Source organism: Sphingopyxis macrogoltabida, from assembly GCF_001314325.1.
GTDB lineage: Bacteria > Pseudomonadota > Alphaproteobacteria > Sphingomonadales > Sphingomonadaceae > Sphingopyxis > Sphingopyxis macrogoltabida.
This window is the reverse complement of the sequence record NZ_CP009430.1, coordinates 173,015-288,357: the sequence shown is the minus strand read 5'-3', so window position 1 is coordinate 288,357 and position 115,343 is coordinate 173,015. Positions and strand designations below refer to the sequence as shown.

The window sequence follows — 115,343 nt, the reverse complement described above, 5'->3', positions numbered from 1 at the left end:
CGCTCGCGACGCACTACCGTGTTCTCGTCGACAGCCCGCGTGCCGCGCTCGGGCTTCCGGAATCGCTCGTCGGTCTGCTTCCCGGCGCGGGGGGGACGCAGCGCCTCCCGCGCCTCGTCGGCGTCCAGGCCGCCCTGCCGATCCTGCTCGAGGGCGCTCGCCTCGCTGGACAGGCGGCGCTCGATGCAGGCCTTGTCCATGCGCTCGTCCCGGAGGGCGACGAAGTCGCGGCCGCCGAGGCCTGGCTTCTCTCGCGGCCGGAAGCCGCACAGCCGTGGGACAAGGAGGACTGGCTCGATCTGGGGCCGGCCTCGGTGTCGGCGCAGATCGATCCGGTGCGCGCCCGTGTAATGGCAGAGACCGAGGGCTATTATCCGGCGCCGATCGCGATCCTCGACTGTATCGAGTTCGGTCTCCCGCAATGCTTCGATGGTGCGATCCGCAGCGAAATGGCGATCTTCGCGCATCTCATTCAGCGCCCCGAACCGCGGAACATGATCCAGACGCTCTTCCTTGGGAAGACCGACTATGATCGGCACGCCCGCAAGGAGACGCTTCCGGCCTTCATTGCCGATGTCGTAGCGGCCTTGCAGCCCTTGAAAGGCCGCTTAGGTGACGTGGCTGCGCGCGAGAGCGCCGCCGAAGCCATTGCACCCTTTGCGGACGGACGCGCCGACGAGGATCTGCGGATGGCCGACTATGCGGTGGTCAGCCAGCTTGGCTATCCGGCCTATTTGGGCGGTCCGTTCGCGTCGCGCCGCGCCGCGTCGACATGACCGGTCACGTCGTCGAAATGGATATAGCGCATCAGGCTCTTGAGACGGAGAAGCGCGAAGAAGTCGACCATGTGACGAATACCGGCATGGAAGATGCGCGCGGCCTCGGCGTCGTCCATTCGTCCCTCGGTCGCATCGATGAACCGCTGCGATTCCTCGCGGGCGACCATGTCGGCGGGCTTGGCGTAGAAATCGACGACGGTCGGAGGAAACCCGTTTTCCTCGGTATAGCCCTCGGCGCGCATCAACTGCCAGATCGTGACGATGCGGCTGTCCATGATGCTGAGGGCAGGGCCTTTGGGCGTGTCGAGGATCTCGACGATCCCGAGACCCTGAAAGACCTTCGCGTCATGCTCGGCATAGGGCCAGGCCGCGGTCAGCGTTTCAAGCAGGACCTCGCCGTCCATGCCGACGCGCGCGGCGACCAGCGCCTCGAGGTTGCGGAAGGCCGCGGCATCGACCCGGCCATCGCTGTTTTGCCCGCGTAGCGCTTCCTTGATCTGGGGCAGGGTGAGACCGTCGTCGCGCTGCAGCTTGCGGACCGCAAGCACCGCCTGGACATGCGTCTCGCCATAGTCGGCGACATTGGGCGCCGGTCGCTCCGGCTCCGGGAGGAGCCCGTGCCGAAAGTAAACCCGGATCGTCTCCCGGTGGACCCCTGTCCGCTTTTCCAGATCGCGCATTTTCACGCGCCCCGAATAAGCCTTCCCTTGCGCCGAGGGCAACGCAAAAAATCGCTCATAAGTCGTCAAATGATAAAGTGCTTTATCGTAATGCGTATATATGTTACGCATTGAGTCGGAGAGAGGAGTTCCGACGATGGACTACACGCGTTATTATACCCCTGTGCTCGTGCAGATCGCCGCTTATGCGGGGTTTGCGCTAGGCGGGAACTGGGTCTTCATCGGCATCGCCTCGCTTCCGCTGCTCGGGTTGATCGATTCGGTGCTGCCCAACGATATGCGTCCGCGTGAAATGAAGCGCGGCCTGATGGCGGACTTGCCCGTTTGGCTCGCGACAATCCTCGCGGTCGGGCTCTATTTCATGGCGGCCTTCTGGGTGCGTTCTTCAGAGGCGATCACGCCCTGGCAATATGCCGGTGCGATCCTTTCGCTTGCCTGGATGAGCGTTGTCCCGCTCGTGCCCGCCTCGCACGAGCTCTATCATCAGCGCGGCAAGCTGCGCCGGTTCATCGGCACCTATTCGCAGGTCTGCTATCTCGACTGCACCCGCGAGATCGCGCATGTGACCGGTCACCACCTCGACGTCGCGACCGAACATGACGGGGACACCGCGCGCCGCGGCGTCTCGCTCTACGGCTTTACCGGCAAGGCGGTCATCCAGAGCACGCGCGACGCGTGGCGGATGGAAAGCGACAGCCTCGAGAAGCAGGGCTACGGCCGCTGGTCGATCCAGCACCGCATCTGGAAAGCGCTCCTCGCGCAGCTCGTGATGCAGAGCCTCGTCTTCCTGATCGGCGGCTGGACCGCGGTGGCTGTCGTTCTTGCCGGCATGGTCGGCGCGCGCTTCTGGGTCGAGAGCTTCAACTATTTCCAGCATTACGGGCTCACTCGGGTCCCCGGCGGCGCGATCGCGCGCCGCCATGTCTGGAATCATCTCAAGCCCCTGTCGCGCGTGATGGGCTTCGAGATCACCAACCATGCCGACCACCACACCGACAGCTTCGCCGCCTTCCACGAGCTCCGTCCTGACCGCCAGTGGATCCCGATGCCGAGCGTGTTCGTCTGTTTCTTCTCGGCTCTGATCCCGCCGCTCTGGCACAATGCCGTGATCAAGCCGGCGCTGAAGCGCTGGGACAATGAACTGGCGACGCCTGAGGAACGCGAGCTTGCGAGGGCGCAAAACCGCGCCGCCGGCTGGCCCGACTGGTTCGACGAAAAGCCTGCAGGCGCCTGGGCCGCCAGCTGATGGTCGCCCGCCACCTGCTCTATATCCTGATCGCGGTTGCCTCGGCGGCCGCGGCCTGGTTTCACGGGATCGCGTGGGTGAGGGAGGGCGGCAATCTGCTGCTCCTGCCGACCTTCTTTCTCGATGCCTATCGCAGCGGCAGCGCCGCCGCCTTTCTCACCATCGACATATTGGCGGCCTGGGCGGTCTTCATGATCTGGGTCGTGCCCGATGCGGTGCGGATCGGGCTTGGTGCGCGCAAGGGCTGGCTCTATTTCGGCCTGTCCTTCATCGGCACCTGCTTCGCCTTCCCGCTCTATCTCGTGGCGCGCGAGCGCCATCTCGCCAAGGCCGGCACCGCCGGCTGAGCTAGAGGCAGCTGGGAAGGGCGCCGCGCCGCGGCGCCTTTCCTCATGCTTCATCCCATCACATAGATCGACTTGGTGCGCTGGTAGCCGGCGAGAGCCTCGGGGCCGAACTCGCTGCCCATGCCGCTCGCCTTGATCCCGCCGAAGGGTGAGCCGAGCGACGGCATATAGCCGTTGACGCCGATCGTGCCGCTCTCGACCTGATGCGCAACCGCGATGCCGCGCGCCTGGTCTTGGCTCCACACCGAGCCGCCGAGACCGAACTGCGAGGCGTTGGCGATACGCACGGCATCGGCTTCGTCGGCGTAGCGGATGATCGACAACACCGGGCCGAAGATTTCCTCCTGGGCGATGACGGCATTCTCGCCGACATCGGCGAATACTGTCGGTTCCACGAACCAGCCGCTGTTATGTCCCTTGGGACGGCCCCCGCCGGCAACGAGCCGCGCTTCGTCGCGGCCTTTCGCGATATAGGATTCGACGCGGTCGCGATGCGCAGCCGAGGCCATCGGCCCGACATGCGTGGCGGGGTCGAGCGCATCGCCGACCGTGAAGCTCGACACCGTCTCCGCCACCGCGCCGACGATCTCGTCGTAGCGCGTATCTGGCACGAGAAGCCGCGTTCCGTTGTAACAGGCCTGCCCGTTATTGAGCATGCTTACCATCGGAATGGCAGGCAGAAAGGCGCCGAGGTCGACGTCGTCGAGGAGCAGCGCCGCGGACTTGCCGCCTAGCTCGAGCGTGACCGGCCGGAGGAGCTGGCCGCATTGCGCGGCGATCGCACGGCCGGCACCGGTCGAGCCTGTGAAGGCGACTTTGTCGATACCCGGATGCGATACGAGATAGGCGCCGACCTCGCGGTCGGCGGCGACGATATTGATGACGCCTGGGGGGACTCCTGCCGCCAGCGCGGCTTCGGCGACGAGATAGGAATCGAGCACCGTCCCGGGCGAAGGCTTGATTACCAGGGTGCAGCCGGTCAGCATCGCCGGAGCGATCTTGCTGAAGGCGAGGGTCACCGGGAAGTTCCACGGCACGACCGCTGCGACGACGCCGACCGGCGCGCGTTCGACGAGCGTTTCCTGCCCCATCTGCGAGGGGCGGCTTTCGCTAGCCGTGATGCTGTCGGCGAGACTCGCATAATATTGGAGGACGCCTGCCGGAAACTGCGCCTCGAGCATGTTGGCGAGGGTGACCGGCATACCGTTTTGGAGGCTGACGGCCTCGGCGATCGCGCTGCCGCGCTCTACGAGCTCGGCCATGAAGCGCAGCATGATGTCGGCACGCTCGGCGGGCTTGAGGCGCGGCCAGGGCGAATGGTCGAAGGCTTGGCGTGCTGCGGCGACGGCGGCATCGACGTCGGCCTCGACGCCTTCGGGCACGGTCGCGACATGCTCGCCGGTCGAGGCGTTATGGATCTTGAAGCGACGGTCGGACGCGGGCCGGACCCATTCATTGCCGATGAAAAAGTTGTTGCGATCAAGGCTCATCTCATTCTCCCGTGAATCACGCGCCGGTGCTGGCGTCTGTAAATTTGTCATAATGGATGTCGGGCAGGCCGATCCCGGCCTCGGTCAGCGCGTGGATGCCCGCATCGATCATCGGCGGCGGCCCGCACATATAGCCCTGCGCGCCGGGGCCGAGCCGTTCAAGCGCCTGCGGGACATAGTCGGTGACGAAACCGCTGCGATATTGGGGGTTCGTCTCCTCGGAGAGGACGGGCCAATAGTCAAAGCTCGCGGTCCAGGCGCTCCGGATCGCGGCGATGGCATCCGCCGCATAAAGGTCGCGCTCGCCGCGTCCCCCGAACAGCAGGATGCAGTCGCGACGCACGCGCCGATTTGCCGCGTCCTGCAAGAGGCTGATGAGGGGGGCGAGGCCCGACCCACCGGCGATGCAGATGATCGGCCCTTTGCCGTCCCGGAGCCAGAAATTGCCGTGCGGCCCATCGAGTTCGAGAGGCTCACCGGGAAGCGAGCCGCCGAAGAGGCGGTCGGTGAACTGGCCGCCCGGAACATGCCGAATGAAGAAATGGGGTTCGGTGGTTCCCCCGGCGATCGGAGCATCGGCAAAACTGTAAGAGCGATGGACCGAGCCATCGCCCCAATGAACATTGGCATATTGGCCGGCGCGATAGTTTATCGGTTTATCAACTCTGATTGCAACGCGCCTTATGTCATGGGTGAGTTCGCTCGCGTTGAAGAACGTCGCGGATTGCCGGACAGCCTGCGCGTCGGCGCTGCTTCCGATCTCGACATCGAGCACCAGATCGGACTTCGGCAGGGCCTGACAGGCCAGTATATATCCGGCCTCGAGCTCCTCGCGGCTGAGCGTGTAGCCGAAGGGCGTGATAGCCTCGACTTTACCGGAAATCAGGCGCGTTCGGCACGACCCGCAGGTGCCGACCGTGCAGTCGTGCGGATAGGCGATTCCCTCGGCGAGCGCGCGTTCAAGAATCGTGGTACCCGGAGGCACATTGAAGTGGTCACCCGACGACTCGATTTCGACGGCGCGGTCGGGTGCCTTCCCAAAAAGCTTGGATAACAGCGACATTCGGCATCTCTCTCAAAATTCGTAAAGTGGTTGACATGTTTGTGGCACAGATTATTTTGCGTATCAAGGTCACGCAATAAATTGCGGACATGATCGCACCGGAGCTCCCCATCCGAGTGCATACGGGAGAGCGCTAATGAAGAATCTTATGTCCGCGAGCGTGCTCGCTGTTGCGATCGCAAGCCTGTCGTCGCCCGCTTTCGCGCAGGAAGCGCCAGCGGAAGAAACCGGCACCACCCAGGACCAGGTCGGTCTCAGCGACATCATCGTCACCGCGACGAAGCGGTCCGAGAATCTGCAGGACGTGCCCGTCGCCGTCTCGGCAATCTCGTCCGAATCGCTTCAGAACAAGGGCGTGTTCGAGACGAGCGATCTCAACAACACGATGCCGAACTTGCAAGTGTCCTCGCCTTACGGCCAGCAGCAGCCGAACTTCTCGGTGCGCGGCGTCGGCGTCGGCACCGAGTTCAATGCCAACGCGGCATCGCCGGTCGGCGTGTATGTCGACGAAGTCTATCAGGCATTCCGCTCAAGCCACGGCCAGCAGCTTTACGATCTCAACCAGATCGAAGTCGTACGCGGCCCGCAGGGAACGCTCTACGGCCGAAACACCACGGGCGGCGCTGTGAACTTCATTACCAAGTCACCGCAGCTCGAAGGGCAGGAGGGCTATTTCACCGCCGGCTACGGCAACTACAACCGCATCAACCTCGAGGGCGCGATCGAAGTCACGCCGTCGCCCGACAAATTCGGTATCCGCCTCGCGGCCACCTATGTCGATGCCGATTCCTATATCGCGAACCGGTTGCCCGAAGGCCCGAGCACGGCGGCCGCCGGCGGCGCCTCGGGGTTGAACTTCAACACCGGCCGGAGCCCCGGCGGTACCCAGAGCTACGGCCTTCGCCTGTCGATGCGCTGGAAACCCGTCGACACGGTCGATCTCAAGCTCAAGGTCTACGCAGCCGAAGCCGAAGGCGGCACCGAGAGCCCGATTCCGACCGGTTCGTCGCGCACGAGCGATGTGATCAGTTACACCAACCCGAACTTCCTGCTCGGCGGGCTCTTCTCGGCGCTCGCGCCGGCGGGGCTCCTTCCGACGAGCTACAGCCAGTCGGGCCGCGGCCTCGGGATCAACGAAGTCGAACTCGACTCGGTCGGTGTCGCGACGTCACGGGCCCGCGGCGTGGTCTTCGACGCCCGCATCGATCTCACCGACAATTTGAAGCTCATCTCGGTGAGCGGCTATGACGACGGACTCTACTCGCAGTCGTCGACCGACTGCGACGGCACCCCGCTCCGCCTCTGCGCGATCGGCTACCGGTCGAAGTTCAGCGCGTTCAACCAGGACGTGCGCCTCGATTTCGACGGGGGTCCGTTCAAGGCGATCGTCGGAGCGTTCTACGGCAAGGACAAGGTGACGGGAGACAACACCCCCGACTTCTTCAACTTCCTGCGCGATGTGCGGGCCGCGGTCGGTCTTCCGGCGAGCTATTTCAACCCGGGCGGCGCGTTCAACGGGACCGCGCTCTCGGCAGGCTCGCTCCCGACCGGCATCTATGCGACCCAGCATTTCGTCCAGAAGCGCACGTCCTATGCGGCTTATGGCGAGGCGAGCTACGAGCTGACGCCGACCCTCAAGTTCACTGCGGGCCTGCGCTACACGAAGGACAAGAACCGCTTCCTCGACGGTGTCACCACCTATTTTGACGATACCGGCACGGCGCGCCTGATCACCGTCTCCGATTTCCAGCAGGGCGGGGCCTTCGCCCCCTATTTCCTGCAGGATGTGCGCGACGAGGCGGGCAATGTCGTCATCCCGTCCTTCCAGGGTCTGGGGATCCCGCTTCCGGGCGGTCTCAGGAACCAGGGCTCGGCGGGACGCGTCACCGGGCGCGCGATCGTCGACTGGAAGCCGGTCGAGGATGTCATGGTCTACGCCAGCTACAGCCGCGGCTACCGCTCGGGGACCTTCAACGGCCTCGCTTATGGCAGCGCCAACCAGGTCTATTTCGTCAAGCCCGAGCAGGTCGATGCGTTCGAAGGCGGGATCAAGTCGCGCTTCTGGGACAATCGCGCCCAGTTCAACATCTCGGCCTTCTACTATAAATATAAGGGGCAGCAGGGACAGGTGGTCGATGCGTCGGCAACCGCCAACCTCATCTCGCTCGACGGGACGCTGAAGGGCCTTGAGGTCGAAGCGATCGTCGAACCGGTCAACGGTTTCACGCTCAGCGCCTCCTTCGGTTTGCTGGACTCAAGCTACAAGGGCGGCGACTGCCCCGCCGATCCGTCGACGATTCCTAACTTCCCCGCGCAGCTCGGCAGCTGCGTCGTATCCTCGGGCGGGCCGGTCAGCGTCGGGGGCAATCCCTTCCCCTATGCCGCCAAGCAGTCGGCGTCCTTCGCCGCCGATTGGGACGTCATCGACGATGGCGACAACAAGTTCACGCTGCACGGCGACGTCAATTACACCGGCCAGTTCTATTTCGACTCGTTCAAGGATTACAGCCGCGGCCCGCTCCCGGCGGTGGCCTCGGGCAAGTTCGGTGACGGCAACGGCAAATATTGGGTCGCCAACGCCCGTGCCACCTATACGATGGGCAATTATTCGATCTCGGTCTGGGGCAAGAACCTGACCAACAAGCTCTACTACCCGTTCGGTATCAGCCTCGAGAATCTGTTCGGCACTGGCTACCGCGTTCGCGCCCAGCCGCGCACCTATGGTGTCGAGGCGACGCTTCGGTTCTAGGCAAAAGGGGGCATCGCGGTCCTGGCAACCTCCCGCCGGGGCCGCGATGCAGTAACCGCATATATTTCAATAAGAAAATTGGAGAGAGATGATGTTTGAGAGCAATGTCTGGGTGGAACCCGATATGGAGATCGATGTCGTCCATGACGGGCGTCACAAGCTCCCCGACGTTGCCATGGGACGCGAATCCATTCCCTATATCGTCGTGCTCCCCGAGCATCAGATCGCCTTCTTCACCTACACTTGGGTCTCGAAGGACAGCGTCGCCGGTGCCGCGCTCGCCGTCTTCGGGCCGGGCGTCGGCGGCGATCCGATCCAGCAGCGCCTCGCCGACCGTCCGGTTTCTCCAGACATGGGCTTCGACGACTGGCAGATCGAAGGCTTCGAGATGCAGCAGGATCTCCAGTTCGGCGCCGCGCATGTTCGCTGGGAAACCCCCGAGGCCACGCTCGATTTCGAATTCAACGCCTTCCATCCGCCTTATGCCTATGCATCCGACCCGCGCGGTTGCCCTGCCTATTGCGCGACCGATCGCATCGAACAGGCCGGCCGCGTCAGGGGCACGCTGCGTATCGGCGAGCGCGTGATCGAGTTCGACGCCACCGGCCACCGCGACCATAGCTGGGGCACGCGCGACTGGGTGCCTTTCCAGCAATATGAATGGTTCGTCGGCCAGGTCGGCGACGAGATTTCGGTGCACTTCTGGCGCTTCAACGCGCTCGGCAAGGAAAACATCCGCGGCTATGTCTACAAGGACGGCAAGGCATCGCGCGTCGAGACCGTCGCGGTCGATGTCATCTATGACGATCAATATTGGCAGACCGGCTACACCGCCGAGGTCGTCGACGAAGCCGGCCGAACGACCAGTATCAAGACCGACGTGTTCGGTTGCTACACGCTGAAGCCCGTACCGAATTGCAGCCTCAACGAGAGCGGCGGCCGCTCCATCATCGACGGCAAGGAAGGCGTCGGCTGGATGGAGTGTTGCTGGCCCACTGATTATCTGGAGCATATCCGTGCACACGGCCCTTATTGAGCGCCCGACGATGCTGAACGATATGGAAGCCGTCCATCGGCATATTATCGGCCGTCGCAGCGCAAACCGCAGCCTGCCGCCCTATCGCGCGGCGCTCACCGACGAGATCGTCGAGATTCTCTCGACCTTCTTCGCCAAGGAGCGACCTGGGGCGGCCGTCTCCGGTGTCCGCCGCGTCGGCGGTGGCGCGTCGAAGGAGCAGTTCTTCTTTACGCTCTCAGAAGGCGGCGAAGAGGAGAAATTCCTGCTGCGCATGGACCCGCGTTCGGCGATCACCGAGACCGATCGCGAGCGCGAATTCATCCTGATCGGCGCGATGCAGGGACGTGTCCCCGTTCCCGAACCGGTGTGGATCGACAATGACGCGAAGCATTTTCCGCAATCGGCTGCGATCCTGCGCGTCGTATCGGGGGTGACCAAGCCAAGCGATGCCGGGGTAAAAGTCTCCGGCCTCGGAACATGGCTCGGGCCGGACCTCCGCGCAAAGATCAAGGACCAGTTTCTCGATCACCTCGTCGAGATTCATCGCTACGATTTCCGCGCCAATCCGCTTCCCGGGTTCGAAGTTCCCGACGCCGACCCGAAGCAGGCGGCGCGCTGGGCCTATAATTACTGGCGCGAACTTTGGGATGTCGACGAGGGCGAGGCCCGGCCGATCATGGCGCTCGCGAGCCAGTGGCTGGCCGACAATATGCCCGACACCGCCGATCTCGTGATGCTGCACGGCGACTATCGCACCGGCAATTATCTCTTCGACGAGGAAAGCGGCGAGATCACCGCGCTCCTCGACTGGGAACTGGCGCGCATCGGCGACTATCACGAGGACCTTGGATGGGTGCTGATGGAAATCTTCGGGGCGTTCGATCCCGACGGCACGTTTCGCGCCAGCGACCTGTTCGAACGCGAGGAGTTCATCGGCGAATATGAGCGCCGTTCGGGACGGTCCGTGAACCGGCGGACGCTTCATTATTATGACGTGATGTCGAGCTGGAAGTGCAATGTCATCGTTGCGGCCAACGGTCTGGCCGCGGCGCGGTCGCAGCATAATCACCAGGATGTGCTGCTGACCTTCCTCGCCGCTGCGGCGCCGATGTTCGCGAACGACCTTGTACGCCTTCTGAGCAAGGGAGCCCCGGCATGACCCCTAGCACCGACGAACGGATCGCGAGCATCATTCGCTCGCTCACCGAAGTGATCCTTCCGCACTTGCCCGCCGATGCATCGCTGGCGCAGGAGCAGGCTCAGCTCGCGATCGGCCATCTGCAGATCCTCCGCTTTCAGATCGACGGCATCCAGGATTTCGAGGCGGAAGAGCTCGCCGACGCGCGTCTGCTCGCATCCGAACTCGCCGATGCGATCGATGGAGGTCCCCGGACCGCCGCCGCTCGGAGCAGGCTCGATGCGGTTCTCGAAGGCGATATATCCGGCGTTCGGGCAGCGCTGAGCGCGATCAACAAGGCCATCGAGGATCTTGTCCAGGCGGTGTCGGCCGACGGCAGCGAAGCGGCCAAGACCAAGTTGCCGCAGCTCATTCTCGGCCACGAAGCGCGCCGTGTCGAAAAGGACCGGCGCTGGTTTCTCCCTTACGGGTTCGACACGATGGAGGCGGCGGCATGATCCGCGCCGAGGACGCCGATTTCCATTTCACGCCGGACTCGCACTGGCAATGGGTCGAGACGATAGCGCTTCCCTTCTGCATCCCCGAGGCGAACATCAACGTCATAGTCTATGTCGTCGCGCGCCCGATGCTCGGCGTGTGCATGGCGGATGTGACCATCCTCGACCGGATCAGCGACCTGTGGGAGGAGCAGGCCTATATCGACAATCAGCAGCATATGCCCTGTCCCGAGAAGCTGAGCGACTTCACGCTACCCAACGGTCTTACGGTCAAGGCGATCGACCCGATAAACCATTACCGCGTCGAATATCAGGGGATCGACGACACCTGGTTCAAGCTCGATTATCATGCGCTGCATACCGCCTACGACATCAACGACCCGGCGATCGATCCGCTGGCGGCTGATCGAAACGGACCCGCGTGGGACAGCAGCTGGTCCGGCCATTATGAAATGACGTACCGCATTACCGGCGAGCTGGTGGTACGCGGCCAATCCTATGCCGTCGATTGCGTCGAGACCGGCGACCGCAGCTGGGGGCCGCGTCCCGAACGCGAAAATGGCGCGGTGATCTGGTGGCACGTCAGCTTCGGCGAGGCGCTGACCTGCCATATGTTCGTCAAGCATGATATCGCGGCGACCAACGAGTTCGGCGCGCTGATCAGCGGCTATATACTGGAAGACGGCGAACTTTCGGGGCTCGTGCACGCGAGCGGACGCCAGGAATATAAGGGCGCGATGCCGATGGGCGGGGCGGTCAGCGTCACCGACGCGCGCGGCAAGTCGTTCGACTTCACCTATTCGACGACCAACGGCTGTTACTGGGCGCCCTATCCCTCGAACACCTACCTGCAATCGTCGCTTCGCGCCGCGCACAAGGGGCTGGTCGGCACGGGCGTGCAGCAGCTTGGCCTCAGCCGCGCCTATCTGACGCGCCACCGCGACGCCATCCGCGCCCGCTATTGATCGAGAACGGAACCCCGCCATGAAAGCCAGTGCAGCCATCGTCCGCAATGTCGGCGGTCCCTTCGTCATCGAAGACATCGAGGTCGCCGAGCCGCGCGGCGCGGAAGTCCGTGTCCGGATGGTGGGCGTCGGAATGTGCCACACCGACCTTGTCGCGCGCGACGGCTTTCCCGTGCCGCTCCCGATCGTGCTCGGGCACGAAGGCTCGGGCGTCGTCGAGGCCGTCGGTCCCGAGATCACCGATCTCGCGGCCGGCGATCATGTGGTGCTGAGCTTCGACAGCTGCGCGGCTTGCCCGACCTGCGACGAAGGTCTGCCCGCCTATTGCCACCAGTTTCTCGGCAAGAATTTTGCCGGCGTCCGCCTCGAGGACGGCAGTTCGCCGCTGAGCCAGACGGGCGCGGTGATCCACGGCAATTTCTTCGGCCAGTCCTCCTTCGGCACTTATGCGATCGCCCATCGGCGCAACACGGTGAAGGTCGACAAGGACCTGCCGCTCGAGATCCTCGGCCCGCTCGGCTGCGGCGTGATGACCGGGGCAGGGGCCGCGGTTATTTCGCTCGGCCTTCGTCCCGGCCAGTCGCTCGCAATCTTCGGCGGCGGCGCGGTCGGCCTTTCGGCGCTGCTCGGTGCCCGCGCAGTGGACGCAGGCACCGTTGTCGTCGTCGAACCCAATGCCGAGCGGCGCGCGCTCGCGCTCGAGCTCGGCGCGTCGCATGTCATCGACCCCGCCGCGACCGACGATGTGCTTGCAGCGGTCAAGGAGCTGTCGGGGGGCGGCGTCAATCTTGCCCTTGATACAACGGGTATTCCGGCCGTCGTGGCGGTCGCGGTCGAGACGACGATCGCCCATGGGACCGTCGGCCTCGTCGCGGTGCCCCCGCCCGAGGCGATGCTGCCCGCAAATATGATGAGCATGCTCGTCCGTGGCACGATCATCAAATATATCACCGAGGGCGACGCCGATCCGCAGACTTTCATTCCGCAGATGATCACCTGGTACAAGGCGGGCAAATTTCCGTTCGACCGGTTGCTCAAGACTTTCCCGTTCGACCAGATCAACGAGGCGGCAAAAGCCTCTGAAGATGGATCGGCGATCAAGCCGGTACTGACCTTCTAGGCGGGGTCAGGCGGGCCAGAGAATAAACAGTAAACAGCAAACAGGAGGAAGGCGATCTTCAATTTCCGGGATTTCGGAGGCGTGGCGACCGCCGATGGCCGCCGGGTGCGAAGCGGGCAGCTTTATCGTTCCGGCCAGCTAAGCCATGTCGACAATACGACGGCCGACGATCTAAGGACAATGAACTTCGCGCTTATTGCCGACCTCCGGCATCCCGGTGAACGCGCCCAGGCGCCTTCTTTCTGGATCGACGACCATGCGGATCGCATAATCGCGCATGGTCAGGCGACCGACCAGACCGCTCCCCATCTCAACTTCTTCCGCCCCGGCATGGCCGATATCGAAGCGATCGATCGTCGCTATCGCGATTTCTACCGCGACCTGCCGTTCAAGGCGGTTTACCAGTCGCTCTATCACACCGTGCTGAACCGTATGGCGGACGGATGCAGCCCTGTACTTATCCATTGTTCGGCGGGAAAGGACCGTACGGGCCTGTTTGCGGCGCTGACTCTCACTGTCCTCGGTGTTCCCTTCGAAGCTGTCATCGCGGACTATCTGCGGTCGACAGAGGCGCTGAGCGCCGGACCGCTGCGTGCGCGGTTGGTGGAACGCGCGGTCGAAGAGGGCGGGATTGCGCCCACCGATGACATTATGGAAGCGGTGCTCGGCGTCAAAGCTGACTATCTCGCCGCGGCTTTTGCCGAGATCGATGGGCGTTGTGGGTCGATCGATGCCTATCTCGATGCGATCGGCGTCAACGCGAAGGCGCGCGTGGCGCTTGTCCGCAATCTGGTCGTAGACAATTGAACAAGGAGAGCGACGATGGCGACGCAAGCACTGACGAAGGGAGATCTGGCGACGCTCGACGTCTCACGCGGCGAACTCTATGCCGATGACAGCTGGCGCCCGCTGTTCGCGCAGCTCCGTGCCGAGATCCCCATTCATTACTGTCCCGACAGCGTGTTCGGCCCCTATTGGTCGGTGACCCGCTACGACGATATCGTCGCGGTGGAGGCTGACCCGCAGACATTTTCTTCGTCGTTCGAACATGGCGGGATCGTCCTTTTCGATATGCAGGATACCAATGTGAAACTGGCGATGTTCATCGCCATGGACGATCCCGAACATGGCGCGCAGCGCAAGACCGTTGCGCCGGCGTTCGGTCCGTCGGAAATTGCGGGGCACGCAGTGGCGCTGCGCGAGCGTACTGCGCGTCTGCTCGACAGCTTGCCGGTGGGTGAGACATTCGACTGGGTCGAGCGGGTATCGATTGAATTGACCACCTCGATGATAGCCACGCTTTTCGACTGGCCTTGGGACGATCGCCATCGGCTGCCCGTCTGGTCCGATTGGACCGCCAAGATCGATATCGGTCCCGACCCGGTGCTCAATGCTGAACGGGAAACGCATATCTTCGAAATGGCGGCAGCGTTCAAACAATTGTTCGAAGAGCGCAAGGCGATGCCGCCGAAAGGCGATCTGCTGTCGATCATGGCCCATTCGGAAGTCATGGCGGATATGGACGAACAACGCTTCATCGGTGCGATCGCGTTGCTGCTCGTGGGGGGCAACGATACGACGCGCAATTCGATGTCGGGCTTGGTCGAACAAATGAACAAATTTCCCGACCAGTGGGAGCGTTTGAAGGCCGACCGGTCGCTGATCTCGACAGCCGCAACCGAGACCATCCGGTTGCAAACCCCGATCTGTCACATGCGGCGAACCGTGGTTCAGGACACCGAGCTTGGCGGTCAAAAGCTGAAAGCCGGCGACAAGGTCGCGCTCTGGTATAATTCAGCGAACCGCGACGAGGCGGTTTTTCCCGACGGCGACCTCTGGGATGTCGGTCGCAGCAACAGCCGCCGCCATTTGTCGTTCGGCTACGGTATCCACCGTTGTCTTGGCGCGCGCCTCGCCGAGTTGCAACTGCAGGTGCTGATCGAAGAATTGCTCGCGCGGGATATGACGGTGGAGATCGCGGGCGAGCCCGAACGCATCCCGTCCTGCTTCACGCGTGGATTTCACCATCTGCCGGTCCGGATACGAAAGGGGTAGGCCGTATGTCAGATGGCTTCAAACGCTATAAATGCCTCAATTGTGGTGATATTTACGACGAAAAGCTTGGTTGGCCCGCCGAAGGTATCGCGGCGGGAACGCGCTGGGCAGACGTCCCCGACGATTGGATTTGTCCAGAGTGCGGGTCGGAAAAACGCGACTTTGAGATGATCGACTGGGATTGAGAAATTGGATCGTGCCTCGTTTTCTCCCGACAGTTTGAGAGGAAAGCGACGACGTTTGACCGCGAGGTCGCTTGCCGGCGCGAAAGTGCGCAACGCCGGTCACTCAGAGCCCCTCTGCGTCCAACGCCTGAACCCGGACGAGTTCCGCCGCGGAAAAGTGCCGCTGGCGGAGTGACTCAAGCGCTCGCCGATAGGATGCGCTTTCCGGACTGCCGTAGGTCGAGCGCAGTCCCTGTTCCTCGCTGCGATAGACGGTCATGCGCTGACTCCACGTTTCGCGTGACCTGTCGAGCATAGCGAGGCGCTCGGCGGCGCCCGCGCCATATTCCGAGCGCCTGAGCGCGGCGATTTCGTCGGCAGCGGCGCCCGATGCGCGAAGGGCCTCGACCTTGAGGTGCAAGGCCGTCGGCGCGCTCGAGAGTTTTCGGACGCCAATTATCTCGGTCGGCAACTCCGCCTCGATCGCAGCGAGTGCGCGCTGCCGATCGTCCTTCGTCATCGACCCATTGCGGAGGATCGCCTGGCGCCGCATCTCGATGTCGGCAAGTTCTGCGTCGTCGCCATAAAAGGCCTTTGCAAGCGCGGGGCCGAGGGTTGTACTTCGCAGTGCGCGCATATCGGCAACTCTTGCACCGAGGTCCGCCGGGCCCACAGCCCCCGAGGCAAGCGTCGCGCGCGCGGCGCCCTGATACGCGATATAGCGATCGAGGACGGCCGCGATCTCGGCAACGGCGCTCTCGCCGAGCCCGCTGTTGACCGCGTGAAGGAGGATACGCCCGCGGAGCACCTCCTGGCTTTCCTCGCCCTTGGCGCTGAAGAAATATTCGAAGACACGAAGGGCATTGCTGTCGGGCACGAAATGCCCGGCGCCGTCGATCGTGAAACCGCCGTCGACGGCGGTTCCGGCCAGCGATGCCGGCAGCGGTGCATGCGCCGCCGCCGGGATTACGACAGTCGCCCGCGCGGCTCCCGCCGTGCCGGTGTCGGCGAGCAAGACGACCGAACCGCGCTCGCCATCACCGGTGCCGCTTCCCGGAACCATGCACCAGGCCGCAATGGCCGCGAGGAGCAGCGCGCTGCCGCTCACGATGACGACCGCCCTGCGATGCGGCCGGGCGTGCGCGGTTCCTCGTTTCACAGGCCCGCTAACTTCAGCCGGTTCGCGTGGTTGCGATAGAGGGTGCGCGGGTCAACCTCGAGCACCGAAGTCAGCCCGAAGAGATTATTGACCTCGTCGAGATGATTCATCCGGTAATTGTCGCGGATAACCGTGCCGAAATGGCTGGCGCATCGCTCGACCAGCCCGTCGTTCGGCTCGTCGTAGAACAGGCTGAGCGCGACCATCGCGGGGTCGCTCGGGTCATAGACATTGGTGAAGGGTGCGTCGCCCGACCAGCTATAGTTGCGGATCGGCCCCGCGCTGGTCTGGGTGACCGCCTGCCCTTGGCCGCAGGACGTCGTCGGCATGCCCGCCGGGAAGCTCGCATTGAAGGCCGCGATTCCCGCCGGCGAGAAATTCTTGAGCACCGCGGTGATGCTGATCGGGTCGGGGCTGCCGCCGAGGGAGCTCCAGACCATGCTGACGAAATTGCTGAAGGCGTTGGTGGCAGGCGTCGGAACGAGCTGGCCATTGACGTCGAAGGTGATGAGGTCCGAGCCCTTGTGCGGCGAGCCGACGGTGGTCAATGAGGCGACGAGGTCGGGGCGCACTGCGGCGACATAGCGGATGTCGAGGCCGCCCTGACTGTGCCCGATCAGGTTGAATTTGAGGCTGTTATTGCCCTTGATGGCTCGGATGTCATCGAGCTGGGCGATGAGCGACTCGCCGCGCACGACCGAGCTGTTGAACGGGCTGACCTGCGTCACATAGACTTCGGCGCCGGTCGATCGCAGATTTTCGGGGATGCCGTTCCAATAGGGGAGGACGCCGCCCAGCTCGTTAAAGCCCGCGAGCCCATGTTCGAGGACGATCGGATATTTGGTCCGCGTAAAATCGCAGTTCGTCCAGCAGATATCCCACGCCATCGCCGGCGTGGCGGCCAGCGCGGCGGCGAGCAACGCCCCCGCTTTCAAGAGCGTGCTGGTAAGCGTCTTCATAGTCCGTCTCCCGATTGTTTATCATTGTGGATCGGTCGGCGGGCGTGGCGGCGGGTCTCAGCCTTTCCCTTCGGACAGGAGCGGCTCGAGCCAGCGCCAGAGGTCGCCAACGACCTCGGCCCGGTTGGTCTCGTTCAGCATTTCGTGGCGCCCGCCCGCATAGAGGCGGCTCTCGACGGTCTTGCCCGCCGCCTCGTAGCGCTCGATCAGCGGCGTCACGCCGCCGAGAACGCAGTGGAGCGGATCCATGTCGCCCGAGAAGATATAAATGGGAAGGCTCGCCGGAATGGCCGCGAGCGCGTCCGCATCGGCGAGGCGCGGCCCCGCGGCAGCGAGCGAGGCGAAGCTCGCGTCTGTAAGGCCGAAAGCGCAGAGCGGATCGGCGAGATAGAGGTCGACCTCGGCCTCGTCGCGGCTCAGCCAGTCGAACGGGGTGCGCGCGGGTTCGAACGGCGAATTCAACGCCGCGATCAGCCCGGCGGGGTCGCCGCCCGCCGGAATATGGTCGACCGCGACCGATCCCGAGAGGATGAGACCGTCGAGCCGGTCGCCATGATCGATCGCCAGCGCCTGCGCGATCATCGAACCCATCGAGTGGCCAAGAAGGATGACGGGGCGGCCAGGCGCCGCCGCGCGGGCCCAGTCGACGAGCGCGAGAAGGTCGGCCTCGACACCCGCGAACCCGCCTTCGCCATAGTCGCCGAGCGAGGCTGCCGCGAGCGCATCCTCGCCATGCCCGCGATGGTCGATCGCCGCGACGTCGACCCCGCGGCGGATGATCGGGGCGAGCGGCGCGAGATAGCGGCCTGCATGCTCACCCATTCCGTGCGCGACGATCAACATCGCGCGCGGCGGGGCACCGACGGACCAGCGCCGCGCGAGCGGGGCATGACCACCGCGCGCGGGCAGCCGGAAAAGCTCTTCCTCGATCGCGGCTTCGCTCACCGGAACCGCGCCGTCAGCTCGACACCGAAGCGGCGCGGATAGGGCACGGTAGAGAATTTGGTGAGCGTCGAGGGATCGATCTGGATGCCCGTCGACTTGCGGTTGTCGGTGAGGTTCTTGGCATAAGCGGCGATCTCGAAGCGGCCCGATGGCTCGACGAAAGCGATGCGCGCGCCGACGTCCCAAAACGCCGGGACGCGGAAATCGGCGCTGTTCGTCGCCGAGAAATATTGCCGGGTGACGTTGGTGGCATCGAAATGGAAGCTCAGCGAGCCTTCGGCGCCGACGGGCACGCGATAGTCGGCCGCAAGGTTGAGGGTGCGGTGCGGCGCCTCGATCAACTCGTTGCCCGAAAGATCGACCCCGTTGAGCAGCAGCTCCTTATATTTGCTGTCGAGGAGGCCGAGCCCGGCGGTCAAGCTCAGGCCCTCGGCGGGGCGAAGCGCGGCCTCGATCTCGATACCCTTGATCTCGGAACGACCGGCGTTGACGAGCTGCTGCGTGCCGATGCCGACGACGTTGATGAACTGCTGATTGCGGAACTTGTAGAGGAAGGCCGAGACGTTGAAGGTCAGCATGCGATCGAACAATTGCGATTTCAGGCCGACTTCCCAGCTGTCGAGCTTTTCGGGATTGGCGACGTTGAGGTCGGCGGGGTTGGTGAGCGCCCCGCCGTTGATCGCGCTGCTGCGGTATCCGCGCGCGAACTGGCCGTAGAGCATGATGTCGTCGGCAGGCTTCAGCCGGACCCCGATGCGCCCGGTCGGTTCGCCGTCGCTGTAGCTCTTGTCGGCCTGGACCGGGATGATCGGCGCGACCTGGAAATTGGTGAGCCGGCCCTTGTCCCATGTGTAGCGAAGGCCGCCGTAGACGGCGAGGGCGGCGGACAGGTCGAAGGTGCCGTCGGCGTAGACGGCGTAGGAGCGGCGCGCCTGCTCATAGCTCTGGGTGAGCACCGGGAAGACCGGCGGGCCGCCGAACAGCAGATAGGTCGTCTCGATGTCGATATCGTCGCGCTGGTGGTAGAGGCCGACGATCGCGTTGAACGGACCGCTGCCATTGGTCGAGAGGCGGAGATCCTGGCTATATTCCTCGGTTTTCGATCCGAAATCGATGTGGAGCAGCGGCGCGATCGTGCCGTCGCCATCGACGAGGTTGAGGAAGTGGCCGCCGATATAGGAGCTGATCGAGGTCAGCGTGACACCGCCCAGATCCCTGTTCATCGTCAGGATTGCGCCGCGGCCGCGTACCTCGATCACGCCCGAGCGGTCGGTCGCGACCTGGTGGCGGGTGAGGGGCGTGCCGTCGAACGGATTGAGGCGGGGGTTGAGGCCGAAGGCATTGGTGCCGCCCGGGCCGAGGCCCTCGTTGATCGCGCCGATCGCGCGCGCGTCGTTCTGGACCGCGAAGAGCCGCAGCGTGGCATCGAACCCCGTGTCGTCCTTGTAGCCGATCGTGAGGCGACCGGCCTTGCGGTCGATGTTGGAGAGGTCGCGCCCCGCGGGGTTCACATTCTCGATATAACCGTCCGAATGGGCGACGTTGAAGGCGAAGCGCACCGAGAGCTTGTCTTCGATCAGCGGCGCCTCGCCGGCGCCCTTGATCTCGGCATAATTATACTCGCCGTACCCGACGCTGATCTCGCCCTCGTTGCGAAAGGTCGGCGCGCGCGAGATGAAGTTGATCGCGCCCGCCGTCGTATTCTTGCCGAACAGCGTGCCCTGCGGTCCGCGCAGCACCTCGACGCGCTCGATATCGAAAATCTGGGCGCCGCCGAGAAAGGACGAGCCGACATAGACTTCGTCGTAGAAGACGCCGGTCGGCGAGATCGCGTTGAGGTTGAACTCGGGGGTCGAGATGCCGCGGATCGCGAACTTCGGCTGGCTCTCGTCGCCGAGCACCGAGACGCGAAGATTGGGGGTCTGACGGGCGATCTCGGTTCCGCTGTCGATCCCCGCGGCTTCCAGCTGTGCGCTGCCGAGGGCGGTGACCGAGACCGGCACGTCCTGGAGGCGCTGCTCGCGCTTCTGCGCCGTGACGATGATGGTGCCGTCGTCGGGTGCAGCCGCGCCGTCGCTGTCGCTGTCGCCTTGCGCCCATGCCGCGGCGGGGGTGAAAGCGGCGCTCGCGCACAAGGCCATGAGCGCGCGGCGGCGCAGTTTCCGAAATTCCATCCTGTCCTCTCCCGAACCTGCGGTCGCTGATGCGACTCGCCGTGCGCAGCCTGACGCTGCCGCGGCTATATTATGCAGTTTCTGTAAGATTCCAAGTTGGAAGTTTCAAAGTGGTAAATTGGTTTCCGGTCCAAAGGCTTCTTCGAGAAAGGCGAGTCCCGCAGCAAGCTTGGCCTGTTCCATATGGCCAACGCGCCCGGTGAGAAATTTCGTGGCCGAAGCGATCATCGTGCTTACGAACGCGCGCCCGTCGGGTGTGAGCCGCAGAAGCTTCTCGCGTCCTGATCCCGGGCTCTCGATAATCTCGATCATCTCGTGCGGTGGACTCGCGGTGTCGCGGATGATCTTGGTGACATTCGGCGGGCTCATTTCGAACCAGGAGCCGAGCGTCGCCTCGATGTCCTTGCGGGGCATCCAGCCATCACTGCCGGCCTCGGAATGAAGAAGCCAGAGGAGGGCCGCTTGCTTCCGGCCGAGCTGGCCCTGGCCCATCGCCTGCTCCATCTCCATCCCGAACCGGTAGTGGACGGGATAGAAATAGCCGAGCACACGTTCGGCAAACGCGTCCGGCCCGGCGCGCCGCGCGCGCGTACTTCCATTTTCACTCTCTTCCATTGACGCATCGTCCCCTTCGCCCGCTACCTTGCACGATGCAGCGGGGACGGCGCAAGTATGAGGTCTGATCGTTGCCTAGCTTCGCGGCTTCAGCATCGCCGCCATCGCTGCGGCGACAGCGGGGTCGCGCGCGAGGCGAACGACATGCGCTTCCTCGAGTGCGAGCTGCGCGGGCAGGTCGTTGCCGCGCGCTGCGCGGGTCAGCGCCTTGATGGCCGCGTAGGCTCCGCCGGGTCCCGCGGCAAAGGCCCGCGCGGCGGTTTCGGCGGCTGCAGGCAAGGCCTCGTCCTCGACAACCTCGTCGATCAGGCCGAGCGAATGGGCCTCGCCGGCGCCAAGAAAACGCGCGGTCATCAGCAGAGCCCCGGCTTGGCGCGGCCCGAGGGCCTGTGTCAGAAACCAGCTGACGCCCGCATCGGCGCTGAGGCCCAGCCGGGCATAGCCCGTCGAAAAGCGCGCGGACCGGCCCGCGACGACGAGGTCGGCGGCGAGCGCCAGTCCGAAGCCGGCGCCGATTGCCGTACCCTGTACAGCGGCCACGACCGGTTTGGGCAGGCGGTAGAGCCGCTCGAGCATCGCGTGAAAGCCGGTCGCCATCTCCTGCAGCTCGTCTGCGACGCGGTCGAGCTTCCCGGCAAAATGCTTGAGATCTGCCCCGGCGCAGAAATTGGCGCCCGATCCCGCGATCAGGACCGCGCGAACGTCGGGATCCTCGGCTTCGGCCACCGCGCCCATGAGGTCGGCGATGAGGCCCGGGGTGACGGCATTGCCGTTTGCCGGCCGGTCGAGACTGATCCGGAGCAATCCCGCCTCATATTCGGTGACGACGGCCTCGCTTTCGGCCTTGCTGATCATGACTGGCTTTCCTTCAGATAGGCGGCGCGGAGCGCGGTCTTGTAGAGTTTGCCGTTGGGTTGGCGTGGCAATTCGGGCGAAAGGTCGACCGAGCGGGGCACTTTGATCCGTGAAAGATGCGCGCGGCAATAGGCGATGATCGCGTCCTGGAAGGCCGCTTCGTCGTCGGGCCAGACCCCTGGCTGGATGACAGCCTTCACCTCCTGCCCGAAATCCTCGTTGGGGATGCCGAACACCGCAGCATCGTCGACCTCGGGATGCATGACGAGCAATTGCTCGATCTCGGCCGGATAGACATTGACCCCGCCGGTGATGATCATGAAATCCTTGCGATCGGCAAGATAGAGATACCCCTCCTCATCGAGCCAGCCCATGTCGCCGAGCGTCACCCAGCCGCGGTCATTATAGGCGCGCGCGGTCTTCGCCGGGTCCTTGTGATATTCCATCGCGGGTCCGTTGGCGAAATAGATATGGCCGATCTCGCGCGCCGGCAGCGCCTTGCCATCGCCGTCCAGGATATGGAGGTCGCCAAAGACCGAGCGGCCGACCGATCCCGGGCGGGCGAGGGCCTCGGCGCTATCGATCGACGTATAGCCGACCGCCTCGGACCCTGCGTAAAACTCCCAGACGATCGGGCCCCACCAGTCGATCATCTGCTGCTTGAGTTCCGGCGGGCAAGGCGCGGCCGCATGGATCGCGACGCGGTGGCTCGACAGGTCGTAGCGCGCCTTGGTCTCGTCGGGCAGCCGCGCCATGCGCTGGAGCATCGTCGGGACCCACTGGCTGTGGGTTACGCGATGGCGGTCGATGGCCGCAAGCGCGCCCTCGGCATCGAAGCCTTCCATGATGATGTTCGTGCCGCCGGCGCGGTGGACCGCCATCGAATATTTGGTAGGCGAGCCATGATAGAGCGGTGCCGGGGTCAGGTAACGCGTCGCGGCGTCGAAGCCGTAGAGCTGCGTCAGAAGCGAAGCGAGCGGGTTCGGTTCGTCGCGCTTGGCACCGCCGCGCGGCTTGATGCCTTTCGGGCGCCCCGTGGTGCCCGAAGAATAGAGCATGTCGGCGCCGACGGCGTCGGTCGGCCCGACCGCGAGTTCGGCCTCGGATTCGATCAGGGTGCGCAAGGATGGTGTTCCTCCAGCGCCCGGGCCGGTGAGAATCCAGTGCGCGACCTGCGGTAGCCCCGGTTTGATTTCGCCGATCAGACCCTCATGGGCAGGGGAGGCGATGACGATCCGCGAACCGCTGTCCTCGACCAGATAGGCCACTTCGCTCGCTGTCAGGCGCGTGCTGACGGGCGTGAAATAGAGCCCCGCATACCAGGCGCCCCATGCCACCGGGTGGTACATGATCTCGTTGTCGATCATCATGGCGAGATGATCGCCCGGCCCGAACCCGAGCCTCCGCAGCAGCCCGGCGAACTTGCGGGCGAGACTGTCGAGCTCGCCATAGGTCATCGTCTCGCCGGTCGCGGCCATGATCGTCGCGGCGCGGTCCGGCGCGCTCTGCGCTACCACTTGCGGGTTCACGACCGGGCTCCCGCGAGCGCGGAGGCGCAGTTCGATGCGGTCATATCTCTCTCCCGATTCTTGTCGATTCTCCCGCATTATGCGCGGCGCGGCAGATTATGCAAATTTTGAACACTTGCGATATTGAACAATCTTGCATAGGAGACGGCCCAACAGCAAAAGACGGATCGGGGAGAAGATTTTGGCCAGCCATGCAATCGATATGGCGCCGTGGAGCACGGCGCTGTCGCCCGAGCATCAACAGATCTTCGACGAAGCCGACCGTTTTGCCCGCTCGGAGCTGAGGCCGCTCGCGGCCCGGATGGACGATGAGGAATGGTGGCCCGACGCGATGTTTCGGTCGCTCGGCAAGCTTGGCTATTTCGGGATCAGCGTGCCTGCCGAGCTAGGCGGAACCGGCGCCGACATCTTTACCACCGGCCTCGTTGCCCAGGCTTTCGCCCGCTCGAACCACGCCTTTGCGCTCGCCTGGGTGGTCCACGAAAATCTCTGTCTCGGCAACGTCTATGCCAATGCCAGCGACGAGCAGCGTGCGCGCTTCCTGCCGAAGCTGCTCAGCGGCGAGTGGATCGGGGCGCTGGGGCTCACCGAGCCGGGTGCCGGATCCGACGCGCTCGGCTCGATGCGCACGAGCGCGCGGCGCGATGGCGACGATTATGTCCTGAACGGCGGCAAGATCTACATCACCAACGGGCCCGTCGCCGACGCGGTCCTTGTCTACGCCAAGACCGACATGGCGGCGGGTCCCAAGGGCATATCGGCCTTCGTCGTCGAAACCGACACCCCGGGGTTCAAGGTCGCGCAGAAACTGACGAAGATGGGATTTCGCGGCAGCCAGACCGCCGAGCTCGTCTTCGAAGAGTGCCGCGTTCCCGCCGCCAACCGGCTGCGCGGGGAAAATCAGGGGGTCGCGGTGGTGATGAGCGGGCTCGACCTCGAGCGCGCGATCATCTCGCCGATCATGCTCGGCATCTGCGAGCGCGCGCTGGAACTCACGATCGAACATGCCAAGACGCGCGAACAGTTCGGCCAGCCGATCGCGGGTTTCCAGATGATCCAGGCCAAGCTCGCCGACATGTTCGTCTGGATCGAGACGATGCGCAGCTTCACCTATCAGGTTCTCGCCGAATGTACGGCCATCGCGCACGGCGAGGGCGGGCGCGGACGCATCCATGCGCTCACCGCCGCGTCGGTGATGTATGCCGCGGAAACCGCCAACCGCGTTCTCAACGAGGCGGTGCAGATCCATGGCGGCACCGGCTATATCTGGGAGAGCGAGATCAACCGGCTCTTCCGTTCGATCAAGCTGATGGAGATCGGCGCCGGAACGACCGAAGTGCGCAAGCTCATCATCGCGGCCGATCTTCTCAAATGAGCGGCGTCGCGCGCACTTCGGCGACCCGGCTCGCGCGCGAGCCGCATGCGCTCGCACCCGATCTCTTCGCCGGCCGGACGGTGCTGGTCTCGGGCGGCGGGAGCGGCATCGGCATGGCGATCGCCTGGCTCTTCGGCCGGCTTGGCGCGCACGTCGCGATCTGTGGGCGCTCGGCCGAGCGGCTGGAACAGGCGGCCGCCGACATGACGGCGCACGGGATCGACCTCCTCTGGATGCCGACCGATATCCGCGACGAAGAGGCGGTCGCGCGGTTGTTCGATGCCGTCACCGGCCGTTTCGGATCGCTCGATGCTCTCGTCAACAACGCCGGCGGGCAATATCCGCAGGCCGCCGCGGACATCGTTCCCAAGGGTTGGCGCGCGGTCGTCGAAACCAACCTGACCGGCAGCTGGCTCATGATGCAGGCCGCCGCGACGCACTGGATCGGCGCGGGCCGGCCGGGGTCGATCGTCAATATCGTCGCGTCGAACGAACGCGGCATGCCCGGCATCATTCACAGCAGCGCCGCGCGCGCGGGGGTGATCAACGCGAGCAAGACGGCGGCAGTCGAATGGGCTCCCAACGCGATCCGCGTCAATTGCATCGCCCCCGGTCTCATCGAGACGCCGGGTCTCGACGTCTATCCGGACGAAGCCCGTGCCGGTTTTGCGAACGCCAATCCCCAGCGCCGGTCGGGCGACCCTTGGGAGGTCGCGCAGGCGGTGGCCTTTCTTTCAAGCCCGGCTGCGTCGTTCGTGACCGGGGCAACGCTGGTCGTCGACGGTGGCGGCGCGCTTTCGGGCGAACTTTGGACCCATCGTCCCACCCCCTATGATCGAGGAACAACGGAACAGTGAATGTGTCGGGTAAGAAGGCGCTCGTCGTGGGCGCATCGAGCGGGATCAATCTCGCGATCGCGAAACGGCTCGGCGCGCAGGGCGCGCGCCTTGTCGTCGCGAGCCGGACGCCCGAGCGCATCGCGGCGGCAGCGGAGGGGCTTCGCGCTGACGGTCTCGACGCGATCGGCATCGCGGGCGACGTGCGCGACGCAGCCGCGATGGAGGATGTCGCCGGGCAGGCGGCGCGCCACCTCGGCGGAATCGATATCGTCGTCTCGGGCGCCGCGGGGAATTTCTTCGCGTCCGCCGAGGAGATGTCCGCCAACGGCTTTCGCACCGTCGTCGAGATAGATCTCATCGGCACCTTCAACGTCTTCAAGGCCGCGTTTGCGCATCTTACGCGGCCGGGCGCCTCGCTCGTCGCCGTGTCGGCGCCGCAGGCGCAGCGCGCAATGCGCAACCAGGCGCATGCCTGCGCCGCCAAGGCGGGCGTCGATATGCTCACCAAATGCCTCGCGCTCGAATGGGGCGCTCATGGTATTCGGGTGAACGGTGTCTCGCCGGGCCCGATTGCGGATACCGAAGGGCTGGCGCGGCTGACGGGCGAGGGCGATCTCGCCGATCGCGTGCAGGCGGCGCTCGCGCTTCCCTATTTCGGCCGCGGCAGCGACGTCGGCGATGCCGTCGCCTTTTTGTGCAGCGATGCCGCGAGCTATGTGACCGGCACGATCCTCGACTGCGACGGCGGCATGCGCCTCGGCGACCTGCCCGTCCCGTCCGGCTCGCGGTGACGCCATGACCTATCCTTTCGACAGCGTGCTCGTGGCCAACCGCGGCGAGATCGCGGCGCGCATCCTGCGAACCGTGAAGGCGAAAGGGCTGCGCGCGCTCCTGGTCGCGCACGCTGTCGACGGACGGACTCCGGCCATGGCGCTGGCCGACGAGACGATGATGATCGAAGGCGACACTCCCGTCGCGGCCTTTCTCGACGGCGACGCGATCATCGCCGCGGCCAGGGCGATGGGCGCCGGCGCAATCCATCCGGGCTATGGATTTCTTTCCGAAAATGCCGCCTTCGCGCGCGCGGTCGAGGCAGCGGGGATCGTCTGGATCGGCCCAGCGCCCGAGACGATCGATCTCATGGGCGACAAGATCTCGGCCCGCCGCTTCGTTGCGGAGCGCGGCTTTCCCGTCGCGCCGTCGGTCATCGAGGAAGACGACCCCGGCAATTTTGCGGCGCATGCGCGCGCGGTCGGCGCGCCGCTCCTGATCAAGCCTTCGGCGGGCGGGGGCGGCAAGGGCATGCGCATCGTGCGCGATCTCGATACGCTCGAAGAGGAGATCGCGACCGCCCGGTCGGAAGGCGAGCGCTATTTCGGCGACGGGCGCCTGTTCATCGAGCGCTATGTCGAAAATCCCCGTCATATCGAAGTGCAGGTCCTCGGCGACGGCAAGGGCGGCGCGCTCCATCTTTTCGAGCGCGAATGCTCGCTGCAGCGCCGGTTTCAGAAAATCGTCGAGGAGGCTCCCTCGCCGGCGCTGGACGAAACCGAGCGCCAGCGCATCTGCGAGGCAGCGGCCGGCATCGCCCGCGCCTGCGACTATCGCGGCGCGGGGACGGTCGAGTTCATCTATGGCGGCGGCGGCGAATTCTATTTTCTCGAGATGAACACCCGGCTCCAGGTCGAGCATCCGGTCACCGAGATGATCACCGGCGTCGATCTCGTCGAACAGCAGCTCGCGATCGCCGCCGGTGCTCCGCTGCCGGTGGGGCAGGATGGTCTCTTGCGTGAAGGCCATGCGATCGAAGTGCGTATCTATGCCGAGGACCCGGCGGCGGGGTTCACGCCGACCACGGGACCGGTGCTTCGCCTTGTGCCGCCCGCCGGCGCCCGCTTCGATGCCGGCTTGGTCGAAGGCGAACGGGTGCATGCCGCCTTCGACCCGATGATCGCAAAACTCATCGTCCATGGCGCCGATCGCGCGGCAGCGCTCGCCGCGATGGACAGCGCGCTCGCGCGCCTCACCCTCCTCGGGGTGACCACCAACATCAACTATCTCCGCCGCCTGCTCGCCGATCCCGATGTCGCGGCGGGACGCATGCATACCGGGCTCATCGCGGAGAAAGCCGGGCTGGCTGCCGAACCGCCGCCGAGCGCCGAGACGCTGGACGCGCTTTGCGCGCTCGCGGCGCTTGCCGTTCCCGACGTCGCGGCAGCGCTCGAGGCGGTGCCGGAGATGCACGCTGCGATGGGGAGGTGGCGGAACTGATGCAGGGATATTTGCGCATCGGCGACATGGTCGCCCCGCTTTCGCTGTCGAAGGGGCCGAGGCTGGCCGATGGCCGTCTCGTTTCGCTGGGGGCGGACGGGCTCAACGTTGGCGGCGATCGCTGGCCCGTCGCCTATGCGCGCGACGGTGACCGGCTTTGGGTCCATCTCGGCGGCCAAATCCATGAGCTTGTCTGGGTCGACCCCGTCGCCTTTCATGAAGCGGCTGGCGCTGCAGGCGCCAACAATATCGTGGCGGCGCCCATGCCGGGCCTCGTTGTGCGTCTTGTCGCATCCGAGGGGCAGGAGGTTTGCGAGGGGGATCCCTTGCTCGTGATCGAAAGCATGAAACTCGAGACGACCCTCCGTGCCCCGGCGGACGGTGCGCTCGCGCTCCATGTCGCGGCCGGACAGGGGTTCGATCGCGGCGCGCCGCTCGCCACCATCACGCCGAAGGACTGACATATGCGGCGCATCATCAGCAGGATTTCGACGGCCTCGGCCGACTTTGCGGCCAATGTCGCGCACCACCGCGCCATTGCGGCCGACCTCGCCGAACGGCAGCGCAGCGCCCGCGAGGACCGGCCGGAACGCGATCGCGAGCGGCTCGCGCGGCAGGGGAAGATGGGGCTTCGCGAGCGGCTTGCGGCGCTGCTCGACCCCGGCACGTCCTTCCTCGAGCTCTCCACCCTGGCGGCAGGCCGCGCTTATGGCGGCGAGGTGCCGGGCGCAGGCCAGCTGACCGGGATCGGCATCGTCGGCGGCCGCGAGGTGATGATCCGTGCCGACGATCCCGCGGTGAAGGGCGGCGCCTGGTATCCGCACTCGGTGAAGAAGATCGTCCGCGCGCTCGACATCGCGATCGAGAACCGGCTTCCCGTCGTCCATCTGTGCGACAGCGCGGGCGGGTTCCTGCCGCTCCAGGCCGATTTCTTCCCCGACCGCTATCATGCCGGACGCATCTTCCGGAACCAGTCGATCCTCTCGAAGCTCGCGGTGCCGCAAGTCGCCATCGTGATGGGGCATTGCACGGCGGGCGGCGCCTATATCCCCGCGCTCAGCGATTATTCGGTGATCGTGCGCGGCACCGGCGCGGTCTTCCTCGGCGGGCCGCCGCTCGTCAAGGCGGCGACCGGCGAGGTGGTGAGCGTCGACGAGCTCGGCGGCGCCGACATGCACACCAGCGTCTCGGGGGTCGCCGATTATCCCGCGGCGTCCGAAGCCCATGCGATCGCGCTCGCGCGCGAGGTCCTCGCCTCGCTCGCGCCGCGGCCGAAGACGCGGATCGACGAAGCGGCCGCCGAGCCCCCGGCCTATGACCCCGAGGAGCTCTACGGTATCCTGCCGCGCGACCCGCGCACCCAGTTCGACATGCGCGAGGTGATCGCGCGGATCGCCGACGGCAGCCGCTTCCATGAATATCAGCCCGCCTTCGGCACGACGCTCGTCTGCGGCTTCGCGCGCATCTGGGGCTATAAGGTCGGCATCCTCGCCAACAATGGCGTGCTCTTCTCCGAAAGCGCGCTCAAGGGAACGCACTTCATCCAGCTATGCGACAAGGACCGCACGCCGCTGCTTTTCCTCCAGAATATCACCGGCTTCATGGTCGGGCGCGATTATGAGCGCGGGGGCATCACCAAGGATGGCGCGAAGATGATCATGGCGGTCTCGGGCGCGAGCGTGCCCAAGTTCACCGTCAACGCCAATGCGAGCTATGGTGCGGGCACCTATGGCATGGCGGGGCGCGCCTTCGACAGCCGCTTTCTCTTCTCCTGGCCGCATGCACAGGTCGGGGTGATGGGCGCCGAGCAGGCGGCCAATGTGCTGACCGAAGTGAAGATGCGCCAACTCGCGCGCGAGGAGCGAACGCTCGGCGAGGCCGAGGCCGCCGGGATCCGTGATCCGATCCTTGCCGAATATGCCGACAAGGCGAGCGCCTGGCACGCAACGTCCGAACTTTGGGACGATGGCATTCTCGATCCGGTCGCGACGCGCAATGCGCTCGGGATCGCGATATCGGCTTCGCTCAACGCGCCGATCGAGGACCCGGCGCACTATGGCGTGTTCCGGATGTGATCAGCTTGCGCCGCTCTCCGATGCCTCGGGGTCGGTGCTGAGCGGCTGGAAGGCCAGCTTGAAGAACTGGATGCCGCGATCGAGTTGCTGCTGGTCGACATGTTCGAGGTGGCGGCCGAGATAGTCGAGCGACTGGCGGATCGATTCGCCGATGAAGGCGCGGCCCTTCGGAGTCAGGCACACGAGCTTCTCGCGGCCAGAGGTCGGATTCTCGATCTGTTTCACAAGCTCGAGCGGGGGGCGAGTGAGCTCGCGCAGCAGGTTCGAAACGCTCGAATTGCTGATTTCGAACCAGGCCGACAGCCGCTCCTCGATGAGCTTGCGGCGGAGCCAGCCGTCCTTGTCGCCGCGCGAATGGATGAGCCAGAGGATCGTGCCCTGCTTCCGCGAAATGCGGCCCTGGCCCATGACCGTTTCGACATCGATCCCGATCCTATAGTGCATGGGATAATAGAAGGAGAGGAGGTCGGCGAGGCTCGCCTGCCGTTTCTCGTCGGCGGATTCCTCCGCCTTGTCTCCAACCGTGCGGCTGGCCGGCGTCTTGCCCGAACTGGCTTGCTTTCCCATGCGTGTCCTCTCCCGGCGTGACTGTGCCATGAAGCCCAAGAATTCAACAGTGAAATTTTTTGACTGTTCAATTCTTGCATTATTTTGGTTCTGCAGTTAGTGCCGTCCTGCAGCCCGACCCGGAAAGAGAAGGCGCAGACCGAGGCTGGCCAACGAAGCCGGCAGAAAGGGAGAGACAATGCAAAAGGCGATCCGCGGCGCAGGTGCGTCCATCCTCACTTTGGCGCTGCTCGGCGCCGCGCCCGTGATGGCGCAGGGCAACGAAACCGAAACCAATGTCCAGGGCAGCGACGCTGCGCCTGGCGAAATCATCGTGACCGCCCAGAAAAGGTCGCAGCGCCTCCAAGACGTGCCGGTCTCGATCTCGGCTTTTACGAGCGAGCAGCTCGAAGGCAGCGGCATCATCAACCTGACCCAGATCGCACCGCGCGTTCCGGGCTTTTACGGCGGCAGCGCGGGCGCGACCCGGCCGCAGCTCTATATTCGCGGCATCGGCAGCCGCCAGTTCGACGCCGGCTCCGAAGCGTCGGTCGGCGTGTTCGTCGACGAAGTCTATCTGGGACGCACCGCGGGCACGCTCGGTGCACTGCGCGACATCGAGCGGATCGAAGTGCTCAAAGGCCCGCAGGGCACCCTCTATGGCCGTAACACGATCGGCGGCGCGATCAATGTCATCACCAAGGGGCCGACCGACAGCTTCGCACTCGAAGCGGAGGCGGGAATCGGCAATTACGACGCCTATAATGTATTTGCGGCGGTCTCGGGGCCGCTGCTCGGCAACACGGTGAAGGGCCGGGTCGCCGGCTGGCGTACCTTCTCGGAGGGCTATATGCGAAATCCGCAGACTGGCAATCACGCGCAAGGAATTGACAATTATGGCGGGCGGCTGCGGCTCGATTTTGAACCGAGCGCCGATTTTCGTGTCAGCCTGATCGCCGAACTGCTGCGCGACGACGGCTATTCCTTCTCGGGTAAAAACGAGGGGACGATCCTCAATCCCAACGCGGTCTTCTTCGCGCGCGCCGGCGCGGTGCCGGTGACCAGCCCTGGACGGTACGAGGAGCGTACCAACCGTGACAATTTGCTCGACCGCAACGTCGAGACCTTCAGTGGCAAGATCGAGTGGGACGTCGGTGTCGGCACCTTCACCGCGATCACCGCTTATCGCCATAACCGCGCGATTGACGATCGCGATTTCGACAACACGTCGCTTGATGTAATCCAGCAGGTCAGCGACGAGCGCAGCAAGCAGTTCACCCAGGAACTTCGTTTCGCTTCGGATCCGAGCGGACCGTTATCCTTCGGCGGCGTGGTCGACTGGATCGTCGGCGGCTTCTATTATGACGATCGCAGTACGCGCATCGATACCTTCAATTTCGGCGTCGACAGCGTCAAGGCCGCATTGACCGGAGCGCTTCAGACCGACGTTGCCGCAACTCGTTACACTACCAAAAGCCTTGCTGGCTTTGCGCAGGCGACGGTGCACATCACCGACAAGCTCGATCTGACGCTGGGTGGCCGCTACACCGAAGACGACAAGGACGCGGTTTCGACCGGCACCACGACGGCGCCGGGCATTCCGCTCGTCGCTGCCAATTTCACCACGGCACAGGGCGGCAAGTTCAGCAGCTTCGACCCGCGCATAACCCTGTCGTACCAACCGACCCGCGACCTCAATTTCTATGCAAGCTATAACCAGGGCTTCAAGTCGGGAGGCTTTCAATATGTGCCCTTCTCGGCGGCCCAGGCGAATGTCGTCTTCGAGCCAGAAAGCCTCGATGCCTATGAGGTCGGTTTCAAGACCCAGCTTCTCGACCGGCGCCTGACCTTCAACGGTTCGGCCTATTATTATGACTATAAGGATCTCCAGGTGCTGCGCGTCGTCGCGGTGCCGGGCGGCGGCGCGGCGACGTTGATCACCAATGCCGCGACGAGCGAAATCAAAGGGTTCGAGCTAGAGCTTGTCGCGCGTCCTTCGGACCGCTTCGAGGCTAACCTCAGCTACGCTTACACCGATGCCAAATACAAAGCGTTTCCGTTCAATGCGACAACCGACTTCTCGGACACCCGTCTTGTCCGGGCGCCGGTCCATTCGGTCAATGCCGGAGCGCAGTGGACGATCCCGTTCGGCGGCGACAATTCGTTCCAGCTGCGCGCCGACTATGCGCTGCTCAGCCAGTTCTACTTCGAGCCGGGCGAGGGCAATGCGATCTACGGCACGACCACGCCACTCGCGGTGCAGCCAAGCTACGGGCTGCTCGACCTGCGCGCGACGGCGCGGGTTGGCGACTTCCGGGTGAGCGCCTTCGTCATGAACGCGACCGACAAATATTATCGGCGCACCGTGCTCGGGCTGCCGGGACAGCTGGTCGGCTATCCCGGTGCGCCGCGCACCTACGGGCTGACGGTCGGCTGGTCGATGTGATCTACAAGGGAAGGGACGGAACGGTACTTAAGGCGCCGTTTCCGCCCCTTCCTCCGTTCTTGCGCCGGCTGAGGTCGTTTCGCCGGGTGTGAGCGCTTCAGCCCAGTGTGAGGCGAAGCCGTAGAGCGGCGCGAAAGCGGCGATAAGCTCGACGCCGAGTCGGGTCAGCCGGTAGCCGCTGCCCTTCTCATGGTATGCTAGTCCCGCGGCGCGCAATTCGTCGAGCCGGGCCTGGAGGACCGTTGGCGAAATCCCGATGGCCTCGCGAAGATCGCGCGACGTCCTGGCATTGCTTCGAAGCTCCCAGAGGATCCGGAGCGCCCACCGCTGCCCCAAGAGGTCGAGCAGCGCCATGATCGGGCGCCGACCGCGAAGGTTCAGCCGCTCAGTCGCCATTTGGAATCCATCCTTGCCATCTTGCTATCATTTTCGTAGCAGAAATTTGCTATCGAATCGATAGCTTCTGGGAGATCGAGATGGCAAGGCTTTCTGCTCTGGAGCAACCATATCCGGCCGATGCCGCCGAGGCGTTCGAGCGCATCATGGGAAAGGGAAAAGAGCCCCTACTCCTGTTCCGGACCCTTGCGGCCAGCCCGCGCGCATGGGGTAAATTTCGCGGTGGTGCGCTGCTTGATGGACGACTGCTCAGCCTTCGCGAGCGCGAGATCGTGATCGATCGCACCTGCGCACGCGCGGGCTGCGAATATGAGTGGGGCGTCCACGTTGCGATCTTTGCGCAAAAGGCGGGACTGACGCAGGAGGACATCCGCGACCTGCTCGAGGTGCCCGCCGAGCTCTCGCGCTGGAATGCGCGCGAGGCGGCGCTCATCGGGGCGGTCGACGCGCTGCATGAGACATCGACGCTTGGGGATGCGGAATACGCCGCTCTGTCGGCGCATTTCGACCGCGATCAGATTCTCGAGATCATCATGCTGGCTGGCTTCTACCGCACCGTGTCGTACCTCGCGAACGGGCTTGCGCTGGAGCTTGAGCCCGGCGCGGCGAGGTTCGCCGACCATATCGGGAAATAGGAGCGTCTGCCGCGCAATAAGAGCTTGCGCCGAAGCCGATCTTCGTCGCAAAAGGAAATTAGTAAATCAGTTAACATGTGAGGATGACGCGATGGGGCCGCTGGCGGGATGCCGGGTTGTCGAGATGGCGGGGATCGGTCCTGCACCCTTTTGCGGGATGCTGCTCGCCGATCTCGGCGCCGAGGTCATCCGTATCGACCGCACCGGCAAATCGGGTCTCGGGGTCGATTTTCCGACCCGTTACGATCTTCTCGGACGCTCGAAGCGCTCGATCGCGATCGATCTGCAGAACCCGTCGGGTCTCGGCGTCGCGCGGGCGCTGATCGGGCGCGCCGACATGCTCATCGAAGGCTTCCGTCCCGGTGTCATGGAGAGGCTCGGGCTCGGCCCCGAGAGCTTCGAGGCCGAGAATCCGGAGCTCGTTTATGGCCGGATGACGGGGTGGGGGCAGGATGGCCCGCTCGCGCCGAGCGCGGGACATGACATCAACTATATCGCGATCACCGGTGCGCTCGACGCGATCGGCCGCGAAGGCGCGCCGCCGACGATCCCGCTCAATCTCGTCGGGGATTTCGGGGGCGGCTCGCTCTACCTCGTCATCGGTCTGCTCGCCGCGCTCACGCACGCGCGGGCGACCGGGAAGGGGCAGGTCGTCGACGGCGCGGTTGTCGACGGCGTCAACCATCTCCTGACGATGCAATATGCCTTCGCCCAGATGGGGGCCTGGGGCGGCGGACGCGGCACCAACCTCATCGACGGCGGCGCGCCCTTCTACGACACCTATGAAACCGCCGACGGCCGGCACGTCGCAATCGGTCCGGTCGAGCCGAAATTCTTCGCCATCCTGATCGAGAAAATGGGGCTGGCGGCAGCGGATCTCCCTTCGCAGAACGACCGCAAGGCCTGGCCCGAGCTTCGGCGCCGCCTGGCCGAAGCTTTTCGCGCGCGCACCCAGGCCGAATGGTGCGAGCGTCTCGAGGGAAGCGACGCCTGTTTCGCGCCCGTCCTGACGCTCGCCGAAGCGCGCGCGCATCCGCACAATCGCGCGCGCGAAGCGATCGTCGATGTGGACGACGTTGCGCAGCCCGCTCCCGCGCCGCGTTTCGGGGGGACGCCGACAGGAACGCCGCGTGCACCCGTGGCGCCAGGGACCGACACCGACGCCATCTTGCGCGACTGGGGCGTCGCCGAAAGCGAGCGCGATGCCTGCCGCGCAGCCGGCGCTTTCGGCTGAGCTCAACGATTGCCGGCCCCGCCTGCATTACAGGGCAGGCCGCTGAGCGCGCGTCACCCCGCACGATCGCTGCGTGCCGAACCGCGCTTCCCGCGACCGGAAAAGGGGCTGGATATCTAATGAGGCCAGCTCATTACAAAGCGGTCGACAGCCCCGAGGGGGCGGGGCATAGGTAGGGCATGACGAGCTTACAGCCTGCCAGGGCACCGCGCCCACCGCGCCGCGTTCCGGCCAACCGCCTCCCGCCCGAGCGGCGCATCGCCGAAATCATCGCGGCTGCGCGCGCGCTGCTGGCGGAACGCGGCTACGAGAATTGCGTGATCAGCGATATCGCCGAGCGCGCCGGGGTCGTCGAAGGCACGATCTACCGCTATTTCGAGAATAAGCGCGATCTCTTCATCAAGGTCGCCGAGAGCTGGTTCGAGGAATTGCTCGGCCAGCAAGAAGACATCGCCCATGTTGCCGGGACGCAGGAGCGGCTCCGCCGCACGATCCGCCGCGCGCTCTCGATCATCCGGCACGAGCCCGCGCTGACGCGCTTCGTACTGATGGAATTGCGGCCCGACCCCGATTACAAAAATTTGCGGCTTTACCGGCTGAACCGCGCCTTCGTGTCGGGAGTGATGCAGGTCCTCAAGGAAGCCCATGCGAAAGGCGAGATCGACAGCGCGCTATCGCTTCCGCTGCTGCGCGACATGATCTTCGGCGCGATCGAGCACCAGACCTGGGCCTTCTTGCGCGAGGAAGGGGATTTCTCGGTCGACGAGACCACCGACGGGATCACGGCGGTGGTGTTCCGCGGCATGCAGCCGGGTTCGGTCGGCGCCGCCGGCGCCGACGATATGGCGGCGCGCATGGAACGGATGGAAGCGGCGATCGCGCGGATCGAGGCGCGCTAGGCGCCGGCAGTTCCCCAACTGCCGGCGCCGGCGGCGGTCCGTCAGAAGTTGAACCTGATTTCGCCGCCAATCACGCGTCCGCGGCCAAGCGGCGAGAAGGTCGGCAAGGGGCGCGGGCCCGCCGGACCGTCGCCGCCGAAGGCCGCGGTGTCGGGCAGGACCGCGTCATTGCCATAGGTCGTTTCGTTGGTGAGGTTCTTGCCATAGATGCTGAAGGTCACCGACCCGTCGTCCAGCGTGTAGCTCAAATTGGCATCGAGCAGGTCGACCGCCTTGTAGAAGCCGAGATTGTTGTCGGTGTGGAACGCCGGGTCGCGGTGATTGAACGACACGCGCGCCGAGACGACCCCCGAGCTCATCGGAATATCGAGCGTGGCGCTGGCGCCATAGGTCCAGGGCGACTGGCGCGGCAGTTTCAGCGAGAAGTCGGTCGCGTTGATCACGCCGTCGCCGTTGAGGTCGACGAGGAGCGAGGTATATTTGCCGTCGGTATAGCCGACCTGTCCCGAGAGCACGAAATTGTCGACGGGCGAGAATTGGACTTCGCCCTCGAAGCCGCGCACGCGCGCGGTGCCGACATTCTGGATCAGCTGCGCGATGCCGACGCCGACGACGGGGACCTGCACTTCGCGCTGGATATTCTTGATCGTGTTCTGGAACGCCGCGAGGCTAATGCGGCCGCCCGGAATGCGCTGCTTCACGCCGAACTCATAGGCGTCCTGCGACTCCGAATCGAACGGCCCCGGAGGCGCTCCGAGCAGCGTGTTGCGGAAGTTATAGCCGCCGCTGCGGAAGCCCTTGGCGAAATAGCCATAGACCTGCGTCCGGTTGCTCGGCTGCCATTGGAGGCCGATCTTCGGCGACAGATCGTTCCAGCTCTTCTCGCTGAGGAAGTCGGCGACGATCGTGCGGGCCGGGTAATTGGCGCCGCCCGCGCGCACGGTCGCGATCTCGACCTCCTTCTTTTCCCACGTGTAGCGCAGCCCGAGGTTGAGGGTCAGCGTGTCGATAAACTCCCAGTCGACCGCGCCGAAGGCACCGAAGGTCTGGAAGGTGCCGATGCCACCGCCCGCGCGGCGGACCGCGCCGCCGGCCAGCGTCCGGTCCTCGAGATAGGTGAGGTCCTGCGTGAAATAATAGACGCCGATGGTCGGCTTCAGGCGCCCGAAGGTTCCGGCGTAGCGGAGTTCGTTGCTGAACTGCTCCTGGTCGGTGAAGGTGCCGATGTTGAACTGCACCGTGTTCACGCCGTCGAGGTCCGACAGCGTGTCGCCCTTGAAGCGCCGCCAGCCGGCTATGTTGGTGATCGTGCCTTCGTCGCCGAAGCCGACATCGACATTGATCTCGCCGGTGAGCGAATCCCATTTGTTGTGGAAGAAGCCGCGGTCGTTGACGAGAAAGTCGTGCGAATCGCGCGAGTAGAGCGCATGGTTCTGCGTCGCCGGGCCATCGCCGTTCGCCTCGCCATGCTCGTAGCGCAGCAGGACTTCGACATTGTCCGACGGCGTGAAGCGAAGCATCGGGCGGACGATGAACTGCCGGTCCTTCCCGAACTCGCTATTGTCGAAGAGGTTGGTGAACCAGCCATTGTCATAGCTGTAATAGGCGGCGATCTTCGCCTGCAGCTTGCCTTCGATGATCGGACCCGAAACCGAGGCATCGGCAACGACGCGCAGGCCCGTCTCGACCGCGATGCGGCCGCGCATGTCGAATTCGTCGGTCGGTTTGCGGCTGCGCACGAGGATCGCGCCGCCGGTCACGTTGCGGCCGAACAACACGCCCTGCGGACCGCGCAGCACCTCGACCGCCTCGAGATCGAAATTGTCGAAGACCTGGCCGGCGTTGATGCCCTGGTAGACGCCGTCGACGAACAGGCCGACGGTCGGATCGATCGAGGGGATCGAGCTGTTCACGCCGATGCCGCGGATCGAGAAGTTCGCATAGCCCTTCGAAGTGCCATTGTCGTCGAGAGCGACGTTCGGCATCGTGAAGCTGAGGCTGCCGATGTCGCGGAAGTTGATCGCCTGCAGCTGCTCTTCGCCATAGGCCGAGATCGCGACGGGGACCGTCTGGAGATTGTCCGAGCGTTTGAGCGCGGTCACGACGATGTCTTCGGATTCGAGAGCGGCCGCGGCGCCGCGTGCCGTCGTCGCCGCCGTCGCCGCCGTCTCGGACTGGGTCTCGCCGCTGTCGGTGCCGCTCTCCTGAGCGAGCGCCGCCGGCGACCACAAAGCTGCCGCCGCCGCGGTGCTACAAACCAACCATGCCTTGAAGCCGTGCCGCATTTTCTCTCCCCTAGCTAACCGCTCTGCGGCGGTGAATTGAATTCATTAAGGAGATTGTTGCCGAGCGGAAAAAAAGTCAAGTAGTTTATCTCTTTGCCGAATGGCTTGCTTTCTAGGGGATTCTATGCAAATTTACCCGCTGATTTGCTGTTGAAATTAAACTCATTAACGAGTGAGCGGCGGCAAGATGATGGTCTGCACGACACGATTCGGGAGAGTGAAATGGGTTCGACGGGACGGGAAAGCCGGGGCTGGGTTGCCGGAGCCGGGCCGGGCTCGCCCTTCATGCGCGGCCGGATCGAGGGAATCGCGGATGTCGAGGCCATCGAGTCGGTGCCCGCGCGGTCGGTTCTCGCCGGCGAGACCGTTTATGATTGTCTCGCCGCGGCGGCCCGGATCGACCCTGCCAAGACCGCGATCGTCGCGCTAGCGCCCGGCGGCTCGGGCGACGTGGATGCGGCATTGACCTATGGCGACTATCTTCGCCAATCGACCGCGGCGGCCAATCTGTTTCACCATCTTGCCGGCGATCGGCGAAGCGTCGTCGCCCTCATGCTTCCCATCGTCCCCGAGGCGCTGGTGGCCGCTTGGGGCGCGACCGCGGCCGGCGTCGTCAACCCGATCAATCCGCATCTCGAGCCCGCGCTCGTCATCTCGATCCTGAAGGCCGTCGGCGCCACCGCGCTCGTGACAACGACCGCGCACGGTCCGAGCGCCGCCGACCATCTCGCCGAGATCGTCGCGGCGGTCCCGGGGCTCGATCATGTCTTCCTAGTCGGCGGCGACGATCCCGCGTCCGACTTTTCCGGCACAATCGAGAGTCGCAACGGTGATGCGCTCGATTTCACGCCTGAAGGGACGTGGGACTCGGAGGCCATGTATCTGCCCACCGGCGGCACCACCGCGGTTCCCAAGCTCGCGCGCCTCACCCAGGGCGGGATGGCGCTGAGCGGCTGGATCGCGGGCGCGGTGATGGGCGCCGAGGAAGATGAGGTCATCGGACTGGGCATGCCGCTGTTCCACGTCGGCGGCATGCTCATGCTTGCGCTGCGCGCCGCGGTGCTCGGCCAGACGGTCGTGCTGCTCAGTCCCGCGGGCTTTCGCGACCGCGGGGTCGTCGGCAACTTCTGGCCGATCGTCAAAATGCACGGGATCACCTCGCTAATCGCGACGCCGACCACGGCGGCCGCGCTTCATGCGAGCCCGGGCGCCGACCATGAAGGCCATCCGATCCGGACCTTTAGCTCCGGCGGCAGCACGATCCCGCTCGAGCTCGGACGCGCCTTTCCCGAGCGCTTCGGGATCGAGCTGCGCGAAGTCTGGGGCGCGACCGAGTTTCACGGCTTCCTTGGTTGCATGCCGAACGCCATGCCCCCGCTCATCGGCTCGGTCGGCGTGCGCACGCCCTGGCATGATATCAAGGCGGTCGAAGTCGACGAGGGCAATCGCTTCGTCCGCGAAATGGCGCCGGGCGAGCAGGGGGTCATCATCGGCTCGGGTCCGTGCCTCGCGCTGGGTTATGTCGAAGCTGCCGCCGACCGGCAATTCTTCGTCGAGGGCGGCCCGGGCGGCCGCTCATGGGGCTCTTCGGGCGATCTCGGCCGTGTCGGCGCGGACCAGTTCGTCTGGATCGACGGCCGCGCCAAGGATGTGATCATCCGCGGCGGGCATAATATCGACCCCGCGCTGATCGAGGAGGCGCTGGTGCGGCGGCCCGACATTCTCCTCGCCGCTGCGGTCGGGCTCCCCGACCGCGAGAAGGGCGAGCTTCCGCTCGCGTTCGTCGAGGCCGCGCCGGGCGCTGTCGTCGACGAAGCCGAGCTGGTCCAATATTGCCGCACCGCCATCCCCGAACGCGCCGCATGCCCCGTTGCCGTTGTTGTGCTGCCGGGCCTGCCGCTCACGCCCGTCGGCAAGATCTTCAAGCCGGCGCTGCGCGAACTTGCGATCCGCCGCGCGGTCGGTGCGGCGCTCGGCGCCCATTATGATGGCGAGATTGCGGGCATAGAGATCGTCACCGGCAAGGCGCGGCCTGACGTCGTCGTGCGCATCGCAGAGGCCGACGCGGCGCTGCGCGCGCGTCTGTCCACCGTGCTCCAAGGCTTCGCCTTCTCGGCGCGTGTCGAACCCGGTACGGCGGAGGCGCAGGCGGAAACCGTCACTTGACGCTGCACCACAGCTTCTGCCGGCTCTGCCTCAACGGCTGCGCGCTGAAGGTCGAAGTCGAGGACGGCGTCGCGGTCAAGGTGGGCGGCGACAAGGATAATCCTGTCTACCGCGGCTTTACCTGCGTGAAGGGCCGCGAGCAGGGCAGGCTGCTCGCCGATCCCCGCCGGCTTCGGCACAGTTTTCGCCGCAAGCCCGACGGGAGTTTCGAGCCGATCGGTTCGCGCGACGCGATCGGTGAGATCGCAGCGCGCCTCGAGGCGATCGCCGCGCGCCACGGCAGGGAAGCGATCGCCGGCTATCTCGGCACCTATTTCGCGGCATCGGCCGCGACCATGCCCTTCTTCGGCGGGTTCATGGCGGCGCTCGGCAGCCCCATGGCGTTCAGTCCCGGCACGATCGACAAGCCCGGCAAGAAGATCGCGCAGGCGCTGCACGGCGACTGGGATGCCCCCGCGGTCGGGTTCGACGATCCGGAGGTGATTTTCCTGATCGGCTCGAACCCGCTGATCAGCTTCACGGGCTTTCCCTATGGCAATCCCGGCAAATGGCTGAACGAGCGCCTCGACGCGGGAGCGCGCCTGATCGTTCTCGACCCGCGGCGCAGCGATGTCGCGAAGCGCGCGCATATCCATCTTCAGGCGAAAGCGGGCGAGGATATCGCGATCATCGCCGCGATGATCCGGATCGTCATCGCGGAGAATCTGTTCGATCGGGAGTTCATCGCGAGTCACGCGCAGGGGCTGGGCGACCTCACCGAAGCGGTATCTTCTTTCGACGTCGCTTCGGTCGCCGCGCGCGCCGACATCGATCCCGATGCGCTCGTCAAGGCGGCACGGATCCTCGGCGGTACGCGGCGCGGCTACATCATGGCAGGCACCGGTCCCAATATGTCGGGGCGCGGCACCCTGATCGAATATCTGCTCCTCAATCTCCACACCCTGTGCGGATATTGGCTGCGCGCGGGCGACCGGGTGCGTCATCCGGGCGCGCTCGCCGCGCCGGTTCCCGCCCGCGCGCAGGTGCGACCATTCGGTCCGGCCTATGCGTTCGGCCCCGATCTCGGCGTCCGCGAACTCGGCAATACGGCGGCGGGCATGCCGACCGCCGCCTTGCCCGACCTCATCCTTAGCGAAGGCAAGATGCCGGTCCGCGCGCTCATCAGCTGCGGCGGCAACCCGGTCGGCGCCTGGCCCGACCAGGCGAAGACGCTGCGCGCAATGGACGCGCTTGACCTCCTCGTCCAGATTGATCCCTGGATGTCGGCCACCGCGCGGGTCGCGGATTTTGTCATCGCGCCGCGGATCTGGCTCGAGGTCCCCGGGACCTCGCAGGTTCTCGACTGGCTGACGCGCAACGGAACCGGCTACGGCCAGTCCGATCTCTATGCGCAATATTCGCCCGCGCTGCTCGACCCGCCGCTGGGCTCCGACCTCGTCGAGGAATGGGAATTCTTCTACGAGCTCGCGCGCGCGATGGGGCTCGGCCTCTCGGTAGCGCCGGGACTGGCGGGCATGCCGGCGCGCCCGGTCGACATGGAGGCGAAGCCGAGCACCGACGCGGTGCTGGCGCAGCTCTGCGAAGGCTCGCGCGTCGCGCTAGACGAGGTTCGCAAATTTGAGGGCGGCGCGATCTTCCCGGGCGATCCCGTCTTCGTCGGCGAAGGCGAGGGCGAGCAACACCGCTTCGATCTCGCGGCACCCGACATGATCGCCGACCTGAAAGCGGACGCTGCCTCTGGCACGAAGCCGGCGCGCGGGTTCAGCCTGCTGTGCCGGCGCATGATGCATGTTTACAACAGCAGCTTCGTTGGCGCGCTGCCGCCTTCGGCGCGGCCTTATAACCCGGTCTTTCTCCACCCCGCCGACATGGCGGAGCTGGGGCTCGAGGAGGGCCAGAGCGTCGATGTCATATCCGATCGCGGCGCCATTGCGGGAATCGCGCATGGCGATGAGGCGTTGCGGCCGGGTACGGTGTCGATGAGTTTCGGTTTTGGTGCGCTGCCCGAGCAGGACGACGACTATCGCGTTCTCGGCAGCAACACGACGCGTCTCATCTCGAACGACGAGATATGGGACCGCTATTCGGGCCAGCCGCTGATGTCGAACGTGCCGGTCGACGTCGTGCGCCGGACGGACAAGCCGGATCAGCCAGGATAAAAAAGGTCGGGGCGCCGGTGTTTCCACCGACGCCCCTCTTGGGAGCTCGTCTGCTCAGGCGGCCGCTTCAGAAGTTGCGGCGACGGACGTCGATCGTCTCGAGCATCGCCTCGAGGCGGCTCATCAATATCTCGTCCTTGTAGAAGGATGCGTCAGCGACATCGCCTTCGAGGACCATCGTCTGGATGCCGCGCGCCTGCGCCATCTTCGCCATCACCATCTGTCCGTTCGAGGCAGAACGGCAGGTTCGGGTGGCGTGGAAGACAACCCCGTCGATGCCATAGGTCTCGCAGTCGCGCAGCAGGAGTTCGCCGAGCGTCTTGGTGCTGTGGTTGAACGGGCAGAGAAGATAATGCTGCGCCATGCCGAGGATGGGATCGTTCTCGTCGATCAGGTGCGGCTCGTTCCAGAAGCTGCTGTGCGTATAGCGCCCGCAGATCACCGCGGCATCATGGTCGGCGAACTGGTTGGCGAGCCAGCCGACCTTGTTCCAGTTCATGATGCCGTCGAAGGCGAGGCGATAGCGCTCGCCCGGCAGTGATGCGACGCCGTCGACCACGCGTTGTTCGATCTCGGCCTTCACCCCGGCGAAATAGTCGACGAGGTCCTGGTTCCCGGGCAGGAAATTGATCGGGGCGATGCTGGCGACCCAGTCCCAGAACACGGCCGGGGTCGGCGTCGCCTTGCACAGCGCAAGCGCGTCGAGCCGGAGCTGCGCCGCCTTTTTGATATAGTGCATCGACTCGCGAAGGGCGTCCCAGTCGAACGGACGCCCGGTGTGAAACTCAAGAAATTCGATGAGCTTGTGGATCTGCGCCGCCACATAGCGCGACGCCTCCATCCATTCCTCGCCGCGCAGATAGCCGGCGTCCGCCTTGTTGCCCCAGAGAAGCGGATAGGAGACCTTGAAGAAGGGCAGCTCCTTGTTGAACAGGCGGTACGAGATCTCGTCCCACTGCTGGCCGGTGCTGCAGCCCGCATAGGCGTTCACGAAGAGATCGGGCGGCGGCAGCTTGCTCGCCAATACCTCCTGGTTCGGAATATCGGGCACATCGGCGCCATCGCCCGCATTCACATATTTGGCGGCTTCCTTTTGCGTCAGCACCGCGCATCCGAGCGTCGTGCGCGCATAGGAGCAAAGCTCCTGATTATAGCCATATTCCTCGCCCATCCGCTGCGCCGGACCTTCGAGATGCATCGCGGCAAGGCGCGCGCCAAAAGCCTCGCCATGGCACCATTCGATCCCGGCGGCCTGGAAAATGGGATTGAGCGCCGCGCCATTATACCAGACGACGGTGGCACCGCGCTCGCGTGCGGAAAAGAGCCGGTCCCAATAGTCCTTCACCATCTTGCCGCCGCTTCGCGTGCTGACGAGACGATTGGCGGGCGCACCCTTTTGCGGGATCACCAGCTTCGGCTGGACGTTTTCCGTAATCAGCGACATCAGATCATTCCTTCGGGTTCGAGCCGGTCAGGCCAGGACGGGCTGCAATTTTCTGAGGCGTATCGTCTCGAGAAGCGCCTCGACCCGTGTCCGCAGCATCTCGAGCGCAAGGCCTTCATGCTCGGTCTCGATCAGCAGGTGAGGGATTTCGCTGCGCATCAGCTCTTTGCGCAGCTCGGGATAATAGAGCATGTGCGGCTCGCAGAATTTCGCGAGCAGGATGATCACGCCCTCGGCGCCGCTCGCATGGACCGAGCGGGTGAGATACTCCTCCCAGTCGACCGTCATTTGCGAACGCGTCGAGCAGGGGACATGTGTGTTGCGATCGAAATACCAGCGCGTGAGCGCTGCGATCGGGTCGCTATCGGCCCGAACGTCGGTCGCGATGAAGCGGAAGCCCGTGAAGAGATCGTCGTCGACGATGACCGTGCCGCAATCCTCGATCATGTCGAGAAGCTCGGGCCGCGGCGCATGGCAGAAATGGCCCGAGAGATGCAGTTTCACGAGGTTGGCCGGTGCCGGCAGGCCCGTCTCGAGCAGGGGCAGGAGCGCATCGAGACGTTGGTTATGCGCCCCGACCTCCATGATCATGCTCGATTTCACCAATATCTGCATCTGGCGGCCGGTGAGCGCAATCTTGCCCGAGCGGCGCAGCGCATAAATCTGCCGCAGCATGTCGCGGTTGCGGTTATAGGCCGCAATGCTGGCCGCGATCTCGTCATCCGAAAGGGCGGCATCGCAATATTCCGCGAGCGCCCCGCGCAGGTCCTCGACCCGCTTCCGGATCTCGGCAGGCGTCCACGCCTCGTCCATCGAGGCCGTATATTGCGCGAGGAAGACCGGTTTGTCGGGAATCTCGAAGCGCAGCGCGTCGGCGGCGCCGAGCAGCGCGACGCAATGATCGACGAGATAGAAGGCGTCGTAGACGTCGAACTTCCGGGTTGCCGCCTGGTCGACGATGCTCCGCGTGTAGCCGCAGTAGAATTCATAGAGCAGGCTGCGCCCGAGCGTGATCGGCGCCTCATCTTCCTGGACGACGAGCGGAAGCGCGCCCGCGGCGTGGACGAGCTCGGACGGGAAGTTCATCGGGAAGACCCCGATCACCTTTCGCCCGGTTTCCTGTTTCCACGCGGCGGCATAGCCATGCGGGTCGCTGGCAACCCCGGCGAGTTCGCCGAGGATGAGATTGATTTTGTCTGCGCCGTTCATTTTCTTCTCCGGGCGACGGAGTTGCAGTCCCGTTCGCCATGATCCGTTGCCAGGGCCGATTGAGTGAGGGGCGTCATGCCGCCGATATGCCTCCGTTGATGCTGATCGCCTGACCCGTGAGCCGCGCCGACTGGGGCCCGCCGAGGAAGACGACCATGTCGGCGAGGTCTTCGGGCACCGCGACACCGAGATGCGCCATCGCTGCGGCCTTCTCGAACAGCTTCGCGCTGAAGCCGCCGCTCGTGACGAGATCGGCCGTAGGGGTTCCCGCGATCAGCGAGGGCGTGAGGACATTCACGCGGATCCCGTCGCGTTTGGCCTCCATCGCCAGCGTACGCGAGAACATGACGATTGCCGCCATGCCGGCACCGGCGATCGTCTCGCCCGGTGTGGCGGTTTTTGCCGCGTCCGACGCCATGTTGATGATCGAACCGCTCTTCTGTTCGCGCATCCATGGGAGCACCACGCGCGTCAGATAGACCGGGGGAAGCACGAGCCGATCGAAAATACCCGAGATGTCCTCGATCGGCGTCCGCATCAGAAGGTCGGGCGCATAATTGCTGGCGGTGGAATTGAGGAGAATGTCGATCGAACCGAGCTTCGCCCGCGCCTCATCGGCGGCGCGGGAAATGTCGACGATGTCGCAGGCGTCGGCGCTGATGAAGTCCACGCTGGCATCTGGCACGGCCGCCAGAACGGCGGCGACGGCTTTCGTGCCGCGCTCGGCGTCGCGGCCAAGCAGGACGATGCCGCGTACGCCTTCGCGCGCGAAGCCGATGGCCGAGGCCAACCCCACGCCCGACGTGCCGCCGGCGATCAAAACACCGCATTCAGAAAAGGGTTTGGCGCCCGCTCTATCGTCCATTGCTGCTTCCGTCCTCTCGCGACTCATTGTTGAGTAAAACTCATTAGTCGTCAATGGCGGATTTATTCGTTGTCTGTGCGACCGGGATTTGCCGGGCCGGTATTTGGAGAAAAACTGGGAAAAGCTTGCAAATCTTTTTTGGAGTGGGCGGCTTCATGGAAATAGGCTGGCCGCGTCGAACCTGTGCGACAGGGCGACATCCGCTGGGCAAGCCTCGCCAGGAGATGATAGTTGATGAGGTTCGTTTATTAGTGCTATAAGGCTGTGCGGGGCAGGTACGAATGCGACATGACCCCAGCGCGAACGCGTGCTGCGTAAGGGCCGCCGGCCATTCGATGCTGCACCGGCTCGCCGAATGGAGAAGTAAGAGATGAACGCCTTTGTGATGGGGATCGATTTCGGATCGACAACCGCCAAGACGGTAATTCTCGATATCGACGGGAAGATCGTCGCTTCCAATGTCGCGCATATGGGGGCGGTGAGCGGTCAGGGTGTTGCCGCATCGGTTGCCGACGCCCTCGCCGAGGCGGGGCTCACGCAGGCCGACATGGTCCGCACCGTGAGCACCGGTTACGGCCGACGCATGCTCGATATTGCCGAGAAAAATTATACCGAGATCACTTGCCATGCCCGCGGTGCGGTCGCGATGGTGCCCGAAGCTCGGCTCGTCATCGATATCGGCGGACAGGACAGCAAGGTCATCGCGGTCGACGCCAACGGCCTGGTGGTCCAGTTCGCGATGAACGATCGGTGCGCGGCCGGGACAGGCAAATTTCTGGAAGTGCTGGCGCGTGCGATGGAGATCGAACTCGACCTTATGGGCGGGCTCGCACTTGAGGCAGAACAGGAGCTCAAGATCTCGAGCATGTGCGCGACCTTCGCCGAAACCGAGGTCATCTCGCTGCTCGCGGAAGGTCACGGAAAGCCCGATGTCCTAGCCGCCGTCCATTCCGCGATTGCCAATCGAACGCTGGGTCTCGTCAGCCGCGTCGGCAAGAACGGACCTGTGGCAATGACGGGAGGCGTCGCGAAGAATCCGGCCGCAGTGCATCATATCGAGAAGGTACTCGGCATGCCGCTCTTGTTGCCGGAAAGACCGCAGATTGCAGGCGCATTGGGCGCGGCGCTGCTCGCGCTCGACGATTGCCGCGCCTCACTGGACAAGTCGGTCGGTCCTGAAGATGATGACGATCTTGAGAGCCGGATCGGAACTGCCGGGACTTGCGGGCCCGCGTGCAAAGATAATCCCGCAGCCGCGATCGCGGCCACGCATCCCTCGCGGTAGCGTAGAGGGGCAAATTTTCGCTTAGCCAACGCAGAAGCGTGCGATGGCGTACGCCCTGTCTTACCGGGCGTTCTCGCACGATTTACGCCGTCCTATCTCCGTCCTTCGAAGAAAAGAGACGATCAGCGACTTTGAGGCAATTTACGAGTCGGAACAAGATTCCTACATAATCGCCTGGCGCTCGGCGGGATCGCGGTTTATTTTCGGAACGATCATTCAGCCGTTTCCCGCGCGTTCGAAACGCGCTGAAATCGGGCTCGAATCGGGGCTAAACGCAAGCGCGGAAGCGATTTAGGCCCCAACCGACAGACGCGCCCGATTGAGGGTGTCCAGGGTGATCGAGCCAAAGGCCGGGCCCATACGCCCATTCGAATCAAGCACTCGATTGATGTCGGTCTTGACCGACTTCGGATAACGGAGACATTGTTGCGGCCTCGGCGATTGCCTTATGCCTTGCGAGCAGCGGCGTCAGAGCAGGCTATCCGGCGTCGACTCAGAACATAAAAAGGGAACGAGGGCCGCAGTGACAATCAAATCCGCTCCGCTCGCTCGGCCGCTGCCGGCGATCAACGAAATGAACGGCTATTTCTGGCGTGGCGGCGCCGACGGTCGTCTGCACATCATGCATTGCGGCGACTGCGATCTCTATTTTCATCCCTACCAGTCCTTCTGTAGCGAATGCCATTCGGCCAATGTCGCGCCTGAGCCGGTATCGGGACGCGGCAGAATCTTGTCCTCGACAATCAACCATCAGCCCTGGTTTCCACATGTGCCGGTGCCCTACGTCGTCGCGCTGATCGAACTCGAGGAAAAAGGTCCTGTTCGGCTGTTGACCAATATGTTCGGTGAGCCGGTCGAAGCGATAAAGCCGGGAATGCGAGTCACGGTCCATTTCGAGCAGCATGACGATATCTTCGTTCCGCTGTTCCGACCGGCCGAGGCGGCATGACAAGCTATTTCGAGAAATCGTGCGTGATTTCCGGCACCGGCATGTCGAAGATGTACCGCAAGCCGCAGGTCTATCCGTTCAACCTTGCTGTGGATGCTTGCCGCAATGCCATCGCAGACGCCGGTCTCGAAATCGGCGATATCGATGGCATTGCCTGCTGGCCGCACGCTGCAGTCCATGTCGGGCATGGATCTTCGGCCGCCAGCCCCGTCGATATCAAGAACTCGTTGGGGCTGAAGCTCAATTGGTTCGAGGCGGGGATGGGGCCTGGACAGTTTGCAAGCATCGCCAATGCGATCGGCGCAATCGCAGCAGGCTATTGCAACCATGTGCTGTGCTACCGCGCCGAGGGCGAACGGTGGGTGCCGATGTACGGCAGCGCATTCGCGGACGGAAACCTCCCGACGCCTGAGGGTTTCAACCAGTGGACTACACCCTATTTTGCGCCGTCTGCCGCCACCTGGATCGCACTGCACGCCGATCTGCATATGCGACAGACCGGTCTGTCGCGCGAACAGATGGCGATGATCCCGATCAACCAGCGCAAGAACGCGGCCCTCAATCCGAACGCTGTTTATCGCGAGCCGATCACGCTCGACGACTATCGGGCTGCGCGCATGATCACGACGCCCTTCTGTATCTTCGACTGCGACGTCCCGATCGACGGTGCCGCTGCGGTCGTCATCTCGCGTGCCGATGCGGTTCCCGCTTCTTCGCGCCCGACAGTGCGTTTCGAAGCGGTGGGTACCGCCCTCCACGAACATTTCTCCTGGTTCCAGCGTCACGACTTTCCCAACATGGCAATGAACGATGCGGCCAAGATGCTCTGGTCGCGTACCGACCTGACCCCCGACGATCTGACAAGCGCGCATCTCTATGACGGCTTCAGTTGGCTCACCGTCCTGTGGCTCGAGGCTCTCGGTATCACCAAGCCGGGCGAGACCGGCGCGTTCCTCGAAGGCGGGCAAAATATCGCGCTCGACGGCCTCCTCCCGCTCAACACCAATGGCGGGCAACTATCCGAAGGGCGGCTTCATGCGTTCAACCATCTGGTCGAAGCCGTGCGCCAGTTGCGCGGTGAGGCGGGCGATCGCCAAGTTGCTGACGCGAAAGTTGCGGTGTGCAGCGCTGGTGGCGGCGTCTTCGGTTCGGCGCTGCTGATCGTACGCGATTGATGATAAAAGATGGGAGCAATATGCAAACCGGCGACGAGTTGACCCCCAGCCGCTATGCACGGAGTCCCGCGTACCGCTGGTACGCAGTCGGCGTCCTCATGCTGATCTATATGTGCCATGCGGTCGATCGGTCGATGCCGTCGATCCTGACCGAGCCAATCCGTGCGGAATTCGGCCTGTCCGACGCCCAGCTTGGTTTGTTCACGGGGGTCGCCTACGGCCTCGCGCTCGCGGCCTTCGTGCTGCCGATGGGTTATTTCAGCGACAGGGTGCATCGCCGCAACTTCCTCGCAGCCATTGTTTTCATCTGGAGTATCTGCACCGCGCTCGGCGGATTCGCGCGCGATTTCTGGCACCTCGTGATTACGCGCACCGGCGTCGGCGCGGCCGAGGCCGGGGCGGCGCCCGCCGCGCTGCCGATGCTGATGGACATGTTCCCCGCGCGCGGCCGCGGGCTTGCGATCGGGATGTTCTACGTCAGCGCCAATCTCGGCGCCGTCGTCGCGTCGGCGGCGGGCGGCTATTTGGCCGACCATCATGGCTGGCGGACCGCGCTGTTCGTCGCTGGGGCGCCCGGTATTTTCGCTGCGCTGCTGCTCTTTTTCACGGTCGAGGAACCGCGCCGCGGCGAGATGGAAGAGCCTGGCGCCGACGGCACTATCGCGCCGGTAGCAAAGGCGCGCTTCGTCGATGTGCTGCGGTTCATCTGGCACAAGCCCGCGCTGATCTTTCTGATCTCCGGTTGTTCGCTGCTCGGACTGATCAGCATCTCGCTGGGGTCGTGGGCCGCTTCCTTCTTCGTGCGCGTCCATGGCCTTTCGCTATCGGAGGTCGGACTGCTGATCGGGATTTTCGGGGGGCTTGGCGGCGTCGTCGCACCCGCGGTCTATGGCAAGCTCGGCGACACGCTGCTCATGCGTAACCCGGCATGGCCTTTGCGGCTCGTGTGGATCTCGGCGATCGTGGCGCTGTTCTCCGGCTATATGATGCTCTTCTCGCCCGTGCTCGCGATCGCAGTGGTCGGTTATGGCCTCGGCGAGTTTCTGCGCAGCGGTTATCCGCCTCCCGCATATTCGACCCTCCTCAATGAAACGCCCCCGCATATGCGCGGAACGATGACTTCGATCGTGCAGTTTACCAGTGTGCTGATCGGTTTTGGTCTCGGGCCGGTGATGGTCGGAATGCTGTCCGACTTCTACGGCGGCGGCGTCATGATCCGCTACGCGCTGGCGACCGGGCTGCTGGTGTTCATTCCCGTGGTTCTCTTTCTCGCGATCGCCTCGCGAATGCTTTACGGGCGGCGCCGGGATCCGGAATTACCGGGCGTGGAGGCCCAGCCGATCGCTTAAAAAAGGCCGTGCTGTAAACGGCGCGGCCTTTCTTGATCCGGGCTGTTCAGATGGTCAGCCGGGAATTTCGTTGAAGGGCACGCCCTTGTCGGGCCGGTGATCCTGCGGCAACCCAAGGATACGCTCGGCGATCGTGTTGAGCAGCATTTCGTCGGCGCCGCCGGCAATGCGGCCGGTTGGCGCCGTGAGCCACGAGGTCGCCCAGTCGTCCTTCCGGGTCGCCTGTTCGTTCCACTGCACCCCCGAAACGCCCTGGATATCGATCATGAATTCGGACAGGCGCTGGCGGTTGCGGACCGACACCAGCTTGTGAATCGCGCCTTCCGAACCCGGCTGCGTGCCGGCTTCCAGCGAGAGAAGGGCGCGGCGGTGAATCGCTGCGAGCGCGGCCTGGGTGGCGAAGTTGCGCGCGATGCGTTCGCGAACGCGGCCATCTTCGATCAGCGCGCGGCCATCGCGCGTCATGCGTGTCGCATCGGCGATTGCCCGCGCGATCGACGGGCCGTTCGCGGCCGGATCGGTCGCCGAATAGCGTTCGATAATGAGGGTTTCCATTGCGACACCAAAGCCGCCGCCAACGGGGCCAAGCCGCTGGGCATCGGGTATGCGGACGTCATCGAAATAGACTTCATTCACATGGGCGTCGCCGGCGGCAAGCGTCACCGGCCGGACGGTGACGCCCGGTGCTTTCATATCGACCCAGAAATAGGTGAGGCCGCGATGCTTTGCGACGCCCGGATCGGAGCGCGCGACGATCACGCCATAATCGGCAAGATGCGCCCAGCTCGTCCAGAGCTTTTGGCCGTTGAGCACCCAATCGCCCGTATCGGGGTCCTGGATCGCGCGCGTGCGGAGTGCGGCAAGGTCGGATCCCGCGGCGGGCTCGGAAAAGAGCTGGCACCAGATTTCGTCGCCCCGCAGCGCCGCGATCGCGCGCTCTTGCTTCCAGCCGTCGGGAAGATAACGCAGCATGATCGGAACCGGCATGCCAAGGCTGATGCTAAAATATTCGGTCGGAAAACCGTGAAGGATCTCTTCGCGGTCGAACGTCAGCTTTTCGGTGGGGCTGAGCCCCTGGCCGCCATTCTCCTTCGGCCAGGATATGCCACTGTAGCCGGCTTCATACTTGGCCCTGAGGTAGCGCCGGCCAAGCTCGAGATCTTCGGCGGGCGACAGGCCTCGCCGCGCATCGCGGCCGAACTCGGCAACCCTGCTCTCGATCCACGCCCGCGCGGCGTTCCTGTAGGCGGTGAGGTCGGTCATTGCGCGGTTCCTTGCAGTTGAGTGATCACATCGTCTTCCCAGAAGACAAGCGGTCCGGTTTCGACGGAGAGGGTGCGCGCGCGCCGCTGGTGAAGGTGGAGGTCCGCTTCCCACGTGACGCCGATGCCGCCATGGACCTGCACCGCGTCGCGCGACACGCCGTCATAGGCCTCGGTTGCCGAGATCCGCGCGGCGGCGGCATAAAGGCCGAAATCGGATTGTCCGGCCCGCGACGCTGCGTGAATCGCGTTGGCGCGCGCCAGTTCGACGAGGACATAATCTTCGGCGATGCGATGCTTTACCGACTGGAACGCGCCGATGGGCTGGCCAAACGCGCGGCGGGTCAGGGCGTAGTCGCGTGCGGTCGTAAGCATCTTCTGCGCCCCGCCGACCTGTTCGAAGCTGACGATGACCGCCTGCAGGCGCAATATCTCGCGGGCGCCGGCCAGCGCATCGGTCGCGCCGGGAAGTTCCCGCGCTTCGACATCGTCGAAGGTCAGGTCGGCGGTGCAGCGGCTGTTGTCGAAGGTGTCGAGCAGCGAGCGGGTAACTCCGGGCTGCGCCAGATCGACCAGTGCGAGGACAGGTCCGTTTTCGCTTTGCGCGAGGACGATGACGGCGTCGGCGATCCCGCCTGCGGTGACAGCCGGTTTCATCCCCGACAGCCGGCCGCCCTCGATGCGCAGCGTCGGCGCACCCGGAAGCATGTCCTGTCCCTCGGCGAAGGCGATGGCGCCAATGGCGCTGCCCGCGGACAGCCGGGGCAGCCAGTGGCTCTGCTGCTCATCGGTACCGAAGTGCATCAAAGCCTGGCCCAGCGCAAAAGAGGAGGTGAGCGCTGCAACCCCGGTTACCGCTGCGCCGCACGCTTCGGCAATCAGGCCCAGTTCGAGAAGCCCGAGATCGAGGCCGCCGAAAGCCTCGGGGTAGCAGATCGCCGTCCAGCCCTGTGCGCCAAACAGCGCCCAGAGCTCGCGGTCGAAGGTGCCGCGTTCGAGCAGGTAGGTCTTGAGTCGCTCGCCCGAATAATGCGCGGTCAGCAGCCGTTGTGCCTCATCGGCGATTTGAAGCTGCGCTTCGTCAAATAGAACCGACACAATCGCTCCCTGGATAAATTCGGTCGCTGTCCCTTCCGCCGGGAATCCGGCGCAGGCAGCGGCGCAATTGAGCACAGAGCGGGGGCGGAATTCATAGGGGAACATCGCCGGACGGGAGGGCGACCTCACATGGCTGATGAAGGAGGGTCTAGGCTATGGCGATGGCGAAACCCGGAGATGGAAGAGCCGATGACCCTGTCCCAGACGAGTGAATCGCCCGTGACCGCGCAAACGGTGGACGGCGTCTGCCGGATCATCCTCAACCGGCCCGACCGGCTCAACGCGGTCACGCCCGATCTCTACGAGGCGCTGGGACCGATCGTCGAGGGCGTCGCGGCCGACCGCGACGTTCGCTGTGTCGTTCTGACGGGCGCGGGGAAGGCCTTTTGCGCGGGCCGCGACCTCAAGGCCGGATCGCCCGATCCCGCCGCCGCTTCGGCGGGCGCGTGGATCGAGCGCCGGATCGATTATTTGCGCCGCCATGCGCGGATCGCGCATGGCCTTCACACGATGGGCAAGCCGGTGATCGCGATGATCAACGGCGCATGCGCCGGCGCCGGGCTGAGCCTTGCGGGTGCCTGCGACATTCGCATCGCGGCGCGGTCGGCGGTGCTGACCTCGGCGTTCGTCAAGGTCGGGTTGCCGGGCGACATGGGCGGAATCTGGTTCTGGTCGCGTATCCTCGGGGCGGGCAGGGCGCGGCGCCTCTATCTGATGAGCGAGCGTTTCGACGCGGACGCGGCAGCGGAATTCGGGATCGTCGATCAGGTCGTCGACGACGATGCACTGGCGGAAACGGTCGAGACGCTGGCGAGGTCCTTCGCCGACGGATCGGCGCGCGCCTATCGCTACGCAAAGGAGGCGCTCAACGCCGCCGAAAGCGCGAACCTCGACGCGATACTGGATCTGGAAGCCTCGCATATGGCGATGGCCGGCATCGACGCCGCTTTCGCCGCCGGGGAATATGAAACCCATCGCAGCTGACTTTCCCGTCGGGTAGCAAAAGGAGACTCTCATGTCGATCATCAAGACCGAAAGGCATGGCGCGATCGCTGTGCTGATCCTCGACCGCCCCGAAACGATGAACGCGCTGGGTGCGCCCGGTGACGGCGACGCGATCGCGGCGGCTTGCTCCGAAATTAACGCCGATCCCTCGGTGCGCTGCGCCATTCTGACCGGCAGCGGCAAATGCTTCTCGGCGGGCGGCGATGTGAAGGCGATGCGCGACGGGACCGGCAATTTTGCGGGCGGCGGCGTCCAGATTCGTGAAGGGTATCGCAGCAACATCCATCGCGCGGCGCGCGCACTCTTCGGGCTCGACATGCCGTTGATCGCCGCGGTCAACGGACCCGCGATCGGGCTCGGTTGCGACGTCGCCTGCATGGCCGATGTCCGCCTTTCTTCCGACAGGGCCAAATATGGCGTGACCTTCCTCAAGCTTGGCCTCGTCCCCGGCGACGGCGGAACCTGGCTCTTGCCGCGGACGATCGGTATGAGCCGCGCCGCCGAGCTTTTCTTTACGGGCGACACGATCGATGCCGAGACGGCGTGCCAGTGGGGCCTTGTCAGCCGGGTCGTTCCGCACGAAGCGTTGATGGACGAAACGATGGCTCTGGCCGAAAGGATTGCTGCAATGCCGCCGCATGCGCTGCGCATGACGAAGTCGATGCTGCGTCAGGGGCAGACGATCACCTATGACACCGCGCTCGAACTCGCCGCGGTGATGCAGTCTGTAAGCCACCTCACGAAAGATCATAAGGAGGGCGTTGCGGCACTTCTCGAAAAGCGGTCGCCGAATTTCAGCGGAGGCTGAGGGCGCACGCGGAACGTCGGGTCAGCGTAGCCACCATTTCGCCTTCGGAGCCGTTTTGCGGTCGACGGTTGCCGTCGAAATGGGGTTCCCGATCTGGGTATATTTCAACGCATTTTCCATCGCTTCGCGGTGCGGAAGGCTGAGCGCTTCCCACATCGCGCGAACCGATCCCTCGATCGCGACCGGATGTTTTTCGGCGATCAGCGAAGCAAGGTAGCGCGCGCGCTCCCAGAGCTGGTCGGCCGGGAGCACTTCGGTAACGAGGCTGATGCGAAGCGCGGTCTCGGCGCTGATGCGTTCATGATTGCCGAGGAGTACCATGCGCTGGACCTCTGAGAGAGGCATACGCGCCATGGCTCCGACCGGTTCGCAGGCTGAGACCATGCCGAAATTGACGTGTGGATCGAAGAAGGTCGATTCCTCGCTGCAAATGATGATGTCGGCTTCGTTGAGAAAGTAAAAGGCGCCGCCGGCGCACATTCCGGACACCGCGACGATCAGCGGCTTCCATACCCTGTTGCTCTTGGCGCCCAGCGATTCGGCGGGATCGTCGAGCGACCAGGGCTTGAGCCGCGACTCGGGCGTGCGGTAGGGCGTGACGTCAGGGCCACCCTTGGTGTCGGCCCCGGTGCAAAATGCGGGGCTGGGCGCAGCGCGGAGCACAATGACGCGTACGTCTTCATCCTCTCGCAGGCGCTTCCAGATCTCGACGAATTCGTTCGTCATGTCGCGTGTGAAGCTGTTGTATGCCTCGGGACGATTGAGAGTAATCGTCGCAATATGATCGGCGATATCCAGCAATATAGTTTTATAGGCCATTCGTCTCTCACTCCCGGTTTTGCCGCGATCTTGCCGCATATCCTCGCAACTTCACAAAGACGAATATCACATCGCTGCACTCCAATCTCGCATAGGATACGCTTCTGCGATTGAACGGAGGTTGAGTTTTGTGTAAGACCGTCACAAATAGAGGACCCGATAACAGGGAATCATGTGGAGAGGTGAACGGATGTCCAATCTCGATCGTTTGATCCGCTTCTCGGTCGTTGCCGAGGAAATGTCGTTCAGCAAGGCCGCGCGGCGTCTCAACGTCGACCAGCCCTGGCTGTCGCGGCAGATTCAGCAGCTCGAGGCCCAGATGGGCTTTCCCCTTTTCGTGCGAAGCACGCGGCGGGTCAGCCTGACCGACGAGGGCGAGGCGCTTTTCGCCTCGGCGCACGAGCTTGCGGAAGCCGCCGAGCAATGCCGCCAGTCTTCGCGCGACCTGATGCGCATGCACAGTCAGACGCTCGTCCTTGGCGTCAATCCCTATACCTTCTGGGTTCCCGCGCGGAAGCTCGCGATCGAGACCTTTCAGGCCCGACACCCGCGCGTGACGATCGATATCGTCAGCAATTACAGCGCGCGGCTGATATCGAAATTGCAGAAACGGCTGATCGACGTCGCGCTTGTCGGGCAGCCCTGCGAATTTCCCGGGCTGGAAACGCTGATTCTCTATTCGAGCCCCGTGAGCCTGCTGGTCCCGCCGGGCGATCCGCTCGCCGGCCTCGGCAAGGTGCCGATGAGCGCGCTCGCGGGCCGCGAGATTCCGGTCACCAACCCCAAGCTCAATCCCGAGCGATGGGACATGCTCTACAAACCCTTTTTCGAAGCCGGCGCGCACCCGATGATCGTCAGTGAGGGCGAAACCGCGGTTCCATTCTACGCACGCGACCGGGCGTTGCCGGTGCTGACGGTCGGCTGGCCGCACAGCGAGCAGGGCGCACTCGCGGATTTCGTCCATCTCGATATCGAGGGCGACGTACCGGTCGCGAAATATGCATTGGTGCGCCGCGAGGAACCCGCGCGGGGTCTGCTCGATCATTTCTGGCAGACGGCGGAGCGCGTCGCGGCGGAATTCGCGGTGCAGCAGCTCCCCCTTGCGAAGCCTGTCGACAGATCGGTAGACCTCGCTCTGCAACATGCCCTGGTAGCATGAAGATCGGCCGAGGCATTGCTCGCATATCCCGATAGTCCCGTTCTCGATATCGAGGGTCCCGACTGGTTTGCATCCGCGCTCGCGATGGAGCCCGAACGCGGCACGTGCGAAGTGCTGGGTGTGGCGATCGAAACGCTCACCTGGGGCGAGCGGGGCAAGCCCGGACTCCTCTTCCTGCACGGCAATGGTGGTCATGCCGAATGGTGGCGTTTCATTGCGCCTTTTTTCGCTGCCGACTGGCGCGTCGGCGCCATTTCCTGGTCGGGCATGGGGCGATCGGAATGGCGGACGGACTATCCGCCCGAAGTGCATCTGGCCGAGCTGCTAGCCGGGGCCGAGGCGACAGGGTTATTCGAGGGCCCGGGACGGCCGTCGATCGTGGCCCACTCCTTCGGGAGCGCGATCGCACTGAAAGTGGCCGCAAGCCCTGATGGCGCGCGCTTCGAGCGGCTGATCGTCGCCGACAATGGCGCCCGTCCGCCGCGCGAGGATGCATTCGAAAATCGGAAGCCGTGGAACAATCCGGGCTATGTCAGTCTCGATGAGGGCGCGGCGCGATTCCGTTTGCGGCCCGAACAGCGGTGCGACAATGATTATCTCCTGGCCTTCATCGCCCGGCGTTCGCTGGAGCGGCGCGACGGCCGCTGGCATTGGTGTTTCGACCCCGACGCCGACCGCAGCCGCGGCGTCCCTTTTACCGGCCACTCGGGCGAGGTGATCGCGGCGGCGCGATGTCCGCTCGATTTCCTGTGGGGCGACCGCTCTTCGCTGGTTCCGGACGAGGTGATGGCAGCGACGCGTTCGGTCGCACCGCCCGGAACACGCTTTGTGACGCTTCCCGATGCCGGGCACCATCTGATGCTCGACCAGCCGCTCGGCTTTGTCGCTGCAGTCCGCGCGCTTCTCGAGCCTAGGGGCTGAGCATGCGCTTGCGCGGCGCCGTGAACGGCGGCCCGCCGAGCGAATGGCGCAGATTCTCCCCGCCGTCGATCGTCACCGTCGTCCCGGAAAAATAGACGCCATAGGCCGAGCAGAAGTAGAGAGCCGCCGCGACGACATCCTCGACTGTCCCGAGCTGTCCGAGCGGGACTGTGTCGCCGGCGGCAATGCCGCGCTGCCTGGCCAGTTCGAAAGCCGGGTCTGCGCGTCCTTCGATCATGCCGGTCGCAATGACGTTGCACCGTATCGCATCCTCTGCCCATTCGACTGCAAGGCTGCGCGCGAAATTCTGGAGCGCCGCCGATGCCGCGGCCGTCACCGACGAACCCGGCAGGCCAAGTTCGGCAGCTTCGATCAGCATGAGGATCGAACCACCACTCCGCGCGAGTTGCCGGCGCCGCGCGAACTCGGTAGAATAATCGAAAGCCGTGTCGAACAGGCGGCTCATCATGCGCTGCGCTTGCACCAGCGGAATTTCCTCGGCTGGTATGAGCGTCTTCTGCCAGTGACAGTTCACCAATATGTCGACGGGACGACCGATCCGGTTGAAGCTCGCGCTCGCGCGCTCACCTTCGGCGGCGACGAAGACATCACCGCCGAGCTCGGCAAACGCCGCCGCCAGGCCGCGCGAAACCGGATCGGCGCCGTCGGTCAGCAGGATCACCTTTCCGGCAAAGCTTTCGTCCGGGACGGGATAGGCGCGGGATACGGTCATGGTCATCCCATCCACAGGTTTTCGCGCTCATAGGGCGAGACGAATTCGGGCTTCAGCACATCGCGGCGCAACCAGTCGCCGCCGTCGAGCACCAGGTTCGTTCCCGTGATGTGGCGGGCAAAGGGCGAGCACAGGAATGCCGCGGCGCGGCCGATTTCCTGCGCGCGCAATGGGCGCCGTGCGGGGATGGTTTTCGCTCTTGGTCCTTCGGTTCCGGGGTCGAAACCCGGAATGCCGGCATGCGGATAATTGCCGATCACCAGGCCGTTGACACGAACGCCGTGCCGCGCCCACTCGGCCGCGAGCGTCAGCGTCAGGTTCATCTGACCCGCCTTCGCCGCGGCCGAATGCGCGTCTCCCGGCAGGCCGAGCCAGACATAGCTCGCCAGATTGTTGACGATCGCGCCGGGCCGGCCGTCCAGCCGGCGAAAAAATTCCTGGCTGCAGAAAAATGTCCCGTCCAGCGCGATCCGGGTGACCGCATGCCAGGCATTCGGGCTGATGCGTTCGGCGAGCAGCGGAAAGTTCGCGCCCGCATTGTTCGCGAGAAACGATACCGGGCCGGCCGTCTGTTCGATCCGTTCGAACGCGTTGCGCACCATTTCGGGCTGCCGCACGTTGAGGGCAACGGGCAGGGCGGAGAGCCCTTCATCGCCCAATCGCCCGGCCACCTGCGTCAATCGGTCGATGTCGCGGCCGGCGATGGCGACGGTTGCCCCGCATCGCGCGAAGGCTTCGGCCATAGCCAGGCCGGTTCCGCTGCCGCCGCCCGTTACCAGCGCGATCTGGCCGGCAAATATATCCGCCGGCAGCATTGGATCGGTCGCGGCGGGCGGCTCGGCGAAACTCATGCGCTGCGCAGTTCGGCGCGCCCGTTTTTGAGGACCGTTACGCCGCGTTCGGGAACATGGGCTTCGAAGGAAATGATATCGCCGTCACGCCACAGGTCGACGACAAGCGTATCGCCGGGGAAGACGGGTGCCGAAAAGCGCGCGGCAAGGCTCGCGAGCTGCTCGGGGCTCCACCCGGTGAAGGCCTCGACCACCGCGCGGCAAGCGATGCCATAGGTGCAAAGCCCATGGAGGATTGGGCGATCAAACCCCGCGCGTTTCGCCGCGTCGGGATCGATGTGCAGCGGGTTCATGTCGCCGCTCAGCCGGTAGACTAGCGCGAGATCGGGTCGGGTCGGATAGGTTAGGCTTAGGTCGGGCGCGCGGTCGGGTACCTTGTGGGGGTCGGGTGCGCCTTCGCCCGGCGCGCCGCAGTGGCCGTCGGCGCGGGCAAAGGAGGTCACGCGCACGGTCGCCAGCAATTCGCCCGTCGCGCTGTCGCGCAGGGCGGTTTCGGTGACGCACACCGCGCCCTTGTCGCCCTTGTCATAGATGGCGACGACATGGCCTTCGCCAGTGATTTCGCCCTCGGGCGGGATCGGCCTGTGCCAGACGATCGCTTGCTCGCCGTGCACCGAATACCGATAATCGAAACCCAGCTGGGCCACCGTGACGCCGAGCCCCCGGGTCAGCACGGCAGCGAGGGTCGGCATCACCTTCTGATCGACTTCGTGAACAAAGGGCAATTCGTTCCGATCGAGCGGATCCGACGCCATGCCGAGACCGAGCGCATAAAGAATGGCATCGGTCGCCTTCCAGGACTTTTGTCCGCCCGAGCTCTTTTCTTGCAGCACCGCGGGATATTGGATCGGCATATCGGCCTCCTGCCTGTGTGGTTTGTGATGACCTTTCATTATCGCTATCGGGGCAGAGGCAAGCCGTCCAGCGACGGTTCGCCGGCAAATATGCCAATCCGGGCAGCGCTGTGGTCGAACAGGCACTAAAGCTGCGCGCCACTTTGCTGTCTAGTCGCGTGTACAGAGCAGAGGGAGGAAAGCCGGGGTGGTGCTGAATATCAGACGGGAAGGGCGCGTTGCGGTGCTGGAGCTCAACCGGCCGGACCGTCTCAATGCGCTGACCGGCGAACTTCACGATGCCCTGAACTACGCGGTCGCCGATGCGGCGCGCGACGATGGCGTGGGATGCGTGGTCGTGACCGGGGCGGGTCGCGCCTTTTGCGCCGGCGGCGACACCCAGTCGGGCGGACGCCGCGAGACCGGACCACGAAGCCAGGAACAGCGCGTCGACGCGATGGTGCACCATGCCGAGACGGTGAAATTGCTCCACATGATGCCGAAACCGACGCTCGCCATCGTCAATGGCGCTGCTGCGGGCGCGGGGCTTGCGCTTGCGCTTGCGTGCGACATGCGGATCGCCGCTGCCGATGCGATAATGACCACCGCTTATGTCAGGCTCGCGCTTTCGGGCGACTTCGGTTGCACCTATTTCCTGACGCGGCTGGTGGGGCCCGCCATCGCCAGCGAACTGCTGTTCCTGAGTGAAAAGATCCAGATGGACCGGGCGATACAGCTGGGCCTGGTCAATCGGATCGTTCCCTCCGATGATCTGCTGGCTGAGGGAATGTGTATGGCGCACGCGCTTGCCGCGATGCCGCCGGTGACGCTGCGCCTGATGAAGCGCAATATCGCGGCCGCCTTCGGCGCGGGGTTCGACGAGATGATCGAACGCGAGGCTGCCGCAATGGTCCGCTGCACGAAGACGCAGGACGCCAGGGAGGCGCTGGCCGCGCGCCGCGAACGGCGTCCCGCGGTCTTCGTGGGCTATTGATCGGACGCCTACGCCTTTTCGAGAATATGGACCGCAGAGCAGGTTCCCAGCCCGACGACATGAGCGAGGCCCATCCGCGCGCCTTCGACCTGCCGCTCGCCCGCCTGACGCCGCAGATGCAGGCTTAGCTCATAGAGATTGGCGACCCCGGTCGCGCCGATCGGATGTCCCTTGGACAGGAGGCCGCCCGAGACGTTGACGGGAATACGCCCGCCGAGCGCGGTGGCGCCGCTGTCGATCATGTCATTGGCTTCGCCCGCTCCGCACAGCTGCAGATTTTCATAGTGGAGCAACTCGGCCGTGGCGAAGCAGTCGTGCAGTTCGACAAGGTCGAGATCCTTGGCCTCGATGCCGGCCATTTCATAAGCGCGCTGCGCAGCGATCTGCGTTGCGCTATTGATATCGGGCATCTGCGGGTTGCGCTGTTGCCAGGGATCCGACGCGAGCGCCGACGCACGGATCCGGATTGCGCGGTCCATCAGGCCGAGTTCGCGAACCTTCTTTTCGGACATCAAAATCACGGCAGCCGCCCCGTCGACGTTGATCGAGCACATCAGTTTGGTGTTGGGATAGGCGATCATCTCGGCTTCCATCACCATCTCGAGCGGGGTTTCCTTGCGCAGCACGGCCTTCGGATTCATCGTCGCATGATGGTGGTTCTTGACCGAGACCTTGGCGAACTGCGCAAAGCTGGTCCCATATTTGGCGGCATATTCGCGGCCGGCCTCCGCGAAGGTCGCGGGCATCGAGGTCGATCCCATCAGCCCCTCGATCGGGATCGAGGCCTGCCGCGCGGAACCGAGCATGCCCATTCCGGTCATCTGCTCGACGCCGACCGCCAATGCGATATCATAATCGCCCGTCCGTACCGCCATCCACGCCTCGCGGACGGCCGTGGCTCCGGTGGCGCAGGCGTTGGACACGTTGGCAACCGGGATTCCGGTCTGACCGATCTGCTGGAAAATCTTCTGGCCGACCATCGTCTGGAAGACACAGCCGCAATAGGCGGTCTGGACGTCGTGAACGGTGATCCCGGCATCGTCGAGCGCGCCGAGAACCGCTTCGGCGCCAAGCGAGGCGGGCGTCCGATGCGGATAGCGTCCGAAGGGGATCATTTCGATCCCGGTGATATAGACATCGCTCATTGAATTGACCTTTCGTCAGTCGGCCGCAAGCGGCTCGAAAAAATGGCTGATATAGGCGTTTCCGTCGGCATCGCGGCGGCCGAGCGCATCGTCGAAGACGATCCGGACGCGCATCGCACCGTCGATCCGGTCCGCGTCAAAAGGGACGCCGCGCAGATTACCCTTTAGCGACGGGCCATCGTCGATATCGACGACGGCCGAAATGAACGGGACGGCGGTGCCCGGAAAGCTGCGATGGACGATCGAGTAGCTGTGCAGCGTACCTTCATATTTCGGCTCATGCGCATCGAAGCCCCCGCGAGACCCACAGCGCGCGCAGGCGAGTCGTTCGGGTTCGAGGAACATCGTGCCGCAGGATTTGCATTTGAGAAAGGACAGGCGCGGCTCCGGCCCGTCGAGATGGATATAGGAGGCCGCGGGGAGCGGCGGAGAGGCGGGCGTGTCGGTCATGTCAAAGCTCCATTTGCCAATTAGGTGGCACTTGCCGGGCGAAGATTGCCAAGCGTGTCGGTGGTCCGGGGGGCGGGGGTTTCGTCGTCGGCCCAAGGATCGCGCGGCATGCCAAGCACGCGTTCGGCGAGCTTGTTGCGATGGATCTCACTCGTTCCGCCGCCGATCGTCGACGCACGCGTCGAAAGCCAGGCGCGCGTCCAGCGCGTTTCTTCCAGCCCGGCCGCGCCTTGGGCATCGACCATCAGTTCGAACAATTCCTTCTCATTCTCTTGCCCGACGAGCTTCGAGATCGAGCCCTCGGCGCCGGGATTGTCACCCGCGGTGAAGCGCGCCACGTTGCGCAGACCGTGCAGCTTGACGATCTGGGTCGTGGCCCAGGCGTCGGCGAAGCGTGCGCGCAGGTCGTGGTCGATCCCGTGCTGCGCCTCGCGCCCGGCAATCGTACGCGCTATTCGCGCGACCGTTTCGGCCTGCGCCGCCTGCGAGCCGAGAAAATTGGTGAGATGTTCGCCGACCATCGTCGTGCGATTGATCCGCCAGCCGTCGTTCATCGGTCCGACGATATTTTCCAGCGGCACGCGCACATTGTCGAAGAACACTTCGTTGAAATGATAATCGCCGTTGTTCCGGCGAATGGGGCGCACCTCGAGCCCATCGCTGTCCATCGGGATCAGAACCACGCTGATGCCCGCATGCTTGGGATGCAGCGGGCCGGTGCGGATCAGCGCGTACATCCAGTCGGCCATCTGCGCCTGGCTCGTCCAGATCTTGTGGCCGTTGATGACCAGCTCGTCGCCATCGACCTCGCCGCGCGTCCGCAGCGATGCAAGATCGGACCCGGCGCCGCGTTCGGAAAATCCGCCCGCCCACAGGATGTCGGCGCGCCTTGTCGGGGCAAGCAGCTGCTTTTGCCTTTCGGACCCGTGCGCGATCAGCGTCGGACCAACAAGCATCAGGCCGCGATTTCCCGGGAGCGGCGGCAGGCCGCGCCGCGTCATTTCGGCATAATAGAGAACTTGCTGGGTGAAGCTTGCCTCGCGGCCCCCCGCCGTCTTCGACCAGTGCAGGGCCGCCCAGCCGGCATCGGCCAGTTCGCCTTGCCAGGCTCTGCGTTCGGCCATTCCCGCTCGCTTGAGAGCTTTGGCCCGCTCGACGGTCACATTCTCGTCGAGCCACGCGCGAAAGGGCTCGATGAATGCCTCGTCTTCGCCCGACGGGATGAAACCGAGGTCCATACCGGCAAACTGGTCCGCGCGCGATCGCGCCCCCGAATTTGCTGCCTGCAGCGCATTCTCTCCCAGCAGGCGCAAATTCTGCGTGAAGCTGCCCAGCGTCAGGTTGCAATGTTTCGCGCGGCGCATCAGCAGATGAAGATCATGTTCCCATGTGCAGCCGATCGCCCCGTGCATCTGCACCGCCTCACCCGTCACCCACATCGCGGCGCGGTTCGCCTGGGCTTTTGCAAGCCGGGCTGCATCGGGGTCGGGGACGCCGTCGTTGATCGACCGGACGGCCCCCCACAGCGCCGACCGCGCGCCTTCGACGGCGATCAGGCAATCGGCGAGCTTTTGCTTCACCGCCTGAAAACGCCCGATCGGCTGGCCGAATTGCTCGCGCTGCAACGCATAGTCGCGCGTCATGTCGAGCGCGGCTTGGGCAACGCCGAGCGCTTCGGCGGCGATCAGCGTCTGCACGATCGACATCAGGCGCCGGATCGGGAAATCCGAAACGCCTTTGGCGGGCGCACCGTCGAACTCGACTCGCGCCAGCCGACGCGTCGGGTCGAGGCTGGGAATCTCGGTTCGCGTAACTCCGCCGAGCGAAAGATCGACGCTCCACCAGCGGCCGCTTGCGGGAACGAGCACCACTTCGATCGCCGCGCCGTCGACCATATCGGGGATGATTCCGCTGATCAGGCAGTCATCGCCGGAATCGCCCGGCACGAGGGAGAGCGCTACGGCAGGCCCTTCCGCCGCCGACAGCCCGGCGCCGACAACGATCTCGCCGGCCGCCAGCGCCTGTCCAAGTCGGGTCGCATGTGGCGTCGCCGACGATCCCAGAATATGGGCCGCGGCAAAGGCCGTCGTGATCGGGATCGGCGCGACGATCCGCCCAAGCGCCTCGGCTGCGATGACTTCTTCGGCAAGGCTCATGTCGACGCCGCCGTGGGTGCCGGGAAGCGTGATGCCGAGGAACCCGAGTTCCGCGAGGTTGGACCAAAGCGCGCCGTCGATCGGCGGGCCGCCTTCGGCCGCATGACGGGCCGCGTCGCGCGTGCTGAGCAGGCGGCCCAGTATGTGGCTGATCTCTTCTTGATCGGGCGTGAGCATCAAATTTCCTAGCGAAGCCGCAAATATGTCCGCAGCGTTGTCGAAGCTTCGGGGCCGCGTCCAAGATGAAGTCGCCGACCGGCATGACCCGAATGACATAAAAGGAAATCAGACAGCGATTGCGCCCGGAAATGGCCTGTTCGTCAGCTTGATGGGAAAACGGCAGATGCGGCGGCGCGATAGACATTGGTCCGCGCCACCGACTCTCGGCCATCGTCCGGAGCATAATGAGGGCCCGCGTCCAGATGCAGATTGAATTCACCCGACAGGAACAGGCGTTTCGTAGCGAAGTTCGCAGCTGGCTGCGGGCGAATGTGCCCGCAGGCGAGCGGCCGATCCATAGCGACCGCAACTTGGATATTCGCGAGTTCGACCTCGAATGGCAGCGCAAGCAGTTCGACGCGGGCTGGGCGGGGATTTCGTGGCCGAGCGAATATGGCGGCCGCGGAGCGAGCCTGATCGAGCAGCTTATCTGGCACGAGGAATATGCCCGCGCCGGGGCGCCGCGGGCTGGATCCTGCTTCGTCGGTCTCAGTCACGCCGGGCCGACGCTCATCGCCCGCGGCACGCCTGAACAACAGGCCTTTCACCTGCCGCGAATCCTTCGCGGCGAAACGATCTGGTGTCAGGGGTTTTCGGAGCCGGGCGCGGGGTCGGACCTCGCGGCGCTGAGCACCCGTGCCGAGATCGATGGTGATCATCTCGTCGTCAACGGCTCGAAAATCTGGACCAGCTATGCATCGGTTGCCGATTATCAGGAGCTTTTATGCCGGACCGAAGCGGGCGGGCGGAAGCATGGCGGGATCAGCTGGGTCATCTGCCCGATGGATACGCCGGGGATCGAACTGCGCCCGATCCTCACGATGGTCGGGCCGAACGATTTCCACTTCTGTCAGGTATTTTACAACGACGTCCGCATCCCGCTCGCCAATGTCGTCGGCCAGATCAACGACGGCTGGAGCGTCGCCAACGCGACGCTGGGTTTCGAGCGCGGTACCGGATTCGTCGCCGACCAGATCCAGAACAGCGAGCTGGTCGAAAGGCTGATCGCGATGGCGCGGGAGCGACGCGGCCTCGACGGCCTGTCCGCCGCGATCGATGATGGAGATTTCGCGTCGCGCCTTGCTATGTCGCGGGCCGAAATGGCGGGCGTCCGGGCCATGACCTATGCCACCGTCTCGCGCGCGGCGAACGCGAATCCGGGGCCCGAAGGCTCGCTGGTGAAACTGTTCTTCTCGGAAGCATCCCAGCGGCTGCGCCGGCTCGGGGTCGACCTGCTCGGTCCGGAAGCGCTCGAGCTATCGTCGGACGCTGGCCTCACGACGCCTTATTTGCGGTCCCACGCGGCGTCGATCGGCGGCGGCACATCCGACGTGCAACGTAACATCGTCGCCGAGCGCGTGCTGGGTTTGCCGCGAGGGCCGCGGCCATGATCGACATGGAGATGTCTTCGGAACAACAGCAGATCGTCGATTCGATCCGCTCCTTTCTGACCGACGTTCTGCCCTATGAGCGTTTCGTGCCGCGTCCGACGCCGGTCCCGAATCAGGATTGCGCGCAATTCGCGAAACTGGGCGCGCTTGGCGTTTTCGGGCTGGGCCTTGCCGAAGCGGATGGCGGCGTGGGCTATTCGATGGTCGAAGAGGTGCTTGTTGCACGTGAGCTCGGCCGGTTCCTCGTTTCCCCCACCGCGATCGCCACGATGATCGGCGTCCATGTCGCGCAGGCGGCGGGCGACCCGGAGCTTGCGAGACGGCTGATGCAGGGCGACACGCCGGTAGCCCCCGCACTCGCTTTCAATGCAGCCAAGAATCACTTTGCCGGCGAATATCATCTTGTCGACGGTGATCGCGCCGAATGGGCACTTGCGTGGAGCGAAGCCGGCGTTGCTCTCGTGGGCGTCGATGACTGGTCGGACCTGAAGACCGTGGCTTCGATCGACAGCACGCTTTGGCTCGCGCGCGTTCGGTTCAACACTCTCATGCCCGACTTGCGCGTTGCGGCGGCCAAAGGCCTGTGGCGCCGCGCCCAATTGCTGGTTTGCGCCTATCTGACGGGCCTCGCTGAAGCCGCGCTCGACGATTCGGTCGAATATGCGAAGGTGCGCGAGCAATTTCAGCAGCCCATTGGCGGGTTCCAGGCGATCAAGCACCGCTGCGCGGATATGCTCGCCCGTTCGTCGATCGCGTGGAACAGCACGATTTTTGCCGCGCTGACGGATGTTGCGGAAGGACCGGATGCCGATTTCCAGGTCATCGCCGCGAAACTGCTGGCCAGCGACGCGGCGTTCAGAAACGCCGCGATCAATATCCAGAATCACGGCGCCTATGGTTTCACCGGCGAGCATCACGCCCATCTCTTTGTGAAGCGCGCGCATATGCTCGACCGCTTCGGCGGCGATGCGACCTATCAGAAACAGCGCATGCTCGCGGCGAAGCCGCCGTCGCAGGAAGGCGGTCCTGTCATGGTCGGTCAGCGAGCCTGGACAAAACAGGAAGGGAATATCTAATGACGACCATCGCGGATCAGATCGCGGCCCATTTCGCGAGCTTGCCGACGCTCGAGCCCGACAGCATCGCCGTGCGCTATGGAGACACGCGGACGAGCTGGGGCCAGCTGGGGCAGGTGGGTGACGGCATCCTTGCGAGCCTCAACACCGCGGGTGTGCCCAAAGGGTCCTCGATCGGCTGGATCGCCCGCAACGACCCCGCACTACTCGGGGCGCTGATCGGCCTGATCAAGGGCGGGTACACGGTATCGCCAGTCAATCCGCATCAGCCGGTGGCGAAGATCGCCGAGCAGTTGCGGGCGCTCCAGATGGCAGCCAGCGTCGGCGTGGCGCAGGATTTCCATCCCGAAGTGCGCGAAGCCCTTGCCGATACCGGCGGAGTCGGGGTGGTGATCGACGCGCATGCGACGCCTGCTGCGCAGCTGCTGGGAGCCGGTGATGTGGTTGGCCCGGGACCGTTCCGAATACTCGATGATGCGATCGTCGAGCGTCTGACCAGCGGGACGACGGGCGAGCCCAAGCGCATTCAGGTGCCGGCAGCAACCTTTCAAAAGGCGCTGGAACTCGGCGCCCGCTCGGAAAAGGACAAGCAGGCCGAACCTCTCAAGGTCAAACGCTCGCCGGGCATTTTGCTGACGACATTTTCGCATTCGGGGGGGCTCTGGGGCGCGCTTCTGGCGCTCAACCAGGCGCGTCCGGTCGAACTGTTCGACAAGTTCGACGTCCAGCGCTGGGCCGATGCGGTCGAGCGCGGCCAGGTCAAGGCCGCGAATCTGGTGCCGTCGATGATCACGATGGTCCTCGAGCAGGGCGTTGCGCCCGAAAAGATCAAGAGCCTGCTCGTCATTCGCGCGGGAACCGCACCGCTCGACCCCGAAACGCAGCGTTTGTTCGAGGAGACGTATGGGATTCCGGTCCTGACCGAATATAGCGCTTCCGAATTCATGGGCGGCATCGCCGGATGGTCGCTCGCAGACCACAAGGCCTATGGCGAGTCCAAGCGCGGCGCCGCGGGTACGCTGCGCCCCGACATGCAGGTCAAGATCACCGACGTCGCGACGGGCGAAGAACTGGAGCGCGGCCAGATCGGCATTCTCAACCTCAAATCGCCGCGCATCGGTCCCGATTTTATCAGGACCACAGATCTTGCATCGTTCGACACCGACGATTTTCTGTGGATTCACGGCCGGGCCGACGAAGCGATCAACCGCGGCGGGTTCAAGATCCTGCCTGAGAAGGTCGCCGAGACGCTGCGGCTGCACGAGGCTGTGCGCGAGGCCGGCATCCTCGCGGCCAAAGATAGCCGACTTGGTCAAGTGCCGATCGCGGTGGTCGAGATTGTCGATGGGGCCCGGACAAGCGAGCAGGAGCTCAAGGATTTCGTCCGCTCGCAAATGCCGGCCTATATGGTTCCGACCGCGATCGAACTGGTCGATGCCTTACCGCGAACGCTCTCGATGAAGGTCGACCGGCCCGCACTACGCGCACTCTTCAAGGATAAATATCAGTTCTAGCCGCCCGGAAAACGGACGGTTTCACCCACAGCATCTGGATAAGGGACATTATGGCAACGCAACCGCAGGCCGATACCCCGCGCGATATCGATTCGACGATCAGCGACGAGGACATCGAACGGGCCACAGCACAGATCGGCATTCCGCAGCGCCGCTTCGTGAAGGCGTTCAACGAAACCGCAACGACCGATGGCATGCGGCATTTCGCTTTCGGGCTGGTCGGCGACGACAATCCGCTCTGGCACGATCCCGAATATGCGAAGAATACGCGCTGGCGCGGGCCCGTGGCGCATCCCCTGTTCATCCAGACGATGGGAATCAACGAATGCCCGCCCTATTCGCCCGAGCACAAAGCGCTGTTCCGCGGCCTGTTCCGCGGGATCGGCAAATATCTGGCCTCGACCACCTGGACCTTCTTCAAGCCGATCTTCCCCGGCGATGCCGCATATGAGGAATATGTCACTTCGGACATCCAGGTGAAGCAATCGAGCTTCTCGGGAGGCCGCTCGGTCATCGACAGCTACCGTTCGCTCTACGTCGACGCCGCGGGCACGCCGCTGGCAACGCGCGAACATTCGCTCGTCAATGCCGAGCGCAAGGGGTCGAAGGAAAAGGGCAAATATGCCGACCTCGCCCGCCACACCTATACGCCCGACGACATAGCGCGGATCGACGAGGTCTATGCGGCCGAACAGCGGCGCGGCGCGACGATCCGCCATTTCGAGGACGTCCAAGTCGGCGAGGCCTTGACCCCGGTCGCGAAGGGGCCGTTGTCGATGGTCGACCTGATCTGCCGCCATATCGCGACGGGGATGGCCGACGGATATGACATCGGTCCGCTGCGCTATGGCTGGCGCGCACGCGGCAAGATCGCGCCTTTTTACACGCCCGACGCCTGGGGCGTGCCGCAACCGCAACAGCGCGTGCACTGGGACGACAGCCGCGCGCAGGATCTCGGCCTGCCCGGCGGATATGATTATGCGATCATGCGTTTTGCCTGGCTGACGCATCTCCTCACCAACTGGATGGGTGATGATGGCTGGATCGAAAGCTATGGTGTCGAACTGCGCCAGTTCAATTTCGTGGGCGATTTCCACATCATCGGTGGCAGCGTGACGGGCAAGTCGGTCGAGAACGGCCGTCCGACCGTCGAGATCGTGCTGGAAGCGACGAACCAGCGCGGCGACATCACCACGCGCGGAAAGGCAAAAATCCTGCTTCCCTCGCGCGAATATGGTGCGGTCATCCTGCCCGAGGCGCCGCTCGATCTTGTCCGCCGCGGTGCGAATATGATGGCCGAGGCCGCCGCGCGCAAAGCGGCTGGCTGACAAAGGGGACGTATGGACATGGTTGATAAGCTGCGGTTCGACGACGAGGTCGTCATCGTGACGGGCGCGGGCAGCGGGCTCGGGCGCGCCTATGCCCTCGAACTCGCTGCGCGCGGGGCGAAGCTGGTCGTCAACGATCTTGGCGGATCGACCGACGGGAAGGGGTCCGATGCGTCGGCAGCGTCGCGCGTCGTTGCCGAAATCGAGGCCGGGGGCGGCGAGGCGGTGGCGAGCTTCGACAGCGTTGCGACACCCGCGGGCGGAAAGGCGATCGTCGATGCAGCGATCGATAAATGGGGCCGGCTCGACGCCCTGATCTCCAACGCGGGCATCCTGCGCGACCGCAGCTACGCCAAGCTCGATCTGGACGAAGCGCGGTCGGTCGTCGACGTGCATTTTTGGGGCGGCGGCTTTTACGTCGCGCAGCCGGCCTTCGCGGCGATGAAGGAAAGCGGGCGGGGCGGCCGGATTCTTCTGACGACCTCTGCCTCCGGGCTGCTCGGTAATTTCGGCCAAGCGAGCTACGGCGCCGCGAAGATGGGCCTCGTGGGCCTGATGCGGACGTTGCGGATCGAAGGCGAGAAGGCCGGAATCAAAGTCAATGCGCTGGCGCCGATCGCCGGCACCCGCCTGACGGGCGCGCCGGTTGACGACGATGCGCCCAAGGGTCCGGGCAAGGTGGCGCCCATCGCGGTTGCGCTGGCGCACGCCCAATGCCCGACGAACGGCGAGATCTACATGGCGGGCGCCGGCTGGTATTCGCGGGTGATGATCGGCGTTACCGAGGGCTGGGTCTCGCCAGACGCCACGGCCGAAACGATCCTCGCCAACTGGGACAAGGTCTCGGACGCATCGACCTACAGCGAGCCGCGGAGTGCTGGCGATATCAGCACGATCATGCGAAGCATCACGGGATGATCCCTTCAGGAAAGACGGCCGATGACTGACAGCATAGGAATGGACGTCACAGGGGCGGTAGCGGTCATCACGCTCAACCGTCCCGATCGCCATAATGCGATGGACAATGCGATGAGCGCGGCCTTTGGCGAAGCGATCTCGGCTGCGCAGGACGATCCCGCGGTTCGCGCCATTCTGCTGCGCGGCGAAGGCCAATCCTTTTGCACCGGCCGCGACACCGCTGCGCTTGGCGTCCGTGCACCGGGCGTCAGCGATTTTGCGCATGTCAGCAAGAGCCAGAAGCGCAAATTTCAGATTCTCGACAGCCAGAAGCCGTTCGTTGCCGCGATCCGGGGCTATGCGATCGGAGGCGGGTGCGAACTGGCGTTGCAGTGCGACATCCGTGTCGCATCCGAGACGGCAAAATTCTCGCTCCCCGAAATCGATCATGGCATCATTACCGATGGCGGCGGCTCGGTGATTACGGCCGCCGTCGCCGGCGCATCGCGGGCCAAATATCTGCTGATGACGGGCGAACGCATCGACGCGGTGCAGGCGCTGGCCTGGGGCATGGTCGATTTCGTTGTCGCGGATAGCGATCTCGACGCGCGGGCGCTCGAAATCGCGAGCAAGATCGCCGCGCGCCCGCCGATCCATGTCGCGATGGCCAAGCAGCTGATCGACGGCGTGCACGGCGACCAGATACGCCGCGGCATTCGCGAGGAGCTCGTTGCCATATCGGCGCTGTACAAGACAGAGGACCGGCAGGAAGCACGCGCTGCGCGCGCGGAAAAGCGCGATCCCGTTTTCAAAGGACTTTGACCCGATGGCGCTTGCCGAACCCTTTGCCGTCGATCATCCGTTTCTGCCCGCCGACACGTTCAAGGACGATGTTATCCTCGTGACGGGGGGCGGCACCGGGCTCGGTAAGGCGATGGCGCAGATGTTTGCGCGCCATGGAGGCCGGATCGCGATTGCGAGCCGCAAGGAAGAGCATCGCGCGGCGGGGGTCGCGGCGATCGAGGCGCTCGGCGGCGTGGCCATCGGGGTGGCGCTCGACATTCGCGACCCCGATCAGGTGAAGCGTGCCTTTGACGAAATCGAAGCCGCGCTGGGGCCGGTCACGATCCTGATCAACAACGCCGCCGGTCGCTTCATGGCGCCCGCCGAGGACATCACGCCCAATGGTTGGCGCGCGGTCACCCAGATCGTTCTCGATGGCACGTTTTTCTGTTCGCAGGAACTCCACCGGCGCCGGGTGGCCGCCGGCGGCACCGGTGCCATCCTGAACATCGGCGCGACTTTCGCATGGACTGGTGGCCCCGGCTCGGCGCATTCGGCGGCAGCGAAGGCCGCGGTCACCAATCTTACCCAGACGCTTGGCGTCGAATGGGCGATCGACGGGGTGCGGATCAACACGATCGCGCCCGGCTATTTCCCGCATGACGATACCGCTGCCCATATGAAGGGCGACTGGTCGGGCGAGGAAAAGCGGGCGAAGCAGATGCCGGCGGGCCGCGTCGGCCGGTTGCAGGAACTCGCCTGGTCGGCTGTCTTCCTTTGTTCGCCCTATGCCTCCTACATCACGGGCCATACGCTGGTGGTGGACGGCGCGAACTGGCTGCGTCACCGCGCATCGAGCGCGCCGGATTTCGTCCCCGTCCGCGAATGGGCCAGGAAAAGACCGGGCGGCTGACGCCGGCTTCGTTCGTCAGGGCGTCGATACGCCCGATGGCGCGATCGGCAGGAGGCCATGGTCGGGCGTCGCCTCCTTCCAGCGAACCGACCCCATCGGGCGTTCGAGCATGATCGTTGCGCGGATCGCCTCGGGACCCGCATGCAGGGCGGCGACTTCCTTCTGGATTTGCGCTTCCTTGACAGTTGGCCGATCGCGCTGGCGGAGGAAATCGAGCCATGTCGCGCAGACATAACGTTCGCGCCAGATCCACGGATCGCGAATGTCGCGGGCGACCGAGCAGGAGCGCGCGCCGTTGCGCTTCCGGCTCCGCTGCAGTTCCTGGACCAGAATGTAGAACTGGCGCGCCCGGTCCGGCGCGATGCGATAGTCGATCTCGACCGCGATCGGCCCGCTGCGCGGGGTCAGCGCGAGCGCCGCGGACAGCTCCTTTCGCTGCGCCGACATTTCCTTGTCTTCGACATTGACGATCGGCATCGGCATCCATCGACCGAGGATCAAAGCCACCAGAACCAGAAGCGCGGCCGATGCATAAAGCGCGCCCGCGAGTCCGATTTCGGTTGCCGCCCGACCCCACGCCCAGCCACCGAGTGCGATGCCGCCGGCCGTCGCGGCCTGGAACGTCGCGAGGGTTCGCCCGGCAACCCAGCGCGGCGCCGTCAACTGGATGCTGATATTGCAGATTGCCACCGATATGAGCCAGCACGCGCCCGCCACTGCGAGTGCGAGCGAGGTGACGATCTGGGAATGGCTGCTGCCGACCACGACAGCCATCGTCGCAAGGCTGAGGCTGCAAAGCCGCATGATCGCTTCGGTCGAGAATTTCGCGCGCAACGAAGCCAGCGCCAGACCGCCGAGGACGGCCCCGATCCCGAACGCGCCAAGCAGCAGGCCAAAGATCCGGGAATCGCCGTGCAATATGTCCCGTGCGATCAGCGGCAGTAGGGCGGCAATCGCGGTTCCGGCAAAGGCCGCCGAAAATGTCCGCCATAACGGCGTCCGGATGCGCGGCGAGTGCAGGACATAGCGGAGCCCGGCGACGGTGGCTTCGATCAGCCTTTCAGGTGGCAGTCGCGGGATTTCCCGCGCGCGCTTCCACAGGATCATCACCGCGATCAATGGCAGATAGCAGACGGCGGCGGCGATGAACGCCGCGGCGACGCCGGCCCACGCGACGATGACGCCGCCGATCGCCGGGCCGAAGCTGCGCGCGACATTGAAACTGACGCTGTTGAGCGCGATCGCGCTGGGAAGCAGCGCCGGAGTGACTTGTTCGCCGACCGACGCCTGCCACGACGGACCGAACAGCGCCATTCCGCTGCCGACAAGGAAGGTGAAAATCAGAAGGCTTGCGGGGCCGACCTGCCCCCCGAACACCGCAATCGATAACAGGACCGAACCGACAAGCGATGCGATGATCGAGAAGAGAATGACGAGGCGCCGGTCATATATATCGGCAATGGCGCCGGCAGGCAGGGCGAAAAGCGTGATCGGGAGGGTGAGCGCGGTCTGTACCAGCGCGACCTGTTCGGGAGTGCCGTTCATCTCGACCATCGCCCAGCCGGCGCCCACGCCCTGGATCATCCGTCCGGTGTTGGACAGCAGGCTTGCCGTCCAGATCCTCCGGAACAGGTCTTGCCTGAGCGGTTCGATCATTTCGGTGGAGATCATGCCGGCATCCGTCCCCTCATGCGACATGCCTCGTCCGCAGCGGGCCGAAACCGCGAGCCGGCGTGTCAATGAGGCGATCTTGCCAATGAAGGGGCCGATAATCCTATGCGTAATCGCGCCCGCCGGGCACATCTCGGCAATAGTCGGTGTCGTTGTTTCCCGATAGCAAGGCATCATGCAATTGCGCGCGGACAGAGACTTGCAATCACGATGGCGCGCCGACGGCCATTGGCGAGACCAGACGCTCGATCAAGCCTTCGAAGCCGCTGCGGGTCGCCATCCCGACATTCTGCTGACCATCCATGCCGCCGGAAATCCGCGCTCCATTTCGCTTGGGGACTTGCGCGAGCGCGGGCAGGCGCTCGCGGGGGCGCTGCACAGCCTCGGACTGACGGCCGGCGACGTCGTGGCGATGCAGCTTCCCAATTCGATCGAGACGGCGCTCGTCTATCAGGCCGCGGCGGCGCTCGGCTGTATCATCCTGCCGATCGTTCCGATTTACGGACCGCACGAGCTCGGTTTCGTGCTGCGCGACGCGCGCGCGAGAATCCTGTTCGTGCCCGACCGGTGGCGACACACCGACTGCGTCCAGCGCGTCCGGGACATCGGCAACGTGCCTGATCTCGAGGCGGTCGTCGTCATCGGTGACGGCGATGCTGGCGAATATATGCCCTGGGGCGATTTCGAACAGCGGGCAGGGGCAGGCATCTGGCCTGGCGTCAGCGCGGACGATCCGGCCTTCATGGTCTATACGTCGGGGACGACCGCCAATCCAAAGGGCGTGCTCCACAGCGCCAACACGCTCCTGGCCGAGGTGTGGCAAAGCTATCCCGATCAGGACCCCGGCAGCCGCGTCATGTCGCCCTATCCCGCGGGCCATGTCGCGGGCGCGCTCGGCGTGCTCGCGCACGCAGCTGCGGCGCGGCGAACGATATTGTTCGAAACCTTCGATGCCGAGGCGGCCGCCCGCTATGTCGGCGCCGAGCGCATAACCCACACTGCGGGAACCCCCTTTCACTATCTTGCCCTGCTCGACGCCGCGGACGCGCTTGGCTGCGACATGGGGTCGCTGCGCGCGTGCGGTACCGGGGGCGCGACCGTCCCCGAGTCGCTGGTGGAGCGCGCCGAAGCCGCCGGAATCCACATGTTCCGTCGCTACGGGATGAGCGAGCACCCGACCGTCACGCAAGGCGCGGATGGCGATCCCCTGCACGACCGCATGACGACCGATGGCCGGTTGCGGCCGGGTGTCGAGGTCCGGATCGTCGACGACCATGGCAACGACGTCGAGACGGGACAAGAGGGCGAAGTCGCGACGCGCGGCCCCGACATGTTCCTCGGCTACAGCGACCCCGCGATCGACGCCGCTGCCTGGCTGCCCGGCTGCTGGTTTCTGTCGGGCGACATCGGACGTCTCGACGAGGCAGGCCTCCTTGCCATCACCGATCGCAAAAAGGACATCATCATTCGCGGCGGCGAGAATATCTCTTCGCGTGAGGTCGAGGAATTGCTGCTCCGGATCCCCGGGGTTCGCGAGGCCGCCGCCGTGGGCTATCCCGACGAGCGGCTTGGCGAGCGCATCTGTGCCTATTTGATTGTCGACGCCCGCCTCGACCTCGATCTGGCGGCCATCGACGCCGCGTTCCGGCGCTTTGGCGCAGCCCGGCAGAAGACGCCCGAACGGGTCATCCTCGCGCAAGATTTGCCGCGGACGCCGGCGGGAAAGATCAAGAAGGCCGAGCTGCGCCGCGAATTGCGCGAGGTCGCGTCGCCCTAGGCCGGTCAGGCGCGCATCAGGCTGGGCGGGCCTTCGTCGCGCGGCAACAGGACCAGGCCTTTCTCGACCGCTTCGGCCAGTGCACGTGCCGAGAAATCGGCATCGGGAACGAGCGCCGGTCCGCGCTCGAGCCGTACCTCGCGTACGATGCCGCCGCCTGCGACGATCGTCTTGCCCGTCTGATCACCCGACAGCGAACTGACCATGTACAGCACGACTTCGGCAACCCTGTCGGTCGTGTAGACGGCTTTGTAAGCGTCGTCGGTGACGGCCTCGGTCAGCCGCGTGTTGGCGGCGGGCGCGAGTGTCCAGACGCGGATGCCGTATTTCTGGCCTTCGAGCGTCAATGTGTTCGAAAAACCCCAGACACCGCCCTTTGCCGCGCCATAATTTCCCTGTCCGAACTTGCCCGAGAGACCCGAGGTCGACGTCGTGTTCACGACGACGCCGCCGCCGTTTTCGCGCATCCAGGCAAAAACCGGCTTCGTTACGCAGAAAGTGCCTTTCAGATGGACGTGCATGACATCATCCCAGTCGGCTTCATCCATCTTGATGAGAGTCCGGTCACGCAGGATCCCGGCGTTGTTGACGAGGATGTCGGCGCGGCCAAAAGCAGAAATCGCGGTCTCGAAAATTGACTGGCCGCCCGCCATAGTGCCGACATCGGCGGCATTCGCGACGGCGCTGCCACCTGCCGCGACGATCTCCCGCACCACTTCGTTCGCGCTGTCCGACACCGGATCCCCGCCGGCGGAGGGAACGCCATAATCGTTGACCACGACCTTCGCGCCTTCGCGCGCCAACAGCATGGCATAGGCCCGCCCGAGCCCGCCGCCCGCTCCGGTCACAATCGCTACCTTACCATCCAGCAAACCCATGGCGCACTCCTTGTTCATCCGCGTTCGCTGGCTGGCATAACGGCTGATGCGCGCCTGGTTATTGCCAAGCTGCATCGCGCCGGTCGAACTTCGCATAATTGGCCGGGCGAACTTGGGTTAGGGAGATGGGGTGCGCTGGCGCACGGACAGCTTGGGAAGAGGCAGGATGAATCTGGATTATACGGCCGAGGACGAACTATTCCGGGCCGAAGCGCGCGAATGGCTCGATGCGAATGTGCCGCGCGAGATCCGACCTCCCGATGGGCCGGGCATGCGCGATTTCGATCTTGGCTGGCAGCGCAAGCAGTTCGAAGGCGGCTGGGCCGGCGTGTCATGGCCGGTAGAATATGGCGGGCGCGGACTGTCGCTCACGCATCAGCTTATCTGGTACGAGGAATATGCCAAGGCTGGCGGACCCAACGCCGAGCTGCTGTTCGTCGGCTGCAACCATGCCGCCCCGACGATCATGGCACGCGGCACCGAAGAGCAGAAATCATATCATCTTCCGAAAATCCTGAGTGGCGAAGTCGCCTGGTGCCAAGGCTTTTCGGAACCCAATAACGGGTCGGATCTTGGCGGCCTGAAATGCCGGGCGGAGATCGTCGGGGACGAGCTTGTCGTCAACGGGTCGAAAATCTGGACAAGCTCGGCGCACTTGGCCGACTGGCAGGAACTGCTCGTTCGCACCGATCCGGCCGCGCCAAAGCATAAAGGGATCAGCTGGGTCATCTGCGATATGCAAACGCCGGGCATCGAGCTGCGCCCGATCCTGATCATGACCGCGCCGGGCCATCATCATTTCAACCAGGTTTTCTACACCGACGTGCGGATTCCGCTGTCGAACGTCGTTGGCGAAGTGAACGACGGTTGGAACGTCGCCATGTCGACGCTCGGGTTTGAGCGTGGCACCGCGGGTATGCTCGAAAATATCCGCTATGGCGCGGTCGTGGAGCGGCTGGTCGATATGGCGCGTCAACGGCTCGGCGCCGGTGCGCTCGAGAACGACGACATCGGCCAGAGGCTGGCGCAGCTTAGAGCCGAGGTTACTGCCGTTCGTGCCATGACCTACCGCATCGCTTCGCGCGCGGCGATCGCGCCGCCGGGTTCCGAAGCCTCGCTCGCGCGCGCCTTTTTCAGTCAGCTGCAGCAGCGGATCCGCCGTATTGCGCTCGACATCATCGGCCCGGACTCGATCGAGCTACCCGACGACGATCCCTGGATCCGCCCCTATTTGCGGACCTACAGCAACACGATTGCCGCGGGCACGTCGGAGATCCAGCGTAACATCATCGGCGAGCGCGTGCTCGGCCTGCCGCGATAAGGTTATTTTTCATGAATTTGCTTCCCACCGAAGAACAGCAGCAAATCGTCGACATGGTGCGCGGCTTTCTTGCCGACAACGCGCCCCTCGATCGTCTCCGTCCCGACAAGTTCGGCCAGATCGGCAATCCCGATGCGGCGCTCTGGCCAAAGATGGCCGAACTCGGCATCCTCGGCCTCGGTGTGCCCGAAGACGGCGGCGGTCTCGGTCTGTCTGCGGTCGAAGAGGCGCTGACGTACATCGAGTTCGGGCGAGCGCTCGTCTCCGTCGGCGTGCTCGGCGCGACGCTCGGCGCCCATCTTGCCGCACGCCATGCTCCCGATGTTGCTGTGGCGATCATGGGCGGAAGCACAGCGGTCGGGCTGGCGACGCCGCGCGGGACCGTCGAGCACAGCGAAGGCGGGTTTTCGGGCGAGTTCCATCTGATCGAGGCCGATGAGGCCGAATTTGTGCTGCTGCTGACCAGCGAAGCGATCGCCCTGTTCCGCAAGGAGGACTTTACCGACCGGAGCGAGCGGCTCAGCATGGACAGTCATATGCGGCTGATGCGCGCACGGCTGGACGACAGCAAGGCGCTCCGCTGGTCTTCGGTCAAGGACGGCATTGATCATGCGCGCGCCAATCTGCTGATCGCGGCCTATGCTACCGGGCTTGCAGAAGTGGCGCTTGCGGGGGCGGTCGATTATGCGAAGGTCCGCGAACAGTTCGGCAAGCCGATCGGCTCCTTCCAGGCGATCAAGCATAAATGCGCAGACATGGCGATCGCCGCCGAAGTCGCCTCCTGTCAGGTCTCGTTTGCTTCGGTAATCCTTGCGAAGGACAGCGAGGAATCGCGATTTCATGCGCTCGCGGCGCGCATCGTCGCGGTCGACGCTGCGCTCAAGAATGGCGCGACGGGGATCCAGGTCCATGGTGCGATCGGCTTCACCGCCGAGGTCGAGGCGCATCTGTTCGTCAAGCGCGCCCATCTGATCGATTTTATCGGGGGCGATCAGCGCGTCCAGAAAGGGCAGTTCATTGGCGCCGACGCCGTTATGTAATCGGGCGGGCGCCGTTGGCGCCCGCCCCGTAACGGCTGTTATCCCGGCATTCGCGCTCAACTGCGGTGGCGGTCGTCCTTGTCGGGTGTGAATTTGTCGGTGAGCTTGTTCGGCTGCGCATGCAGGTTGCGGCCGCCGTCGACCGGCACGATGGCGCCGGTTGTAAAGGAACTCGCCTCGCTTGCCAGGAAGGTCGCAACCGACGCGATTTCTCGGGTCGTGCCGGCACGTTTCATCGGCAGCCGTTCGGTGAAGGTTTTGGTGACGGCGGGATCCTGGAACAACGCCTGCGCGCCGCTCGAATCGATGAGGCCGGGCGAGATGATATTCGCCCGGATATTTTCCTGTCCAAACTCCGCGGCGAAATTCTGGATCAGCTTGGCCTCCGCCGCGCGGATGCACGAATAGACTGATCGCTCGGACGTCGCCTCGAACGCCGAGCCCGATCCGATGAAGATGATCGACCCTTCTCCGGCCTTCTGCATTTCGCGAATACACATGCTTGCGATCCAGAAACGACTCTTGAATACATAGAGATACTGGGCGTCGAGTTCTTCGTCGGGTGTATCGAGCGACGATCCGAAGAAGGGGCGCACGGTGGGTGATGCGACCAGCGTCGTCACTTTGCCGAACTTGGCCACCGTGGCATCGACGACCGATTGAAGCTGGTCCTTAATCGTCATGTCGGCTGCGCAGGCCGCAGCGATCTCCTCGCCTTTGCCGAACCGTTCGTTAAGCGATTTGGCGACGGCCTCTGTGTCGGCTGCGGTCCGGCTGCTGATCATGATTTTCGCGCCGCTGGCCGCGAACATCTCCGCGATCTTCAGGCCCATGCCCTGCGTTCCGCCGACGATGATGGCGACCTTGCCCGTCAAGTCGAACTTGTCGTTGCTCACACGAATCTCCCATGAATTTGCATTTTTCCTGGTTGGACATTCGTCGCACCCGCGGTCGACCGGAAAGGGGCGGGTCGCGCAAAGGGCGACGACTTTCCCCTCAATGCAGCGATGGAAAATTCCCGGCGTTCGCCGCAAAATGAAGACCAATCATAGAGTGATCAAAGGAGATATGGGCCGTGAACGCAGCCGAAGACGAACTGGCGATCCGCAGTCTTGCCGCGGCCTATACCGATGCGGTCAACCGGCGTGACGGCGAAGGGATGGCGGCGGTTTATGCCGAGGACGGCATCCTCCATTCACCCGCCGCGGGTGAACCGCTCCAAGGTATCGAAAAGCTGCGCAAGCGCTTCAAGCGGCTGGTCGAGGTCGAACGCGAGTTCCTGATGCAGCTCACCCATTCGGGGGTGGTCGCGCTCGATGGCGACCGCGCGACCGCGCGCTGGTGGTTCAGCGAGATCAAGCGGCCGACGGGTGGCGCGTTCGAAATGATCTTCGGCGTCTATCAGGATGAGATAGTGCGGACGCCGGCCGGCTGGCGCTTCGCCCGGCGAACGGTCGACGCGCCGCTGCGCTGGGAATTGCCGAGCCCGCCGCAAAGCTTTGGCCCGCTTCCAGCCTTCTTGCCGCTGACAGGGCTTCCCACGCCATGAGCGAGACCGGGCTCGATCTAAGCGGACAGGTCGCGATCATCACCGGCGGCGGCGGCGGGATTGGCCGCGCCTGCGCGCTCCGGCTTGCCGATTTCGGTGCCGACATCGTCGTCGCCGATATTTTCCCCGAGCGAAACGCTGAAGTCTGCGATCGCGTCCGCGAGCGGGGCCGCAAGGCCCTGGGGGTCGCGACCGACATGATGGACACGGCCCAGATCGCAGCGATGGTCACAAAGGCTGAGGGCGAGTTCGGTCGTATCGACATTCTTGTCAACAATGTCGGCGGCGTCGCACACAAGATGTTTGCCGATCAGGGCGAGCGCAGCTGGCGGCGGCACATCGACATTAACTTCGTCAGCTTTCTTGCTGCCACCTCGGCGGTTATCCCGATCATGGTGAAGGGTGGACGCGGGGGTTCGATCGTCGGCATTTCCTCGATCGAAGGCACGCGGGCTGCACCGGGCTATGCGGTTTATGCTGCGTGCAAGGCTGCGATGATCAATTTCACGCAATCGATGGCGCTTGAATTGTCGGACGACGCGATTCGCGTCAACACCGTGTCGCCGGATCACACGGTCACCCCGGGCGGGCGCGGCAATCGCAGCGGTCCCGTCGATCCTTCAACCTGGGTCCAGCGCAGTCCCGAGGCCCAGGAGGCGATGAACCGGCTGATCCCGCTCGGCCGTGAAGGCGTCGATATCGAGTGCGGCGATGCGGTTGCCTTTTTATGCTCGTCGATGGCGCGATATATCACGGGCATCAACCTGCCCGTCGACGGCGGCACTGCCGCTGCCGCCGGATGGCAGCGCACCCCTTCGCGTCAATGGACCCAGATTCAGGGGCAGGCGCGCGGGTGAGGGCTGACGGTCGGCGATGACGCCGACCGTCAGCGGAAACGGGCTTTATCCCCGGAGCGACGCGAGCCGCTGATCGACGATCGTATCGGCTTCGGCGATGATCCGGTCGATCAATTGCTGGCAGGTCGGGATGTCGTGGATCAGCCCCTGGACCATGCCCGCCCAGAACACGCCTTTCGACAGATCGCCGGTCCGGAGCAATTCGCGGCCCGCCGCGCCTGCCACCAGATTCTGGACATCGCCGAACTGCGCATCGGGCTGCGACAGGCGGCGCACCACCTCCTCGCTGACCGGGCTCTTGCCGACGCGTGCGGTATTCTTGAAGTTGCGGAAGATCAGGAAGCTGCCGCGTTCGTCATTGTCGATATAGGCTTGCTTCACATTGTTATGGATCGGGGCCTCGACGGTGGCGCAGAAACGCGTGCCCATGTTGATGCCCTCCGCACCCAGAGCGAGCGCGGCGACGAGGCCACGGCCATCGCCGAAGCCGCCGCTCGCGAGCATCGGGATCTTCACCTTGTCGGCGGCGGTTGGAATCAGGATCAGGCCCGGAATATCGTCCTCGCCCGGATGGCCGGCGCATTCGAACCCGTCGATCGAGATGATGTCACAACCCGCGCGCTCGGCCGACAGCGCATGGCGCACCGCGGTGCATTTGTGGAGGATGGTGACGCCATGCGGTTTCAGCATCTCCCAGATTTCGCGCACCGCCTGCGTTCCCGCGGTCTCGACGATCTTGACCCCGCCGTCGATGATCGCCTGTGCATAGGCCCTGTAATCGGGTGCGTTAATCGTCGGGAAGACGGTCATGTTCACCCCGAACGGCTTGTCGGTCATCGCGCGGCAGCGTTCGATCTCGGCGCTGAGCGCCACGGGCGTCGGCTGGGTCAGTGCAGTCAATATGCCAAGCCCGCCGGCGTTCGACACTGCCGCAGCAAGCTCGGCATAGCCGACGCTCTGCATCCCGCCCTGGACGATCGGATGCTCGATTTCGAGCATTTCGGTGATGCGTGTCCTGAAAGCCATCGTGTCTCCTTTTGCCGGTGAAAGTCCGGCGTATTTAAATGGGAAATACGGCGAAGAAGGGCCCTTTTTGGACCGTAGCCGTACCGTCGATACTGCGCCTCAGGATTGGCCGAGCCGGCCTGCGAAATCGGCAATCTTCGCCTGCGCCGAACGCGACATGGCGAGAAGGGGGGAATCGCCCAACCCTTTCGCTTCGGCCACCTCGCCGAGATGGTGGACGTCTTTTGGCAGATTGCTGCCCGGGCCGCTGATCTTGCGGAACGTTCGCGGGTCGGCGACGATTCCGAGGCCGCCGCTCGCGCCCGAACTGAGTTTCATGACCTCAATGGCAACCTGCCGATCCATCCCGAGTTGTTCGGCGAGATCGAGTGCATCGATACTGGCGACGACGTTGGCATAAGCCAGATTGTTGTTCAGCAGCTTGATCAACTGTCCCGATCCGACGGGTCCCAAATGGGCAACGAGACGCGCGAAGCTGTCGAAGACCGGTCGTGCTAGATCAAGCGCCTCGTCCGTCCCGCCGACCATGACGGTCATCGTTCCGGTTTTTGCGCCATTATGTCCACCGCTGACCGGAGCATCGAGGACATGAACGCCGCGTTCCCGGGCGGCGGCGTCGATATCGACTACGGTTTCGGGCAAGAGGGTCGAATGGATTGCGAGGACTGACCCGGGACGCATGGCGCCGAGAAGGCCGGAGTCGATCGTGACCTCCCGCACATCGCCGTCATTCACCACGCAGATACCGATAATATCGCATTCGGCCGCCAGCGCGGCAGGCGTTGTCGCGACTTTCGCCGGCGTGTCGGAAAAGGCCACGGTACTGGCCTCCCGCCGTGCCCAGATCGTGAGCGGAAATCCGGCGTCGACTATCCGGCGGGCGATCGGCGCGCCCTGGTCGCCGAGGCCGATAAATCCTGCGGTCGTCTTCTTGGTCATTTCGTTCTCCCTGAAGCTTGATGTTGGTGGAGGCGCAGCAACCCCTCCTGCGCGACGCTTGCGATCAATCGCCCCGTGCGATCGAATATCCGTCCCCGGCACAGCGCGCGGGCGCCACCGGCCCACGGGCTGTCCAGAGAATAGAGCATCCAGTCACCGAAGTGGGGCTGGGCGTGGATCCAAAGGCTGTGGTCCAGGCTGGCATTTTGAATTTTCGTCGTCGACCAATGGACCCCGTGCGGCAGCAACGCCGTACTCAACAGCATCATGTCAGAGACATAAGCGAGTATGGCGCGGTGGAGCAGCATGTTGTCGGGAACGGGGGCCACGGGCCTGAACCAGAAATGCTGGATTGCCGGACGCGGCGCCGGGTCGATAAAATTCCGCGGCGTCACGGGCCGCAACTCGATCGGCATCCGTCGCAGCGCGAAATCGCGAACCCTGTCGATCATCGCAGCGGATTGATCACGCCGGATATCTTCCTCGCTGCGCAGGCCTTCCGGAGGCGCGACATCGGGCATTTGATCCTGATGGACATAGCCTGGTTCGGCGATGTGAAAGGATGCCCCCATGGTAAAGATCAGGGTATCACCCTGATACGCGGAGACGCGGCGAGACGAAAAACTCTCGCCATCCCGGTCTCGCTCGACGCGATAGTCGATCGGCATGTCGGGACGTCCCGCACGCAGAAAATAGCCGTGCATCGAATGGGGCAGGCGATCGGCACCGACCGTATGCGATCCTGCCGTCAGAGCCTGGGCGAAGACTTCGCCGCCGAAGAGGCGCTGCCATGCCTTCGCAGGCAACGCGCTCTGGAACTTGTCCGCTCCGGATCCGGCGAGTGAAAGTGAGGTGATTAGCTCCGCGATCAAGCCGCCGGCATCGCCTTCGGCCGTGCGGTAGCCGGTCTCGGGCACGTTTTTGCCGGTCACATATCCGTCTGCGGTCATCGGCCATCCTCATCATCGGCAACGCCGGCTACCATGCTCGCGCCGCCTCGCCAGCGCACGCGCAACTATTAGGCCAACTGCGCTGCAGCGCGCCCGAGGCTCACATCAATGGCGCCACGGTAAAGAAATCGCGGTGAGATGGCCGCAGTCGGCGCGCCATGGCCCATCGCTCGTAGGTTATGCCCGCTTCGACCGCTCGATAATTTGCGAATAATTGTCGCATTTCTATGTCAGGTTGGCCCACAACGTCCGTTCGTGGCGCCGTCGGTTCAAGCAAGCGCCTGCGCGAATCCGCGCGGCAAATTGTCGAGCGCTGCCTTCGAAGCGAGGGCAGCTGGTTGCGACGGCTTTGCCGCGATCGTGTTGAGAATTTGCGCCTCGATCCGGTGATGAGTCCGCGTCGCCCCGACAGCTCATTTGCCATGTTTCCTCGCGCTTTCCTTTATGGCCGGTACGGCACTCCGGTTGCCCGCCGACCGCATCGACGCTGGTAGGGGCTTTTCCGAATCCCTATATTTGTGATACCTATTCAATAATAATGGCACTCGCCAAGACCAATGCGGAAAGGGTGCAAATGGGTGAGGGAATTCTGAGCGGCGTTCGCGTGGTCGAGATTGACGGCGGGCAGGCGCTTTCGGTCGCTGGTTTGTTGCTCGCGGAAGCCGGCGCCGAGGTGATCAAGGTCGAGGCGGATCGGGGCGCGCGGGGCGCCGCGTCGTTCGCCGTCTGGAATCGTAGCAAGAAGAGCGTCCACCTTGATATCGGGACGGCTGGTGGGCGCGCGTCGCTTGACCGCCTGCTGCGTGCGGCCGACGTTCTGATGACCGACTGGCCGGCGGACCGCCAGAACCGCGCCAGGCTGGACGAAGCGTCGCTCGCGGACCTGTATCCGCACCTCATACATACGGCGATCGGCGGCTGGCCGGCGAACCATCGGCTCGCCAATCGTCCGGTCGACGACACCATCGTGCTCGCCGAGTCGGGACTGATGGACGAGCAGCGGGGCGTGCGGGACGGACCCATTTATCTGCGCTTTCCTCTCGGAAGCTGGGGCGCAGCCTATCTCGCGGCGATCGGCGTCGTGTCGCGACTGATCCAGGCCGGCAGGGGCGGCGGGGCGGGGCCGGTTTCGACCAGCCTCGTGCAGGGGGCGCTGCTACCGACCGCGATGCTCTGGCGCCGGGCGGAATTTGCATCCTCGGCGCTGGTTGACAGCATGAACAAGGAGATGCGTTCGCCACAGTTCGAATGCGGCGACGGCGTCTGGATCCACGTCAAGGCACCGCCCGACGATGCGCCGCTTATGCGCGCCGCGCTCGCCGGGCTCGGGCCCAACAGGATTGCCGAACTCAACCGGGGGTGGCCGAGCAATCATACGTGCATCAACTGGGGCGCCAATGCCCATATCTTCAAAACGCGTCCCAGTGCCGAATGGCTGGCCGACCTGTGGGGTGCGGACGTGCCGGTGCAGGCGGACGTGCCGATGGGGGCAATCTACCGCGATGAACAGGCACTGGCGAATGGCTATGTCGTCGATGTCGAGGATCCGGAACTGGGAAAGACGCGGCAACCCGGCGTGCCCTGTACGGTCGATCCGCCGATGCGCGTCCGCTCGGCGGCGCCCGGACTTGGAACCACGCCGATTACGGTGTGGGACGACGCGCCTACGCCGGATCGCAAGTGGGTCGATGATTCCCTTCCGCTGGCGGGCGTCCGCATCGCGGACTTCGGTTCCTTCGTCGCGGGGCCGCTCGCGCCGATGATCCTGGGTGATCTTGGCGCGGACGTCATCAAGATCGAGGGGACCGGCGGCGATGTCATGCGCCGGGTCGAAGGGGCGTTTCTGGGGGCGCATCGAGGCAAGCGATCACTTGCGCTCGATCTGAAGTCGCCAGCGGCCGCCAAGGTTGTCGAAAGGCTCGTCCGATGGGCGGACATTGTTCACCACAATATCCGCATGCCTGCCGCATGGCGCATCGGGCTCGCTAACGATCAGGTGATGGCGATCAGCCCCGACGTTATTTTTTGCCATGTCAGCTCCTATGGACCGGTCGGGCCGCGCAAGGATTGGCCAGGTTATGATCAGCTGTTCCAGGCGCAGTCGGGCTGGGAATATGAAGGGGCGGGCGAGGGCAATCCCCCAATGTGGCATCGCTTCGGCATGATGGACCATCAGGCGGGACTGGCATCGGCGCTCTCAATGCTGCTGGCGCTTTATCACCGCGACCGGACCGGGCAACGACAGGCCGCCGCGGGGTCCTTGCTTGGCGCGAGCGTGATGACGGTCAGCGAGATGGTGATGTTGGATGACGGTGCACTCTCGCCCGTTCCGCGGCTCGATTCCCGCCAGATGGGCGTGGACCCCGGACGCCGGCTTTATGCGGTGAAAGACGGATGGGTGGCGCTGGTTGCGGAACAGGATGGAGCGCTCTCCCGTTTGTGCGATCTGGCGGGCGCCGATCATGTGGCCGGTCTCGAGGAAAGCTTGGCGGACGTCGACATGGAATCGGTGATCGCGATGGCGGCGGCTGCGGGAGGATGCGCCGTTGTGGCGCATCGCGATCACTGCAACGCCTTTTTCGACGATCCGGATAACCGGCGTCTGGGACTTGTTCAGATATATCGGCATGCGCGGCTGGGGCGGCTCGAACTTCCCGGCGCGTTTTTGCATTTTGGCCCGCGCCCGGCCATCGGCGACTTGCCGCCGCCCGACGTCGGTGAGCATAGTCGGCCAGTCATGAGCGAGATCGGGGTGACGGCGGAAGAAGCCGAAGAGTTGATCGCGGCGGGCGCCGTGCATGACGGGGGTCATGGCGCCGGCGCGATGGTCTTTCGGTCTACCGCGGTGTGATTTGCCATTGCGGAGGATAATATAATAGGAACCCACGGGGATGACTTCGGTCTATTCATCATCCATCGGTGGGGCTTGGGTCCGGCAACGCATGCGGGCGGCTTGCGAAGAAAAGGGACCGGCGCGGGAAACGGGGAAGACAGATTGTGTCCAGCGAAAGCCTGATTGAAAAGAAACCGCGCAAACCCGACGGCGTACCGGTGCGCCGCGCGAATGCCGCACGCTCGAAGCGGGCCAAGTCGGAGGTGACGCGTGCGCGCCTGTGCGCCGCCGCCGCGCGCCTTATCGAGCAGAAGTCGCTCCGCCTTATCACGGTATCGGAACTGACGACACTCGCGGGGGTCGCGCCGTCGACTTTCTATATCTATTTTGCCGATGTTGATGAGGTCGTGCTGGCCTTGCTCGAAGAGGCCAATGCGGAGATGCCCGATCTGGGCGCTTATGCCAGAGCCATCACACTGGATCGGCTGGAGACGAGCGTTCGCGATCTGGTGCATGAATATCTCGCGTTCTGGGACAAGCATTATGCCTTGCTGCGTATCCGAAATCTTGCAGCGGACGAGGGTGAGGCGCGTTTTCGCGACGCGCGCGGCAAAATGCTCGGCCCGCTTCTCTTTTCGCTGGCCGAGAAAATCGAGGAGCTTCGCGGCAGGGACCTGACGGCACGCACGCCGCCGCTCGCGGTTGCGTCGGTCGTGTCGGGGTCGATGGAGCGGCTGGCTTCGTTCATCCGTTTTCGCCACGCCTCGCCCGACATGTCGCGCAAGCGGCTCATCGATGCCGAAGTTTTCCTGATTTGCCAGGTTCTCGGCACGGGCAAGGCCTAGCATGGCCCGGCCGGCCAGTCCGGTTACGGCCGTAGCGGAAATCCGCCGCTGACGTTGATCGTCTCGCCGGTGATGAACGAGGCTTCGTCGGAGCAGAGAAATTCGGCGAGGTGGGCGACATCCTGCATCGTGCCCTGACGCCGGACCAGTTGCAGATCGCGGACGAAGGACGCGGTTCGCTCGGCCGGCATCTCGGCCATTGCCGCGGGCGAATCGACCAGTCCGGGGGCGATGCCGCAAACCCTGATAGCGTCGCCTGCAAATTCCTTGGCCAGTCCGACCGTCAGCCCGCGCACGGCGAGCTTGGAGACACCGTAGCAGTTTGTGGCGGCGATCCCCGCGATGGATCCCATGTTGACGATCACGCCGCCGCCGCGCTCACGCATCGAGGGGCGGCAGGCGGCCGAGCAATTGACGATGCCGATGATATTGACGTCGAGCATGGTGCGCCATTCGGCGACCGGCAGTTGGGTGATGGGCACGGCATAGCGCAGCAGGTGCCGACCGGCGTTGTTGATCAGCATATCGATGCCTCCGAGCATGCTCGAGATCTGCGCCATGGCGGACGCCGCCATCGCCTCGTCAGCGACGTCGCAGGCGACTCCCAGTGCAGCGGTCCCCTCGCGCGCGAGTTCCCTTGCCGCATGGCGCGCGACTTCGCCGTCGATGTCGGCGATCGCGATGGCCGCTCCCCGCGATGCGAAATGGCGCGCTATGGTCCATCCGATCCCGCGTCCGCCGCCCGTTACGACAGCTACCTTGCCCGCGAATTTCAACGTCTCTTGCCTCCGTCATTTTTGCCGCGGCCAATATGTCGGTTCTGCGCCGGCCCCGCCACGTTGCACTTATGCTTTGTCGATGCCCGTCCGGGCGACAATCCCCCCGCCGCGCGGCTTCATCGTGCCCCCGCTAGCGCCTATTGAGCAAGAATGACTGGCGGTAGCTCCATCGATTCATGTCCCGCGGCGGCGATGGCCGAAGGCGATGGCTCCGGACTCAACCGGGTCATCAGATTGCGGGCGGGCGCGGGCGAAGTCCGCGCCGCGATCGAGGACGATTTTCACCATTTCCGGGTTTCCGTCCAACACGATGGCGACCGCGTAACGGGCGTCGAGGCTGACGCGCTTCGACAGCCTTTCTCTCTCTGCGGCGCGGCCGGAAATCGGCTCGAAGCGTTGGTGGGCGAACATCTGGTTCACGATACGACGCTGTTCTTCAGGCATCGCGATGCCTTGCTGCAATGCACGCATCAGTTCGATCTGGCGACGCTCGCGATCGCCATGGCCGCGCGCGGCACGGGCGTGCGCAAATATCATGCCTTCGTCGAAGACCAGGGAGAGGTGGGTGCCGCGCGACGGGCGATCCTGCGGCGCGATGACTTGGAAATATTGTCCTGGCGATTTCTCGACGGTGTGATCGAGGCGCCCGGCCGATATTCCGGTCGTGCGCTGGGTCGCGGGTTCACGGCCTGGGTAGGGACCAGCCTCGGCGCGGAGTTGGCGGAGGCGGCGCTGGTCCTGCGCCGCGCGGTCTTCATTTCGAACGGCCGCGGCCGCACCGAGGAGCTCGACCGGGTACCGCACGCGGCGCCGCGCGGCGGGTGCTGGGTGCAGCAGCCCGAACGCGCATCGCTCGCGCTTCGCCAAAAGGGGACTTCGCTCGATTTTTCGCAGCGGCCCGATCTGCTGACCGCCGACGACGGGCAATGGCTCGCCTTCGGGGAGCCGGACACCGCGTCGTCGACCACTATGAGAGATTCTACATAGTGACGACCCGTCACAAAACTGCTATGATCAGCTTCAAATGGATGGAGAGGCACCGATGCAAATCGACGATATGATTCTTGTAAGCGTGGACGACCATGTCTGTGAGCCGCCCGACATGTTCGTCCGGCACATCTCGCCCAAATATAAGGGGCAGGAGCCGCAGGTCGTGACGACCGAGCACGGCCAGGCATGGGTCATCGAAGGCAGGAAGAACTCCGGACTCGGGCTCAATGCCGTCGTCGGGCGTCCCAAGGAAGAATATGGGATGGAGCCGATGTCGTTCGACCATCTGCGCGCCGGCACATACGACATTCATGCACGAATCGACGACATGGATGTCAATGGCGTTCTGGGGTCGATCAATTTTCCCCAATTTCCCGGCTTTGCCGGCGTCCGGTTTCTGAAGCAGAACGACAAGGGCCTCGCGCTTGCGACGATCCAGGCATATAATGACTGGCACGTCCAGGACTGGTGCGGGCCCTATCCCGGCCGCATGATCCCGCTGGCCCTGCTGCCGCTCTGGGATATCGACCTGACGATGGCCGAGATGAAGCGAATGATCGCGCTGGGTGTGCATTCGTGCAGCTTTCCGGACAATCCCGCGATGATCGGCCTTCCGAGCCTGCACGACGAGCAATGGCGGCCGTTCTGGGAGCTGTGCAACGACAACAAGGTCGTCCTCTCGGCGCATATCGGTACGGGTTCGCACGCGGCTCACGCTTCGGACCTTTCGCCGATCAGCTCGTGGATCACCTCGATGCCGATCTCGATCGCCAACAGCGCGGCCGACTGGCTCTTTGCCTCCTTCTGGAAAGACTTTCCCGATCTCAAGATCGCGCTGTCGGAGGGCAGCATCGGCTGGGTGCCCTATTTCCTCGAGCGTGCCGAAACCACGGTTCGCCAGCACAGCGCCTGGACCAATCTCAATCTCGGCGGGATGACCCCCACCGAGATTTTCCGGCGGCACTTCCTGACGTGCTTCATCGAGGACAATTTCGGGCTGCTGAACAGGCACTCGATCGGGATCGATAATATCGCGTGGGAATGCGACTATCCGCATTCGGACTGCGTTTGGCCGCTGTCGCCCGAAGAGGTATGGCGCGGCGTCAAGGATCTGCCCAAGGAAGAAGTCGACAAGATCACCCATGGCAACGCGATGCGTTTCTACAGCTACGATCCCTTTCCGCTGCTCGGCCGCGAAAATTGCACGGTCGGGGCGCTCCGGGCCCAGGCGGCCGCGAAGGGCGTCGATACGGCCGAGCAGGCTTCGCTCGGCGGGCTCGCGCCCAAATGGGAACCCGGCAAACCGATAACTTCGGGCGATGTGCAAAAAATGTTGTCGACCGTCTGACTCCGCGGCGGTCGCCGGCTGCCGCGATCGGGGAAGGGCAAACTGGCCCGAATGGCTCTCCTCCATCCCGATCGCGGTAACTTATGTGAAATATCGTCGCAAAACTTGCGCCCTCGCCATGTCGCCGGGCGCGGGTGGTCGCTAGACATGGGCGACCCCTTCGCCAGCTCTGAGGATAAGTAGAGAGAATGACCGACGCCAACGCGATCAAGGCCCGCCAGCAGACGGTAACGGGTGTTCTGGCCAACGCCGTCAAGGAGGCACCCGACAGCATCTTCCTCGATTTCAGCGGGACGCAATACAGCTATGCCGCGATCGACGAAGCTTCGACGCGCCTCGCCAACGGCTTACTGGCGCTCGGCGTCAAGCAGGGCGACCGTGTCGGAACGCTGCTCGACACAAGTGTCGAGGCGGTCCTCGTCTGGTTCGCGGCGAACAAGATCGGCGCAATCTACGTCCCGGTCAATGCTGCCTACAAGGGGGAATATCTGCGCCACCAGTTTGCCGATGCGGGCGTCGAGGTCGTGTTCGTCGAGCCGGATTATGCCGATCGTCTTGCGCTTATCAAGGATGAGTTGCCGCTGGTCCATACAGTGGTCCAGCGCGGCGATGCGCCGCTCGTTGCCGGAGGGCTGAACCTCAAGCGGTTCGAAGATATTCTGGGCGACACCGATCCCATCGCCGATCCCAACAAATATTCAGACGTCTCGATGCTGATCTATACAGGGGGCACGACGGGCCCGTCGAAGGGCTGTATCGTCAGCCATAATTATGTGTGCAACCTGTCGCGCAATTCCGTCACCAATGGCAAGCGCACCAAGGACGACATCAGCTGGTCGCCGCTGCCGCTCTTCCACCTCAACGCGCTCGCCGCGACCGTGCTCGCCTCGGCGATGACGCTCAGCCGCGGGGTCCTTTACCCACGTTTCTCCGTCACCAATTTCTGGCCCGAGATCGAACGCAGCGGCGCAACCCTCGCCAATTTGCTGGGCTCGATGCTCGCGTTCGTCGCCGATGCGCCCGACAATGACGCGCAAAAGCGTTGCTTCGGACAATTGCGCGCCATACGCGGATCGCCTTTTCCGCCCGAAGTGCGCGAAAAATGGCGCACGCGGTTTGGTGTGAAGGTGACGGGAAGCAATGTCTATGGGCTGACCGAAGCCAGTCCGGTGACGAGCCTCCACGACGATGATTTCGCGAAGCCCGGCTCGTCGGGCAAAGTCGATCCGAGCTTCGAGATGCGCATCGTCGACGACGACGATAATGACGTGCCGGTCGGGACTGCCGGCGAGGTCGTCATCCGCCCACGCTATCCGCACGTCATGTTCGAAGGCTATTGGGGGCGGCCCGAAGAAACGCTGCGGATCATGAAGAATCTGTGGCTTCACAGCGGCGATATCGGCAAATTGGACGAGGACGGATATTTCTACTTTGTAGACCGCAAAAAGGATTATCTGCGCCGGCGCGGCGAGAATATTTCGAGCTTCGAACTCGAACGCGCTTTTCGCGGCCACCCCGATATCGTCGATGTTGCGATCCATTCGGTCTTTTCGGAGAGTGCCGAGGACGATGTGAAAGCAACGATCGTGCTGCAGGGCGAGAGCAAGGTCAGCGAAGAAGAGATGTGCGGTTGGTGCGCCGACCGCGTCCCCTATTTCGCGGTGCCGCGATATATCGAGTTTCGCGACGAATTGCCGCGCAACCCGGTCGGGCGCGTGCTCAAATATCAGCTCCGCGACGAAGGTCGGACCCCGGCGACGTGGGACCGTGAAGAGGCTGGCTTCGAACTCGCCAAACGGTGAGGTCGATGTCGCGGCAGGCGGGGGATATGCGTTGAAGGCCAAAGCAGCCGTACTTGTCGGCGACAACGACATCGAAATTCGCGAACTCGACGTGCCTGGCGACCCGCCGCCCGGCGGTGCGCTGCTCGCGGTCGAGGGTTGCGGGATGTGCGGTAGCGACATCAAGCAATATCATGGTGGGACCGCGCGCGCGGGCATCATGTCCTATCCGGTCATTCCTGGGCATGAAACGGTGGGCCGCATCGCGAAGATCGATGCCGAAGGCGCGCGTCGCTGGGGATTGAAGGAAGGCGACCGTGTCGCGGTTCACGGCATTGCGCCGTGCGGGACGTGCGTCGGCTGCATGTCCGATTCAAAATGCGTCGACAGCTTCTATTACGGCTTTCGCTCGCTTCATGAACGTAGCGGCCTATGGGGCGGTTTCGCGCAATATATGGAGATCGTGCCGCGCACGAAATTATACCCGGTGTCGGACCGGCTATCGATCGAGGATGCGCTGCTCTTCAACCCGCTGGCGGCCGGCTATGACTGGTTGCTCGCGCATGGCGAGCTGCAGGTGGGGGAGACGGTGCTGATTCTGGGCGGCGGGCAGCGCGGGCTAGCTTGCGTTGTCGCCGCGGTCGAGGCGGGCGCCGCACAAATCATCGTCACGGGTTTGCGATCGGATGCCTTCAAGCTCGATATCGCGCGCCAGCTGGGCGCGACCACGACGCTCATCGTCGAGGATGAAGACGTACCGGCACGGGTTGCAGAGCTTACCAACGGGCGCGGTGTCGATCTCGTCTGCGACACGACGCCTTATGTTTTCGAACCGGTACATGACGCGATCAAGGCGGTACGCAACAAGGGCCGGATCGTCCTGAGCGGACTCAAGGATTCGCGCTTGATGGATGGATTTCCCCTCGACGCGCTGATGATGAAGCAGATCAAGATGATCGGCGTTCTCGCGTCGGGCCATTGGGCCACCCAGCAGGCGATCCGTGTCATCGAAAGCGGGCGCCTGCCGTTGGAACTGATGCACACGCACAGCCTTCCGATCGACGAACTGGAGCGCGGGATCAAGACGCTCGCGGGTGAAATCCCCGGCGAGCGGGCCTTGCATATCAGCATTCTCGCCCGATCCTGAACGTCCTGCCGCCCGGCGTCGCGCGGTCTCCACAAAGCGATGGCGCGGGGGTCACTCCCCCGTCGGCGCCAGCAATCGGTCGGTAACCGCTTCGGCGAATATCGTCGTCGGTGCGGACTTCCGATCACCGGGAAACAAGGGCATTTGCATCGTTCCCGCGCGGCGGCGAACCTCGGCCATTACCGCCGTGCGGTCATCGCATTCCATTTCGTAGATGGTGAGGAACCGCATCGGAGCGCCGGGCAGGTCTGGATCCGGCGCCAGCCGGTAGCGCTGCGCGGCCGTGAAGCCTGGAACTGCAAGGACGTCGGGCATATGCTGGCCGACGTACCATGCCTCGAACGCCTCTTCCTCCTCGGGCGAAGGGGCTTCGGTAATGATCATGAAGACATGTTTTGTCATTCCATCTTCCTTTTTTTCTTCGATCCGCAGGATGTATTCGGCCGGGCGGTCGCTGCGGCGGCGAGGGGCGCCGTGGGCGCGGGTGCCTGAAGCCGGGGTGCCTGCGCTTGCTCGACGCACCTGTCGATAGGCTGTGCCATGCTAAGTGAAAGGGAATCGCAATCAATGCCGTGTTGCGCCCGGCGAAAGAGAGATCAATGCGGTCTCTGCATCGGCGCCGAACGAAGCGCATAAATCGCACTGGATCGGTGTTTGTGATTGTGACGGCCATTCAATATATGACGCTGGTGCCGGGAGCAGTCCCGGCGACTGGGAAGCAGCGGCGCATTACAAGGCGCGTATCCCGCCAAGGACAGACCGCCGACGGCAAGCTTTTAACTGCAACCCGGAACATAATATCATCTGGGAGGAGAGGACCATGAAAAGATCCAAATTGCTGCTGCTAGCGGCGTCCGCCACGGCGTTGCCGGTTTCTACGCCCGTATTCGCATTCCAGGCGGATGGGCAAGAGCCAGCGGCGCAGGATGCGGCAGCGGAAGATCAGCCGCAGGCCAGGGGGGTCGAGGATATCGTCGTCACCGCACGGCGAGTCTCGGAGAGTGTCCAGAAGGTGCCGCTCGCGATCACCGTCGTGGGTACCGAGCAGTTGACCGATTCTTCGGTGCGCGGAATCAAGGATCTTCAGGGGCTCGCTCCCGCCATGTCGATCACGACCGGAAACGGCGGACCCAGCACGGCAAATATCGCGATACGCGGGCAGGCGCAGGCGGATTCGCTCCTCGTAACCGATCCTTCGGTTGCCGTCTATCTCAACGAAATCAACCTGCCGCGTCAGATCGGACTGCGCTCCGCGTTTCTCGATGTCGACCAGATACAGGTTCTGAAAGGGCCACAGGGCACACTGTTCGGCAAGAATACCACTGGCGGCGCGCTCCTGCTGCGCACCAAGCGACCGGACTTGTCAGAGGCGGGCGGTTATTTTCAGGGTACGGTGGGCAATCTCGGCACGCTGCAGCTGACCGGCGCGGTGGGCGCTCCGGTAATCGACGGCGTTCTTGGCATCCGTTTAGCCGGCCAGATCGCAACCAAGGACGGCTATGGACGCAACGCGATCGGCCAGAAGCTTGGCGACCAATATGATCGCTCGGCCCGTCTGTCGATACTGGCGGAACCGACCGAAAATCTCAGCCTCTTTCTGACCGCTGACTATAGCAAGCTGACGTCGAACGGGTCGGTTTCGCGTGTGTCGAAGCTCAATCCACTGGCCTTCAGCCCGACCGGTGCGCCGCTGAACGGACTTGCCTCGGCGCTCAATCAGGCCGTTGCGCAGCTCGGCCTGACGCGGACCGTTCCGAACTACACAACGGCCTATAATCTTCTCAAGTCCGATATGTTTCCTGCCGGGAGCCGTTTCGACACGGAGGGCGTCGAACGGGTGTTCGCCTTTCTGGAAATTTACGGCTTCTCGGGCGATATCAGCCTCGACCTCGGCGATGTCACGCTGCGGTCGATCACCGGCTATCGGAACACGGCGCGCAACGACCAGCAGGATTATGATCAGTCGCGGTTCCAAATCGTGCGTCCGCGCAACTTCGTCTATTCCGACCAGTTCACCCAAGAGGTGCAACTGCTTGCCAGCATCGGCGATCTCGAGCTTATCGCCGGCGGCTTTTACAGCCACGAACATGGTTGGGAGGGCAGCCAGACGAAGCAGCTTGGCCTGATCAGCGCCACAAGCCCCAGCTTTGCCAACTATTATATCACGAACGAAAGCTACGCCGGCTTTGCGCAGGCCAATTACGCGCTGACCGACACGTTGAAAGTCACCGGCGGCTTCCGCTACACGAAGGTCACTCAAGATGCCGACATCCGTAGCGAAAGCGCGCTTGGATGTGTGGTCCCGATCATCGTCCGGCCAGATCCGGCGGTCTGCTCAGCGCCGTTCCATCTGAGCGCGAAGAAGCCATCGTATCTTGTCAGCCTCGATTGGCAGGCAACGCCCGACATTCTTCTCTATGCCAAGACGTCGAGCAGCTTTCGTGGTGGTGGTTTCAATGTGCGCGGCGGCAGCAGCGGCGGTGCCAATCCCTATCTTCCGTTCGACCCGGAAATTGCGACCGACTATGAAATCGGCTTCAAGGGCGATCTGTTCGACCGCAAGGTGCGGTTGAATCTGGCGGGCTACTACACCGACTACAGCGACATCCAGAAGAGCAGTCTGATCGTCGTCAACAATACGATCGTTACCGTCATCAACAATGCCGCCAAAGGCAAGATCTATGGCGGTGAAGCGGAACTGACGTGGCAACCAATCCCCGAACTTACATTCAATGCGAGCGGGGCATGGACGCATACGGCCTACACGCGTTTCGTCGAAGCGAATGGCAACGACCGCAGCAATGAACCCTTCCCGGTCCCGGAGTGGCAGTATACGGTAAGCGGTAAATATAGCACGCCCGTCGGCAATGGCGATCTCAGCATCTATGCGGCGTGGCGTTGGCAGGACGACGTGTTCTTTCGTGGTCAGGCGCTCGACCAGGCATCGACCAGCCAGAAGGCGTACGGCCTTCTCGAGGGACGCATTGCCTACTCGCTGAACAGCGAACCCAATGTCGAGATTGCATTGTGGGGCAAGAACCTACTCGACAAAACCTATCGGACCAATGCGCTCGATTTCGATGCCAGCCTTGGATACAATCTCGCCTTTCTCGGCGAGCCGCGGACTGTCGGGGTTGAAGTGCGGATCGCGTTCGGCGGCAAATAAAAGTTAAGCCAGGGGGCTTGCATGGGGGTGGCTGGCTACTGGCAGCCACCCCTTTTTTCCGTTTAGTCATACCGCTTCCGGGGAATCTTGATGTACGAATTGTCTGATCGGGTCCGCCGGCTGAAATCCGAACTGGAGGATTTCATGGCCGCCCACATCTATCCGGGCGAGGACGAGTTCTATCGGCAGGCCGAAATACTCGGCCCTTGGGCGGTGTTCCCAATCATCGAGGAACTGAAGGTCGAGGCGCGGCGCCAGGGCCTGTGGAATCTCTGGCACACCGCGGGCGAAAGCAGCGCCCCGCTCAGCAATCTCGAATATGCGTCCCTGTGTGAAATCATGGGGCGGTCGCTCATGGCACCGGAGGTTTTCAATTGCTCCGCGCCCGATACGGGAAACATGGAAACGATCCTCCGCTACGGGACCGATGCTCAGAAGGAGCGGTGGCTGAAGCCCCTGATGGAGGGAGAAATTCGGTCTTCCTTCGCGATGACCGAACCCGCGGTTGCGTCTTCGGATGCCACCAATATCTCCAGTTCGATCGTCCGCGATGGTGACGACTATGTGATCAACGGACGCAAGTGGTACACGACGGGAGCCACTGATCCGCGCTGCGAGATTATCATCTTCATGGGCAAAACCGATCCGGCCGATGCCGATCGCCATCGTCAGCAATCGATGATCCTGGTTCCCAAATCGACGCCCGGTGTGCAGGTTGTCCGCCCCTTGCCGGTCTTCGGCTTCTACGGCGTGCCGGACCGTGCCGCCGAAGTTCTCTTCGACAATGTTCGCGTGCCGGCGGACAATATTCTGCTCGGCGAAGGGCGTGGGTTCGAAATCGCGCAGGGCCGGCTCGGTCCCGGCCGGATCCATCACTGCATGCGCCTGATCGGGATGTGCGAACGCATATTGGAACGCATGTGCCGCCGCGCGGACTTTCGGACACCGTTCGGCAAAGCTCTAGCCCAGCAAGGTGTCACGCTCGAAAGGATCGCCGATGCCCGCATTCTGATCGAGCAGACGCGGCTCCTGACATTGCGCGCGGCCTATCTCATGGACACCGTGGGCAACAAGGAGGCCAAGGCTGAAATCGCGATGATCAAGGTTGCGGCGCCCAGCGCCGCTTGCACGATCGTCGATTGGGCGATTCAGCTATTTGGTGGTGGGGGGACAAGCAGCGACCATTTCCTTACCGCAGCTTTCGCAAATGCCCGCTTGCTGCGGCTCGCGGATGGGCCTGATGAGGTCCATCGCAATCAAATCGCGCGCCTTGAGCTTAACCGCCAGCATGAGCGGAATCCGAGTCAGACTGGAGGGGTGGCGGAGGTCTTGTCGCTCGAAGAAGTAGAGACGAGATTTGCCCACCTTCATCCGGCCAGCGACAGCTATCTCTGGAAATGATCGGTGACCACAGGTCGCCGGGATGGTGGAACAGAGGAGCGGTGGCCCGTCATCATCAAACGGCATTGATACGCAGGCCGGTCTTCCATCCAATCGGTTACCGGTTGATCCAAGTCGTTATGAAAGGAGAATCTGATAATGGGCTTGCTTTGCGAACGTGTCGTTGCGGTGACCGGCGCAGGACGTGGTGTCGGGCTGGAACGGCAGTTATTTCCACATCACCCGCGTCGCGGCGACCAAGGTGTATGACAGGCAGGGGATCGCCAAGCCGCGCGAACAGCTAAGCCTGATCGAGGCCCACGACTGCTCTTCTGTCACCGAACTGGTGACGATGGAGGATTTGCATATCTCGAAGGAAGGTCAGGGCTGGCGCGACGTGCTCGACGGGTTTTTTCGACGCTGATGGACAGGTCCCGTGCCAGATCGATGGCGGTTTGAAATGCTTCGGCCATCCGATCGAGGCATCGGGGCTGCGCATGATCTATGAAAATTACCTCCAGATCCTCGGCCCCGTCGACGCATGAAATGGAATTCGGAGTTGCGGCCTCAAGCTAATACATCACGCTGCGTAAGCTTTCACTGGTCCTTGCCAGAAGCTGCCGGTCAGCTTTCGACCACCCTCGAACGGGGCTTTCAGGACCAGCCTCCGCCAAGCGCCTTGAACAGTGCAATGGCGGCTTGAAGCTCGGTCGCTGCCGTATCGGACGCACGCTTCTCGGCGGCGATCAGCGCCTTCTTCGCACGCATCAGCGCCAGTCGATCGTCCTCGCCCCTGCGCTCCCGGGCCTCGGCAAGCGCATAAGCTCGCCGCTCGTTCGCCAATGCTCCGTCAGCATCAAAGGTCGAGGCGCGCGCATTGAGGAAGCGGTTGATCGCCGTTTCACTGTCGGCAAGCGCTCCGATGACGGCCTTCTCGTAGCGCGCGGCTGCCGCGTCGGCCCGAGCGTCGGCGGCCCGGATTTGCGCACGGATGGTCCCACCGGAGAAGATCGGCCATGAAAAGCTGGGACCGATCTGGAACCGCGTGCTGCCACCCGAGGCGAGATCACCGGCCGAACGGGCTTGCTGTCCGATGCCGCCGAGCAGGCTGAACCGCGGGAACAGGTCGGCTGTTGCGACGCCGACATCCGCGGTGGCGGCGGCCAGCTCGCGCTCGGCACGGCGGACGTCGGGGCGACGCTCGAGCAATTCGGAACGCAGCCCGGTCAGGATCGTGTCGGGACTTTCGGGAAGCGGCCTGGATGCGCTGAGTTCGGAGGCAACCTCTTCGGGCGCGGCGCCAACCAGCGTCGCGATACGATAGGTTGCAGCCGCTGCGCGCGCGCGCGCCTCGGGAACCGCGGCGGCGCTGGCGCGGGCGGCCGCTTCAGCGGTTTCGTGCTCGAGCCGCGACGCTTCTCCGGCCGCGAAACGCAGGCTGGTGAGCCGTGCGGTCTCGGCGTCGGCGCCGGCCATTGCGGTCAGCGATCCGGCATCCGCCTGCGCGAGCCTGAGATCGGTATAATTGCGCGCGATCTCCGCAATCAGGGCGACCATGGCATCCTGGCGCCCGGCGAGCGCGGCTGCGGCACGTGCCTCGGTCGCCTCCACCTGGCGCGTGCGGCGGCCCCACAGGTCGATTTCCCAGCTCGCGTCGAAACCCAAATCGAACAATGAAAAATTGCGCTCGATTCCGGGAATTTGTCCCACCGGCAACTGTTCGTTCTCGCTCAGCCGATTCCGGGTGGCGGAACCGGCAGCATCGATGCTGGGCAGCCGACCTCCCGCCGCGGCGTCACGATCGGCCCGCGCTTCGGCGAGGCGCGCTGTCGCCTCGGCGAGATCGGGGCTGTCTTTCAACGCCCGCTCGACCAGCGCGGTCAGCTGGGCGTCGCCAAATTGCTCCCACCAGCGAGCATCGACGGGCCCGGGTGTGCCAGGCTCGACCCACTCGGGCGCGACGTTCCGGACCGGGCGGACATGATCGGGGCCGACCGTGCAGGCCGATGCCGCCAAAAGGATTCCCAAAAGCGGAAGGCTGCGCATTTCTCTCACTCCATTCGCGCGCGGAACAGCCAGGCCGACGCGGCGAGCGTCACGCAGGCGATTATCGCCAGCGGCCAGAGCTGCTGGAAAACGGCCTCTGCCGGCATCGCCTTCAGAAACACCCCCTGGACGATATCGAGGAAATATCGGGCCGGATTGGCGTAGGTGACGACCTGCATCCAGTCCGGCATATTGTCGATCGGGCTGGCATAGCCCGATAGCAGGATCAGCGGTGTCGTTGCCAGGAACGAGCCCAAAAAGGCCTGCTGCTGGGTCCGCGATGCCGCCGACACCAGCATGCCGACACCGATCAGCGCGAGCTGGTAGATTGAGAGCGACAGATAGAAGAGCAGCAGCGAGCCGAGAAAGGGGACCCCGAACACCAGTGGCGCGAGAATCAGATAGATGGTGGCGTTGAGCGTCCCGACCAGAAAGGGCGGCACCATCTTGCCGATCAATATTTCGTGAACGCGCAGCGGCGAAACCATCAACTGATCGAAGGTGCCGAGCTCGCGCTCGCGCGCGATCGATTGCGAGGTGACGGCAAGGCCCGACACCGACACGACGATCGCGATGAGCGAAGGCAAGGTAAACCAGATATAGTCGAGCGAGGGGTTGAACCAGTTGGTTACCGCGCTCGCGCCCGGCGGCGCGCGGGGCTGCAGGTCGGCGCCCACGCCGCCGGCGATCTGGCCCAGATAGCCTGCAACGATTTGTGCTGCGTTGGACCTGCGCCCGTCGAGCACCACACCCAGCGTCGCCGGCCGGCCGGCATCGATTGCGCGGTCGAAATCCTCGTCGATCACCAGCGCGGCGATCACCGTCTGGTCGTCGATCGCCGCGGCGAGCTCGCCCGGCGAGTTCAGATAGACGATTTGACGAAAGCGCGGGCTGCCGGCGATGCGCGAAAGGATCTCGGCCGAATGCACCCCCGCCGAATGGTTGACCACGCCGATATCGACATTGCGCACGTCGAGCGTCGTCGCGAAGGTGAAGATGAATAGCTGGAGCAGCGGCGGTACCACCAGGATGAGCCGCGATTTCGGGTCGCGCAGCAGCGCCCACATCTCCTTGACGATCATCGCTCGCATCCGGCGCATCAATCGAGACTCCGGCGTGTGGCGCGAAATGCGAGCAGGAAGAAACCCAGCCCGAACGCCAGCATGATTGCAATATTGGGCAGGATCAGCCCCCAGAGGTCGCCGGCGAGGAAGACCGTCTGCAGCGACGGGATCAGGTAACGCGCCGGTACCGCATAGGTGATTGCCTGGATCGGCCAGGGCATCGAGCTGATTTCGAAGATGAAGCCCGATAGCAGGAACGTCGGCAGGAATGCCGAAAGCAGCGCGATCTGGCTGGCGACGAACTGGTTCTTCGTCGCTGCCGAGATGAACAGCCCTAGGCCGAGCGCCGGCATCAGGAACGCGCTCGCGATCGCCAACAGCGCGAGGACGCTGCCCCGAAAGGGCACGCCGAAGACGAACACGGCGAGGATCGTGCAAAGGCTCATCGATATCAGTGCGAGCAGGAAATATGGCAGGACCTTGCTGACGATGAATTCGGCCATGCTGATCGGGGTCGCCATCATCGCTTCCATCGTCCCGCGCTCCCATTCGCGGGCGACGACGAGCGCCGTCAGCAACGTACCGATCATCGTCATCACGATTGCGATCGATCCGGGAACGAGAAAATAGCGGCTCCGAAGGCCGGGATTATACCAATAGCGCGCCGACAGGTTCACCTGTGGACCGGCGCCCGCATCGCCGCTGGCCCAGGCGGCACGGACCCCTTCCGCATAGGCCGCGACGAAATTTGCGGTGTTGGGCTGTGAACCGTCGGTGATGACCTGTACCGCAGGCGCCCGGCCCTGCTTCACGCCGATCCCGAAATCGGCGGGGATGACGATGATCCCCCGTACGCGGCCATCGACGATCATCGGCCTTGCCGCCGCGACCGCGCGGGTGAAGGTGACGTCGAAATAGGGCGAGTGGGCGTAGGACTGGGCCAGATCCAGCGCCGGCGCGCTCGAATCCTGGATGACGACGGCGATACGCGTGCGCGACGTATCGAGCGAGACCGCATAACCGAACAAAAACAGCAGGATCATCGGTAGCACGAAGGCGATCAAAAAGGTCGAAGGATCGCGGACGATCTGCTTGCCTTCCTTGGTTACCAGGGCGGCGAGCCGCCGGGGGTCGATGCGGCTCATGCGGCCTCGGCGTCCGCCGCGCGCACCCGGTCGAAATCCTCGATCAGCGCGATGAATGCATCCTCCATCGTCGGATCGCCGAGGCCGGCGAGTTCGGCCGCTTTCGCCTTCAACTCGTCGGGCGTCCCCGTCGCGATCTGCTCGGCGCGGTAGATGAGCGTGACGCGGTCGCAATATTCGGCTTCGTCCATGAAATGCGTGGTGACGAGGACAGTCACGCCCTTTTCAACCAAGCCGTTAATCAACGACCAGAATTCTCGCCGCGAGACGGGATCGACACCCGATGTCGGCTCGTCGAGGAACAGAACAGGCGGCTCGTGCATCAGCGCCGCGGCGAGCGCGAGGCGCTGCTTGAAGCCGAGCGGCAATGTTCCCGCGTTGACCTCCATCCGCGATCCGAGCTGGAAGACATCGGCCATCGCATCGATGGCGCGCCGCGCGGTCTCGCGATCGAGATCATAGGCACCGGCGAAGAAGTCGAGATTCTGCCGGACCGACAGATCGCCGTACAGCGAGAATTTCTGCGCCATATAGCCCAGCGACGCGCGCGCATCGGTAGCCGCATGGCGCAGGTCATGGCCCACGACCGCGCCGGTTCCCGAGGTCGGGGTCAGCAATCCGCACAGCGTCTTGAACGTGGTCGACTTGCCCGCACCGTTGGGCCCCAGCAGCCCGAAGATTTCGCCGCGGGGAATCGTGAACTGCATGTCGCTTGCGGCAGTGAAGTCGCCAAAACGCTTGGTCAGGCCCTTGGCCTCGATCGCGGCTTCCCCAGTCTCGGGAATGGTGCGATAGCGCGCGGCCAGCGGGTTGGAACCGCGGGGTCCGCCACCCAGGATGTCGATAAAGCCATCCTCGAAGCGCGGCGCCGCCTTCTCGACCCTTGCACCGCCGAAGTCGGGCACGCCGGCCCCCGCCTTCAGCAGAAGCCGGACCGCACGCCCCTGGATGGTGCCGTCGATGACCGCTTCATCGTCGAGCGCCTTGGTCAGGAACCGGCGGCGGCGTTCGGCAAACCCGGTCACGCGGATCACCCTGCCGGCGATACGCTCGGTCAATGTGCGAGGCGGCCCATCGAACAGCAGCCGGCCCTCATTGAGCAGATAGACATGATCGCACTTCTCGGCTTCGTCGAGATAGGCGGTCGACCACAGCACGCCGATTCCTTCGCCAGTCAGTTCGCCGACCATTGCCCATAACTCGCGCCGCGAGATCGGATCGACGCCGACGCCGGGCTCGTCGAGCAATAGCAGCTTCGGTGTTTTGACGAGCGCGCAGGCCAGCCCGAGTTTTTGCTTCATGCCGCCCGAAAGCTTGCCCGCCAGCCGGTCCTGGAAACGCTTGAGGTCGGTGAAATCGAGCAGTCTGTCGAACGCCGCATCGCGCTCGGCGCGGTCGAGGCCGCGAACTTCGGCATAAAGCGTCAGATTCTCGCGAACCGTCAGATCTTCATAGAGCCCGAAGCGCTGCGGCATGTAACCCAGGTCGTCGAGCGCTTCGCCCGGGGCCTTGCCAAGCACCGTCACCTTGCCTTCGCTCGGCGCCATCAGGCCGGCGAGGATACGGATCAGCGTCGTTTTGCCCGCACCATCGGGGCCGACCAGCCCGGTGATTTGCCCCGGCGATACTGCGATGCGCACGTCGTCGAGAGCGACAATCTCGCCGAAGCGCTTGACCAGTCCCTCGGCGACAGCGGCGGAGGAAACCATCGCGTCAATCCTTGTGCGCTGGCCGGGCGCCGGGAACACGAACACTGACTGGCTGGCCCTGTCGCAGCGCGTCGTCGGGATTGTTGACGATGATCCGCAGCCGATAGACAAGATCGGTTCGAAGCTCTTCGGTCTCGACCGACTTCGGGGTGAACTCGCTGCGCGGTGAGATATAGCCGATCGTTCCGCGATAGGTCTTCGGGTTGCCGTTCGCGGTCACCTCAACCGTCATTCCAGGGCTGATCCGGCTGAGATCGGGCTCGGCGATATAGGCGCGAACCCGCATCGGACGGTCGATCGAGAGCGAGAGCACCGTCTGACCTCCCTGCACGATCGCGCCCGGCTCCTGTGCGCGGGTTACAACGATAGCGTTGGTTGCGGCGATCAGGCGTGCGTCGTCGCGATCGGTCGTTGCGCTGCGCCGCGTTGCCTCGGCGGCGCGCAACTGGGCTTGGGCGCCAGCGATATCTTCGCGGCGCGCCCCGGCCTCGATCAGCGACAGCGCTTGGCGTGCCTCCGCCAGCTGCGCGTTCGCCCGGTCCCGGTCGGCGACGGTCTGCTCCCATATATCGCGGCTGATCGCGCCGGGCGTGACCAGCGGCTGACGGCGCGTATAGTCGCGCTGTGCATTCACGGCGGTTGCCATCGCTGCCGCGACCCGCGCACGGGCCTGCGCGATGTCCTGGGCCCGATTGCCGTTCCTGAGCTTGGCAAGAGCAGCCTCGGCCTGCGCAACCTGTGCATTGGCCTCGTTCATGCGCGCATCGACCGTCGCGGTGTCGAGCGTTGCGAGCACTTGCCCGGCTTTCACCCTGGCACCTTCGTCGACCGCGATCGTCTCGATCCTACCGCCGACGCGGAAGGCCATTTCCACTTCGCGAATATCGACATTGCCGTAAAGTGCGAGTGACGCGTCCTGCTTGTCGGCGAACAGGCCGAAGCCCCGCGTGACAATCAGGGCGATGGCAAGCGCGACGAGCGCGGCGATGCCGATGATGCGACGTCGGTTCATAAGCTGCTCCGTCGTTCGAGCCGGTCGAAAATCGCGTCGAGATTGTCTAGGACCGTGGCCTTGATGATCGCGGTCTCGGGCGCTGCCATATTGTTCCAGCCAGTTTCTGCTAGAACGGTCGCGCGGGCGACGCGAAACACCAGAATCTGCCCAACCAGCGTCATCGCGCGGATTCGCGCTTCGATTTCATCAAGCGCGTTGCCTGCAATCACGCGCAACATCGCCGCGACGCGGGCAAGTATCTGGCCCATGGCGCCGGCATAGATGCGATCGAACGCCTCGGTCGGTTCGGCTTGCTCGCGTACGATGAACCGGGCGAATGCGGCCGTATCTTCGCTTACCATGACCTCCACCATCCGGCCAAAAATCGCGTGCAGCGAAGCTCGGGCGGCAGCGACATCGATCCCGTCAGCACAAATTACGGCCACTTGCTCGATCGCAGGCCGTAAGCGTTCGCCAAGGCTTGCCGAAATATGTTCAGCCGCCGCGAGATAGAGGCCATTCTTGCCGCTGAAATGATAGGTGATCGAAGACATCGGTGTGTCGGCATCCGCAGCAATCGCACGCGTGCTTGCGCCTTCAAGACCTCTTCGTCCGAAATGCTCGATCGCAACGTCGAGCAAGCGAGAATCCGTACTGCTCATTTGTTGAATAATTCGTTCGAACGAACAATATGTCAAGCTCCCAACTGCTGGAGGTCGCTTCAACGATTGCCCTTCCTGAGAGGCGAAACGGCCTCAATCCGGTTCTATCGTTCGAATAATTGATGAAATATCGTTCGTTGGTCCCTGAATATCGAGATCATGTTCGTCCCCTGGCGGCTCCCGGCATACTGATCGGCGCGCTTGTTCAGGGAGGTCCATTGCAGACCGCGCTCGCGTGGCGATCGATCCCGCGCCCGTTCGCGCCGGCGGGCTCAGCTACGCGCTGGCTCAGGTACCGATATCCTGATCACGGACGGCCGTTTTCTCCTCAGTTTGCTCGTGCTGCGGCAGCCTTGCGTTGTTGCCGGCGATTTCGGGCGGCGTTGCCGGGATGGCGTCCACATGCGTCGATGTGCGTCTAACCTCGCCCGACTCTATAGCCGGAACATTCCTGCTCCTGCATTCCCGAGGCCTTCTGCGTCGGTCGCGACCCTCCGCCTCGACGACTCGCCGAGCGGATCGGCATGTCGCTGCTGTGAAGCTGCTCCGTCCGTAGTCACCAAACATGCGATTTCTCTGGTAGCTTTGCGCCAGATTTCAGCCATAGCCGGTCGCCGAACGAATGCCTAAAACCTGCCGTTAAGGCGGGTCGGAACAGGATTCAGCAAAGCGACCAATGTTGGTCGTTTACCCTATCCCTGACTATGACTTGAAACGAACATTAAACGCGTGGGGTGATGCGGGCCGCGGTCCTTATGTCTGTGATCTGAGCGCCAATAGCCTGCAGATTTTGTCTCATCTCGTTGAAGACCGGCTTATCATCTGTCGGATCGCTGATTGTTAGAACCGCCGTGAAAGGAACGCCTTCCTCCGGCATTTCTTCCCCGGCGCGCGTAAGATACTCGACGAAGAGGCGCCAGTTCGAGGAAGGGCCGACCCCCTTCGGGAAATTTTTTGCGTGGACTTTCACAGGACTCCACTTGAGGTCGTGCTCGATCAGTTCGGCCTCAATGGCATGGCGGTCGCGCTTATCGGGTAGGTACACTGGCTCCAGGCGCCCCTTCCACTTGTCGGGCGCTTGCTCTTGCTGCAAAACCGCGTTGATGTTCACCCGAACATATTCTGCGCCAAAGCGGGCATCGAGAGGCGGAGTCGATACAAGTGTCAGCTTGGCTGCGCCTCGGCACTTTCCACCCGTTTCGACGAGAGACGCCGGCCAGGAAAACCCGAAGTTGATTTGTTCACCAGGCTTTATGCGCGATGCAAAGACCAACGTGATCGAGTGATCTCCGGTTTCCAAGATTGTCTCGGCGGACGGCGGCATCCCAAATCCGACCAAGTGCCGCGCGACAGGCGAAAGGGTCTTATCACGCAGCGGCTCGGGCAGCCTCGCGTGGTGAACGAGCATTCCGATAATGGTCTCTCGGGAGACCTCCCCCTCAATAAGATGCTCGATCACCGCCGCTGTCTTAGCTGCGATAGGGGCCGCGTAGCTGGTGCCGCAGCCATCCACTATTGCGCCATCGGGAAGGATCGAAAACAGGCCGTGACCCAAGGTAGTGTGTTGGGTGCCGGCACCACCGACATGCGCAAGGTCGGGCTTCATGCTGCCGCGCAGGCCCGGCCCTCGGCGAGAATAGCGAGTAGGTGCATAAGGGACGCATCCATCATGACCTGTTGGATTGAGCGCGGCAATTGTTACATTTCGCGCGCTTTCAGCAGGTGTGAGGAGGCCGTCGTTGCGCGCGAGCGCAAGGTCTGCCAACGCCCTTGAAGCATCTGCAGGCCACTCAGGTCGAAGGTCTTGGGGCTGCGTGTTACCAGCGGACACGAAAATGACTGCGTTGTTGGCCTCGGCAATGCCATCCAATCGTACGGCATGAGCAGAATACCGGTCTGCCACTGCTGGCTGCAAGATATTGAGGCTCATATTGAACACGCGCACGCCATGTCTTGCATGTGCATCGGCAACAGCCGCTTCCATCTCGTCGAAAAATTGCGGTACGCCATCGGGGTAATAGGATGCAAACGCTCCTGCCTTCTCGGGGCTGGGAAAAATTGCAATGTCGACAAGCTCGGCGCCATCGGCCTCGGAGCAAATCTCTGGTCCGTTGAGAGACGCTCCGATCGTCGCGAGACCACCGATAAAGGTGCCGTGAGCATGATTACTGTCTTCGTCGGCAAGCACCGTCCAACGGTCAATGATCCACTCGTCCAGCGCGGGACTTATGCCGCCATCGACAACTCCAAGTTTTGGGTAGCTCCTCCGAAGATCCCGGGCGTTAATGGTGGCTGCAGACGGGCGCGTTCGATTTTCCGTTGCAGCGTTGGCCCGCACAACGATGCCTGGCAGTTCGATACGACGGACCAATGGGTGATTATCTAGAAATTCGAGAAGGCGAATGTGGCTCTCGATGTCGTGGGCGAACGGCGCCAAGGCACGTTTGCGCTCATTCGATGGCGTGTCATTCATTCGCAGGACGGGTGTAGAGGTCTCATCGAGTCTGACAGACAAGAGCGGCTGACTGCCGCTGCCGCTTGACATCCGCGCGACGCTAACACCTTGGCCCAAGGTTGAGAACCCCGCCACGAAAGTCTCGAGCAACGTCCGATTGGCCTCGTCGAGCCTATCCCAATCGGCACGAGGCGCTGGGGGCGTAAATAGCTCGACCTGATAACTGCCTCCCGTCATGGGGTTCGATAGCCAGGCTACTGCTTCCTCGACCGAGAAATTACGCTTGTCCGAGGCACGGAACAGTTCGATCCGATCAATAGCACCAACTTCGCTTTTTCGGGCGGAGGGGTAGGGAACATCCTTATTTTTGGTCTCGTCAAATCGCAGTATCGTCTCGGTTTCCGCTTCCTCGATCTGCTTGGCGACTTCGGCTAGCGAACGCGGCCGGGCTTCGACAATCATGACGCCAAGGTCAGCCCCGCCAACGAGACGCGTCCGATCTGGGCGGAATAGGGCTGTCATCGGGCGGTGGCTTTTCGCCCATGCTTCGCGTCGAAGAATGACCTTTGCATATCCCACGGAACCCGTAGCCTGGGCCGCTAACTCAACAGATATTGTCTCGATCTGCTGCAGGAGGGATGTCTTATGAGCTGCAAACTCTTTATCGCGATGAGCAAAAAAGTCCTTGTGACCGCCGCCACCGCCCTTTTCGCGAGCTTCTTGGAAGTTGTCGGGGTTTAGAACTATCTGGATCGGGCTAGCCATTGATGCTGTCGTCCTCCTGATCCTCTTCAATCTTTCCGATTTGGCGGCTCACAGTTGATTTGTCCTTGCCAGCGATCTCACCGATGTCTGACATCGAAAGGTTCACTGAGCGGTCGTCGCGCAACGCGCGGAATAATCTGCCCGTGCCTCCGAAAAGCAACTCCCTACGCTCACTATGAACGCGCGCAGCATTTAGAGTGGCAAACTGGCGCAGGGTATCCAGAAGTTCCCGCGCCTGACCGTCTCTTACTGCGGTTGCCTTCTTGTATGTGCGGACAAGGGTCTCGATTTCCGCTCCGGTGGCGCCTTCTGTAAACCAAGCGATCAGCCTGAGATGACTGTCGGGAATGATCACGGGCGCGGAAAAGGATTCTGCAATAGCCTTCCTCACGTCGAATTCCGGGCGTGGAATTTCGAGTTGGACTTCAAAACGCCGCCAGACAGCGGGATCCAGCAGGTTGGGATGATTTGTTATGCCGATCGTCAGTCCGACGCCCCGCCGGGAGTCAAGATTCTGCAGAAGTGCATTTACGACACGTTTGATCTCGCCAACCTCTTGTGGATCGTCGCGAAGCTTCGCTATCGCATCGAATTCATCGAGTAGAAGCATGCACTTGAACCTATTGGCGAACGTGAACAGATTGCCGATATTTCGTGCAGTTGTCCCCAGGAATGAGGAAACCAACCCGTCGAGCCGAACTAGGACGACAGGTAGGTCTAAGCGGCGGGCCATCCACAGCGCCAGCCGGGTCTTACCGGTTCCGGGAGCCCCATAAATTAGGCAGGTCAAGGACGGATGGACGCCGACTTCAAACAGGGCCTCAATATTCGACCACTCGTCGACCACTGATTCAATGGCATTCGAAATTCGCTCGTCGAAAATCGGTGCATTCTCGTCTGTTGCGTCCGGGAAAATAATTTCAGCCAGCGGAGCCGCGGTCTCCCGATCAACCGGCAATGGAGTATTCCTGGAGAGGTCTTCGCCTGACACAAGCGCCTTGGAGCGCTCTATGCGGCTCGGTGCAATCTCGCGGCTCCTCTCCGCATTGTTGAGAATTGTGGTCAGAGCAGCCGCCTGCTTGGAATCTCCGCCGTTCTTGAGCGCGTCCCTTAGTCGTTCAATTTGCTTCCGCACGGCCGGCGACGCGTTCGGCACGGCGGCACGGCACAGCGCTTGGATAATGGGGAAATGGTCCATGGATGACATCAGGATTCCTAGTTTTCAGCGGCGGTTCGCCAGTCAATCAATACGACATGCGTTGTTGCATTGCAATACCAGTTCATCGCATAAATTGGTAAATTGTTGCTTATATTAGCCTCCATGTTGCATACGAAATGCCAATGGTTGCATGTAGGCGCTGACCGTGAGATTTTGCCGGCCGCAACGAGACATTGATCAATTATCACTGCCAGTACGGGGGACATCCGCCACCATCGCCACTAGCTTTCTGTCCAATGCCCTGGATTAGGTAGTGGCTATCCTGACCGCTCGTGCAAGCTTACGGCCCGAAAGCGGTCAATTCACTCAGTTATGGCTCGGCCAACCATGGCGAATATCGCATCGTCGATCCAGCTATAGAAGGGTGCGCCGTCGAGGCGTACGCCAACCAACGCCCAGCTGCCGCCGATCTCGGGCATTGGTCGCGCGTTCGGGACGGAGTGCGGGGTTCGGAATCGCCGCGTTGAAGCGCTTGAAGATCGTCGGAAAGCGCGCCCGTGAGGAAAGGCTGGCGCGGTGCGTCGGGCTGTTGCTGGCACTCCAGTCGAAGCGACGCTGCAGGTTCCACATATCAGCGGCGCGGCGCGGATATTGGTAGATAGGCGCAGCCCGCGATGGTGTCCGCGCACGGCTTTGGCTGCGACCAAATCTAGAACCCGCCGAGCTGCCGGCCTTTTACCTATCTAGCCAGCAGCAGGGCAAGGAAGTCGCTGTCGGACCAGTCGCTCTTTCTGCCAGCTGCAAGCGCCATCAGATCGAGCTTGGCCTGGCGCACGATCGTGAGCCGCCTCGATGGAATGACATAAAGGCGCTGGTCGCCCGCGCCGGCGGCGACCACCATGTCGGCAGGCAGTTCGGCGGCGTGAACCGTGATGTCGGTCGAGCGGGTGACAGGATCGGATGCGGGCGATGCGCGCGGCAACCACCAGGTCAGCCCATAGGCCGGGTTGGCGCCGCTGCCCTTGAAAAGATCGGCGAAGGCGGTCGCATCGACAAGCGCATTGCCGTCATGCACTCCGCCCGCACGGACGAATTCGCCGATCTTTGCCCATTCGGCGGCGGCCAGTACAAGCCCCTGCGGCATGAGCGGAGCGCCATCGGGGCCGCTCCGCCAATCGCCGACCCTCACACCCAGAGGTGTCAGAATGCGCCGCTCGACATAATGACGCGGATTGCCGTCCTCGCCTTGGGCGACCAGCTTGCGGCGTATAATCTCGCCGAAGATCTGCATCGGAGCCGGGCCATATTGGAATTTGCTGCCCGGCGGCGCGGCGAGCGGCGCCTTCACCGAGTCGAGATACCCCTGCGGTCTGCCGACGGTGGAAGCCTGCCCGCTCGTCATCGACAGCAGCTGGCGAAGCGTGACCTGCGCCTTCGCGGGATCGCTTCTCCATTCGGCGAGCGTGTCCGATGCCCGTTCATCGAGCGTCAGCAGCCCGTCTTGCACGGCGGCCGCGGCCATCAGCCCTACGAGGCTCTTCGTTCCCGACCAGAGCTCTTGAGGCTTGGTGATATCCGCCGAACGGCAGCGGACCTTGCCGTCCTCAAGTATTAACAGCGCGACGCCCTCATGCGCCTCGGAATAGGCAAGGGCTGCAGTGCAGCCGGGAAGGGGAGACGGCTCGGCCGCTGCGGCAGCGGCCATCGCAGTCGCGGCGGCAAGAAGGAGGATGGCGCGCTTCAAAATCCGGCTCCCATTTCTGATGCTTGTCATTGTTGATATTATCGATAATAATTTCATTCGCAATCATCGATTGCTCGGCGGCCCCGCCCGACTAGGATGGGCGCTGTGAGCGAGAAAAGCCGAACGGAGAGAAATGGCCGCGACGAAGATGGAGGACGGCAACGCGCCGACCCAGGACCGCGTTATCGCGCGCTTGCTGACCGACGATATCGTCGAATGGCGGATCCCACCGGGTTCCTGGCTGCGCGAGCGCGAAATCGCCGCGCGCTTCGGGGTGAGCCATGCGCCGGTGCGCGAGGCCTTTCGCCATCTCGCGCGCATCGGCCTCGTCAAGGTTGTGCCGTGGCGCGGCACCTATGTCATCGATATCGACGAACATGCGGCGATTGAGGTCTACGAACTCTGGAAATCGCTCTTCGGCGTCGTATGCCGCCTCGCGGCGAGCGAAATGACCGACCGCGACGGCCGCGAGCTGATGCACCGGCTCGTCGAATATAAGGACGTCACCCAGCGGACCGAAAATACGTTCGAGCATATCAAGGTCTCGAACCGCATCGGTCGCTTCATCGCCAAGCGCAGCAATGCGCCGCTTGCATTGGAGCTGCTCGACCGGGTCGCGCTGCTCGCTCGCTGGCAGCACAATGTCTACACCGACAGCTATATCGAAACGCACGGCAACGAAGCGGGACGGCGATCGGCAGTTCTCTATGAGGAGCTCTGCCGGCACATCATCGCGCGCGACGGCGATGCCGCCGATTTCGCGGCGCGCGACCTGATCGGGGTGACGCAGGAAAGCTTCGGCCGCGCACTCGAGGAGTATAAGGCCCGCCACGCAAAGCCGAAATCCGGCCGCCGCCGGGCGAAAGCGACATGAATCCCCATTCCACCGATCGGCGTACCTTGCTCAAGGCCGGGCTTGCCGCGCCGATCGCAATTCAGGCGAGCTCCGCGGCTGCCGTTTCCGGGGATATGGCGATGTTCGAGCCCGAGCGACTCTTCGCTGACCTTAAATCCTACGCCGAGGCGGGCAACAAGCAGTCGGGCGGCGCGGGCGACCGCTGGACCGCCGACTGGGCCGCAAAACGCTTGGCGGCCGCCGGCTTTGCGGTCGAGCGGCAGGGGTTCGACGTGCCCTGGTTCGAGGCCACGCTCTCCGAACTGGCGCTCGAGGATCTGAAGGTCCCGCTCGTCGCGCAGCCACTCGCCGTCGAAACCGGCGAGGCCGGCCTCGATGCGCCGCTGCGGCTCGCCGAGACGTTCGAGCGCCTCGACGGGGCAATTGCCATCGTGCGGCTGCCTTATCGCCGCTGGTCGAGCCTCACCGATCGCGCCGCGCGCGAGCCGCTCGCCGATGCACTCGCGCGCGGCGCGAGCGCCGTGATCCTCGTGACGACGGGTCCGACAGGCGAGGCTCTCCTCCTCAACACGCCCGCGGATCGACCCGCATCGGACATGCCGCTCGCGTTGCTTGCGCCGCGCCTTGCTACGCCCGTCATCGAGGCGGCGCGCCACAGCCGCCCGGCAAGGCTCACCCTGCTTGGACGCAACGGGACACGCAAGGCCGAGAATATCATCGGACGCCGCGTCCGCGCCGGGCGACCCTGGTTGGTCGTCTCGACGCCGCGCTCGGGTTGGACCGATTGTGCCGGCGAACGCGGGCCAGGCATCGCGATTTGGCTCGCGCTCGCCGACTGGATGCCGCGCGTCTTCGCGCAGCACAGCCTCTTGTTCGTGTGTAACAGCGGGCACGAATATGAGAACCTCGGCGCGAGCCACATCGTCAAGGACATTGGCCCGCCGCCGTCCGAAACCGCCTTCT

At 63.8% G+C, this 115,343-nt stretch carries 98 protein-coding genes and 1 pseudogene (2 of these 99 running past the window's edge); 57 read left to right on the top strand and 42 right to left on the bottom strand.

All coding sequences use genetic code 11. The annotated features are described in order from the left end of the window. Positions 1-776, top strand: partial view of an enoyl-CoA hydratase-related protein gene (locus tag LH19_RS26255; protein WP_054735036.1) — the 3' portion only. Its footprint begins 397 nt before the window's first position; only the last 776 of its 1,173 coding nucleotides appear in the window; the start codon falls outside the window, past its left edge; it ends in the stop codon at positions 774-776. Here LH19_RS26255 and LH19_RS26250 read toward each other — a convergent pair. Next, positions 731-1,459: a MerR family transcriptional regulator gene (locus LH19_RS26250; RefSeq protein WP_158514508.1), complete on the bottom strand. Its 729-nt coding sequence runs from the start codon at positions 1,457-1,459 to the stop codon at positions 731-733. The two genes, LH19_RS26255 and LH19_RS26250, sit on opposite strands and share 46 nt — an antisense overlap. A 136-nt stretch (positions 1,460-1,595) precedes the next feature. Here LH19_RS26250 and LH19_RS26245 point away from each other — a divergent pair, with 136 nt between their 5' ends. Together LH19_RS26245 and LH19_RS26240 are read left to right on the top strand one after the other, a co-directional pair. Beyond that, on the top strand, positions 1,596-2,705 hold the full coding sequence (locus LH19_RS26245; RefSeq protein ID WP_054735030.1) for an alkane 1-monooxygenase: 1,110 nt from the start codon (positions 1,596-1,598) through the stop codon (positions 2,703-2,705). Continuing rightward, positions 2,705-3,052: a DUF2834 domain-containing protein gene (locus LH19_RS26240; protein WP_054735026.1), complete on the top strand. Its 348-nt coding sequence runs from the start codon at positions 2,705-2,707 to the stop codon at positions 3,050-3,052. Before LH19_RS26245 ends, LH19_RS26240 begins: the two co-directional genes overlap by 1 nt. A gap of 50 nt (positions 3,053-3,102) precedes the next feature. Here the strand turns inward: LH19_RS26240 and LH19_RS26235 are convergent, their stop codons facing one another. After that, a complete protein-coding gene (locus LH19_RS26235) occupies positions 3,103-4,542 on the bottom strand; it encodes an aldehyde dehydrogenase (RefSeq protein WP_054735022.1) in 1,440 nt (479 codons plus the stop codon). Between the two features lie 16 nt (positions 4,543-4,558). Beyond that, the gene (locus tag LH19_RS26230) at positions 4,559-5,605 is read right to left on the bottom strand and encodes a 2Fe-2S iron-sulfur cluster-binding protein (RefSeq protein WP_054735019.1); all 1,047 of its coding nucleotides are present in this window, start codon (positions 5,603-5,605) and stop codon (positions 4,559-4,561) included. A gap of 136 nt (positions 5,606-5,741) precedes the next feature. Between LH19_RS26230 and LH19_RS26225 the strand changes: the two genes are divergently transcribed. The 9 genes from LH19_RS26225 to LH19_RS26185 all read left to right on the top strand — a co-directional run bounded on the left by LH19_RS26225 (position 5,742) and on the right by LH19_RS26185 (position 15,332). Next, positions 5,742-8,354, top strand: coding sequence for a TonB-dependent receptor (locus tag LH19_RS26225; RefSeq protein ID WP_054735016.1), 2,613 nt, complete (start codon positions 5,742-5,744; stop codon positions 8,352-8,354). A gap of 88 nt (positions 8,355-8,442) precedes the next feature. Then, positions 8,443-9,390 carry a DUF7064 domain-containing protein gene (locus tag LH19_RS26220; protein WP_054735013.1) on the top strand — a complete coding sequence of 316 codons (948 nt, stop codon included), beginning with the start codon at positions 8,443-8,445 and terminating at the stop codon, positions 9,388-9,390. Continuing rightward, the gene (locus LH19_RS26215; RefSeq protein WP_145923686.1) at positions 9,371-10,531 is read left to right on the top strand and encodes a phosphotransferase family protein; all 1,161 of its coding nucleotides are present in this window, start codon (positions 9,371-9,373) and stop codon (positions 10,529-10,531) included. Before LH19_RS26220 ends, LH19_RS26215 begins: the two co-directional genes overlap by 20 nt. Then, on the top strand, positions 10,528-11,007 hold the full coding sequence (locus tag LH19_RS26210) for a hypothetical protein (RefSeq protein ID WP_054735009.1): 480 nt from the start codon (positions 10,528-10,530) through the stop codon (positions 11,005-11,007). Before LH19_RS26215 ends, LH19_RS26210 begins: the two co-directional genes overlap by 4 nt. Next, the gene (locus LH19_RS26205; protein ID WP_054735007.1) at positions 11,004-11,972 is read left to right on the top strand and encodes a DUF7064 domain-containing protein; all 969 of its coding nucleotides are present in this window, start codon (positions 11,004-11,006) and stop codon (positions 11,970-11,972) included. The genes LH19_RS26210 and LH19_RS26205 overlap by 4 nt, the downstream gene beginning before the upstream one ends. A gap of 19 nt (positions 11,973-11,991) precedes the next feature. Next, a complete protein-coding gene (locus LH19_RS26200; RefSeq protein ID WP_054735004.1) occupies positions 11,992-13,092 on the top strand; it encodes an NAD(P)-dependent alcohol dehydrogenase in 1,101 nt (366 codons plus the stop codon). Positions 13,093-13,146: 54 nt separating this feature from the next. Beyond that, positions 13,147-13,899: a tyrosine-protein phosphatase gene (locus LH19_RS26195; protein ID WP_082396428.1), complete on the top strand. Its 753-nt coding sequence runs from the start codon at positions 13,147-13,149 to the stop codon at positions 13,897-13,899. A 15-nt stretch (positions 13,900-13,914) separates the two neighbouring features. Further along, positions 13,915-15,147: a cytochrome P450 gene (locus tag LH19_RS26190; RefSeq protein WP_054734999.1), complete on the top strand. Its 1,233-nt coding sequence runs from the start codon at positions 13,915-13,917 to the stop codon at positions 15,145-15,147. A 5-nt stretch (positions 15,148-15,152) separates the two neighbouring features. Continuing rightward, entirely contained in the window at positions 15,153-15,332 is a 180-nt protein-coding gene (locus LH19_RS26185; protein WP_054734995.1) for a rubredoxin, read from the top strand. Between the two features lie 103 nt (positions 15,333-15,435). Here LH19_RS26185 and LH19_RS26180 read toward each other — a convergent pair whose 3' ends face one another. The 7 genes from LH19_RS26180 to LH19_RS26150 all read right to left on the bottom strand — a co-directional run bounded on the left by LH19_RS26180 (position 15,436) and on the right by LH19_RS26150 (position 23,547). Continuing rightward, positions 15,436-16,419, bottom strand: a complete 984-nt coding sequence (locus tag LH19_RS26180) for a lipase secretion chaperone (protein WP_145923685.1) — start codon at positions 16,417-16,419, stop codon at positions 15,436-15,438. Between the two features lie 47 nt (positions 16,420-16,466). Then, positions 16,467-17,429, bottom strand: a complete 963-nt coding sequence (locus LH19_RS26175) for a lipase family alpha/beta hydrolase (protein ID WP_054734990.1) — start codon at positions 17,427-17,429, stop codon at positions 16,467-16,469. 57 nt (positions 17,430-17,486) lie between these two features. Continuing rightward, entirely contained in the window at positions 17,487-18,374 is an 888-nt protein-coding gene (locus LH19_RS26170) for an alpha/beta fold hydrolase (protein ID WP_054734988.1), read from the bottom strand. Next, complete coding sequence (locus tag LH19_RS26165; RefSeq protein WP_054734984.1) at positions 18,371-20,548, bottom strand: TonB-dependent receptor; 2,178 nt, start codon at positions 20,546-20,548, stop codon at positions 18,371-18,373. Before LH19_RS26165 ends, LH19_RS26170 begins: the two co-directional genes overlap by 4 nt. Before the next feature lie 105 nt (positions 20,549-20,653). Continuing rightward, the gene (locus tag LH19_RS26160) at positions 20,654-21,163 is read right to left on the bottom strand and encodes a helix-turn-helix domain-containing protein (RefSeq protein WP_054734981.1); all 510 of its coding nucleotides are present in this window, start codon (positions 21,161-21,163) and stop codon (positions 20,654-20,656) included. A 75-nt stretch (positions 21,164-21,238) separates the two neighbouring features. Further along, a complete protein-coding gene (locus LH19_RS26155) occupies positions 21,239-22,018 on the bottom strand; it encodes an enoyl-CoA hydratase/isomerase family protein (protein WP_054734979.1) in 780 nt (259 codons plus the stop codon). Next, positions 22,015-23,547, bottom strand: coding sequence for an AMP-binding protein (locus tag LH19_RS26150; RefSeq protein ID WP_054735437.1), 1,533 nt, complete (start codon positions 23,545-23,547; stop codon positions 22,015-22,017). The genes LH19_RS26155 and LH19_RS26150 overlap by 4 nt, the downstream gene beginning before the upstream one ends. A 202-nt stretch (positions 23,548-23,749) precedes the next feature. On the opposite strand from LH19_RS26150, the gene LH19_RS26145 reads away from it, so the two are divergent. From LH19_RS26145 to LH19_RS26120, 6 genes are read left to right on the top strand one after another with little or no spacing between them, the layout of a single operon-like run. Further along, positions 23,750-24,922: an acyl-CoA dehydrogenase family protein gene (locus tag LH19_RS26145; protein ID WP_054734976.1), complete on the top strand. Its 1,173-nt coding sequence runs from the start codon at positions 23,750-23,752 to the stop codon at positions 24,920-24,922. After that, positions 24,919-25,779 carry an SDR family oxidoreductase gene (locus LH19_RS26140; RefSeq protein ID WP_054734973.1) on the top strand — a complete coding sequence of 287 codons (861 nt, stop codon included), beginning with the start codon at positions 24,919-24,921 and terminating at the stop codon, positions 25,777-25,779. The genes LH19_RS26145 and LH19_RS26140 overlap by 4 nt, the downstream gene beginning before the upstream one ends. Positions 25,780-25,781: 2 nt before the next feature. Further along, entirely contained in the window at positions 25,782-26,552 is a 771-nt protein-coding gene (locus tag LH19_RS26135; RefSeq protein WP_234716223.1) for an SDR family oxidoreductase, read from the top strand. A 4-nt stretch (positions 26,553-26,556) separates the two neighbouring features. Continuing rightward, entirely contained in the window at positions 26,557-28,032 is a 1,476-nt protein-coding gene (locus LH19_RS26130; protein WP_054734967.1) for an acetyl-CoA carboxylase biotin carboxylase subunit, read from the top strand. Further along, the gene (locus LH19_RS26125; protein ID WP_145923684.1) at positions 28,032-28,493 is read left to right on the top strand and encodes an acetyl-CoA carboxylase biotin carboxyl carrier protein subunit; all 462 of its coding nucleotides are present in this window, start codon (positions 28,032-28,034) and stop codon (positions 28,491-28,493) included. Before LH19_RS26130 ends, LH19_RS26125 begins: the two co-directional genes overlap by 1 nt. Positions 28,494-28,496: 3 nt before the next feature. Beyond that, positions 28,497-30,107, top strand: coding sequence for an acyl-CoA carboxylase subunit beta (locus LH19_RS26120; protein WP_054734961.1), 1,611 nt, complete (start codon positions 28,497-28,499; stop codon positions 30,105-30,107). Here LH19_RS26120 and LH19_RS26115 read toward each other — a convergent pair whose 3' ends face one another. Further along, positions 30,108-30,674, bottom strand: coding sequence for a winged helix DNA-binding protein (locus LH19_RS26115; protein ID WP_054734958.1), 567 nt, complete (start codon positions 30,672-30,674; stop codon positions 30,108-30,110). Positions 30,675-30,852: 178 nt separating this feature from the next. Here LH19_RS26115 and LH19_RS26110 point away from each other — a divergent pair, with 178 nt between their 5' ends. Next, positions 30,853-33,099 (top strand): TonB-dependent receptor, encoded by a 2,247-nt coding sequence (locus LH19_RS26110; protein WP_062913035.1) that lies wholly within the window; start codon positions 30,853-30,855, stop codon positions 33,097-33,099. Between the two features lie 27 nt (positions 33,100-33,126). Here the strand turns inward: LH19_RS26110 and LH19_RS26105 are convergent, their stop codons facing one another. After that, positions 33,127-33,495, bottom strand: a complete 369-nt coding sequence (locus LH19_RS26105) for a winged helix-turn-helix transcriptional regulator (RefSeq protein WP_234716222.1) — start codon at positions 33,493-33,495, stop codon at positions 33,127-33,129. An 80-nt stretch (positions 33,496-33,575) separates the two neighbouring features. Between LH19_RS26105 and LH19_RS26100 the strand changes: the two genes are divergently transcribed. The 3 genes from LH19_RS26100 (at position 33,576) to LH19_RS26090 (ending at position 36,263) form a co-directional block, all read left to right on the top strand. Next, on the top strand, positions 33,576-34,130 hold the full coding sequence (locus LH19_RS26100; protein WP_054734951.1) for a carboxymuconolactone decarboxylase family protein: 555 nt from the start codon (positions 33,576-33,578) through the stop codon (positions 34,128-34,130). A gap of 91 nt (positions 34,131-34,221) precedes the next feature. Continuing rightward, on the top strand, positions 34,222-35,364 hold the full coding sequence (locus LH19_RS26095) for a CaiB/BaiF CoA transferase family protein (RefSeq protein WP_054734948.1): 1,143 nt from the start codon (positions 34,222-34,224) through the stop codon (positions 35,362-35,364). A 179-nt stretch (positions 35,365-35,543) separates the two neighbouring features. Further along, positions 35,544-36,263, top strand: a complete 720-nt coding sequence (locus LH19_RS26090) for a TetR/AcrR family transcriptional regulator (protein WP_082396426.1) — start codon at positions 35,544-35,546, stop codon at positions 36,261-36,263. Between the two features lie 41 nt (positions 36,264-36,304). Here LH19_RS26090 and LH19_RS26085 read toward each other — a convergent pair whose 3' ends face one another. Continuing rightward, complete coding sequence (locus LH19_RS26085; protein ID WP_082396425.1) at positions 36,305-38,548, bottom strand: TonB-dependent receptor; 2,244 nt, start codon at positions 38,546-38,548, stop codon at positions 36,305-36,307. Between the two features lie 222 nt (positions 38,549-38,770). Between LH19_RS26085 and LH19_RS26080 the strand changes: the two genes are divergently transcribed. Further along, positions 38,771-40,714 (top strand): AMP-binding protein, encoded by a 1,944-nt coding sequence (locus LH19_RS26080; protein WP_054734945.1) that lies wholly within the window; start codon positions 38,771-38,773, stop codon positions 40,712-40,714. Further along, the gene (locus LH19_RS26075) at positions 40,711-42,873 is read left to right on the top strand and encodes a molybdopterin-containing oxidoreductase family protein (RefSeq protein WP_054734942.1); all 2,163 of its coding nucleotides are present in this window, start codon (positions 40,711-40,713) and stop codon (positions 42,871-42,873) included. Before LH19_RS26080 ends, LH19_RS26075 begins: the two co-directional genes overlap by 4 nt. A gap of 67 nt (positions 42,874-42,940) precedes the next feature. On the opposite strand, the gene LH19_RS26070 is transcribed toward LH19_RS26075, so the two are convergent. From LH19_RS26070 to LH19_RS26060, 3 genes are all read right to left on the bottom strand, one after another. Beyond that, complete coding sequence (locus LH19_RS26070; RefSeq protein ID WP_082396424.1) at positions 42,941-44,317, bottom strand: 2-hydroxyacyl-CoA dehydratase subunit D; 1,377 nt, start codon at positions 44,315-44,317, stop codon at positions 42,941-42,943. A 27-nt stretch (positions 44,318-44,344) separates the two neighbouring features. Continuing rightward, positions 44,345-45,526 (bottom strand): 2-hydroxyacyl-CoA dehydratase subunit D, encoded by a 1,182-nt coding sequence (locus LH19_RS26065; RefSeq protein WP_054734937.1) that lies wholly within the window; start codon positions 45,524-45,526, stop codon positions 44,345-44,347. A gap of 73 nt (positions 45,527-45,599) precedes the next feature. Next, a complete protein-coding gene (locus tag LH19_RS26060) occupies positions 45,600-46,391 on the bottom strand; it encodes an SDR family NAD(P)-dependent oxidoreductase (protein WP_054734935.1) in 792 nt (263 codons plus the stop codon). Positions 46,392-46,761: 370 nt separating this feature from the next. Between LH19_RS26060 and LH19_RS26055 the strand changes: the two genes are divergently transcribed. The 5 genes from LH19_RS26055 (at position 46,762) to LH19_RS26035 (ending at position 51,149) form a co-directional block, all read left to right on the top strand. Then, positions 46,762-47,676, top strand: a complete 915-nt coding sequence (locus LH19_RS26055) for an acyl-CoA dehydratase activase (protein ID WP_082396423.1) — start codon at positions 46,762-46,764, stop codon at positions 47,674-47,676. Positions 47,677-47,719: 43 nt separating this feature from the next. Next, on the top strand, positions 47,720-47,971 hold the full coding sequence (locus LH19_RS26050; RefSeq protein WP_054734931.1) for a hypothetical protein: 252 nt from the start codon (positions 47,720-47,722) through the stop codon (positions 47,969-47,971). A 279-nt stretch (positions 47,972-48,250) separates the two neighbouring features. Next, positions 48,251-48,625 carry a Zn-ribbon domain-containing OB-fold protein gene (locus LH19_RS26045; RefSeq protein ID WP_145923683.1) on the top strand — a complete coding sequence of 125 codons (375 nt, stop codon included), beginning with the start codon at positions 48,251-48,253 and terminating at the stop codon, positions 48,623-48,625. After that, positions 48,622-49,800 (top strand): thiolase family protein, encoded by a 1,179-nt coding sequence (locus LH19_RS26040; RefSeq protein WP_054734925.1) that lies wholly within the window; start codon positions 48,622-48,624, stop codon positions 49,798-49,800. Before LH19_RS26045 ends, LH19_RS26040 begins: the two co-directional genes overlap by 4 nt. 20 nt (positions 49,801-49,820) lie before the next feature. Beyond that, on the top strand, positions 49,821-51,149 hold the full coding sequence (locus tag LH19_RS26035; RefSeq protein ID WP_158514507.1) for an MFS transporter: 1,329 nt from the start codon (positions 49,821-49,823) through the stop codon (positions 51,147-51,149). A gap of 54 nt (positions 51,150-51,203) precedes the next feature. Here LH19_RS26035 and LH19_RS26030 read toward each other — a convergent pair whose 3' ends face one another. After that, the gene (locus LH19_RS26030; RefSeq protein WP_054734920.1) at positions 51,204-52,412 is read right to left on the bottom strand and encodes an acyl-CoA dehydrogenase family protein; all 1,209 of its coding nucleotides are present in this window, start codon (positions 52,410-52,412) and stop codon (positions 51,204-51,206) included. Next, positions 52,409-53,509, bottom strand: coding sequence for an acyl-CoA dehydrogenase family protein (locus LH19_RS26025; protein ID WP_054735425.1), 1,101 nt, complete (start codon positions 53,507-53,509; stop codon positions 52,409-52,411). The genes LH19_RS26030 and LH19_RS26025 overlap by 4 nt, the downstream gene beginning before the upstream one ends. Before the next feature lie 189 nt (positions 53,510-53,698). Between LH19_RS26025 and LH19_RS26020 the strand changes: the two genes are divergently transcribed. After that, a complete protein-coding gene (locus tag LH19_RS26020) occupies positions 53,699-54,493 on the top strand; it encodes an enoyl-CoA hydratase/isomerase family protein (RefSeq protein ID WP_158514506.1) in 795 nt (264 codons plus the stop codon). A 31-nt stretch (positions 54,494-54,524) separates the two neighbouring features. Next, a complete protein-coding gene (locus tag LH19_RS26015) occupies positions 54,525-55,322 on the top strand; it encodes a crotonase/enoyl-CoA hydratase family protein (RefSeq protein ID WP_054734913.1) in 798 nt (265 codons plus the stop codon). A 21-nt stretch (positions 55,323-55,343) separates the two neighbouring features. On the opposite strand, the gene LH19_RS26010 is transcribed toward LH19_RS26015, so the two are convergent. Next, positions 55,344-56,141 carry an enoyl-CoA hydratase/isomerase family protein gene (locus LH19_RS26010; protein WP_054734910.1) on the bottom strand — a complete coding sequence of 266 codons (798 nt, stop codon included), beginning with the start codon at positions 56,139-56,141 and terminating at the stop codon, positions 55,344-55,346. 190 nt (positions 56,142-56,331) lie between these two features. On the opposite strand from LH19_RS26010, the gene LH19_RS26005 reads away from it, so the two are divergent. Together LH19_RS26005 and LH19_RS26000 are read left to right on the top strand one after the other, a co-directional pair. Further along, positions 56,332-57,300 (top strand): LysR family transcriptional regulator, encoded by a 969-nt coding sequence (locus LH19_RS26005; RefSeq protein WP_054734906.1) that lies wholly within the window; start codon positions 56,332-56,334, stop codon positions 57,298-57,300. Between the two features lie 15 nt (positions 57,301-57,315). Continuing rightward, the gene (locus tag LH19_RS26000; RefSeq protein ID WP_054734903.1) at positions 57,316-58,221 is read left to right on the top strand and encodes an alpha/beta fold hydrolase; all 906 of its coding nucleotides are present in this window, start codon (positions 57,316-57,318) and stop codon (positions 58,219-58,221) included. Here the strand turns inward: LH19_RS26000 and LH19_RS25995 are convergent. Genes LH19_RS25995 through LH19_RS25985 form a run of 3 tightly spaced genes read right to left on the bottom strand, consistent with a single transcriptional unit; the run spans position 58,211 to position 60,659 of the window. Next, positions 58,211-58,954: an SDR family oxidoreductase gene (locus LH19_RS25995; RefSeq protein WP_054734901.1), complete on the bottom strand. Its 744-nt coding sequence runs from the start codon at positions 58,952-58,954 to the stop codon at positions 58,211-58,213. The genes LH19_RS26000 and LH19_RS25995 overlap by 11 nt on opposite strands. 2 nt (positions 58,955-58,956) lie before the next feature. Further along, positions 58,957-59,805, bottom strand: a complete 849-nt coding sequence (locus tag LH19_RS25990) for an SDR family oxidoreductase (protein ID WP_054734899.1) — start codon at positions 59,803-59,805, stop codon at positions 58,957-58,959. Further along, the gene (locus LH19_RS25985) at positions 59,802-60,659 is read right to left on the bottom strand and encodes a MaoC family dehydratase (RefSeq protein WP_054734896.1); all 858 of its coding nucleotides are present in this window, start codon (positions 60,657-60,659) and stop codon (positions 59,802-59,804) included. The genes LH19_RS25990 and LH19_RS25985 overlap by 4 nt, the downstream gene beginning before the upstream one ends. A 187-nt stretch (positions 60,660-60,846) precedes the next feature. Here LH19_RS25985 and LH19_RS25980 point away from each other — a divergent pair, with 187 nt between their 5' ends. Further along, positions 60,847-61,632, top strand: coding sequence for an enoyl-CoA hydratase/isomerase family protein (locus tag LH19_RS25980; protein ID WP_082396418.1), 786 nt, complete (start codon positions 60,847-60,849; stop codon positions 61,630-61,632). Between the two features lie 8 nt (positions 61,633-61,640). On the opposite strand, the gene LH19_RS25975 is transcribed toward LH19_RS25980, so the two are convergent. The 3 genes from LH19_RS25975 to LH19_RS25965 are packed head-to-tail and all read right to left on the bottom strand — an operon-like array spanning position 61,641 to position 65,560. Continuing rightward, on the bottom strand, positions 61,641-62,777 hold the full coding sequence (locus LH19_RS25975) for a thiolase family protein (RefSeq protein WP_054734888.1): 1,137 nt from the start codon (positions 62,775-62,777) through the stop codon (positions 61,641-61,643). A 15-nt stretch (positions 62,778-62,792) separates the two neighbouring features. Next, positions 62,793-63,227: a Zn-ribbon domain-containing OB-fold protein gene (locus LH19_RS25970; protein WP_054734885.1), complete on the bottom strand. Its 435-nt coding sequence runs from the start codon at positions 63,225-63,227 to the stop codon at positions 62,793-62,795. Between the two features lie 20 nt (positions 63,228-63,247). Further along, positions 63,248-65,560: an acyl-CoA dehydrogenase gene (locus LH19_RS25965; protein WP_054734878.1), complete on the bottom strand. Its 2,313-nt coding sequence runs from the start codon at positions 65,558-65,560 to the stop codon at positions 63,248-63,250. 245 nt (positions 65,561-65,805) lie between these two features. On the opposite strand from LH19_RS25965, the gene LH19_RS25960 reads away from it, so the two are divergent. Genes LH19_RS25960 through LH19_RS25930 form a run of 7 tightly spaced genes read left to right on the top strand, consistent with a single transcriptional unit; the run spans position 65,806 to position 73,504 of the window. Further along, a complete protein-coding gene (locus LH19_RS25960; RefSeq protein WP_054734877.1) occupies positions 65,806-66,993 on the top strand; it encodes an acyl-CoA dehydrogenase family protein in 1,188 nt (395 codons plus the stop codon). Continuing rightward, positions 66,990-68,069: an acyl-CoA dehydrogenase family protein gene (locus tag LH19_RS25955; RefSeq protein WP_054734876.1), complete on the top strand. Its 1,080-nt coding sequence runs from the start codon at positions 66,990-66,992 to the stop codon at positions 68,067-68,069. The genes LH19_RS25960 and LH19_RS25955 overlap by 4 nt, the downstream gene beginning before the upstream one ends. Beyond that, positions 68,069-69,583, top strand: coding sequence for a class I adenylate-forming enzyme family protein (locus tag LH19_RS25950; RefSeq protein ID WP_054734875.1), 1,515 nt, complete (start codon positions 68,069-68,071; stop codon positions 69,581-69,583). Before LH19_RS25955 ends, LH19_RS25950 begins: the two co-directional genes overlap by 1 nt. 50 nt (positions 69,584-69,633) lie before the next feature. Then, positions 69,634-70,911 carry an FAS1-like dehydratase domain-containing protein gene (locus LH19_RS25945; RefSeq protein ID WP_054734874.1) on the top strand — a complete coding sequence of 426 codons (1,278 nt, stop codon included), beginning with the start codon at positions 69,634-69,636 and terminating at the stop codon, positions 70,909-70,911. An 18-nt stretch (positions 70,912-70,929) separates the two neighbouring features. Beyond that, positions 70,930-71,829: an SDR family NAD(P)-dependent oxidoreductase gene (locus LH19_RS25940; protein ID WP_054734872.1), complete on the top strand. Its 900-nt coding sequence runs from the start codon at positions 70,930-70,932 to the stop codon at positions 71,827-71,829. Between the two features lie 21 nt (positions 71,830-71,850). Further along, on the top strand, positions 71,851-72,630 hold the full coding sequence (locus LH19_RS25935; RefSeq protein ID WP_082396416.1) for an enoyl-CoA hydratase/isomerase family protein: 780 nt from the start codon (positions 71,851-71,853) through the stop codon (positions 72,628-72,630). A gap of 4 nt (positions 72,631-72,634) precedes the next feature. Next, positions 72,635-73,504 (top strand): SDR family oxidoreductase, encoded by an 870-nt coding sequence (locus LH19_RS25930; protein WP_054734865.1) that lies wholly within the window; start codon positions 72,635-72,637, stop codon positions 73,502-73,504. A gap of 15 nt (positions 73,505-73,519) precedes the next feature. Here LH19_RS25930 and LH19_RS25925 read toward each other — a convergent pair whose 3' ends face one another. Then, positions 73,520-75,175 (bottom strand): MFS transporter, encoded by a 1,656-nt coding sequence (locus LH19_RS25925; protein WP_234716221.1) that lies wholly within the window; start codon positions 75,173-75,175, stop codon positions 73,520-73,522. A 199-nt stretch (positions 75,176-75,374) separates the two neighbouring features. Here LH19_RS25925 and LH19_RS25920 point away from each other — a divergent pair, with 199 nt between their 5' ends. Continuing rightward, the gene (locus LH19_RS25920; RefSeq protein ID WP_054734859.1) at positions 75,375-76,952 is read left to right on the top strand and encodes an AMP-binding protein; all 1,578 of its coding nucleotides are present in this window, start codon (positions 75,375-75,377) and stop codon (positions 76,950-76,952) included. A gap of 5 nt (positions 76,953-76,957) precedes the next feature. Here LH19_RS25920 and LH19_RS25915 read toward each other — a convergent pair whose 3' ends face one another. Then, positions 76,958-77,830 (bottom strand): SDR family NAD(P)-dependent oxidoreductase, encoded by an 873-nt coding sequence (locus LH19_RS25915; protein ID WP_054735424.1) that lies wholly within the window; start codon positions 77,828-77,830, stop codon positions 76,958-76,960. Between the two features lie 166 nt (positions 77,831-77,996). Here LH19_RS25915 and LH19_RS25910 point away from each other — a divergent pair, with 166 nt between their 5' ends. Beyond that, positions 77,997-79,151, top strand: a complete 1,155-nt coding sequence (locus tag LH19_RS25910; protein ID WP_054734856.1) for an acyl-CoA dehydrogenase family protein — start codon at positions 77,997-77,999, stop codon at positions 79,149-79,151. 11 nt (positions 79,152-79,162) lie between these two features. Beyond that, positions 79,163-80,191: an acyl-CoA dehydrogenase family protein gene (locus LH19_RS25905; RefSeq protein WP_054734852.1), complete on the top strand. Its 1,029-nt coding sequence runs from the start codon at positions 79,163-79,165 to the stop codon at positions 80,189-80,191. A 56-nt stretch (positions 80,192-80,247) separates the two neighbouring features. Here the strand turns inward: LH19_RS25905 and LH19_RS25900 are convergent, their stop codons facing one another. Then, the gene (locus LH19_RS25900) at positions 80,248-81,087 is read right to left on the bottom strand and encodes an SDR family NAD(P)-dependent oxidoreductase (protein ID WP_054734849.1); all 840 of its coding nucleotides are present in this window, start codon (positions 81,085-81,087) and stop codon (positions 80,248-80,250) included. Between the two features lie 179 nt (positions 81,088-81,266). Here LH19_RS25900 and LH19_RS25895 point away from each other — a divergent pair, with 179 nt between their 5' ends. Continuing rightward, a complete protein-coding gene (locus LH19_RS25895) occupies positions 81,267-81,740 on the top strand; it encodes a nuclear transport factor 2 family protein (RefSeq protein WP_054734846.1) in 474 nt (157 codons plus the stop codon). Further along, a complete protein-coding gene (locus LH19_RS25890) occupies positions 81,737-82,597 on the top strand; it encodes an SDR family NAD(P)-dependent oxidoreductase (RefSeq protein WP_054734843.1) in 861 nt (286 codons plus the stop codon). Before LH19_RS25895 ends, LH19_RS25890 begins: the two co-directional genes overlap by 4 nt. Positions 82,598-82,642: 45 nt before the next feature. On the opposite strand, the gene LH19_RS25885 is transcribed toward LH19_RS25890, so the two are convergent. From LH19_RS25885 to LH19_RS25875, 3 genes are all read right to left on the bottom strand, one after another. After that, positions 82,643-83,623 (bottom strand): NAD(P)H-dependent flavin oxidoreductase, encoded by a 981-nt coding sequence (locus LH19_RS25885; RefSeq protein ID WP_054734839.1) that lies wholly within the window; start codon positions 83,621-83,623, stop codon positions 82,643-82,645. A 99-nt stretch (positions 83,624-83,722) separates the two neighbouring features. Further along, on the bottom strand, positions 83,723-84,664 hold the full coding sequence (locus tag LH19_RS25880) for an NAD(P)-dependent oxidoreductase (RefSeq protein ID WP_234716248.1): 942 nt from the start codon (positions 84,662-84,664) through the stop codon (positions 83,723-83,725). Further along, entirely contained in the window at positions 84,559-85,512 is a 954-nt protein-coding gene (locus LH19_RS25875) for an acyl-CoA thioesterase (protein WP_082396413.1), read from the bottom strand. Before LH19_RS25875 ends, LH19_RS25880 begins: the two co-directional genes overlap by 106 nt. Positions 85,513-86,086: 574 nt before the next feature. On the opposite strand from LH19_RS25875, the gene LH19_RS25870 reads away from it, so the two are divergent. Next, the gene (locus LH19_RS25870; protein ID WP_145923681.1) at positions 86,087-88,363 is read left to right on the top strand and encodes a CoA transferase; all 2,277 of its coding nucleotides are present in this window, start codon (positions 86,087-86,089) and stop codon (positions 88,361-88,363) included. Between the two features lie 146 nt (positions 88,364-88,509). Continuing rightward, positions 88,510-89,190 (top strand): TetR family transcriptional regulator, encoded by a 681-nt coding sequence (locus tag LH19_RS25865; protein WP_054734809.1) that lies wholly within the window; start codon positions 88,510-88,512, stop codon positions 89,188-89,190. A gap of 23 nt (positions 89,191-89,213) precedes the next feature. Here the strand turns inward: LH19_RS25865 and LH19_RS25860 are convergent, their stop codons facing one another. Next, positions 89,214-89,966, bottom strand: a complete 753-nt coding sequence (locus tag LH19_RS25860; protein WP_054734808.1) for an SDR family NAD(P)-dependent oxidoreductase — start codon at positions 89,964-89,966, stop codon at positions 89,214-89,216. A gap of 195 nt (positions 89,967-90,161) precedes the next feature. On the opposite strand from LH19_RS25860, the gene LH19_RS25855 reads away from it, so the two are divergent. The 4 genes from LH19_RS25855 (at position 90,162) to LH19_RS25840 (ending at position 95,235) form a co-directional block, all read left to right on the top strand. Then, complete coding sequence (locus LH19_RS25855; protein WP_054734807.1) at positions 90,162-90,956, top strand: hypothetical protein; 795 nt, start codon at positions 90,162-90,164, stop codon at positions 90,954-90,956. Positions 90,957-91,011: 55 nt separating this feature from the next. Next, positions 91,012-92,307, top strand: coding sequence for an amidohydrolase family protein (locus LH19_RS25850; protein WP_054734802.1), 1,296 nt, complete (start codon positions 91,012-91,014; stop codon positions 92,305-92,307). Between the two features lie 188 nt (positions 92,308-92,495). Continuing rightward, positions 92,496-94,109: an AMP-binding protein gene (locus LH19_RS25845; protein ID WP_054734800.1), complete on the top strand. Its 1,614-nt coding sequence runs from the start codon at positions 92,496-92,498 to the stop codon at positions 94,107-94,109. A 31-nt stretch (positions 94,110-94,140) separates the two neighbouring features. Then, complete coding sequence (locus LH19_RS25840) at positions 94,141-95,235, top strand: zinc-dependent alcohol dehydrogenase (protein ID WP_054734798.1); 1,095 nt, start codon at positions 94,141-94,143, stop codon at positions 95,233-95,235. Positions 95,236-95,286: 51 nt separating this feature from the next. Here the strand turns inward: LH19_RS25840 and LH19_RS25835 are convergent, their stop codons facing one another. Further along, positions 95,287-95,637, bottom strand: a complete 351-nt coding sequence (locus LH19_RS25835) for a DUF4286 family protein (RefSeq protein WP_054734795.1) — start codon at positions 95,635-95,637, stop codon at positions 95,287-95,289. Positions 95,638-96,055: 418 nt separating this feature from the next. Between LH19_RS25835 and LH19_RS25830 the strand changes: the two genes are divergently transcribed. The 3 genes and pseudogenes from LH19_RS25830 to LH19_RS25820 form a co-directional block, all read left to right on the top strand. Next, entirely contained in the window at positions 96,056-98,401 is a 2,346-nt protein-coding gene (locus LH19_RS25830; protein ID WP_082396411.1) for a TonB-dependent receptor, read from the top strand. A 90-nt stretch (positions 98,402-98,491) separates the two neighbouring features. Further along, the gene (locus LH19_RS25825; RefSeq protein ID WP_145923680.1) at positions 98,492-99,802 is read left to right on the top strand and encodes an acyl-CoA dehydrogenase family protein; all 1,311 of its coding nucleotides are present in this window, start codon (positions 98,492-98,494) and stop codon (positions 99,800-99,802) included. 190 nt (positions 99,803-99,992) lie between these two features. Continuing rightward, positions 99,993-100,311, top strand: a pseudogene (locus LH19_RS25820) (thiolase C-terminal domain-containing protein); the annotation flags it as partial. A gap of 124 nt (positions 100,312-100,435) precedes the next feature. Here LH19_RS25820 and LH19_RS25815 read toward each other — a convergent pair. From LH19_RS25815 to LH19_RS25775, 9 genes are all read right to left on the bottom strand, one after another. Further along, positions 100,436-101,827, bottom strand: a complete 1,392-nt coding sequence (locus tag LH19_RS25815) for an efflux transporter outer membrane subunit (RefSeq protein WP_054734784.1) — start codon at positions 101,825-101,827, stop codon at positions 100,436-100,438. A 5-nt stretch (positions 101,828-101,832) separates the two neighbouring features. After that, a complete protein-coding gene (locus tag LH19_RS25810) occupies positions 101,833-102,927 on the bottom strand; it encodes an ABC transporter permease (RefSeq protein ID WP_054734781.1) in 1,095 nt (364 codons plus the stop codon). Continuing rightward, positions 102,927-104,036, bottom strand: a complete 1,110-nt coding sequence (locus LH19_RS25805) for an ABC transporter permease (protein WP_054734778.1) — start codon at positions 104,034-104,036, stop codon at positions 102,927-102,929. The genes LH19_RS25810 and LH19_RS25805 overlap by 1 nt, the downstream gene beginning before the upstream one ends. After that, positions 104,033-105,745, bottom strand: a complete 1,713-nt coding sequence (locus LH19_RS25800; protein WP_054735418.1) for an ATP-binding cassette domain-containing protein — start codon at positions 105,743-105,745, stop codon at positions 104,033-104,035. Before LH19_RS25800 ends, LH19_RS25805 begins: the two co-directional genes overlap by 4 nt. A gap of 4 nt (positions 105,746-105,749) precedes the next feature. Then, complete coding sequence (locus LH19_RS25795; protein ID WP_054734775.1) at positions 105,750-106,757, bottom strand: HlyD family efflux transporter periplasmic adaptor subunit; 1,008 nt, start codon at positions 106,755-106,757, stop codon at positions 105,750-105,752. Further along, positions 106,754-107,380: a CerR family C-terminal domain-containing protein gene (locus LH19_RS25790; RefSeq protein ID WP_054734772.1), complete on the bottom strand. Its 627-nt coding sequence runs from the start codon at positions 107,378-107,380 to the stop codon at positions 106,754-106,756. The genes LH19_RS25795 and LH19_RS25790 overlap by 4 nt, the downstream gene beginning before the upstream one ends. 742 nt (positions 107,381-108,122) lie before the next feature. Then, positions 108,123-110,621 (bottom strand): S8 family serine peptidase, encoded by a 2,499-nt coding sequence (locus LH19_RS25785; RefSeq protein WP_054734770.1) that lies wholly within the window; start codon positions 110,619-110,621, stop codon positions 108,123-108,125. Next, positions 110,614-111,819, bottom strand: a complete 1,206-nt coding sequence (locus LH19_RS25780; protein ID WP_054735415.1) for an AAA family ATPase — start codon at positions 111,817-111,819, stop codon at positions 110,614-110,616. Before LH19_RS25780 ends, LH19_RS25785 begins: the two co-directional genes overlap by 8 nt. A gap of 700 nt (positions 111,820-112,519) precedes the next feature. After that, the gene (locus tag LH19_RS25775) at positions 112,520-113,524 is read right to left on the bottom strand and encodes a serine hydrolase domain-containing protein (RefSeq protein ID WP_054734766.1); all 1,005 of its coding nucleotides are present in this window, start codon (positions 113,522-113,524) and stop codon (positions 112,520-112,522) included. Between the two features lie 133 nt (positions 113,525-113,657). On the opposite strand from LH19_RS25775, the gene LH19_RS25770 reads away from it, so the two are divergent. Next, a complete protein-coding gene (locus LH19_RS25770; protein ID WP_054734763.1) occupies positions 113,658-114,398 on the top strand; it encodes a GntR family transcriptional regulator in 741 nt (246 codons plus the stop codon). Further along, positions 114,395-115,343 carry the 5' portion of a hypothetical protein gene (locus LH19_RS25765; RefSeq protein WP_054734760.1) on the top strand. Its footprint extends 365 nt past the window's final position, so only the first 949 of its 1,314 coding nucleotides appear in the window; its start codon is at positions 114,395-114,397; its stop codon lies beyond the right edge, outside the window. The genes LH19_RS25770 and LH19_RS25765 overlap by 4 nt, the downstream gene beginning before the upstream one ends.

Excerpts from the sequence above, each read along its gene's own strand:
- LH19_RS26250 (WP_158514508.1), bottom strand. The coding sequence starts at position 1,459 with ATGCGCGATCTGGAAAAGCGGACAGGGGTCCACCGGGAGACGATCCGG.
- LH19_RS26245 (WP_054735030.1), top strand. The coding sequence starts at position 1,596 with ATGGACTACACGCGTTATTATACCCCTGTGCTCGTGCAGATCGCCGCT.
- LH19_RS26240 (WP_054735026.1), top strand. The coding sequence starts at position 2,705 with ATGGTCGCCCGCCACCTGCTCTATATCCTGATCGCGGTTGCCTCGGCG.
- LH19_RS26235 (WP_054735022.1), bottom strand. The coding sequence starts at position 4,542 with ATGAGCCTTGATCGCAACAACTTTTTCATCGGCAATGAATGGGTCCGG.
- LH19_RS26230 (WP_054735019.1), bottom strand. The coding sequence starts at position 5,605 with ATGTCGCTGTTATCCAAGCTTTTTGGGAAGGCACCCGACCGCGCCGTC.
- LH19_RS26225 (WP_054735016.1), top strand. The coding sequence starts at position 5,742 with ATGAAGAATCTTATGTCCGCGAGCGTGCTCGCTGTTGCGATCGCAAGC.
- LH19_RS26220 (WP_054735013.1), top strand. The coding sequence starts at position 8,443 with ATGATGTTTGAGAGCAATGTCTGGGTGGAACCCGATATGGAGATCGAT.
- LH19_RS26210 (WP_054735009.1), top strand. The coding sequence starts at position 10,528 with ATGACCCCTAGCACCGACGAACGGATCGCGAGCATCATTCGCTCGCTC.
- LH19_RS26205 (WP_054735007.1), top strand. The coding sequence starts at position 11,004 with ATGATCCGCGCCGAGGACGCCGATTTCCATTTCACGCCGGACTCGCAC.
- LH19_RS26200 (WP_054735004.1), top strand. The coding sequence starts at position 11,992 with ATGAAAGCCAGTGCAGCCATCGTCCGCAATGTCGGCGGTCCCTTCGTC.
- LH19_RS26190 (WP_054734999.1), top strand. The coding sequence starts at position 13,915 with ATGGCGACGCAAGCACTGACGAAGGGAGATCTGGCGACGCTCGACGTC.
- LH19_RS26185 (WP_054734995.1), top strand. The coding sequence starts at position 15,153 with ATGTCAGATGGCTTCAAACGCTATAAATGCCTCAATTGTGGTGATATT.
- LH19_RS26175 (WP_054734990.1), bottom strand. The coding sequence starts at position 17,429 with ATGAAGACGCTTACCAGCACGCTCTTGAAAGCGGGGGCGTTGCTCGCC.
- LH19_RS26165 (WP_054734984.1), bottom strand. The coding sequence starts at position 20,548 with ATGGAATTTCGGAAACTGCGCCGCCGCGCGCTCATGGCCTTGTGCGCG.
- LH19_RS26160 (WP_054734981.1), bottom strand. The coding sequence starts at position 21,163 with ATGGAAGAGAGTGAAAATGGAAGTACGCGCGCGCGGCGCGCCGGGCCG.
- LH19_RS26155 (WP_054734979.1), bottom strand. The coding sequence starts at position 22,018 with ATGATCAGCAAGGCCGAAAGCGAGGCCGTCGTCACCGAATATGAGGCG.
- LH19_RS26145 (WP_054734976.1), top strand. The coding sequence starts at position 23,750 with ATGGCGCCGTGGAGCACGGCGCTGTCGCCCGAGCATCAACAGATCTTC.
- LH19_RS26140 (WP_054734973.1), top strand. The coding sequence starts at position 24,919 with ATGAGCGGCGTCGCGCGCACTTCGGCGACCCGGCTCGCGCGCGAGCCG.
- LH19_RS26130 (WP_054734967.1), top strand. The coding sequence starts at position 26,557 with ATGACCTATCCTTTCGACAGCGTGCTCGTGGCCAACCGCGGCGAGATC.
- LH19_RS26125 (WP_145923684.1), top strand. The coding sequence starts at position 28,032 with ATGCAGGGATATTTGCGCATCGGCGACATGGTCGCCCCGCTTTCGCTG.
- LH19_RS26120 (WP_054734961.1), top strand. The coding sequence starts at position 28,497 with ATGCGGCGCATCATCAGCAGGATTTCGACGGCCTCGGCCGACTTTGCG.
- LH19_RS26115 (WP_054734958.1), bottom strand. The coding sequence starts at position 30,674 with ATGGGAAAGCAAGCCAGTTCGGGCAAGACGCCGGCCAGCCGCACGGTT.
- LH19_RS26110 (WP_062913035.1), top strand. The coding sequence starts at position 30,853 with ATGCAAAAGGCGATCCGCGGCGCAGGTGCGTCCATCCTCACTTTGGCG.
- LH19_RS26105 (WP_234716222.1), bottom strand. The coding sequence starts at position 33,495 with ATGGCGACTGAGCGGCTGAACCTTCGCGGTCGGCGCCCGATCATGGCG.
- LH19_RS26100 (WP_054734951.1), top strand. The coding sequence starts at position 33,576 with ATGGCAAGGCTTTCTGCTCTGGAGCAACCATATCCGGCCGATGCCGCC.
- LH19_RS26095 (WP_054734948.1), top strand. The coding sequence starts at position 34,222 with ATGGGGCCGCTGGCGGGATGCCGGGTTGTCGAGATGGCGGGGATCGGT.
- LH19_RS26090 (WP_082396426.1), top strand. The coding sequence starts at position 35,544 with ATGACGAGCTTACAGCCTGCCAGGGCACCGCGCCCACCGCGCCGCGTT.
- LH19_RS26085 (WP_082396425.1), bottom strand. The coding sequence starts at position 38,548 with ATGCGGCACGGCTTCAAGGCATGGTTGGTTTGTAGCACCGCGGCGGCG.
- LH19_RS26080 (WP_054734945.1), top strand. The coding sequence starts at position 38,771 with ATGGGTTCGACGGGACGGGAAAGCCGGGGCTGGGTTGCCGGAGCCGGG.
- LH19_RS26070 (WP_082396424.1), bottom strand. The coding sequence starts at position 44,317 with ATGTCGCTGATTACGGAAAACGTCCAGCCGAAGCTGGTGATCCCGCAA.
- LH19_RS26065 (WP_054734937.1), bottom strand. The coding sequence starts at position 45,526 with ATGAACGGCGCAGACAAAATCAATCTCATCCTCGGCGAACTCGCCGGG.
- LH19_RS26060 (WP_054734935.1), bottom strand. The coding sequence starts at position 46,391 with ATGGACGATAGAGCGGGCGCCAAACCCTTTTCTGAATGCGGTGTTTTG.
- LH19_RS26055 (WP_082396423.1), top strand. The coding sequence starts at position 46,762 with ATGAACGCCTTTGTGATGGGGATCGATTTCGGATCGACAACCGCCAAG.
- LH19_RS26050 (WP_054734931.1), top strand. The coding sequence starts at position 47,720 with ATGGCGTACGCCCTGTCTTACCGGGCGTTCTCGCACGATTTACGCCGT.
- LH19_RS26045 (WP_145923683.1), top strand. The coding sequence starts at position 48,251 with ATGAACGGCTATTTCTGGCGTGGCGGCGCCGACGGTCGTCTGCACATC.
- LH19_RS26040 (WP_054734925.1), top strand. The coding sequence starts at position 48,622 with ATGACAAGCTATTTCGAGAAATCGTGCGTGATTTCCGGCACCGGCATG.
- LH19_RS26035 (WP_158514507.1), top strand. The coding sequence starts at position 49,821 with ATGCAAACCGGCGACGAGTTGACCCCCAGCCGCTATGCACGGAGTCCC.
- LH19_RS26030 (WP_054734920.1), bottom strand. The coding sequence starts at position 52,412 with ATGACCGACCTCACCGCCTACAGGAACGCCGCGCGGGCGTGGATCGAG.
- LH19_RS26020 (WP_158514506.1), top strand. The coding sequence starts at position 53,699 with ATGACCCTGTCCCAGACGAGTGAATCGCCCGTGACCGCGCAAACGGTG.
- LH19_RS26015 (WP_054734913.1), top strand. The coding sequence starts at position 54,525 with ATGTCGATCATCAAGACCGAAAGGCATGGCGCGATCGCTGTGCTGATC.
- LH19_RS26010 (WP_054734910.1), bottom strand. The coding sequence starts at position 56,141 with ATGGCCTATAAAACTATATTGCTGGATATCGCCGATCATATTGCGACG.
- LH19_RS26005 (WP_054734906.1), top strand. The coding sequence starts at position 56,332 with ATGTCCAATCTCGATCGTTTGATCCGCTTCTCGGTCGTTGCCGAGGAA.
- LH19_RS25995 (WP_054734901.1), bottom strand. The coding sequence starts at position 58,954 with ATGACCGTATCCCGCGCCTATCCCGTCCCGGACGAAAGCTTTGCCGGA.
- LH19_RS25990 (WP_054734899.1), bottom strand. The coding sequence starts at position 59,805 with ATGAGTTTCGCCGAGCCGCCCGCCGCGACCGATCCAATGCTGCCGGCG.
- LH19_RS25985 (WP_054734896.1), bottom strand. The coding sequence starts at position 60,659 with ATGCCGATCCAATATCCCGCGGTGCTGCAAGAAAAGAGCTCGGGCGGA.
- LH19_RS25975 (WP_054734888.1), bottom strand. The coding sequence starts at position 62,777 with ATGAGCGATGTCTATATCACCGGGATCGAAATGATCCCCTTCGGACGC.
- LH19_RS25970 (WP_054734885.1), bottom strand. The coding sequence starts at position 63,227 with ATGACCGACACGCCCGCCTCTCCGCCGCTCCCCGCGGCCTCCTATATC.
- LH19_RS25965 (WP_054734878.1), bottom strand. The coding sequence starts at position 65,560 with ATGCTCACGCCCGATCAAGAAGAGATCAGCCACATACTGGGCCGCCTG.
- LH19_RS25960 (WP_054734877.1), top strand. The coding sequence starts at position 65,806 with ATGCAGATTGAATTCACCCGACAGGAACAGGCGTTTCGTAGCGAAGTT.
- LH19_RS25955 (WP_054734876.1), top strand. The coding sequence starts at position 66,990 with ATGATCGACATGGAGATGTCTTCGGAACAACAGCAGATCGTCGATTCG.
- LH19_RS25950 (WP_054734875.1), top strand. The coding sequence starts at position 68,069 with ATGACGACCATCGCGGATCAGATCGCGGCCCATTTCGCGAGCTTGCCG.
- LH19_RS25945 (WP_054734874.1), top strand. The coding sequence starts at position 69,634 with ATGGCAACGCAACCGCAGGCCGATACCCCGCGCGATATCGATTCGACG.
- LH19_RS25940 (WP_054734872.1), top strand. The coding sequence starts at position 70,930 with ATGGTTGATAAGCTGCGGTTCGACGACGAGGTCGTCATCGTGACGGGC.
- LH19_RS25935 (WP_082396416.1), top strand. The coding sequence starts at position 71,851 with ATGACTGACAGCATAGGAATGGACGTCACAGGGGCGGTAGCGGTCATC.
- LH19_RS25930 (WP_054734865.1), top strand. The coding sequence starts at position 72,635 with ATGGCGCTTGCCGAACCCTTTGCCGTCGATCATCCGTTTCTGCCCGCC.
- LH19_RS25925 (WP_234716221.1), bottom strand. The coding sequence starts at position 75,175 with ATGATCTCCACCGAAATGATCGAACCGCTCAGGCAAGACCTGTTCCGG.
- LH19_RS25915 (WP_054735424.1), bottom strand. The coding sequence starts at position 77,830 with ATGGGTTTGCTGGATGGTAAGGTAGCGATTGTGACCGGAGCGGGCGGC.
- LH19_RS25910 (WP_054734856.1), top strand. The coding sequence starts at position 77,997 with ATGAATCTGGATTATACGGCCGAGGACGAACTATTCCGGGCCGAAGCG.
- LH19_RS25905 (WP_054734852.1), top strand. The coding sequence starts at position 79,163 with ATGAATTTGCTTCCCACCGAAGAACAGCAGCAAATCGTCGACATGGTG.
- LH19_RS25890 (WP_054734843.1), top strand. The coding sequence starts at position 81,737 with ATGAGCGAGACCGGGCTCGATCTAAGCGGACAGGTCGCGATCATCACC.
- LH19_RS25885 (WP_054734839.1), bottom strand. The coding sequence starts at position 83,623 with ATGGCTTTCAGGACACGCATCACCGAAATGCTCGAAATCGAGCATCCG.
- LH19_RS25875 (WP_082396413.1), bottom strand. The coding sequence starts at position 85,512 with ATGACCGCAGACGGATATGTGACCGGCAAAAACGTGCCCGAGACCGGC.
- LH19_RS25870 (WP_145923681.1), top strand. The coding sequence starts at position 86,087 with ATGGGTGAGGGAATTCTGAGCGGCGTTCGCGTGGTCGAGATTGACGGC.
- LH19_RS25855 (WP_054734807.1), top strand. The coding sequence starts at position 90,162 with ATGGCCGAAGGCGATGGCTCCGGACTCAACCGGGTCATCAGATTGCGG.
- LH19_RS25850 (WP_054734802.1), top strand. The coding sequence starts at position 91,012 with ATGCAAATCGACGATATGATTCTTGTAAGCGTGGACGACCATGTCTGT.
- LH19_RS25845 (WP_054734800.1), top strand. The coding sequence starts at position 92,496 with ATGACCGACGCCAACGCGATCAAGGCCCGCCAGCAGACGGTAACGGGT.
- LH19_RS25835 (WP_054734795.1), bottom strand. The coding sequence starts at position 95,637 with ATGACAAAACATGTCTTCATGATCATTACCGAAGCCCCTTCGCCCGAG.
- LH19_RS25830 (WP_082396411.1), top strand. The coding sequence starts at position 96,056 with ATGAAAAGATCCAAATTGCTGCTGCTAGCGGCGTCCGCCACGGCGTTG.
- LH19_RS25825 (WP_145923680.1), top strand. The coding sequence starts at position 98,492 with ATGTACGAATTGTCTGATCGGGTCCGCCGGCTGAAATCCGAACTGGAG.
- LH19_RS25815 (WP_054734784.1), bottom strand. The coding sequence starts at position 101,827 with ATGCGCAGCCTTCCGCTTTTGGGAATCCTTTTGGCGGCATCGGCCTGC.
- LH19_RS25810 (WP_054734781.1), bottom strand. The coding sequence starts at position 102,927 with ATGCGCCGGATGCGAGCGATGATCGTCAAGGAGATGTGGGCGCTGCTG.
- LH19_RS25805 (WP_054734778.1), bottom strand. The coding sequence starts at position 104,036 with ATGAGCCGCATCGACCCCCGGCGGCTCGCCGCCCTGGTAACCAAGGAA.
- LH19_RS25800 (WP_054735418.1), bottom strand. The coding sequence starts at position 105,745 with ATGGTTTCCTCCGCCGCTGTCGCCGAGGGACTGGTCAAGCGCTTCGGC.
- LH19_RS25795 (WP_054734775.1), bottom strand. The coding sequence starts at position 106,757 with ATGAACCGACGTCGCATCATCGGCATCGCCGCGCTCGTCGCGCTTGCC.
- LH19_RS25785 (WP_054734770.1), bottom strand. The coding sequence starts at position 110,621 with ATGGCTAGCCCGATCCAGATAGTTCTAAACCCCGACAACTTCCAAGAA.
- LH19_RS25780 (WP_054735415.1), bottom strand. The coding sequence starts at position 111,819 with ATGGACCATTTCCCCATTATCCAAGCGCTGTGCCGTGCCGCCGTGCCG.
- LH19_RS25770 (WP_054734763.1), top strand. The coding sequence starts at position 113,658 with ATGGCCGCGACGAAGATGGAGGACGGCAACGCGCCGACCCAGGACCGC.